This window comes from Williamsia sp. Y853 (genome assembly GCF_056786495.1).
The window spans coordinates 568,527-682,704 of sequence record NZ_JBXCJC010000004.1; the positions used below are offsets into that span (position 1 = coordinate 568,527).

The window sequence follows — 114,178 nt, forward strand, 5'->3', positions numbered from 1 at the left end:
GGTCGGTGAAGATGCTCTTGGAGTCGTAGAGCAGCCTTCCGATGAGTGTGGACTTGCCGTCGTCGACGCTGCCCGCGGTTGCCAGGCGGAGCATCTGCTTTCCAGTCTGCATTGGACCTTTGGCCTCGGTGGTGGTGGAGGATTCGGTGGCGGGGTGTGCAAGAGCCATCAGAAGTAGCCTTCCTTCTTGCGGTCTTCCATCCCTGACTCGGAGATCCGGTCGTCGGCGCGGGTGGCGCCGCGCTCGGTGATCCGGGTCGAGGAGACCTCGTCGATCACCTGATGCACGGTGACGGCATCGCTGAGCACACATCCGGTGCACGTCGCATCGCCAACCGTCCGGAACCGAACTGTCTCGGTGATCACTTCTTCCCCTGGTGCCAACTCCACGAAACGGGTTTTGGCCAGCAGCATTCCGTCGCGAGGAACGACCTCTCGCCGGTGCGAGTAATAGATGCTGGGCAGTTCGATCTCTTCGGAGGCGATGTACTGCCAGATGTCGAGTTCGGTCCAGTTGCTCAAGGGGAAGATGCGGATGTGCTCACCCTTGTGGTGTCGTCCGTTGTAGAGATTCCACAACTCTGGACGCTGTGCGCGTGGATCCCAGGCGCCGAACTCGTCGCGGAAGCTGAACACCCGTTCCTTGGCGCGGGCCTTTTCCTCGTCGCGCCGGGCGCCACCGAAGACGGTGTCGAACTTGTTCTCTTGTATGCCGCGGAGCAGCGCGGCGGTCTGCAGTCGGTTGCGGCTGGCGCCCGGTCCGGTCTGTTCGACCACCCGTCCTGCGTCGATGTCGTCCTGGACACTCGAAACGATCAGCCGGACACCGGTTTTCTCGACAACGCGATCGCGGTACTCGATGACCTCGTCGAAGTTGTGGCCGGTGTCGACATGCATGAGCGGGAACGGGATCGGTGCCGGCCAGAAAGCCTTGCGTGCCAGGTGGAACATCACCACCGAGTCCTTGCCTGCAGAGAACAGCAGCACCGGGCGTTGTGCAGTGGCGGCCACCTCGCGGAAAATGTAGACCGACTCCGCTTCGAGCGCGGCCAGGTGTGAGAGTTCGTAGCGTGTGTTCAGCATTGATGTGGCCTTCCGGAGGACATGTCCGACGATGTGGTCACGAGTCCTGCTCGATCTTGTCGAGTGGGTTCGAGCGCTCCATCATTCCCACTGTTTCCTCGTCGTCCCACCGATAGCGCACACCGGATTGGTGCACAGCGGGGAAGGCGGGATTCTCGGCCTTGAGCGCATTTGTCGAGTAGGCGTTGTCCTTGTGGAAGACATCGTGAGCGCCGAACAGGACCTCGCCCGCGATGGTCACGGTCTCGGTGTCGGTCTCGAGGACCAGTGTGGCGTCGTCTCCCTTGGGGACAAGACGGGTCAGCCAGGGAGCCTTCACGATTCGCGCCGGAATGAGATCTCCGTCGCCCTTGTAGATGAAGCCTTCGGCGAAAGTGTCCTGTCCGTCGTCGCGCGGAGGATAGGCGATGTAGCCAAAAGCCTTGCCGCTCGGGAAAACAGCGGACTGCCAGCAATGACCCCAGAATCCGGCAAGGTTCCGGACGCCCTGACGTCTGATTCTCAGTCCGCAGCCGGTGAAGGTGTGGTCCTCGGCCCCGTCGATGCTGACCCGGCCGGTCGCCCGGAACAACTGCTCGTAGCGAGCGCCACCCATCATGCCCGAGAACGCGCCGTCCTTCAGCTTTTCCTGGGCGTCTTTGCCCATGGTGCCCTGGATCCACGGTGGCACAGCCATCTTCGCTTCGACATGGAAGCTGACGTTGACGACCGGACCGTCGGTCTCACCTTTGATGAGCCCGGCCGAGGTGGTCTGTACGGCCTTACCGTCGTATGTCATTGTCCAGGTGTCGAACTCGTCGACACAGTGGAACTTCAATCCGCCGGCGCCCAGCACGGTGGGCTTGCCTTCCGGTCCGATGGGTGAGGCGGCGGGTTCGGTGGCACGCAGTCGGTACACGCGACCATCCGGATAGGTGACATTCACCTGCAGGTCGTGGGTATCCCAGTTAGAGGAAACGGCTTCCACGCCGATGCGAGGTAGTCCCACCTCGCCGCGGTCATCGACCACCCAGAAACTCACCGAGTCCCGCATTTCCGGATCTTCGGGCCGCTCGGCGAAGACGTGGTCGCGAGTTAGATCAAGGCCGCCGGTCAGATCAATCGTCATCGTTTCTCTCACTTCACATTTGGGTTGGTATGGCTGGTCCACCGCTGGGCGTTCTCGCTGTACTCGGCAAACAGTGGGCGGACCGTGTCGAGGTCGATGCCGAACTCGGCCGGGTCAGCGTGTGAACTCGGCTCACGCTCGCCTGCCGCCTTCTCCCACCAACTGCGCATCTGCGACTCGAACTGTGCGCTGACGGGGGTTCCGAGCCAGCGGTACAGACCCTGGACCTCGCCGACCGGATCGCTTTGCATCGCCCGGAAGTCGATGTCGTAGAAGCGGTCATCGGCGCCGTCGCGGCGGAACTGCATGGCGCGTTGGATACCCAACGACCAATGGTCGACGTTGAGCTTGCCGATGTATGGCTTGTCGATCGTGTCGGTGAACCTCGTGATGATGTCGGCGTACAGATCGGCGACCGACAAGATGACGTCGGTCGGATCCCGATGGGTCATGACGTAGCGGGCATCGGGAAACGCCTTGTCCAGAGCGTTCAGGACCAGGATGTGCGACGGGCATTTGAGTCGCCACTCGCGGGTGGGCTCACCCCACTGCATCAGCTTCATCACTCTGCGCTGGTACTCGAACGTGGACGTGAGATCTGCCTTGGTCACAAACCATTCCGAGTACGTCGGAATCTGGGCCAGGGACTGGAAGAAGTGGGTTTTGAAGTCCAACGCCATGATTTCGTGGCATTCCATGGGGCCGTGGGTCTCGCTCGGGACGTGATGCCGTGACCCGAGCATCTCGCCGATGCCCGTTGGGATACGCGGATCAACCCCGACAACAGTCGACGTCGGCGGGCAGGGCTGTGACGACTCCCAGCGCCTGATGTACCGCACATCGGGGTCCTGCGAGAGCAAACTCGACAACGCCGATGAACCGGTGCGCGGCAGTCCGATCCCGATCAGGGGGGTGACGATCGAGACCTCGTCGATCTCGGGGTGACGGGCATACCAGTCTTCGACCTGCAACCGTTGGCTGAGATATCCGACGATGCGGTCGCGCATGAACACTTCACCGGTCGCGTTCAAGTTGGCCTCGTCGCGAAGCGATGCCGTCAGTATTTCGAGACCTTCGCGGAAAGAGTCATCACCGAAGTCGGTGAGTCCGGTGCTTGTGGTAGCCGCGTCCATGACATCGGCGATGGCGCCCATCGTGACCTCCGGGGTTGAAATCAGTTGATTAGCAAGGGATGTAGTCGATCGAAGGTCAGTTCATGAACTGTCCGCCTGCGACATCGATGGTCTGGCCGCACATGTAGTTGGCGGCGTCCGTGGCCAGGTACGCAACCATGTTGGCCACTTCCTCCGGCAGTGCGCCGCGACCGAGTTGGACGTAGTTCTCGAGTGCTTCGGCGATGGAGTCGCGGGCGGCGTAGTCCTGATCGCTTTGTGGATTAAGGAAGCGCTCCACGAGATCAGGTTTGATCATGATTCCGGGGGCGACTGCCAGCACGTTGACACCGCGCGGCGCCATCTCGTGAGCGAGGTTGCGGGTGAAGCCGATGACACCGGCTTTGGCCGAGTTGTAGACAACAAGCCCACGGTGCTGCATGCGTCCACCGACGGCGCCGATGTTGATGATTTTGCCTGAACCCTGCGGGAGGAGGTATTCGAGCGCGGCGTGCGCGCCGTACATCATCATGGTCAGGCTGCCCAGCATTGTTTTGTCGATGTCTTCCTTCGTGTGCTTCTCGAAGGGGCCGGCCACCGCCATGACCGGGTTGTTCACCATGATGTCGAGGCCGCCGAGGCGGTCATGACTTTCTTTGACGCCCTGGTGGACCTGATCCCAATCTGACATATCGGCGAGAACGGGTATCGCTTTTACACCCCAGCGTTCCTCGATTTCCTTGGCACGACGTTCGACCTTCTCGAAGGTCCGGCCGACCAGTGCAATATCGGCGCCGAGGCCGGCGAGGCGGTTGGCAATCGCCTGGCCCAAACCGTCGCCGCCAGCACCGATGACAATCGCCTTTTTGCCGGTCAGGTCCATTTGTTCGGTGACGCGCATGCCAACGATGTGGTTGGGCATGCGATCAAAACCCATCGCTTCTGTCCAGTTCTTGTCTTCAACACTCACTGAAAACTCCCGTCACATTCGCGCAATATTGTGGTGCGCGGCACACCGTTTGTTCGGATGCTTCGAGACTATGGGTGCGGCAACTGCAGTTTCCAATACCAATTTCGGCGCCGAGCCATAACAATTCGTTATGGCTCCGACGTGGGTCTGGCAGTCGAAGCTTGGTTCAACAACTAAAAGCGGCCAGGGCTCCTGTGGAGCACCTGGCCGCAGTCGGCGAGCGGGTAATTGCTATTCGATCAATCCTGGACGCCCGAAATCTCTTTCGCCTTCTCGGCGAAATCAGCGAAGCTGGTGCCGGACTTTTCACGCGTGCTCCACGCGCGGGTCTGCACGTCATGTCCCTCGGCGGCCTTGCGTAGCGCACCGACCGTGGCCTGCTCCTTGGGAACGTCCTTGAAGGGATCGAACGAGTACCACTTCATCGCGTTCTCGTGGGTCATCTTGTTGATCTCATTGTCGGTGACGTTGTACTTGTCGAACACGCCCTCGAGCTCTTCCGGCGCGTTCGGCCACATCGAATCGCTGTGCGGATAGTCCATCTCCCAACAGATGTTGTCGATACCGATTTCGTTTCGTAGCTGCACGCCGACGGGATCGGAGATGAAGCAGGTCAGGAAATGGTCCCTGAACACTTCCGAGGGAAGCTTGCCCTTGAAGTCCTGGTTGGTCCACGTCGAGTGCATCTCATAGGTGCGATCGACCCGCTCGAGGAAGTACGGGATCCACCCGGTGCCGCCCTCGGACAGGGCGATCTTCAGGTCGGGGAATTCCTTGATCGGTGTGGACCACAGGAGGTCGGCCGCGGCCTGCACGATGTTCATCGGTTGCAGCGTGATCAGCACGTCCATCGGGCTGTCGGGCGAGGGGATCGAGAGTCGTCCGGATGAGCCGATGTGCACGTTCATCACGGTGTTGGTGTCGACGAGCGCCTTCCACAGTGGGTTCCAGTAGTCACTGTGAAAGCTGGGATAGCCCAGCGCCGAGGGGTTTTCGGTGAAGGTCAGCGAGTGCACGCCCTTTTTTGAGACCCGACGTACTTCTTGGGCGCAGAGCTCGGCATCCCAGATCGGTGGCAAGGCCATCGGGATGAATCGCCCCGGATGGGCGCCGCACCATTCGTCGATGTGCCAATCGTTGTAGGCCTGCACCAGAGCCAGGGAGAAGTCGGCGTCGTCGGTGGCGAACAGTCGGGCTGCGAAACCGGGGAACGACGGGAAGTTCATGGTGGCGAGTACGCCGCCGGCATTCATGTCCTTTACCCGCTCGGCCGCGTCGTAACAACCGGGCCGGATCTCGTCGAGACCCTGTGGTTCCAATCCGTACTCTTCCTTCGGTCGCCCGGCAACCGCATTGAGCGCGACGTTGGGGATGACGGTGTCGCGGAACTGCCAGGTGTCGCTGCCGTCGGGGTTGTGGACGAGACGGGGTGCGTCTGCCTTGTATTTGGCGGGCAGATGATTGTCGAACATGTCAGGTGGCTCGATGATGTGGTCGTCGATACTGATCAGGATCATGTCGTCTTTGTTCACAGCTATGCCTTCCGCTGGGGCCGGCCGTCGAGAGCCGGCGCATATTGTACGAATGTATGGCAGGTGGGGGCTCTATGTGGGCGAATTTTTCGAATCGGCCGACGGGAGTAGGTGGGTGGGTATTCTTTGTGAGCGCAGTCCGAAAAGCGCTCTGCGCCAACGCCCAGCCAGGCTGAAGTCGATCGGCCGACATCGGAACGATCCGCGCCCGGATTCCGAGAAGCGTTATATACGAGAGTATTTCGCGAAGTTGGAGGAACACGATGCGTATTGGGTTCATAGGTCTCGGGAGTCAGGGCGCGCCGATGGCTCGGCGGATCGTGGAAGCGGGCTACGACACGACACTGTGGGCGCGCCGGTCGGCGTCGCTGGAATCCTTTGCGGACACAGAAGCAAGAGTCGCGGACAGCCCGGCTGAGCTGGCGGCAGCCAGCGATCTGGTCTGCCTCTGCGTGGTCGACGATGCAGATGTTCGGCAAATCGTGACCGGTGAACTCGGAGTACTCGCCGGCCTGGCACCGGGAGGTGTGATCGCAATCCACAGCACCATCGCGCCCGACACCTGTCGCGATCTGGCTGGGAAGGCAGCGGCGCAAGGGGTTGTGGTGCTCGATGCGCCGGTCAGTGGTGGTGGCCCTGCGGCCGTGGCGGGCAACCTCCTGGTCATGGTCGGTGGCGAAGCGGAGACCGTCGAACGGTGCCGGCCCGTGTTCTCCACATACGGCGAGCCGGTTGTCCATCTCGGTGCACTGGGGTCGGGCCAGGTGACCAAACTCCTCAACAACGTTGTCTTTGCCGCCAACCTGGGCATCGTCGTCGATGCGTTGGCCCTGGGTGGGTCCTTGGGGGTGGATCCCGATCGTCTCGGCGAGGTGATCTCCAAGGGGTCGGCGAACAGCTATGCACTTGGCGCCATTGCCGCATCCGGCGGAACGATCGACGCGATCGCCTCCATCGCGGGGACGCTACTGCAGAAGGATGCGCGACTGATCGCGAGCCTGGCCGACGACGCCGGGGCCAAGTCGGCGGCGGTGCTGGCCGCCGCCGACTCGACGCTGGAGGCGATGGGCCACCCACGCTGATCGCGCGTCGACGGCGCGTCAATCGTGGATGCGTGCCGACTCTTTGCGTTCGGTCACCGGTCTGGCCAGCTCTTGGTCGACGCAGATCCGCTGCAACTTCTCCAGAGTCTCGTCCAGGCCCGCGCCGACTCGAGAGCCCGGAGTGAAAGTTGCCGGCAGGTACCGCATGCCTTGGATGACCCCGATGGTTTCGTAGTGGACCGTCCCTTCGGGAACGCAGCGATAGTCCGGGATCCGGTCGAGCACCGCGCTCATCATCGACTTGAACACGGTGCGTGCAAGATTGGAACCGATACACCGGTGCATGCCGATGCCGAAGCTGAAGTGGCGATTGCCGCTTCGGTCCAGTACGAGGTCATTCGGGTCGTGGAAGATGTCCGGATCGCGGTTGGCCATGGCCCACGACAACCAGAGTCGGTCTCCCTCCTTGAGCTGCCTGCCGTCGAGTTCCATGTCTGCCGCGATGGTTCGTCCGTCGCCGGGGGCGGGCGTATAGAAGCGCAAGAACTCCTCGGTTGCCGGATCGAGTAGGTCTTCTCGTTCACGACTGAGTAGTTCGCGCTCATCGGGATTCTCCGACAACCACTCCAGCGCATGCGCCGTCAACGCTGTGGTGGTGTCGAACCCGCCGCCGATGAGAAGGTTCAACATCCCGAGCAGTTCCATGTCGGCCGCGGGCTCGCCATCGATCCGGAGCCCGGCCAAAGCGTTGATGATCCCGGGACGAGGACTCTCGCGGATCTCTGCAAGGTTGGAGAACAGATCCATGCCCATGGCCATGTACAGATCCAGTACCCGTGGGGCGTCCGGTGATTCGGGTGCGGTGTAGACCGCCGCGTGGGCCGGTTCGTTGTATATTTCCCACTTCTGCAGCGGAATACCCAGCATTGCCAGTGTGACCACGGCAGGGACGATGTTGGCCAGATCCTCGACGAAGTCGATGTGGCCGGTTTCGATCTTCTCGTCCAGGCAGGCGCGCACCACGTCGTCGATGAACGGTTCCCACCGTTTGATCGCGGCGGGTGAGAGGTAGGGATTGAGTGCGCCGCGATAGATCTTGTGCTCGGGATCGTCCATCTCCAACAGGCCGCCCCGGATGCTGACCTCCATCAGCTTGGGGATCGAAACACCTCGGTAGCCACGACGTTCACCGTTCACGTCGTGATCGGCAGAGACATCCGCGCTGCGGGCGAGTTCGAAGACTGCCCTGTTGTCGGCAGCGACCCAATGCCCGTTGTAGGTATCGCTCCACGCGAGGGGGCACTTGCTCTGCATCTCCTCGGTGATATCGGTGAACCGTTCGCGGTATTCCGTTGTGTGTCGATCGAAGTGGAAGCGGGGCGACTTCCGGTCGTTGTCGCTGCCGTGGTCAACGCTCATGACTCATCTCCTAGCCGTCAGCCGGTTGTGAACCGATCCCTCAGAGTTTGAAGTCGTACCACTTGAGGTACCCGCCGCCGTCGATTCGCAGCTGCATGCCGGTCATGTACCTCGATTCGTCGGAGGCCAGGAACAACACGGCGTTGGTGATGTCCTCGGGCTCGACGTACGGAATCGGCATTGCCTGCATCACCGCAAATCCGGGCTCGGCATCGGCGCGCGTGGGATGTTCGAGATCGGGACGGAAAGCCTTGTACATCGGTTCGCTCTGGAGCATGTCGGTGTTGCAGTTGGTGGGGTGCACGACATTGGCGCGAATGTTGCGGGGGGCCATGTGCAGGGCGACCATGTGCATGAAATGCGTCAGTTGCCGTTTGGCCAATGCGTATGCGGCACCGCCGAGTTCCTGCCCTGGGGCATCGGTTTTGCTCACATCCATCAGGGCGGCGGTCGAACCGGTGGCGATGAGTGATGCGCCCGCTTGCAGATGTGGCAGTGCCGCCTGCACGGCATTGATCACACCGAGCAGATTGGTGTCGATGGTGTCGATCCATGCGTTGATGCCGGGTTCGCCGGTCATTGCGGCGATTCCGGCATTGGCGATGACCACGTCGACCTTGCCGAACTCGGCGAGACCTTGGTCCAGCGCCGCGACCATCTGGGCACGCTCTCGAACATCGGCCTGGACCGTGACGATACGTCGATCATGCTTTTCGACCAGCCGGGCGGTCTCGGCGAGATCTTCTGGTGTGGCAAGGGGATAGTTGACGGTGCTGAGGTTTTCGCACAGGTCGACTGCGATGATGTCGGCACCTTCTTCGGCAAGCCGCACCGCATGGCTGCGACCCTGGCCGCGTGCGGCTCCGGTGATGAATGCGACCTTGCCTTGAACACGTCCCATAGTTGTTCCTTCCAAAGGGTTCTGATCGACGATGAATTTCAAGTGTTCGAAAGATGTGCTGTCGTAACGTTTCTGGGTTCTATCCCGACATCACCGCGCCTCCGTTGACCGCGATGACCTGCCCCGTGATGTAGCCGGCGGCGTCGGAGCACAGGAACGCGCATGTTGCGCCGATGTCGTCGCCGCTCCCGACCCGCCCCGACGGGATCACCCGGGAGATGTACTTGGCCTCGGGGAGATGCTTGGCATCCTGCGCGGCCCGCAACATCGGGGTGTCGATGGTGAACGGGGGAACCGTGTTGACGGTGATTCCTTTGGCGGCGTACTCCAGGGCCAACGTCTTCGTGAACGCGATGACACCACCTTTGGTGGCCGAATAGTGGCCTTGGCGAAGCGCGCCGGTTTGCCCGGCCGCCGACGAGATCGTCACGATCCGGCCCCAACCGGCGTCCACCATGTCGCCTATCGCAGCCTGCGCGCAGAGGAAGGTGCCGGTGAGATTGACGGCGATGTACCGATTCCATTCGTCGAGGGTGATGTCTTCGAACGGGGTGAATCCGGAGACACCCGCGCTGGTCACCAGGATCTCGACAGGGCCGAGTTGGCTCCGGGCGGTATCGAATGCGGCGTTGACGGATGCTTGGTCCGCGACGTCCACGGCCACCGCCAACGCCTTGGACCCCGCTGCCCGCACGTCGGCGGCCACCCGCTCTGCGGCGCCGGTGTCGGTGTCGAGTACTGCCACCTGGTGACCCTGCCGCCCCAGATGGTGGCAGATCGATTCGCCCAAGCCCGATCCACCGCCGGTTACCACGGCTACGCGTCCGGACGGATCACTTTGCGCGGCATCTGTATTCATCGAACCTCCCGCTCATTGCTATACGGACGTACAGCATTCACATGTGTATAGCACAGGGAGAATGCGGAGCAGGTGGAAACGGTGACTCTCCTGGGGACTGTGCGTGGCCTGCGGTTGTGTCGGACTACCGTGACGTGCATAGCCAACACGGAAGAACCGAGGTGCTGACATGACCGTCCCCGATACCACCACCGCCCTGTCGAACTTTCTCGACGGCATCCTCACCGGCAGCCTCGAGGTGATCGACCTGACCACGCCGCTGAGCAATTCGACCCCGGCGCTGCGCCTGCCCGAGCCGTTCGCGAACCTCATCGACTTCAGCCTCGAAGAGGTCAGCGCCTACAACGAACCCGGCCCGTTCTGGCGTCACAACAACATCCATACGGGTGAGCACATCGGCACCCATCTCGACGCACCGGTGCATTGGATCACCGGTCGCGACGGCGACGACGTATCGCAGATCCCGGTGCAGCGACTCATCGGGCCGGCCGCCGTCATCGACCTGACCACGAAGGTCGCCGACAACCCCGATTACCTCCTGAGCATCGCCGACGTCGAGGAGTGGGAAGCGGCCAACGGACCGCTCGCAGCGGGCGCGTGGCTGCTGCTGCGCACCGGCTGGGAGTCGCGGGGCGGATCCGAGGAGGAATTCCTCAACGCCGACGACACCGGCTCTCACACACCGGGTGTGGCGGCCGACTGCGCGCGCTGGCTGGCCACCGAGCGCGAGATCACCGGCATCGGCGTGGAGACCGTCGGGGTGGACGCCGGCCTCGCGGGCGGTTTCGAACCCGCCTTCCCGGTACACAACTACTTCCTCGGCAACGACAAATACGGCATCACCTCACTGCGCAACCTCGGTCGACTCCCCACAACCGGCGCCCTGCTGGTGGTCAGCCCACTGCCCATCGTCGGCGGGACCGGTAGCCCGTCCCGCGTCCTGGCCGTCGTCGTCGGAGCGGGTGCGTGAGCACCTACGGACCCACCGTTGCCGACGTCGTCGGACGCGTCCTGGCCGACCTCGGTGTCGGGCACGTGTTCGGGGTGGTCGGTAGCGGCAACTTTGTGATGACCAATGCGCTGCGTGCCGGGGGTGTGCCGTTTACCGCGGCCCGTCACGAAGGTGGGGCGGCGACGATGGCCGACGCGTACTCGCGGATGTCGTCACGGGTGGGAGTCGTGTCGCTGCACCAGGGTTGCGGCCTCACCAACGCGATGACCGGTATCACCGAGGCCGCCAAGAGCCGGACCCCGATGATCGTCCTGACCGCCGACAGTCCCGCGGCGGCGTTGCGCTCCAACTTTCGCATCGACCAGGACGCGCTGGTCACCAGCGTCGGCGCGATCAGTGATCGCGTGTATTCGGCGCAGACCGTCGTCGCAGATGTCACCCGTGCCTACCGGTGCGCGGTCGCCCAACGGCGCACCGTCGTCCTCAATGTCTCCATCGACATCGCAGCGCAGCGTGCCGGTGTGGAGGGCCCGATCGGGATCACGGTCGAAGAGCCGCGGGTGCGGCCCAACACCGATGCGGTCGCCCGGCTCGTCGACGCCATTCGCGGCTCGAAGCGGCCGGTGTTCGTCGCCGGTCGAGGCGCCCGCGACGCCGGCCGGCAGATCGCCGAACTCGCTTCGGCAAGTGGCGCTTTGGTCGCGACATCGGCGGTCGCCAACGGACTCTTCGCCGACGACGCCTTCTCCCTCGGCATCTCCGGCGGGTTCTCGTCGCCGACCACCGCCGAGTTGATCTCGGGCGCCGACCTCATCGTCGGCTGGGGATGCGCCCTCAACATGTGGACGATGCGGCACGGCCGATTGATCGGAACCGAGACCATCGTCGTCCAGGTCGACGACGATGTCGATGCGATCGGCGCGCACCGACCGGTCGGTTTCGGGGTCATCGGCGATTGTGCGCTGACCGCCACCGACGTTCTCGCGGAATTGTGGGGTGTGGAGCCGGAAGGGGCCAAGCGCTACCGGACTGCTGTGGTGCGGGCAAAGATTGCGGAATCGGCTCGCTGGCAGGATGTTCCGGTCGATGACTCGTCCAGCACCGATCGCATCGACTCACGTGCGCTGACCATCGCACTCGACGAGATCCTGCCAACGGAGCGGATCGTATCCATTGATTCCGGCAACTTCATGGGTTACCCGTCCACCCATCTGTCCGTCCCCGACCACCATGGCTTCTGCTTCACCCAGGCATATCAATCGATCGGACTCGGGCTGTACACCGCGATCGGGGCTGGAATCGCACAACCCGACCGGCTCGGTGTCCTCGGTGCGGGCGACGGTGGATTTCTCATGGGTATCTCCGAAATCGACACCGCGGTACGCCTGCGTCTGCCGTTGGTCGCAATCGTCTACAACGACTCCGCCTACGGCGCAGAGGTGCACCACTTCGATGACGCCGACCACGAGACGGTGACCTTCCCCGAAACCGATATCGCTGCCATCGCACGGGGTTTCGGTGCTGACGGGGTCACTGTGCGCACCGTCGATGATCTGGACGAAGTGCGCACCTGGGTGGAGGGCTATCGCGCGGCAGGCGCTGCCCGACCCCTCGTGATCGACGCGAAGGTCACAGGCGACGGCGGATCCTGGTGGCTGGCCGAGGCGTTCGCGGGCCATTGACCCGGCCCGGCGCTGTTCACCGGTGCCCATCGACGTGTATGTGGCACAGGGAGAATGCCGGGCACGTGAGAATGGTGATGGCCGAGCCCGTTGCGGTGAGCGACTGTGGCGGCGAGAGTACCGTGCGCCACATGAATTTCCAGATGTTCATCGGCCGATGATCGCCGGCATCGAATCCCAGCCGCGCACGGTGGAGCTGCGGGCTCGTCGAGCTTGAGCCAGGTCGATGTCCCACTCCGGGAACCGGTTCAGGACCTCTTCGAGTGCAACGCGGCCTTCGAGACGAGCGAGTGGGGCGCCGAGGCAGAAGTGCGCACCCTTGGCAAAGCTCAAGAGCGAACCGGGTTGCCGGTGGATGTCGAATCGGTCCGGGTTGTCGAAGGTGCGTTCGTCGCGGTTTGCCGAGGCCAGCATGAGCAGCAACGCGCTGCCGGCCGGAACCGTCTGTCCGTGGAGTTCAACATCTTCGGTCACGTATCGGGCGACGTGGGGTCCCGGGGGCTCGAAGCGAAGGAGTTCATCGATGGCGCCCGGGATGAGGGAGTGGTCCTGGGCCAGCTCCTTGCGCTGATCGGGGTGCTCGGCCAGCACCTTGCCCATCCAGCCGAACAGTCGACCGGTTGTCTCGACCCCGGCGCCTGCGATGACGGCCAGGAAGATGAGAAGTTCGTCCTTCCGGAGCCTCCGGGTGGCGCCGGTGTCGTCTTCGAACTCCACGCTCAGCAATTCGGTGATGAGGTCGTCGGAAGGGTTCTTGATCCGCCAGTCGACGTAGTCGGTGAACATGTCACCGTCGAAGTAGTGGTCCTTCTTCACCGGTAGCGGCTCGCCGGGTTTGTTGCGCAACACGCGGTTTGCCTCGGCGCGCACACTCGGCTGGTCCGCATCGGGGATACCGACGAGCATCCCGATGGTTCGCATCGGCAGTTCCGCGCCCAGGTCGAGTACGAAGTCGAAGCGATCGGCGCCGACCAGGGGGTCGAGGCAGGCGTTGCAGAATGCGCGGACCTTGTCCTCGATCATCTTCATCTTCCGGGGTGTGAAAGCCCGGCCCACGATCTTGCGATGAATGGTGTGCAGGGGTGGGTCCTCGTTGATGAACACACCTGGCGGCATCACCGGGTCGGCCTTGACCACTTCGAGGATGTCGCCCTTTGCAGAACTGAACCGCTGCGGATCCCGCAACGTCGCGTCGATGTCGGCGTACCGGCTCAGGCCCCAGAAGTCGTGTCGTTCGTTGTAGTAGAGAGGCGACTCATCGCGCAGTCGTCGGTAGGTCGGATAAGGATCGATATCGATCTCGACATTCCACGGGTCGTAATACACATCGCTCACGAAACACTCCTTGATTTGGGTTTCGTGAGCGAGCATAGATCAACTGCTATACGCTCGTACAGCGAACGGTCCTACTTCGTCGGAACTGCTGTTGCATCGTCGAATTCGACTGGAGCACGTGTGGTTTCGGCTGTTGGACGCTCAGTATGGCAGCGCATCGAACAAAGGGGCAGTGAAATGAATGATCGATTCTCACTCGAAGGGCGCGTCGCGCTGGTGACAGGTGGTGGTACCGGTATCGGGCGCGGTGCCGCGCTGGTACTTGCCGAACATGGCGCGGATGTTGTGCTCGCCGGCCGTCGCCCTGATCCGCTGGAGTCGACAGCGAAGGAGATCGACGCGCTGGGACGCCGCGCGCTGGCGGTACCGGCGGATGTCAGTACCGCGACCGGATGTCAGGAGCTCGTGGATCGGACGGTGGCCGAGTTCGGTCGGGTGGACATCCTGGTCAACAGTGCCGGTGGTGCGCAGACGAAGTCGATCAAGAGGTGGACCGAGGAGGAGTTCGGTGACGTCTTTGCCCTCAACCTGGGCAGCGTCTGGAATCTGTCGCGGGCGGCTTCTGTTCACATGATCGAGCAGGGCAAAGGGGCGATCGTCAACATCTCGTCGGGGGCGAGCCTGCTGTCGATGCCGCAGGCAGCACCCTATGCCGCAGCGAAAGCGGCGGTCAACAACCTGACCGGCTCGATGGCAGCGGCATGGGCAGGCAAGGGAATTCGTGTCAACGCCATCGCGGTCGGCGCGGTCCGAGCGCCGACACTGACCGATGAGCTCGCGAAATACAACCTCGACCCGGACTCGGTGGCGGGGACCAATGGGCTCGGCCGGCTGGGTGAACCAGATGAAATCGGTTACGGCGTTTTGTTTTTCGCCTCCGATGCAGCAAGCTTCTGTTCGGGTCAAACGCTGTACATGCATGGTGCGCCCGGGCCTGCAGGCGTCTAGGTCCCGTGGGAGTCCGGGGCCGCGGGTCAGCTGCGGGTACGAGTCGACCGTTTCCGGGGGCGCGGTGACTTCGGCGGTTCGATCGAGTCGATGAATGTCTCGAAGGACGCCACGACATCTGCGTGGGCGTCGGTGATGCCCACACCCTTTTCGAGGTTCAGCAATTTCGGAATGCCGGAGATCAGGACCGTGAGACCTCCAGGGGAGAGCGGCAAGTCTGCGGTGCCGGTGGTGGCGGAGTCTGCAGCCAAGGTGTCGAGCTGGATCTGGCGTATCTGCGCGGTGACCTGGGCGATCTCGGCGCCGATTTTCGGACGGTGGTTGCCAAGTGCCATGAACTCGGTGACCAGTGCCCCCTTGGCTTCGGCCCAGCTGAACTCCCACATGACGTGCAGTGGCTCGTCGGGGCGGGCCTTCAGTGCTGCAGTGAGGCGCTGGGCGTTCTCCTCGGTGCGCCGGCGAAGGGCGGCGAGGAAGATGTCGTCGAGAGTGGGGAAGTAGTACTGGACGAGGCTCGGTGTCACGCCGGCCTTCGCCGCCAGCACCCGGTACGTGACGCTCGGATAACCGTCGGTGACCATGATCTTCTCGACGGTGTCGAGTATTACGTCCCTGGTCTTCGACGTTTCTGCGCCTACGCGCCGAGCCGATGGTGGCATGTTCGGAGTTCCTTACTTCGTTGAGTCTTGTTCATTTTCGCACCCGTCGCCCGCTGTACGACTGTATAGTGGCTGTGGGCTTGGTCGCAGCCGATTGGGGCCGAGTACCCGTAACAGGTCCGCACACGCGGAGAAGCATTGCGAAACGGAGAGACATGTCGACGCTCGAAACCACTCTGGAGCAGTTGCAGGCAGATGTTCTGTACCTCAAGGATCGGGCCGCGATCCTGGACTGCATCGCGCGACACGCGCGCGGATGCGATCGTCATGACGTCGACCTGATCACCGCGGCCTATCACCAGGATGCGGTCGACGAACACGGAAACGCGTCCAATCAGGGCCCCGAGTACGGGGAGTGGGCAAACAAGGTACATGCCGAGACGTCGAAGGTTCACACGCACAACATCACAACGCACTCGTGTGAGATCGACGGCGACACCGCGCATGCCGAGAGTTATGTCCTTGTGGTCCTGGTCGGGCTTGACGGAAAGACCGCGCAGTTCATCAGTGGTCGTTACCTCGACCGACTGGAGCGCCGAGACGGAGAGTGGCGCATCGCAATTCGTCGTTCGACGGTGGAGGCGATGTTCCTTGGTGATGCGCGTGTGCTCGGATCGTCCTTTTTTGTCGAGAAGGGCTACCTCGTGGGTACGCGTGATCGAACCGACCTATCCTATGAACGTCCACTGGAAATGGACATTCCGGCCCCAGCGCGGTGGTGATCGGAGTACCGTAACCGGCGATGCTGCCATGCGATCGGTAACCCATGGCACCCGGACATGTTCTGCTGCAGGGAGATAACGATGACGGACGTTCAGGTCGAAACCGGATTGCTTGCCGGTGATCAACGGATGCTGATCGATGGGAAGTTGGAGTACACCGCAAGTGGTGCACTTTTCGACGTGATCCATCCGGGGTCCGAGCAGGTGGCAGGCCAGGCGACGGATGGCACCGTCGCGGACATGGAGCGGGCCGTTGGTGCTGCACGTCGGGCATTTGACGAAACCGACTGGTCCCGGGATGTGGAATTCCGGTACCACTGTCTCACGCAGCTTCACGAGGCGCTCGAACGCAACAAAGAACGGATCCGCCGGATCGTGGTGACCGAGGTGGGTTGCCCGATCGGCATGACCGGCAGCCAGGTCGATGCCCCGATCGCCGAGGTCAAGCACTGGGCCGAGTACGGCCGAGCGTTCAACTACCTCGAGGACACCGGTGTCCACGAGACGGTGATGGGGCAGGCGCGGCATCTGATCCACTACGATCCCGTGGGTGTTGTCGGTGCGATCACGCCGTGGAATGTGCCGTTCTACCTGAACATCGCCGAGTCCGTGGCGCCGCTCATGGCCGGGAACACCGTGGTACTCAAGCCCGCTCAGTGGACACCGTGGTCCGGCAGCGAGCTGGGACGGATCGTCGCCGAGGAGACCGACATCCCGGCCGGGGTGTTCAATGTGGTGGTCTCCAACGCCAATGAGGTGGGTGCGGCGCTGTCGGCCGACCCGAGGGTCGACATGATCACGTTCACCGGGTCCACGGCCACCGGGCGGGCGATTCTCGCCGCCGGCGCCGCGACGGTGAAGAAATCAGTGATGGAACTGGGTGGCAAGTCCGCTCATATCGTCTGTGACGACGCCGATCTCACCGCTTGTCTGCCGATGGCGGCGGTGATGGCATGCGCGATGTCGGGACAGAGTTGCATCCTGCCCAGCCGTATTCTGTTGCCGCGTAGCCGATACGAAGAGGGGCTGGCGATACTGGCGGCAACGATGCAGAACATACCGATCGGTGACCCCTGGCAAGAGGGCATCATGCACGGCCCGCAGATCAGTGAAACCCAACGGAACAAAGTCCTCGGGCTGATCAAGTCGGGTATCGATTCCGGAGCCAGGGTGATCACCGGCGGTGGCATCCCGGAGAACCTACAGACCGGGTACTACGTCGAGCCAACACTGCTCGCCGATGTCGATCCCGATTCGCAAGTGGCGCAGGAGGAGATCTTCGGCCCGGTTCTGACCGTGATCCCGTATGACACCGACGACGAGGCAATTGCCATCGCCAACAACTCGATCTACGGATTGTCGGGTGAGGTCAGCAGTGCCGACAACGACAGGGCATTACGAATTGCCCAGCGGTTGCGAACCGGCAGTGTCACCGTCAACAGCAAATCGTTCTTCGGGATCACCAGCCCGTTCGGCGGTACCAAGCAAAGTGGCCTCGGTCGTCGCAACGGTGACTTCGGCTTCAAGGAGTACCTCGAGGTCAAGACCATCGGTCAGCCTGTGTAGGACCAGGCCGCCAATCGGCTCGTTTGGAGGTTCGGTAATCACAGGAAGCAGGGAGTGCGATGGGAACGGCAAACAACTGGGGGCGCTGGGGCGCCGATGACGAGCGTGGAGCGCTCAATTTGCTCACCCCGGATGTTGTCAAGAACGCCCTGAGTGTGCCGACAACGGGCAAGGTCTATTCGCTGGGTATACCGATCCACCGATCCGGAACTCCGATTTTCGAGTTTCGCGGCGCGCCGCAGCGTCTGACACTCGGGGGGCAGGGTGATGAAGCCTTTCATCGCTCGGTTGGCGGAGTCGAGGGTGTGGGTGCCAACGAGGACATGCTTGTGATGGCGGCGCACACCGCCACCCATCTCGATGCTCTCGGGCATATATTTGAGGACCGAAAGTTCTACAACGGCTTCTCTGCGGACGACGTCTCACCGATGATCGGCGCGCCGCGATGCGGTATCGACAAGATCGGCACCATAGTCGGCCGTGGGGTGCTTGTGGATGTGGCGGCAACTCTCGGAGTCACCGCACTCGAGCCCGGGCACGTCATCACGGTGGCCGAGTTCGAGCAGGCGTTGTCGAGTCAGTCCGTCGAACTTCGTTCGGGCGACATCGTATTGATTCGTACCGGTTGGCTCGAGGGTTACATGAATCCAGATGGTGGATTCGACATTCATCCACAGCCCGGTATCGGCCTCGAGTTGGCGAATCATCTTGCCGCGTTGGATGTGTCAGTGGTCGGGGCGGACAATTCGGCGGTAGAGGCGTTGCCGTTCGACCAGGGGATCTACCTGGGATCGCATCTTGTTCTGCTGGTGCGCCATGGAATACACCTGGTGGAACATGTTGCGCTGCAGGAGTTGTCGCAGGATCGGTGCTACGAGTTCCTGCTCACCATCGCGCCACTGAACGTCCCCGGAGCGACAGGCAGTCCCGTGACGCCCATCGCGATCGGGTAATCCGCCTCCGCAAACGAGCCGGAAATACGAAGACGAGCCACAAATACCGAATATGTGGCTCGTCTTCGTAGAACTGGCTCGTATGGGAGGTGGTTGGGATCGGCAGCGTTCAGTAGTCCACGGCGTCTCGAATGATGGGGCAGGTCATGCAGTGCCCACCACCGCGACCCCGGCCGAGTTCGGCTCCGACGATGGTGATGACCTCGACCCCGGCTTTACGGAGCAGTGTGTTGGTCAACGTGTTGCGGTCGTATGTGAAGACCACACCGGGTTCCAGTGCGACCGCATTGTTGCCGCTGTCCCATTGCTGTCGTTCGGATTGGTAGACGTCGCCGCCGGTTTCGATGACGTGCAAAGACTTCAGATTGAGAGCTTTCGCGACGACGTCGACAAATGCCGCACCCTCGTTGTCGATGACATGAACGCCCGGCGCGGTATCCGAGGGCACGAGGGTGAAGGTGTGCACCGCATTCATGATCGTGGGATAGAGCGTTACGATATCGCGGTCGGCGAAGGTGAAGACGGTGTCGAGATGCATCGCCGCCCGCAGTTTGGGCATACCTGCCACGATGATCCGTTCGGCGGCACCTTGGGCAAACAATGCCGCGGCGACCTGTGTGATCGCCTGCCGCGACGTACGTTCACTCATCCCCATCAGAACGACACCGTTACCAACCGGCATGATGTCGCCACCCTCGAATGTTGCCTGGCCCCACTCGGTGTCAGGATCACCCCACCACACGGTGGAACCGACGAAGTCGGGATGGAAGTCGTAGATCGCCTTGTAGATGAGTGTTTCGTCTTTGCGGGCCGGCCAGTAGAGGGGATTGAGGGTCACCCCTCCGTACAACCAGCAGGTGGTATCCCTCGTGTACAGAGTGTTTGGTAGCGGTGGCATCAAATAGTCACGGGGACCGGCCGATTCGCGGGCCAGACTGACGTACCCGGAGCGGAAGTCGTCGGGTAGGTCCGCGGTGGACAGGCCGCCGATCAGTACTTCGGCAAGGTGCCGGGGCTCAAGGGTTTCCAGGTACCCGCGGGTGTCGTCGACCAGACCGAGCCCGACTCGGTTGGGAACGATCTTTCTGTCCAGCAACCAATCTCGGGCACCGGGGGTGCGCATCGTCTCGGCCAGCGCGTCGTGCAACTCGACCACATCGACACCGCGCCCGGTGAGCTTGTTGACGAAGTCGGCGTGGTCGCGCTGCGCGTTTTCCACCCACATCACGTCGTCGAACAACAGGTCGTCGCTGTTCGTGGGAGTCAGGCGGCGGTGTGCGAGGCCTGGGGCGCACACCATCACCTTGCGAAGGCGGCCGACTTCGGAATGAACGCCGTACGTGGTGGCGGGCGAGGAACCTGAACTGCTGGTCATCGTTGTCCTTTCGCGCTGGGTCGAGCAAACTGATCACTGGCCGGATGCAGGTCAGATGGTGATGTATCCCATTGCCAGGCCGATGATTCCGGCGATGGCTCCGGTGAAGAGCACGCCGCAGAGAACCATCTCTGGGAGTGTGAAGGTGCGCTCACCGGCCTCGCGGCGAGACTTGATGTAGAGAGCTGTGCCCGGCGCGTAAACGATGCACGAGAGCAGCAGGAACTCGGGGCCGGCGGCGACGATGAGGAACAGGGTGTAGATGGTTGCCAGGACCGCGATGATCAGCGGCCGCTTTTCGATTGTGGCGCCGGGTTTTCGGTCGATCGCGATCTTGAGTGCGTAGGCCGCCGCGAGGAAATAGGGGATCAGCGACAAGCTTGTACACAGGTCGAGTAAGAAGTTGAGCGCGTCGTCGGAGAACAGCACCACAACAATCAGCGCCTGCACCATCACAGACGTGAGCAACAACGCTGCGATCGGTGCTCCGGCACCATTCTTGCGGCGCAGAAAGCGCGGCATGTCCTGATCCTCGGCGGGTATGAACAGCACCTCGGCAGCCATCAGGGTCCACGCGAGATATGCGCCGAGAACGGAGACCACCACACCGACGCTGATGAATGCGCTGCCCCAGTCGCCGACGATGTCTGCGAGGAGTGGTGCCATCGAGGGTTGGCGCAGGTCGGCGATCTCCTCGCGGGGCAACACACCGTACGACAGCAGAGTCACTGATGCGAAGACGCACAGGACGCTGACAAATCCCAACACCGTTGCCCGGCCGACGTCTTCGCGTCGGCGGGCGTATCGTGAATAGACGCTGGCGCCTTCGATGCCGAGAAACACGAATACCGTGATCACCATGGTGTCCTTGACCTGTTCGACCACCGCGGACACCGAGAACTCGTCAGTACCCCAGAAGTTGTCGTAGAAGACACCGGTGTCCAGGGCGAGGGCGGCCAGCACGATGAACACCAGGATCGGCACAATTTTTGCAACGGTGACGATGCGGTTGATGACCGCTGCATCCTTCACCCCACGCGCTATCAGCGCCGCAAACACCCAGATCCCGATTGTCGACAACACCGCGGCGAGGACGGTGTCACCTTTACCCAGCGCCGGCCAGGCCTGGCCGATCGTGGTCATGATGAACACCCAGTAGAAGGCGTTGCCCGCACAGGCACTCGCCCAGTACCCGAACCCGGAATTGAATCCGACGTAGTCGCCGAATCCGGCCTTGGCGTAGGAGAACACACCCGCGTTGAGGTCCGGTTTTCGAACCGCGAGATGCTGGAAAACCAGTGCCAGGGTCAACATTCCGGCTCCGGCGATGATCCATGCGATGATCGCGGCCAACGCTCCGGCGGAACCACCGAACCGGGCGGGCAGCGAGAACACCCCGGCGCCGATCATCGACCCCACGACCATTGCGGTCAGGGTGGGAAGACTCATTCGCGATGAACTTGTGGCAACTTCTTCACTGGTGGTGGCCATACGCCCATTTCCCATGCGCCGGGCATGTGCCATTTGTTGAACGCCATCCTTGAAAATAAACGATAGCCGTTCCGGCGTGAATGTGAAGCGCAACTAAGCGAATCCACCTTTATGCTGCGATTAAGGCTCTGACCGTTAACCTCTCGTTTGCGAACGGCGAGGGGAAAGGGTCAGATCTTGAAGCGGCCGGCGAACCCGCGCAACGGCATGTCGGCGCTGGTGAGAATGCCGGGCTTGGCATCGACGACACTTCTGATCGCGTTGAGTGCCGGAAGCCCGGTGACGGTCATGCCGATTGATGCGAAGTCTTCCGGATTGTCCAGTTTGACACCGGGTTTGGGGAAGATCATGTGTTTGCTGTAGATGTTCGGGTCGCCCGAGATCTGGGTGATGTAGCAGCCCTTGATGTCCCAGGACGGACTGGTGTACGGGGTCATCTGCCATTCGAGGTGCGATTCGATGCGGGGTACCCCGTCGACCAGACCCTGGTACTTGATGTAGTTGGCGCCCAACGAACCCTTGGGTAGTTGATACCAGCCGAGGTCGATGTCCTTGGTGCAGGCGCCGAGTTCGTAGGAGAACGTCACGTCGTCGAGTTCGAGGCCGAAGCAGTCGGCCATCAGGTACACGCTGTCGGCGAAGACGCGGGTGTATTTCTCGAGGGAGCCCGGGATGCTCGGGTCATCGACCGAGACACCGTAACCGACCTCTTTCCAGGTGTCGACCGAGTGGTGGCAGGAGACGTCCACCGATTCGATCACGGTGACGTTCTCGATCTCCGACACATCGGCGCTGTGTGCCACCGCGAGGATCTGGTTGAGACCGGGATTCATCCCGGTGCCGTAGAACGTCGAACCCCCACGCAGACAGGCATCCTGCAAAACCTCGGATACTTTTCGGCCCGACGGGTGTGGGTGGTTCTGGTTGCGATGGTGCCCGGTGATCCAGTCTGCGGTCGTGACGATGTTGATCCCGGCTTCGAGGACCTTTTCATAAAGCGCTTCGTCGGGGAAGACCCCGTGGAAGGTGAGTACGTCCGGCCGGGCAGCGAGTATCTCCTCGACGGTTCCGGTGGCAGTCACCCCGTTGGGGTCGAGCCCGGCGAGCTCGCCTGCATCGCGCCCGATCTTCTCCGGTGTGTAGCAGTGCAATCCGACCAATTCGAGATCTGGATGGTTGCCGATGCGCTTGATCATCTCGGTGCCGACGTTGCCCGTCGCCACCTGGAATACGCGGATGCGGTCGGCCTCTGTGGTGCTCATCGGTGAAGTCCTTTCGTCGGGTAGAACTGCGTGGCCCATTGCCGCAATTGCGTGAAGCCCTCGTATTCGCCCCGGGACAGGGCTGGTGGGTCGGAGTAGCGCTGATGTGACCAGATGTTGATGTCGGCGACAAACTGCTCGATGACCGCATCGGCGAGAAACTTTGCCCCGGACGGGATCTCGGTGCGTTGGTCGTTCGGCTTCCGGCCGATCCAGACGCTGAAACGAATGTCTGAGGTGAGTTCGTCGACGGGTGTCACGGCGGTGAGTGTGCGATTGTCGATCATGCCCCAGCTTTTTGTGGCGGCGACCCCCAGTCCGGCATTGATCGCCTGTACTCCGCTGTTGACGTCTTCTGCCTTGGTGTTCTCGTCGAAGGCGATGGTGAAGTCGACATAGGACGTCGGCTCGCGAAAGTCGTGCCGGGTGATGTCGGGCATGAACGGGACCTTGTGGACGAACTTGAAGTGTGCGAAGTCCACCCCGTTCTCCATGACGTACTGCGGATGCAACTCCAAGTCGGGCCGATAGAGCGTTGCCTGCGGATACGACGGGTAATAGTCTGCGGCAGTGCAGTTGTCGTCGAATCCCGCCAGGACGTCGGGTACATCGAAATATGGTTCGGCACCGTCGACGTCGTGCCAGATGAAGATCGATTCGTTGAGTTCGGCCACCGGATAGGTTCGGATGCGGCGACCCTTGTTCGGGTGCTTCTCGTAGGGGATGCAGACGTTGCGGCCCTGGCTGTTCCACTCCCACCCATGGAATGGGCAGACGATGCGATCGCCTTCGACATGTCCGCCGTAGCCGAGGTGCGCGCCGAGATGCTCACAGTAGGCGTCCATCACGGAGACTTCGCCGGTGGCGGATCGCCACGCGACCATCTCGGTGTCGAAGTACTTCATCCGGTGGACTTCGCCGACCCCGATCTCGGCAGCCCATGCCACCTGGAACCAGCCGGTGGGTTTCATCGACAGTGGCGTTCTGGCCATCTGGCATCCCTTCGTCCGACGGTGACCGACTCGATCTGTCCAGAATCGTAGTGGGGTCTGTGAAAAAAGAACAGAGGCTTCGGTGAAACTCGGTTTCGCGCGTGCAGCAGATAGAGTTGCCCACGTGAGCGAATCGGGCGTGGTCGGCAGGCGCAGCAACAAACGCGGCCTGGCCACCCGAGAATCGATGTTGGACACCGCATTACGGACGCTGGCGACCGGCGACCCGGCGGCGGTGTCAGGCAATCGGATCGCCAAGGAAATCGGTGCGACCTGGGGTGCGGTCAAATATCAGTTCGGCGACATCGACGGACTGTGGGCGGCGGTTCTGCAACGTATCGCGGACCGTCGGGGCGATCTTCCGGTCAGTGCGCCCGCCGACGCGTCACTGCAGGTACGGGTCGGCGCCATCGTCGACAACATGTACGAGGGTCTGACCGTCGGTGACTCCCGGGCGATCGAGAACCTGCGGGCCGCGCTGCCGCGTGACCGCGCCGAGCTCGAACGCCTGTTTCCGCGCACCGCCGCAGAATTCGAATCGTGGGGTCAGGCCTGGCTGGACACGTGCCGTCGGGCCTTTGCCGGCCTGGACGTGGATCTCGACCGGGTTGCCGAGGTGGCCGCGTTCATCCCCGGCGCGATGCGCGGGATCGTGTCGGAGAAACAGCTCGGCACATACACAGATCTCGACCTTGCGCGGCGCGGGATCACCAACGCGATCGTCGCCTACCTGCAGCCCCGGTGATGTGATTCCGCGGTGACCTACTGAAGGATCGCTCGTTCGACATTGGTCAGTTCGTCGAGAACCGTTTGCAGTGCCGGATTGGGATCGTCGGTGCGCCAGGCGGCCCGCAGATCGACATCGGGTACGGGATCGGCGACGGGGATGAAGACGACCTGGGGATCGTTGACATTTCTGGCCACCGAAGCCAGCGTCAGATGGACGCCGACCTCGGCACTGACCAGCGCCAGGGCGGTCTGAGTGTCGGGGGCGATCTGTGCGATGGCGACAACAAATCCACCTTCGTGGGCCAGGCGGCGCAGCCGATCCGGTAGGACCGATCCCTCGTGTGGCGGCAACGAGATGAAGTTGTCCTGCGCCAGCGCGGCGATCGAGACCTGACGAGCTGTTGACAGCCGGTGCGTGTCGGGTACCGCCACCACCAAGGAATCGATCATGACCACGCGCACGGACACCTCGGCCGGGATGACATCCCACCGCCCGAAGTTGATGTCGGTCTCGCCACCGAGCAGCTTTGTCATCGATGGCTGAGCGAAGTTCTGGCTGGAGAGCTCCAGCGCGATACCCGGACGGCGGGAGCGCACCTCCCGGGCCAGCCGAGCGACGAGTCGATGGGTCGAGACGCCGGCAAAGGCGATCCGGACCAGGCCGACATCTCCGCTGTCGGCGCCGCGCACCGCATCGCTCGCGCGCCGAACCGCGTCGAGGACCTCGGTCGCCGGCTCGATCAGTGCCCGACCGCTGACGGTCAGCTTCACCGAACGGGTGTTGCGCTCGAACAGGGTGGTCCCGAGGTCCCGTTCGAGCCCTTTGATGATCCGGCTCAGTGGTGGCTGCGCCATGTCGAGACGGGCGGCGGCTCGTCCGAAGTGGAGCTCGTCCGCAACAGCGAGGAACGCGCGCAGTTGTGCCACGTCCATGAGATGGGTCCCTCTCGTCGATTATTGCGATAGCCGTATTACAGAAGCCCGGATTGGGTATTGGACCGATCATAATAATGGCGCAATAGTGTTGGAATGGACACGCTCAATCCGGACGTACCCGACGACGTCTTCGCTGACATCCTCAAGCAGGTCAACCAGTTCGTGCGGACTCGTGTGGTGCCGCGTGAGCTCGAGATCATGAACACCGACACGATCCCCGACGACCTGCGCACCCAGGTGGCGCAGATGGGTCTTTTCGGTTACGCGATACCCCAGGAGTGGGGCGGCCTCGGGCTCAATCTGATCCAAGACGTCGAACTGGCAATGGAATTGGGCTACACCTCGTTGTCCCTCCGATCGATGTTCGGGACCAATAACGGGATCGCCGGTCAGGTGCTGGTCGGCTTCGGTACGGATGAGCAACGTGCACAGTGGTTGCCGGGCATAGCTTCTGGAGACGTGGTCGCGTCCTTCGCGCTCACCGAACCCGGTGCGGGTTCCAATCCGGCCGGACTGAAGACCACCGCCAGGGTCGATGGTGACGGATGGATCATCGATGGTGGCAAGCGGTACATCACCAACGCGCCGAACGCGCATCTGTTTGTTGTCTTCGCACGCATCTCACCGGCACCGGAGACCGGCAACGGCATCGCGGTCTTCCTTGTTCCGGCCTCCGCGCAGGGTGTCGAGATCGGTCCGAAGGACGCGAAGATGGGACAAGAAGGTGCTGCCACCGCAGAGGTGCGCTTCAGCGGGGTTCGGGTGGGGCAGGAAACGCTTGTCGGGGGAGACGGCGACGTCGGATACCGCGCTGCGATGACATCGCTCGCACGTGGTCGGGTGCACATCGCCGCCCTGGCGGTCGGTCAGGCCCAGCGGGCGCTCGACGAGTCGGTTGCGTATGCGGCGACCGCAACCCAGGGTGGTGCCGCGATCGGGGATTTCCAACTGGTGCAGGCGATGCTGGCCGACCAGTACACCGGCGTCATGGCCGGACGCGCCATCGTGCGTGATGCGGCGCGGGCCTGGGTCGAAGGAACCGACCGCCGCATCGCGCCCTCGGCGGCAAAGCTGTTCTGCACAGAGATGGTCGGCAAGGTGGCCGATCTCGCGGTTCAGGTACACGGCGGCGCCGGATATATGCGGGACGTGCCGGTGGAACGGATCTACCGGGACGTCCGGGTGCTTCGGTTGTATGAGGGGACCAGCGAGATCCAGCGCCTCGTCATCGGCGGTGGCCTGATCCGGGCCGAGAAGAAGAAGCTGTCATGACACTGCCGCTCGAGGGATTCACCGTGGTGTCCGTCGAGCAGGCGGTGGCGGCCCCGCTTGCCACCCGCAACCTCGCTGGGAATCACCCCGAGTCGGCGCAGTAGCGCCGCATCGTCAGGCACAACAGTTCAACACCGAAAGGACATCATGCTCGCCAACAAAACCGCCGTCGTCACCGGAGGAGCCCAGGGGATAGGGCTGGCCATCGCTCGCATCTTCGCCGACAACGGCGCCCGGATCGTGATCGGCGATCTCGACGAGGGCAAGGCCAAGGAAGCCGCCGCCTCACTGTCGGCCGACGCGATCGGCGTGCGCGCCAACGTGACGTCCGCCGATGATGTAGCGGCCCTGCTCGCGGCCGCAACCGATACCTTCGGTTCTCTGGATGTGATGGTCAACAACGCAGGCATCACCCGCGACGCCACCATGCGCAAGATGACCGAGCAGCAGTTCGACGACGTGATCGACGTCCATCTCAAGGGTTGCTGGATCGGCACCCGACTCGCCTCTGGCATCATGCGGGAAAACGGCGGCGGCTCGATCATCAACATGTCGTCGATCTCGGGCAAGGTCGGGATGCTCGGACAGACGAACTATTCGGCAGCCAAAGCCGGGATCGTGGGTCTGAGCAAGGCGGCCGCCAAAGAGGTTGCCCACCTTGGTGTTCGAATCAACGTCATTGCGCCCGGACTCATCCGCACCGCCATGACCGAGGCCATGCCGCAGAAAGCATGGGATTCGAAGATGACAGAGATCCCGATGGGACGAGCCGGTGAACCGGACGAGATCGCCTCGGTGGCACTGTTCTACGCCTCATCGATGTCGTCTTATATGACTGGAACAGTGGCGGAAGTGACCGGCGGACGCCACATCTGAGTTCAGTCAGAGGCGCCGGGGCTCGCTTCGTGGTGCCGCAGGCCGTGGGTTCGGCGGCGTTCCTTCATCTCGGCCTCGTAGACATGGCGACGCCCCGCCTGCAGCTCTTCCCGGACGCGGCGTTCGTGTTCACGGAACACTGACCAGTAGGTGTCGTCGAAGTCTTCGACGATCTGGAATGTCCACTGTCCCTCGATGACATTTCGGCCGACCAGGTCTTTGCCGAGCCGGTCCGCGATCTCACCGTGTCCGGCTGCGCGCAGATCGTCGACGGCGTCGCCGAGTAACAGGTCGGTGTGACCCATCAACTGGTGGAACGAGTACAGATGCCCACGGGCGCGCTCGAGGAATTCCAACGCCTCGGAGACTTTCCCGACAGCGGCGATGGTGGCGTCGTCGACATCTTCCGGGCGTTGGTGGATCGGCGAGGGATTTCCACTGGCTTCGGACACCGCTGCCGAGTACCCCGCACCCTCTGACATCAATCCTGTGACGTGCGGTCGACGATCACCGGTGATCGGTGAGGCGAGACTGACGGTTCTGCGTCTCATGGGACATCACCTCGACCCACCACGAGTCGAGGGGGCTCGGCTCGGGCCAACGGACGTCCGGTCGACTCCACAACTCCACCACCTCGTCCACGGTGGCATGTAGATCGAGTACCTGTTCGAGCTGCAGGGCAATGATCGGGCGGGATGTCGAGGGCCGCGCTGTCACCACCGCGAACATCGCCCCGGCTGTCTCCGCGCGCTCCCGGGCCTGCTCGAGGGCCTTCAATCCTGCTGACGCCAGGAATGTGGTCTGGGTCAGATCGACGAGAAGGTTGGTTGTTCGCTCGCGGAAGGCGCCCTCGAGGGCCTGTCGGACAAGGTCGATCGTCAACAGGTCGATGTCTCCGCACACAGCCAGAACGGTGATGTTCCCCTGTCGCGATGACGAGATCGTCAGGGGTTCGGACGCCGTTTCCGGGGTGGTCGCGAATGTGGTGTGGTTATACATGGACAACATTGCCCCTCGCCATGGATGGGAGCGCAGGCAGACCGAAAGACTGCCTACGCGATACGTGGCTAGTCCTTAACCTTCCTACATCGTGGCAGTCATCACACCGGTTCGCAACCCTGGCCGCGCCACCACTCGTCGTATGGGGTGACCGCGAGATGCCTTTTGTGTCGCGTGCGCAGGTACGCGGACTCGATGACCGAAGCGGCCTCTTCCGACACGTGCTGACCCTGCAAGTAGCGGTCGATGTCTGCGTACGTGACACCGAGGGCCTCTTCATCGGCGAGAGCCGGGCGGTCGTCCTCGAGGTCCGCGGTCGGGATCTTCTCCCACGTCCGCTCCGGTGCGCCGAGCTCTTGAAGGAGCTGCGCTCCTTGGCTTTTGGTGAGACCGGCGAGTGGATTGATATCACTTCCGCCGTCGCCGTATTTCGTGAAGAATCCGGTGACGGCTTCAGCAGCGTGATCGGTTCCGACCACCAGCAGTCCGAGCTCGCCGGCTATCGCGTATTGGGCGACCATGCGCTCGCGGGCCTTGATGTTGCCCCGGACGAAATCGGTCAGGCGTTCGAGTCCGAGCGCACGCGCCGCGGCCGTCGCGGCGGCGTCGGTGCTGTCGGCGATGTTCAGGGCCACCGTCCGAGACGGCTTGATGAAGTCCAGTGCCAGGTCCACGTCGGACTCGTCGGCCTGGCGCCCGTAGGGCAACCGGACCCCGACGAACTCCGCTTTGTGACCGGCGGATGCCAACCTGTCGACGGCGAGTTGACTCAGTCGACCGGCGAGTGTGCTGTCCTGCCCGCCACTGATGCCGAGGATGAACCCGGCACTACCCGCCGCACCAGCGTATTCGACGAGAAAATCGACTCGACGGTCGATTTCAGTTGCCGCATCGATGTGCGGGGATACGTGCAGCTCGGTGCGAATTCTTTCGGCCAGTCCGCTCACACTCTCTCCTCATCTCCCGGCGACGCGCAGTTCAGATGGCGGCAACCGAATAGGCGTGCCGCAGCAGCAGCTCGAGGGAACGCTCGACCACGGCGGCGAGGATCTCGGGTGGCGAGCCGTCGAAGATCTCCTGAGTTGCGGTGGTCAGGCCCGGTTCGGCGATGCCGAACCAGACGGTGCCCGGAGCCACGTCTTCCTGTGTCTCGGGTCCGGCCTCGCCGGTGACCGACAGGGCCAGGTCGGCTCTCATCAGGTTCGCGGTGGTCTCGGCCATGGTGATGGCCGAGGTTTTGCTCACCACAGGACCGGGAGGAACTTTGAGCAGCGAGTGCTTCACCCGTTTGTGGTAGGCCACGATGCCACCGAGGTACCAGTCACCCGCCGAGGGTGCCTGACCCAGAGTCGCCGCGATGTTGCCTGCCGTGAGCGATTCGGCGGTCGCGATCTTCAACCCGTGGCGAGATACCAGACCTGCGAGTTCCTCGGCCAGGGCGCGCACCCTGTCGTCGGAGTCCTGTCTGTCGTTCGGATTGACTGACATGGCAGATCAGGAGGCGCCGTTTTCGGCGAGCATCGTCAGACGGTGCAGACATTCCTCGAGCCGCGGAGCGACCGCGAGTCGTTGGATGCTGTCCGGAATCATCTGAAGGGGTCCGGAGTTGACGGTCTCGTCCATCGTGATCCGGGACCCGTCGCCGTCTTTCTCCACGTGAATCCGCACTTCGGCCGAACCGATCGGCAATGCGCGTGCGTTCAATACGAGGAGGCCGGCGGACGACTCCACCGATTCCGTCTTGTCGTCGATCAGGGCCGGCCACAATCCCACCGAGTGCGCAATCGTCGAACCGGCCTGCGGCCACTGCGGATCAACATTGCGGATCCGCGAGGTGCCGACCACCCACGAGCTGTACAACCAGCCATTCGACAATATCGACCAGACCTGCGCTGGTGTTGCGGATGTCGTGCGTTCGACCTGAATCATGGGTGTGGTCCTTCTTTCTATGTAAGTCGTTCCGGAGCAGGGATTTTCAGCCGGGCAGGGTTTCGCCGCCGATTGGCGCCAGTACTTCGCCGCTGTAGTAGGACGACATGGTCTCCGACGCGAAGAACACATAGGACGGTGCGATTTCGTCTGGTTGCGCGGCGCGGCCGTACGGTGTCTGCTTGCCGAAATCTTCGACTTTGTCAGCGGGCATCGTTGCCGGTATCAGGGGAGTCCACACCGGTCCCGGAGAAACACAGTTCACCCGGATCCCGCGCGCGAGCAGGCTCTGTGCCAGCGAGTAGGTGAGGGCGATGACAGCGCCCTTGGTTGCGGAGTAGTCGATCAGCGTCTTGTTGCCGCGCAGTCCGTTGATGGAACCGGTGTTGATGATGGAGGATCCCGGATCGAGGTACGGCAGTGCCGCCCTCGTCACATGGAAGAAGCTGTGGATGTTGACGTCGAACGTGCGCTGCCATTGCTCCGGCGTGAGCTCGGCGAAGTCGTCGACAACCGCTTGAAAGGCGACGTTGTTGACAACGATGTCGAGGGTTCCGAGTTCGGCGGCCGCGCGGTCGACCACATCTGTGCAATGCCCGGGGGCGGCGAGGTCGCCGGGAAAGAGGTGACAACTGCGGCCGGCCTCCCGGACCTTGGTCCGCGTGTATTCGGCGTCTTCTGTTTCCGAGAGGTAGGCGATGGCGACGTCGGCGCCCTCTTTGGCGAAGGCGATCGCCACCGCCCGGCCGATACCGGAGTCGCCGCCGGTGATCAGCGCCTTCTTGCCCTCCAGGAGGCCGCGACCGACATAGGACGCCATTTCATCATGTGGCTTGTCCTTCATATCGCCGGTGCTACCGGGATATGGAATGGTCTGGCGTGGATGCTCGCTCATAGGCTGCGGAATACCCCGCGAACGATGGCTAAAACATCAGCGGCGCATGGTCTCCGCGGTCGCGGCAGTCGGCTCTTCCCGGGCCCCGGTCAGTCTCCTGGCCAGTGCCGCTGCGGCGGCGGTGACACGAGGGCCCGCCTGGTCCGCATCGATTTCTCGGACCGTGATGATGCCGACGCTGGCCTCCAGGCCTTCGACGCCCAGGACCGGCGCTGCCAGACCCAGCGCACCCGACTGCAATTCACCGCTGGTGACGACATAGGCCTCGGTGGACGCGCTCCTGCCGAGCAGGATCGCCTTGCCTGCCGCCCCCTGTGTGAGGGGGTGGCGGGCTCCGATCCGGTACCCGACATGCAGGTCCGTCCACGTGGGTTCGACGACAACCAGTGCCAGGGCATCGCCGCCATCGGCGATGGTGAGGTGCGTCGTGCAACCCAGGTCCTCTGCGAGTTCACGGAGAACCGGTGTTGCGGCATCGCGCAACACCGGTTTCACCGCGGTCGCCAGGGACAGCGCGCCCAGCCCGACGCTGAGCCGACCATCGGCACGTCGTTGCACCAGAGCGTGTTGCTCGAGCGTGCTGATCAGGCGGTGCACGATGGTGCGATTGATTCCCAGTTCCGCCGCCAGGGCCGACATGGTCAACCCGCCGGGATGCGCGGCGAGCGTGCGAAGTGCCCGCAAACCACGGTCGAGGGTCTGGGCGGTTTCGGCGGGCATGCGGTGCAGCTTAAGCCACGCCGCGTACGCGGTCAGCGCTCATCGATGATCCGGCCGGTCACTTCACCGAGTGCGATACGGCCACCGAGTGTTCCTTCAGCGGTGTACCGCAACGTCACGGTATCGCCGTCTTCGAGTGCGAGGCGTTCGTCGTCGCCGACAGCAAACGGGTTGCGCCATCCCCAACTGAGCTCGAGGAACGAACCGCGTTGGCCGGGTTCGGCGCCGGAGATGGTGCCTGATCCCCACAGGTCGCCCGGGCGGATCGACGCACCGTTGACGGTCATGTGGGCAAGCATCTGCGCAGCGCCCCAGTACATCGACCGATAGGTGGGCATGGTGACGACGTGGCCGTTCACGACGACCTCGACGTCGATGTCCAGGCCGGCGGGCCCGTCGACCGCCAGGTAGTCGAGCACCTTCGGATTGCCTTCGGAACCGTCTTGTCCGGGCAGTTCGCACCATGCCGCTGATAGTGCAGCCAGCGGCGTGACCCAGTGAGAGATGCTGGTGGCAAAGGACTTTCCGAGGAACGGGCCGAGCGGAACGTATTCCCACGCCTGGATGTCACGTGCCGACCAGTCGTTGAGGCCGACGACGCCGAACGTGTGCTCGGCGAACTCCGCGGTGGTGACCGGATCGCCGAGGTCGGTGCCGGTCCCCACCACGAATCCGAGTTCGGCCTCGATGTCGAGGCGTGCACTCGGGCCGAATACGGGCTCGGTCGCGTCGGCGGGCTTCCGTTGTCCCTTGGGGCGCAGGATGTCTGTGCCGGAGGGAACCACGGTTCCGGCCCGGCCGTGGTAACCGACCGGCAGGTGCTTCCAGTTGGGGAGCAACGGGGCCTGGTCGGGACGGAAGATCTTGCCCACGTTCGATGCGTGATCTGCCGAGGCGTAGAAGTCGACGTAGTCGCCCACCTCGAACGGCATATACATGGTCACATCGGCCAGCGGGACCAGATGCGGGACGACCACCTCGCGATGTGCGGGGTTCGTCAGCAGTTCGATCAGCCACACCCGCACCGCATCCCAGGAGCCCTTGCCCAGTGACATGAACGAATTGAGCGTGCCTGCCTCGAATGCCGCTGCGACATCGAGACCCGCGTCAGCGGCCAACGGTGCGAGATCGAGTACGTGGTCACCGATGCGGACACCAACCCGGCGTGTTCCCGGGTTCGCGGTGCGATCGAAGATTCCGTAGGGCAGGTTGTCGACATCGAACAGTGAACCGGCGGCTCCGTCGACCCAGGTGATGGTGTTGCTCATTGTGGTCCTTCCAACAGTTCGAGAGTGAGGAGATCTTCCAAAGGCTCGATCACACTGCAGCTTCCGTGTGACACGAACCGGCGTCGTACGGCCGGGACATCGATGGACTCGACGCGCTTGGCCAACTCTGCCGAGTTCTCTTCGGCGAGCAGGGCAGTGATCTGTTCGATGTCCGCGCCTTCGGCGGCAGCGTCCGTCGCCAGCATGACGTTTAGGAATCCGTGATGGACGAAACCGTCATCGGCGGTGTGCCGCACCGCATTGTGCAGTCCTGCAGTGCATTTGAAAGCGACTCCGCGACTGCACGCGGCGACGATCCATGAAGCAAGTGTCTGTGGTGAGGGGAACAAGTCGGCAGTTACGCCACCGGTTCGGAACTTGAGCAGCAACCCGCGTTCACCTGCCACACTCACCGCGTCCAGCCATCCGTCGGTGGCATCGGACTGTGGCATTTCGACGTAGACCGGAGTGCCGGAGGTCAGCAGGCCATCAGCCTGTGCGATGTCACGCACGGCGGCAACTCGTCGGACGCCGCCGGACAGGTCGTCCGGGTCGCGGAGGGCAACCTCGACCGCAACAACGGAAACATTCACCGTCCGCGCGGTGGAAAGCGCCTTGTGGAGGGCATCGGGTCCACCACCGACGACCAGTGACACCGGCAGTTCCGTGGGCGAATCGATGTCCCCGACGGCGGCTCCGGAGACGACGAAGCTCGAAACCAATGGCGCATACCACTGTTCGCGACGGCGCACGTGAAACGCGGTCACCGCATCGGGGAGTGGACTGTTGCCCGGCGGGAAGATCGCCGCGTCATCGATGAGTCCTGCCCACTCCGCGGGCACACCGTGGGTCGAACCAGGGGTAGCTGTGCTGGATGTTGACATGGCTTGTACCGTATCGCACATCCCCAAATAGCGAACACTGGTATCCGATATTCGAACACTCTCCAGCTCATGACGTGTTCGGACCAACCAAAAGAAGGAGTCGATCGTGGCCTTCTATCAGGCAGTGGGCGACATGCCCCGCAAACGCCACACTCAGCACCGCCAGCCCGATGGGACTCTGTATCGAGAAGAGTTGATGGGTGAGGAAGGCTTCTCGTCCGATTCTTCTCTGCTGTACCACCGCGGCGTTCCAGCCGCGATCGTCGACTCGAAGGTGTGGGAGTGGACCGATCAGCGTCTGACCCCCAATCATCCACTCAAGCCCCGGCACCTGCAGCTGCACGCATTGTTCGCAGCGGGCAACACCGCTGATGCGGTCACCGACCGTCGGTTGATCCTTGGTAACAGTGACGTGCGGATCGCCTATGTCGTCACCGGCACCGAACCGTCTGTCTACTACCGCAATTCGATCGGCGACGAATGCGTCTACGTCGAGCGCGGAACCGGTGTCCTCGAGACGGTCTTCGGTAAGCTGCCGTACCGCGCAGGGGATTACGTCATCGTGCCGCGTGCGACGACGCACCGGTGGCTGCCTGCGGAGTCGTCGGCCCTGTATGCGGTCGAGGCGAACTCGCACATCACCCCACCCGCGCGTTACCTGTCGAAATACGGCCAGTTCCTCGAGCATGCGCCGTTCTGTGAACGCGATTTCGTGGTCCCGTGTGAGCCGCTCCTGGTCGAGGGCAGCGACGTGGAGGTGTTCGTGAAACACCGTGCCGGAGGCGAAATCCTGGGCACTGTCATGACTTACGACACGCACCCCTTCGATGTGGTCGGCTGGGACGGCTGTCTTTACCCGTACACGTTCAACATCGAGGACTTCGAACCGATCACCGGCCGGGTTCACCAGCCGCCGCCGGTCCACCAGGTCTTCGAGGCCCACAACTTCGTGGTGTGTAACTTCGTGCCGCGCAAGGTCGACTACCACCCGTTGGCGATTCCGGTGCCCTACTACCACTCGAATGTCGACTCCGATGAGGTGATGTTCTACGTCGCCGGAGACTATGAGGCACGTAAGGGTACGAACATCGGTCTGGGCTCGATCTCGCTGCATCCGGGCGGGCATGCCCACGGACCGCAGCCCTCGGCGACCGAGGCCTCGCTGGGCGCGGAGGTTTTCGAGGAGCTGGCCGTCATGGTCGACACCTTCGCCCCGCTCGATCTGGGCGAGGGCGGACTGGCCGTCGAGGACGACACCTATGCGTGGAGCTGGGCCGGCCGCTCGCTGTGATCGTGATGCCGCCGGACCGGCGCGTGCGAGCTTCAGCTCAACGCGCGCCCGAGTTCGGCGGCGCCGGCGAGTACCGCGGGCGCGGCCCGGTCGGCCGCAGTCGACTCGAAGACCGAAACCCCGATACTCATCGGGGTCCTTCGGCGTGCCCGCACGATGGCGGAGACACCGTGCACCGAGGAGATCACCTCGGAGAAACTCACCGCGTATCCACGCTCGCGGGCACTGGTGACATCAGGCCGTTCGTCGCTGCGAGGGGGACCGGCCGCCAGTAGCGCCAATCCCGCGGATCCGCGGTCGATGGGGCTCAGATGCCCGGCCCGAAAGGCGATGTGCATCGGCGCATGGCGCGGCTCGACGACAAAGATGGCCCGCACGTGATCGGGTCCTTCCTGCATGGCCAGGTGCGCGGTGGCACCAGTCGCATCTGCGAGTTCCTGTAAAACCGGCACGGCCAGTGCCCTCAGGTCTCGTTCCACCGGTTCGGCGAGTGGTACCAGCCCCGCCCCGGGAAAGAATCTCTTCGATGAATCGTCGCGCCGAACCAGTCGGTGCGCTTCGAGCGTGCGCATCATGCGATGGGCGACGGTGCGATGCACCCCGATGGTCTCGGCCACCTGCGTGACGGTCAGCCCGTCTGCCGATGCGCAGACCGCTGCCAGTGCGCTCAGGCCCGCATGCAGCGTTTTCGACATCCCGGCGTCGAGTTTGGCATCGCCGGTCACCACCTGATCTTCAGGTTTCGAATCCGTTGTCGTCATGTGTTCGTACCGACCTTTCCCTAACGCTGCGCGCCACCAGACTTGACGTATGCAATGTGACCTGAATAACCTCGCGTTCGGTTATAGATCACTGCGTGCGATTATCGCACACCGAATCGAGAGTTGGCCAATGTCCGCGCACACTGCTGCAGATGGCACCCTGAGCGAGTCGAGCTCTGAAGGCGACCTTGACGCCGTATATCCGCAGGTGGTCCGCGCTTACGCACGTCAGGCCCGCCTGATCGACACCGGTGCGGCGAGTGCCTGGGCGTCGACCTTCACCGCGGACGGCGTCTTCGAGTCGCCGTCGTACCCGGCTCCGGTGCAGGGCCGCGCGCAGCTGGAGGCGTTTGCTCGCCGTTTTGCCGAGCAAGGCCGTGCCGGCGGTGTGGTCAGCCGGCATGTGATCACCAACGTCGACGTCACACCCGGTGTCGATGCCGATCACGTCGTTGGCCACACATACCTGCAGATCGTGGCCACGCCGAAGGGCCAAGAGAGCTCGCTGGTGCGGTTGACGACCACCGTCGACCAACTGGTCCGGGCCTCGTCCGGCCAGTGGCTGGTGGAGCACCGCCAGGTGTTCCGCGACGACTAGTCGCCTCCGGACGCGTCATGCGACGTCCCCGAAAACATGTTTGTCGTTCCAATCCGTAAGAGAGAGAAGACCCGATGACTTCGACCACTTCTGATGCCAACAATTCCGAGAACGGACATCCCGGGCGGGTGCAAGCAACGCCGATGGTTGTCAGCCATCCGGATCTGGCAGGCAAGGTCGCCGTGGTGACCGGTGCGGCACAGGGCATGGGCGCCCGCTTCGCCGCAGCACTGGTCCGGCGCGGGGTCAACGTGGTCGGCGCCGACATCAACGGCGAGCAGATGGCTCGCACGGCCGACGACCTCAACGCCGAGGTCGCCGATGTCGAGAACGCCGGACGCGTCGTGGCGGCGTCGGTGGACGTCCGCGATCCGGAAGCGCAGCGGGCGCTGGCCCAGCGCGCCGTCGAGGAGTTCGGCGCCGTCGATCTGTGGATCAACAACGCCGGCATCTTCCCCGAGGCCCCGGCCGCCGAGATCCCGCCGTCGCAGATGCAGGCTTCGCTGTCGATCAACGTCGAGGGCGTCCTCTACGGCGCGCAGGCCGCTGCAGCGGTGATGGCTCCCGGTGGTGCGATCGTCAACATGGCATCGGTCGCCGCGGTTCGGGTCCGCCGTGGCCGCGCCGCCTACTGCTCCGCCAAGGCCGCAGTCGCTCACCTGACCGAGTGCCTGGCCGTCGAGTTCGGTGACCTCGGTATCCGCGTCAACGCGATCGCCCCCGGCTTCATCGACACCGAGATGACCCGGTGGGTCCAGGACGACGCACCGGCTCTGGCCAAGACACTGGACATCATCCCGCTGCACCGCATCGCATCGCCGGAAGAGGTTGTCGGCCCGATGCTGTTCCTGCTCTCGGACAGCGCCCGGTACGTGACCGGTCACATCCTGGCCGTCGACGGCGGATCCCGCCATGTCTGACCCCGACGATGTCCGCAAGGTCGTCCTGATCACCGGTGCTGCCGGTGGGATGGGCGCGGGCCATGCCCGGACGCTGGCCGCCGATGGCTGGCACGTGGCGGTCGGCGACATCGCGGACACCGCCCCGATCGTGGAAGAGATCGTCGCTGCCGGGGGATCGGCCACCGGCCATCGCCTCGACGTCACCGATCCCGCCAGTTGGGCCCAGGTGATCAGCGAGATCACGACATCGTGTGGCGCCCTTCACGGCCTGGTGAACAACGCCGGGATCTCCCGGCGCCGACGGTTCATGGACACCACGGCGTCGACCTGGCGATCGGTGATGGCGATCAACCTCGACGGCCCGTTCTACGGGATTCAGGCCGCGGCACCGCTGATGCGTGATTCCGGAGGCGGCTCGATCATCAACATCTCGTCCATCTCAGGACAGATCGGCTACTTCTCACCGTCGTACTCCACCTCGAAGTGGGGTCTTCGCGGCCTGACCAAGTCCGCCGCAGGCGAGCTGGCAGCATGGGGTATCCGCGTCAACTCGGTTCATCCCGGACTGGTGGAGACACCCTTGCTGGCCGGTGCCGATTCATTTGTGACAAGCGCGGTGGCCAGTGTGCCCGCCGGCCGGATGGCGCAGCCGTCGGAGATCACGAGTGTTGTGCAATTCCTCCTCGGCGAGGGGTCGTCGTACATGACCGGATCCGAGATGACGGTCGACGGTGGACTGGTCTCCAACGGGACGTATCACCGGATTCTCGAAGAGATGGACGGAGAGCTGTCATGAGTGAACGCGACTACGACGTCGTGGTGATCGGAGGCGGCGGTGCCGGTCTCGCGGCCGCGGTGTCCGCTGCCGAACGTGGCGCATCGGTGATCCTCTTCGAGTCCGAGGGTGAGCTCGGTGGATCCACGCAGCTGTCGGCCGGGATGTTCACGGCCGCACAGACCAGCGTTCAGAAAGAGCTCGGCATCGAAGACACTGTTGAACGGTTCTTCCAGCACTACATGGACCTGAACCAGTGGCTCCTCAAACCTGGTCTGGTGCGGCGCTTTTGCGAACTCGCCGGACCCACGCTCGAGTGGATGCTGCATCTAGGTGTCGAGGTGCCCGCCCAGATCTCGGGCAACGCCCACACTCCGGGCCTGACCCGTGCGGGCGTCGAAGACGTGTGGCGTGCGCACGTCCCCAAGGACCAGGGCTACGGCTTGGTGCAAGTTCTCGACAAGGCACGCAAGGCCCACAAGATCGACGCCGTCATGCACACCCGCGTCGAGCAGCTCCGCTCTGCCGATGGCCGGGTGACCGGCGTCGTCGTCGACGGTGTCGAACTCGATGCAGGCGCCGTGGTTGTCGCATCCGGTGGGTTGTCGCAGAACAAGGCGCTCGTCGATCGCTGGTTCCCGCACGCCAACCGGGCCGGTGACTCCTTGTTCGTCGTCGCTGCTCCCGGTTCCCGCGGCGATCACATCGGATACGCCGAACAGGTGTCGGCGTCGATTGCCGGTGACGGCTGGGGCCTGTTGCTGCCGACCGCCGAGTTCGTCGGCTATCACCATTGGCAGGCGGGATTCCCGCCGCGGTCGCGCCTGCACATCAACGGTGCGGGACATCGGTTCATGGACGAAGATGCCTCCTACGCCGTGTCCGGTGGCCTGATCGACACCCAGATCGATCGCTATGGGCTGCCGGTGTGGATGGTCTTCGATGAAGCTGCCCGGCGTGCACTTCCGCCCGGTTACATCGACTGGACACCGGAGCTCGTCGAGGACCATGTCCGCGCGGGTTCGGTTCTGGCTGCGCAAACCCTGGCCGAACTGGCCACCAAGGTCAATGTTCCGGCGGAAGCGTTGCAGGCCACAGTCTCTCGATGGAACGACCAGCTCCCGAACGGGACCGACGTCGACTTCGAACGCGATCGGTCGCTGGCGGCCAAGGGCGTCACGGGTGGAGTCACTCCGATCGCGCAGGCGCCGTACTACGCCACCCGAATCGTGCCCGCCGAATTGGTGTGTACCCACGCGGGTCTGGAGATCGATGTCAGGGCTGCCGTTCTCGACACCAAGGGCAACCCGATCGAAGGCCTGTTCGCAGCGGGCGAAGCCGGTGGAGGAATCCTCGGCAATCGCTACGTCGGTGGCGGCAATGCCGTCGCCAATGCTCTGACCATGGGCCGGCTCGCCGGCCAATCCGCGGCATCGGCGGCTCGATGAAAACCAGCCAGTCACTGCCGCAACCGAATTCCACCAGGCGCCATTACAAGGAGACGTCATGAGTATCAACACCTCCGCGGTCGACCAATCCGCGGTTCTGTCCAAGGTGTCGCGATCGATTCTGCCGATCACGTTCCTTCTCTACATGTTCAATTACATGGACCGGTCGAACATCAGCTACGCGCAGCTGTCGATGTCGGAGGACCTGGGCATCAGCCTGGCGACCTACGGCACCGTCGCGGCGATCTTCTTCGTCGCCTACGTGGTCCTGGAGATCCCCAGCAACATCGTCATGAAGAAGGTGGGTGCGCGAATCTGGCTGGCGCGCATCGCCATCTCGTGGGGCATCGTCACCATGGCCACCGGGTTCGTGCAGAACACGGCTCAGCTGTACATCGCGCGCATCGTGCTCGGCATCGCCGAAGCCGGTCTCTTCCCCGGGCTGCTGCTGTACTTGACCTTCTGGTTCCGTAATCAGGACCGCGGCCGCGGTATCGCCCGGATGTCGTTGGCGCAGCCGGTCGCCCTGATCATCGGCTCACTGACCGCCGGGTGGATTCTCGACCACGTGGAGTGGTTCGGGCTCTCGTCCTGGCGATGGATCTTCATCCTGCAGGGCCTTCCGCCGGTACTGATCGGAATCTGGGTCCTGTTCTATCTCGCCGATCGACCGAGCAAGGCCAAATGGCTGAACAAGGACGAGGCGAAGTGGCTCGAGGATGAGATCAGTAAGGACTACAACGCCGAGGACGACGAGACGGCGCACATCGATCTCACGGTGATCAAGAACCCGAAGGTTCTCTACCTCGCGGTCATCAACCTGCTGTATGCCGTTGGCCTGTACGGGATGACGTTCTTCCTGCCGCAGATCGTCAAGCAGCTGAACCCGGATTACTCGTCCACGAACATCGGTGTCTACGGCTCGATCCCGTACATCTTCGGTGCGATTGCGATGCTCCTCATCGCTCGGTATTCCGATCTGATGGGAAATCGCAAGGTCGTCGTGATGGGGACGCTGGTCGTCGCGGTCGCCGGACTGGTCATCACCATGGCCACCCGTGACCACGCCAACGTGGCGATGTTCGGTCTGGTTCTGCTCGCCGTCGGTGTCTTCGGTTACCTCGGCCCGTTCTGGGCCCTGGCCAGCGAGGCTCTGCCGCGGGCGCAGACGGCGGTCGGTCTGGCAGTGATCAACTGCATCGCGGCCGCAGGCGGGTTCTTCGGTCCGTTCATCATCGGCAAGACTTCCAAGGCCGACGACGTCACCTTCGGACTGTTGTTCCCCGCGGTGTGTATGGCCATCGCGGTGGTCATGCTGATCTGGGTCAAATCAGACGACTCCACAAAGGTCTCTGATGACGCGGATTCGGTTGTGGTGAAATCCAACTGAGGTAACAACCCGCATCGAACGAATCGACCGGCCGTACGCGTGACCCGCGTGCGGCCGGTCGTTTGTGGTTTGTGCTGTCCGCGTGCCTGCGGGTGACCTCAGAGATTACGTACCCGCATGCAGACGGTGTCGTAGATCGTCAGCAGATCGGCGTCGGGCAGGTCCGGGTCGCAGGCGTTCACCCACTCGTCGAACGCACACTGCACGGACAGCTGTGCGATCTCGAGGATCATCCGGATGCGCGAACGTGTTGTCGCCGGGCATTGCTGGTCCAGCAGCGACAACCAGCGTTGTGTGTTCTCCGCGCAGCGGCCGATACAGACCTTGCTCAGCGTCGGGTTTGCGCAGACCAGCTTCCGAATGCGCAGGGACGTCGCGGCGACTTCGCTCTGCTCGTGCCGAAAGCCTGTGATGGCACCGCGGAATGCCTCTTCGATGTCGGCCAGCGACAAGGTGGACAGCGATTCGTCTGTGGCTTTGGCCGCCTCGATACAGGTCTGGAGGGCGACATCGAAACCGTGGATGTCACCGAGGATGCAATCCTCTTTGGTCGCGAAGTATCGAAAATAGGTTCGGGACGAGATGCCGGCAACGCGAGCGATTTCGTCCACCGTCGTCTCGTCGAAGCCGTGCCGCTCGAACAGATCGAGCGCTGCCTTTTGAATCTCGATCCGCGTCTCGTTGCGGCGCCGGGTCCGGAGATCGAGCGTTGCGCCCGGAAAAGAGGTTGACATGACCTCAACTCTATGTCACCCGATGCCAAAGTGGCAGTCACTGACACATGGATATATGCTGCGAAAGTTCTTCAGCGGCTACCCGAGTGGATGTGATCGTGACCGAGAGTGTGAATGTCGGCGTCAGAGCCGATAGGCGTGACGAAAGTCCGGCCGGCAGTGTTCTTCTGATCTCGTTGCTTCTTGTCGCGGCATTTGTGGTGATCCTCAATGAGACCATCCTGGGTGTCGCGTTGCCGACGCTGATGAAGGATCTCGACATCACCGCGGCCACCGCGCAATGGCTGACAAGCGGCTTCCTGTTGACGATGGCGATCCTGATCCCCACCACGGGTTTCATCCTGCAGCGGTTCAGCATCCGCTGGGTGTACGTCGCGGCGATGTCGTCGTTTACGCTGGGAACGCTTATCGCCGCGGTGGCGCCCGGCTTCGAGGTCTTGATGGTTGCCCGGGTGATCCAGGCCGTCGGTACCGCATTGATGATCCCGCTACTGATGACCACCATCCTCAATGTCGTGCCAGAGCATTCACGCGGTCGCATGATGGGACTGGTCTCCGTCGTGATCTCGGTGGCCCCGGCCATCGGGCCCACCGTGTCCGGTCTGATCCTCGAATCGCTCAGCTGGCGTGCGATGTTCTGGATCGTGTTGCCGGTGGCGGCCGTTGTGCTGATCTTGGGCGGCATCCTCGTGCGCGACGTCGCCGAGCGGCAGCCGTCGCACCTCGACGTCATCTCGATCCCGCTCTCTGCCCTGGGCTTCGGCGGAATCGTGTACGGGCTCAGCAGTATCGGTGAGTCGTCGGCAGGCCACACTCCCGTGCCGCCATGGATTCCGCTGGTGATCGGCGTCGCCTCACTGGGACTCTTCGTGGTCCGACAGATGAAGCTTGTCGAACGCGGCCGGGCTCTGCTGGATCTGCGGACCTTCAAGATCGCGCAGTTCAGGCTCGCGGCGTTGCTGATGGGTGGGCTGATGCTCACGCTGTTCGGTGCACTGATCCTGCTGCCGCTGTACTTGCAGAACGTCCTCGACAAGAGCGTCCTGACAACAGGATTGGTCCTGCTGCCGGGTGGCTTGGTGATGGGACTGCTGGGGCCAGGTGTGGGCGCGCTCTTCGATCGTTGGGGTGCAAGGCCATTGGTGCTGCCCGGCACGATCGCCATGAGCGTCGGCACGTGGCTGCTCGCCACGCTCGACGCCGATTCCGAGCTCTACACGGTCATCATCGCGCATGTGATCTTGAGTGCCGGCATCGCATTCGCCCTCACGCCGTTGATGACGTCCGCGCTGGGTTCGCTGCCACGCGAGTTGTATTCACACGGCAGTGCAACGATCAGCACGATCCAGCAGGTTGCCGGTGCGGCAGGTACCGCCCTGTTCATCACCTTGATGACACGGGGAATCACGGCGTCTACGGACGACGGCAACTCCGCGATCATCGCGAACTCCGACGGAACACACCTCGCCTTCGTCGTCGGTGGCGTCATCTCGGTTGTCCTCGTTCTCGCGGCAACGCTGGTGCGATCGAACGACAAGCCGGTCGGTGCCGGGGTCACCGCAACGTAGTGTCGCGAGTCGAAAGTTTCTTGCTTGTCTCCGGTGGGGCGATGGGTGGCTGGCAAGGCGGAGGAGGAAGGCATAGCGGAGCTATACCGACCGACGACAACGCCGCCAGGCGCCGATCGAACGACGGAGACTGCAAAAGAACTTTTGACTCGGGGCACTAGATGCTCGTGCGGTCGTACAGATCGAGATGCGCTGCCACGGCACCGTTGGAACGACGTTGCGAAGGAATCGTTTCAACGCCGATCCGGTGTCGCAATGTGCATGAAACACGGCAAGTGCAGCCTTGCTCGCATGGACTTTGGCGTCTTCATCCCCATCGGCAACAACGGCTGGCTCATCAGTGAGGCTGCACCGCAGTACAAACCGAGTTTCGAACTGAACAAGGAGATCGTGCAGAAGGCCGAGGCGGCCGGGTTCGACTTCGCCCTGTCGATGATCAAGTTCCGGGGATTCGGTGGCAAGACCGAGTTCTGGGACCACAATCTCGAATCGTTCACCCTGATGGCAGGCCTGGCCGCCGTCACCGAGAAGATCAAGCTCTACGCGTCGACCGGCATCCTGGCCCTGCCACCCGCGCTGGTTGCGCGGATGGCATCGACCATCGATTCGATTGCCCCGGGACGCTTCGGGATCAACATCGTCTCGGGTTGGGCTCCGGCCGAGTACACCCAGATGGGTCTGTGGCCGGGTGATGAGCACTTCGGCAACCGCTACGACCGCGCCACCGAATATGTGCAGGTCATCCGGGAGCTACAGGACACCGGCGTCAGCAATCACGTCGGTGAGTTCTATCAGATGGAAGATTGTCGACTCTCGCCGCGACCGGCGGGTGGGACGGTGCCGATCGTTGCCGCCGGGCAGTCCGCACGCGGCATGAAGTTCGCCGCCGAGCATGCCGATTACAACTTCGTACTCGGCTCCGGCGTCAACACTCCGACTGCGTTCGAGCCCACCGTTTCCGCAATGGTTGCGGCGGCGGCGGAATCGGGCCGCGATGTGGGGGCGCTGGCACTGTTCATGGTGATTGCCGATGAGACGGATGAGGCAGCGCAGGCGAAGTGGGATGACTACAACGCGAACGCCGACGCCGATGCACTGAGCTTCATGGTCGAACAGACCGAGACCGACAAGACCGCAGGCGAAGGTTCGACGGCCAAAACGATCTCGCTGCCCGAGGGCGCCGTGAATCTCAACATGGGGACGATTGTCGGATCGTTCGAGACCTGCGCGAAGATGCTCGATGAGGTTGCCGCGATCAACGGAGTCAAGGGCATCATGCTGGTTTTTGACGATTTCGTCGCAGGTGTCGAGAACTTCGGAAGCAGGATCCAGCCGCTGCTGCAGTGCCGCAAGGACGTTGTCGGCGTCGCGTCGTGAGTTGGCAGGATGACCACGAAGACAGTTACGCGACAGGCGGTTTCGATGGCCACCTGGAGCCCGGGACCCGCCCGGCGCTGCTGATCGTCGACCCGGCGCGCGCCTACGTCGATCCGGACTGCGGCCTGTTCATCGGCGAACCCGCAACAGCCGTCGTCGACGCGATGCGTTCTCTACTGGCCGCGGCACGCGCCGCCCGGATCCCGGTGGTCGTGACCGAGGTGGTTCTGCGGCCGGACCTCGCAGACGCCGGAGTGTTCGGCCGTAAGGTGCCGTCTTTGAAAGCCTTCACCCCTCAGAACCCTTTCGGTGAGTTCGTCGAAGGGCTCGAACCGGCCGCCGACGAGCTTCGCCTGACCAAGCAGTACCCGAGCGCCTACTTCGGCACGCCGTTGGCGGCATACCTGACCTCGTTGCAGGTCGATACGGTGCTCATCGCCGGATTCTCGACCAGCGGATGCGTACGCGCCTCCACCTTGGACACCATGCAGTACGGGTTCGTGCCGATCGTGGTCGCCGATGCGGCAGGTGACCGGGTACGGGCCATCCACGAGGCCAATCTCTTCGACATCGGGGCGAAGATGGGCGAGGTGTGGTCGCTACGGCGTGCCGAAGACTATCTGTCGGCGATAGCTCGGATCAGCTTGTGACAGAAGGACCCAGAGCGTATGTGTCGGCAAAAGCCTGGCTCGGTGGGATCACGGCAACCGGGACTGCTCCGGTGTTGCTGGTGGACGCGCCGGCCGTCATCGGGGTGATCGCAGATGAATCGTCGCAGAATATTCGGTGAACTGTCCTCTCGATCAGATTGAGTACGAACATGTCTCGGTACATTGGGGCCAGTGATCTCACGCGGGCGGATGAATCAGTCCGTGGTGTTTCGGGCTGTTGTCGCCACGATCGTCCTCACAGCTCTGGCGATTGCCGCGTATCTGGTTCCCATCCCGTCGATAGAAAGTCTTCGTGATTGGGCCGACTCCTTCGGATTCGCATTCACCGCACTGTTTTTCCTCGGCTACGGGGTCATCACGATCTTCCCTGCGCCGAGGTCGGCATTCAGTGTGTCCGCCGGGCTGCTGTTCGGTCCGGTGACCGGATTTGTCGGTTCGATGCTGGCGACAACGTTCGCGGCCATCGTGGCCTTTGTCCTCGTCCGCCGCTATGGACGCGAACGGATCAAGCCCTATCTACGGTCTCCGGTGGCCCGCTCGATAGAACAGCGGATGGAGCGCCGCGGGTGGCTTGCCGTCGGGTCGCTCCGGATGATCGTGCCGTTTCCGTTCACCGCCACCAACTACATCGCGGCACTGTCGTCGATCAGGTTCGTTCCCTACCTGGTGGCCACCATTGTCGGGGTCATGCCCGCCACGGCCGCAGTGGTCATCGTCGGCGATGCGCTGGCCGGTGATGGGAGCGCGGGGATGATCGCACTGTCGGCGGGGTTGTTCGCGCTGGGTATCGTCGGGTTGGTGGTCGATGCGCGACTGGGTGTTCCGCAGGCCGCTGCCACGGACGGGCCGACCCTCACCGACGATGCCCGATGAGTGGGCCTGGTCAGCGTTGCCCGTCGGCCCGAATCGCCGCACCCGCCGCTGCCGTACTGCTGGCTTCTTCTTCGAGTTTCCGCAGATAGGGAATGACCTCGTCGCGGATCGCGGTGTTGTAGGCCTCCGGTTGCTGCTTCGGGTTGGCGTGCCCGGTACTGGGCATTCGCACCACAAACAATCGCCCGGAAGGTCCGCCGGTCGTATCGAAGAGGACCTTCTGCGAGTAGTCGACGTCGACAACGGGATCGTCGGTGGCGAAGTCCGGGCGCAGGAAGATGATCGCCGGGAACGGACGATCGCCGGCTTCCTTGCTGATGGTGGCAAGGTCATCTGAGGCGCCGGAAGCCGCGATGGCAAGAAATTGGGATTGGATCAGCCCGTTGCTGGCGGCGTCGGTGTTGAAGATCTTGGTTCTCAGCACGTCGCGGATGGTCTCGCCCAAAGCCAGCGGGTCGAGGAGTGGGTGCCGTGCGGAGTCCGTCAACAGGTACTGATCCTTGCGCGCCACCGTCTCGACAACGAGACGCAGACCGCGGCTTTCCCTGGCTCCGGGGAGCCAGCCCATCCACCGGAGTAGGTCTTCGCCGGCATCACGGCTACGTGGTCGGACCGCGTGGAGATTCACCGGTGTGCAGTCGAGTATGAGCGCGAGCAGCGTGACCTCGCTGTCATGGAAGATGTGCGTGCCCACCTCGATTGCGATGATGCCACCCATGCTGTGCCCGACCAGCACGATCTTGTCGATGCCCATCGACTGCGCGTAGGCGACGACGATACGACTGATGACGGCGGTGTCCAGACCCTCGTTGTCGTATTGCACCGCCCACACCTGTCCGATATCGGCCAGGGCCGGGAGTGCGCGCGCAGTGCCACTGGCATCGAGGTTTCCCAGGCCGACCATGTCGACCACGGCGGTGTCATCGTTGGCAGGATCTGCCGCGTCGTAGATGAAATGGATCTGAGGTTGTGTCTGCGCCAGCCGCTGCCGTTCAGGGGCAACGTCGAGAGCCCAGTACTGGGAACACAGGATCAACAGCGCCAACAGAACAAATCCGCTTCGCATCAGGAAACGCCGGAGTCCGCCGAAATGAATCCAATTGTGGCCCAGTCGGGTTGATCGCAGCGCTTCCTTGCGCCGCTCATCGCTCCAGTCGGCGACCGGATGATGTGACCCGCCGAGACCTCGTGTCATCCTCCCCAGCGTAGCGACGTTTCCCCACTCTGAACCGGTTGTGGACCGGTGTGTGATTCCATGGAATACATGGAATTCGGAATCTCGACATTTGTCACCGACGAGGGCATTCGACCCGATGTGCTGGGCAAGGCGCTCGAAGAACGCGGATTCGATTCGTTGTTCCTGGCCGAACACTCGCATATCCCGGTGAACCGCGAATCGCCCTATCCGGGCGGCGGCGACCTGCCCAGGGTGTACTACCGGACGCTGGATCCGTTCCTGGCGCTGACCGCTGCAGCCGGCGTCACCACCCGGTTGCTGCTGGGAACCGGCATTGCGTTGCTTCCACAACGAGACCTGATCCACACCGCGAAACAGGTTGCGACGCTTGACCTGCTCTCTGGAGGACGGGCCGCATTCGGCGTAGGTGTCGGCTGGAACCGGGAGGAGATGCGGAACCACGGAACCGACCCGCGGACCCGTGGTGCATTGATCAATGAGCAACTTGCCGCGATGAAGGCCATCTGGACGCAGGACGAGGCAGAGTTTCACGGGGAACACATCGATTTCGATCCGATCTACTGCTGGCCGAAGCCGGTCCAATCGCCGCATCCGCCCATCTACATCGGTGGTGAGAGTCCCGCAGCGCTGGCTCGGCTGGTCGAGTTCGGTGACGCCTGGCTTCCTCGAGCCCACACCAGTTCGGAGGAGCTCATCCGGGTGCGTGCGGTGTTGGCAGAGCGCGGGCGCCCGGACATCCCGTTCACGATCTTCGCGGCCGGATCGTCAACCGAAGAACTCGACGGCTACGCGCGTGCCGACGTCGAACGCGTGACGTTCCTGCTGAAAACGGCGCCGCAGGTGGAGACGCTGCGTCAGCTCGACCAGTTGGCCGCCGCGGCCGAACCGTATCGCTGATCCGATGGATCCCGATGTCGCGCGGGCTGCTCTCGAAGCCGATCGGTCCGAGACCACCGACCTGATCAAACAGATGTCGGCCAGGCTCGCTTCCGTTGTCGATGCGGCAGCCGAGGGAACCGCTGACGACGAGCACGATCCCGAGGGTTCGACATTGGCGTTCGAACGGGGACAACTCGTCGCCCAGATCGAGCGATCCGAGATCAGGGTGGCGGAAATCGACATCGCTCTCGAACGGATTGCGCAGGGTACGTACGGCCTCTGCGAACGCTGCGGCGCGCAGATCGGGGCGGCCCGGCTCGAAGTACTTCCGGCGACGCGCCTGTGTATCAATTGCGCGACGTCGAGGGATCAGTCCAGGCGCTGGTGAGAACCGAGAACGAGGAGTTGATGTCGTGAGTACATTCCAGAAGGTCGCTGCCGCGGTCAACAAGGTGGTGGTGCCCGCTGTCGCGGCCCCTGGCCTGAGCAAACTGACCGGTGGATCGATGGTGGTGATCAGCTACACCGGACGCAGATCGGGAAAATCGGTTCGGCTGCCGGTGAGTTACAGACGCACCGGCAACGAAGTGCTCATCAGGGTGGGGATGCCCGACAAGAAGAACTGGTGGCGCAACTTCCTCGGCGAAGGTGGCCCGATCACGCTGGCACTGCCGGACGGTGATCGGACAGGGCATGCGGTCGCCCGCCGCAGTGACTCGGGCGCGGTCAGCGTGACCGTGAACCTGGACGAGTCATCCACAACCTGAGTAAACGCTCCACATCTACGAAGACGCTCCACATGTTTGTGGAGCGTCTTCGTACATGTGGAGCGTTTGCGGGTGGGGGATGGGGGTCGGATCAGGCGACGTAGTCGGCCATGACGTCGGCGAGGGCCTCGGCGCCGCGGTGGCAGTCGATTTCCTCGGCGAACTCGTGCGGGGAGTGTGAGACGCCGGTGGGGTTGCGCACGAACAACATCGCCGTCGGCACCTTCGCCGACAGGACCCCGGCATCGTGGCCTGCGGCGGTGGGGAGCACCGGGATGTCTCCGAGGTGACCGAGGGCATTTTGCAGGCGATTGCGGATGTCGTCGGGGAACTCGACGATCGGGGAGATCGACTCGGCGACGATGTTCAGGTCGATGCCGTCGCGCTCGGCGTGGGCGCGGGCCTCGGCCGAGATCGTCTCGACCAGCGCGGTCAGCGTCGGTTCATCCGCGGCGCGGGCATCGAGCCAGGCCATCACCTCGGACGGGATCGCGTTGGCGCCGTTGGGCAATACCCGCGCCTTGCCGAAGGTGGCCACCGCGTCGTGCACCGCGGCGGCCCCGCGCGCGGTGTGGACCGACGAAGCGAAGGCGAGCATCGGATCGCGGCGGTCGACGAGGCGGGTGGCACCGGCATGGTTGGCCTCGCCGGTGAAATCGAACAACCAGCGACCGTGGGGCCAGATCGACGACGCGACCGCGATCGGCTGATCGACCAGGTCGAGTCCGCGCCCCTGCTCGACATGTAGTTCGACGTATACGCCGACACGGTCGACGAGGGTGGGGTCGGTACCCAGATGCGCTGGATTGCGTCCCGACGACGTGAGCGCTTCGGCGAGGGAGATTCCCTGGGCATCACGCAGTTTCAGCGCGCGCTGCGGTGTGCGCGCACCGGTGCTGAGTTGGGAGCCCACGCAGGCGACACCGAAGCGCGCACCTTCCTCGTCCGAGAAGGCGGTGATGGCAATCGGTTTCGCCGGGGTGATGCCGCGGTCGCGGACGATGTCGATGGCAGCGAACGCCGAGACCACACCCAGCGGGCCGTCGTAGGCGCCGCCATCGGGTACTGAATCCAGGTGCGAGCCGGTGACGAATGCGTCGCGGGGATCGCCGACCCATCCCTCCGGCAACCACCATGCCCAGAGGTTTCCGTTGTGGTCTTCTTCCACGGACATGCCACGGGCCGATGCTTCGCCGGTGAACCACTCGCGCAATGTCATGTCGGCGTCGTTCCAGGCGAAGCGCCGGTAACCGCCGGTGGTTGCACGACCGACATCGAGTATCGACGCCCACATGGAGTCGAAGGTCTTCATCTCTTCCCAATCATTCGGAATAGTTATCGGGGTAGGCCGTGACCGCCAGGAACCGGATCGGCAAGCGAGTCAGTTCTTTTGGTCCGTGGATACCCTCGCCGTCGAGGAGGAGTGAATCCCCGGCGCGCAGCGTGTAGTCGGAATTGTCATGGCTGTAAACCATTTCGCCCTCGAGCATGTGTAACAGTTCGGTGCCCGGATGCTGGAAGCGCGGACTGATCGTGGTGTCCGACAGCAGCGTCACCACCACGGACTCGAGGCGCCGATGCTGACCGCGCAACGCCCCGAGGAGTTCGTAGTGATGTCCGGCCCGGGTCCCACGCCCGACGATCTCCGCGCCGGTACCCGCCCTGGTGAACACCGATTCGCGCTGCGTCTTCTCACCGCGGAACAGCGAGGTGACCGGAACATCCAGTGCCGTCGCCAGTTTGGAGAGGGTCCCGAGACTGCAGGATGCCTGCGCGTTCTCGATCTTCGAGAGCATCGACTTGGAGATACCGGTGCGGGTGGCCATCTCGCTCACCGAGAGCCCGGCGGTGATGCGTAACCGCCGGGTTTGCGACCCGATGACTGCTTCGAGCGAGTCGGGATCGAAGCCACCGTGGTCGACCTCGCGCGCGGTGGTGTCCTCGACCACCGCACGCGCCGGTGACACCGGGGTGACCAAGGTCAGTACCTGCCCGGGATCCAGGTGGTGCCGGCCAGCGGAACCCGTGCCATCGCCGAAGCCTCGACGGTCAGGGCCACCAGATCCTCCGGTTCGAGGTTGCGCAGATGCGACTTGCCGCACGCGCGGGCCAGCGTCTGGGCCTCCATGGTCAGGACACGCAGGTAGTTGGCCAACCGGCGCCCACCCTCGACGGGATCGAGGTTCGCCGACAGCTCCGGATCCTGGGTGGTGATGCCCGCGGGATCGCGACCTGCCTGGAAATCGTCGTAGAACCCGGCGTCGGATCCCAGTGCCCGGTACTGATCGGCGTAGCGAGGACTGTTGTCGCCCAATGCGATCAGTGCTGCGGTACCGATGGCGACGGCGTCTGCACCGAGAGCCATCGCCTTTGCGACGTCGGCGCCGCTGCGGATTCCACCGGAGACGATGAGCTGGACCTTGCGGTGCACATCCATCTCCTGCAACGCCTGGACCGCTTGCGGGATGGCAGCGAGGGTCGGGATGCCGACGTGCTCGATGAACACGTCCTGGGTGGCTGCGGTGCCGCCCTGCATACCGTCGACGACCACCACGTCGGCTCCGGCCTTGACAGCCAGTTTGACGTCGTAATAGGTGCGGGTCGCGCCGACCTTGATGTAGATGGGCTTTTCCCAGTTGGTGATCTCGCGGAGCTCGATGATCTTGATCGCGAGGTCGTCGGGGCCGGTCCAGTCGGGATGTCGGCAGGCGCTGCGCTGGTCGACACCCATGGGCAGGGTCCGCATCCCGGCAACGCGTTCGGTGATCTTCTGGCCGAGCAGCATCCCGCCGCCTCCTGGCTTGGCGCCCTGACCGAGGACGATCTCGATGGCGTCGGCCTTGCGCAGGTCATCGGGATTCATGCCGTATCGCGATGGAAGGTACTGGTAGACAAGGTTCTTCGACTGACCGCGCTCTTCCGGCGTCATGCCGCCGTCGCCGGTGGTCGTCGAGGTCCCGACTTCACTGGCGCCGCGGCCGAGTGCCTCTTTGGCCTGGCCCGAAAGGGCGCCAAAGCTCATACCCGCGATGGTGATCGGAATGTCGAGGTGCAGTGGGAACTTGGCATGGGTGTCACCGAGAACCACATCGGTGTCGCACTTCTCGCGGTAACCCTCGAGCGGGTAGCGGGACATCGAGGCGCCGAGGAACAGCAGATCGTCGAAGTGCGGGAGTTTGCGTTTGGCACCCCAGCCGCGGATGTCATAGATGCCGGTTTCTGCTGCTCGCTGGATCTCGGCGATCACACCGCGATCGAAGGTTGCCGATTCACGCAGGGTCGGGTTGTGGGTCATGAAGTCGTCTCCTGGAACATCGAGATGTCAATACGCACGGGGCGTTAGTACGCGGCCGCGTTGTCGACGTGGAAGTTGTAGAGCCGGCGGGCCGAACCGTAGCGGGTGAAATCGGCCGGGTCCGCATCGATCCCGGCGGCGCCGAGCAGTTCGGCGAGCTCGGCGAGGTGCTCGTCGCGCATCTCTTTCTTGATGCAGTCGGCACCGAGGGAGGCGACTGTGCCCCGGACGTAGATCCGGGCCTCGTAGAGCGAATCACCCAGGGCCTCGCCGGCATCACCGCAGACCACCAGACGCCCGGCCTGACCCATGAATGCGCTCATGTGCCCGATGTTGCCGCCGACCACGATGTCGACACCCTTCATCGAGATACCGCACCGGGCTGCTGCGTTGCCGTCGATGACCAGCAGGCCACCGTGCGCGGTGGCGCCTGCCGACTGCGATGCATCTCCGTGGACCCGCACAGTGCCCGACATCATGTTCTCGGCGAGGCCGACTCCGGCGTTGCCGTTGATCGTGACGGTGGCCTGTTGGTTCATCCCGGCGCAGTAGTAGCCGACGTGACCGTCGATGGTGACGTCGATGTCCTTGTCGAGCCCGCACGCCAGGGCGTGCGCACCCTGCGGCGCGGTGATGACGGACTGCTTCGGGGCCTGTGTCGACTGCAGGGTTTCGTTGACGGCCCGGACCGTTGTCGAGAGCAGGTCGAAGGCCGCGACCTCGGTGGCGTCGGTGGTGGTCGGGGTGTCGGTCACTGACGGTGCCATACGTACACCTCTTCTGGTTCGGGTTCGAAAATGCGGGCGGATTCGACGCCGGGCAGTCCTGCCAGGGCGCGGTACTCGGAGGCCATCGCCACCCACCGGTCGGTTTCGGCGATGACGGCGGGCTTGCAGGAGATCGCGTCGCGGACAACGGCAAAGGAGTCGCTGTCCGACACGAGCAGTGTGTAGAAGCCGTCGAACCGCTCGTTGAGCATCAACAAGGCCTTCTCCAGGTCGACACCTTCGGCCAGTTGCTTGGCCACGTATCGGGCGCCGACCTCCGTGTCGTTCTCGCTGTCGAAGACCACGCCGTGGCGCTCGAGATCGTGCTTGATCGACATGTGGTTGGAGAACGAACCGTTGTGCACCAGGCACTGGTCCGGGCCCACCGAGAACGGGTGCGAACCGGTTGCGGTGACCGCGGATTCGGTGGCCATCCTGGTGTGGGCAACGCCCTGCCACCCCGACGCGTCGGGTAGTCCGAAACGGTGTGCGAGCTCGGTGGGGTTGCCCATGCCCTTGAGGACGGTGACGTCACTGCCGAAGCCGATGATCAGGGCGGTCGGCGCGACGGCACGGACCGCGGCGACGAGTTCTTCCGACGGCACCGGTGCATGGACCACAGTGGTGGGGTCGAGGTCGATGACGGTTGCTTCCACACTGATCGCTGCGGTCAGCGCTGCGGCGAGTTCGCCTGCCGGCAGCGGACTCTCGAGAAGCGAGACGGTCGCGTGACCCTCGGGTGACCAGATGGGGTCGCCGTAGATGGACATGCCGGCCGAGTCGGGGCCGCGGTCGCACATCGCATCGAGCATGCCGGTCAGCAGTGTGCCCAGTTGGGGATACAGTGCCCGGTCACGTAGGTGCAAGCCCACGATTCCACACATGTCGAACTCCTGTTCTGAAAGTGGGTGGTGGTCAGAAGGCGGTGAGGTATTGATCGATCTCCCAGGCGGAAACCGTGTTGTGCCAGGCGAAGAACTCTTCGCGTTTGCGCTGGGCGAAGTACTCGCTGACACCGGGGCCCGCGACGTCGAGGGCCGCGGTCAGGACGTCGTCTTTGTCGAGTGCGTCCATCGCGTGCAGCAACGTCATGGGCAGCATTTCACTGGGGCTGTCACCGCTGCCCGGCGAACCGGGGTCGAGATTGCGGCGGACGCCGTCGAGTCCGGCTGCGATGGCCCCGGCCGCAGCCAGGTACGGGTTGGCGCTGCCGTCGCCGCCGCGGAGTTCGACGCGATTGTGGTCGGGCACGCGCAGATAGTGGGTGCGGTCGTTGCCGCCGTAGGTGGCGTAGCGGGGTGACCAGGTGGCACCGCTGCTGGTCGTGGTGGCGCCGGTTCGCTTGTACGAGTTGACGGTCGGTGCGATGACGGCTTGCAGGGCACAGGCATGCTCGAGGATGCCTGCGATGAACGCGTAGGCGGTGGACGACAGTCCCAGGCCTTTGTCGTCGTCGGCGTCCGGGAAGACGGCTCCGTTCTCATTCCACAGTGACAGATGCATGTGCATCCCGGATCCGGTGCGGTCGGTGAACGGCTTCGGCATGAATGTGGCCTGCATGCCCCGCTTTTCGGCAATGACTGACAGTAGGTAACGGGCGGTGATGACCCGGTCGGCGGTGATCATGGCGTCCGCGTAGTCGAAGTTCTGCTCGAACTGACCGTTGGCGTCCTCGTGGTCGTTGGCGTAGTTGCCCCAGCCGAGCGCGTTCATCGCACTGGAGATCTCGGTGAGGTGGTCGTACATGCGTGTCACGTCGCGGGCGTCATAACACGGTTGGCGACTGGAATCCGATGTGTCGGCGGTGGTCAACTCGCCTGACTCACCCCTGTTGACAAGGAAGTACTCGATCTCGGCGCCGACATTGACGGTGAAGCCGAGGTTTGCCGCCTGGCGCAAGGTCTCCTTGAGGATGATGCGCGGCGCATACGGCCACGGCTTGCCCTCGACGTGGGGATCACAATGCACGAGAGCCAAACCTGGCTGCACAAAGGGGATCGGGGTGAACGACGACGCGTCGGGCATCGCAACCAGATCGGGATCTTTGGGTTCCTGACCCATCATCCCGGCGGCGTAGCCGGCAAAACCGACGCCGTCCTGTTCCAGCTGGCGGACGGCCTGCGCCGGAACGAGTTTGGCACAGGGCTTTCCGGACAGCGTGACGAACAACGCCAGGATGAACGTGGTGCCGGTGGCGTGGACAATCTCTGTCAAGGTCGGTTCGGCAGCGGGAACCGTGGGTGTGAAGGCTTCGGCGGCGTCGATGGCCATGGCAGGCTCCTGGTCGGGGACGGTCGATGGAATAGAGGTGGTGGTCATCGCATCTCACCTGCACCTTCATAAGGATTCAGGCTCAGAAGTAGATCGTTCTCTGCGAAACGGCTGTACCGGAAGTCGCGCGGATCCACGTTCGGCAAGGTGGTGGTCCCGGTGGCGAGGAGGTCGGCGACGAGTTCGCCGACGGCGGGGGAGATCTTGAATCCGTGACCGGAGAATCCGGTCGCCAGGAAGAGACCGTCGACCGGAGAAGGTCCGATGATCGGGTTGTAATCGGGTGTCACGTCGTACGCGCCCACGTACGAGCTCGTGATCCGCGGATCGGGCATGTCAGGCAGCCTGCTGTCGAGCTTCATGATCGTCTTCTCGACGGTGCTCTCATCGGCGCGGTTCACGAAGTTGTCGGGGTCGATGTACTGCGGTGTCTGGTGATCGGAGTTACCAACGAGCAGTTCGCCATTCGGTTCCCGGCAGATGTACTGCAGGCCTGCCAGGTAGGCCTCACCGCGTCCACCGAGTGGTTCGTAGGCAAATGCGGCAAAGTCGTCGAGGTGCAGGCCGGGCCAGAGATCAGCCATGGTGTCGTGCCCGATGAAGTCGACGTCGATGCCCAAACCTTGCATCATCGCTACGTTCGCCTTGAGCGGGACGAGGTTGTTCTCGCCGACGCCGACCACGTAGCCACACTGGCGGAAGGCCATGTCGTCGCCGAAGAGTTCGGTTGCGCGGGTGAAGATGTCGACGCTGTACCACGACATCGCCGCCAGTGACGGGGTGCCGTAGTGACAGCGCACGACACCGCTGGACTTGCCGGTCATCCCCGAGCAAAGGGTGTCGCGTTCGAGGACAAGGACTTCGGTCTCGCCGCGGTTGGCGAGCGACCAGGCGATGGCAAGTCCTTCGAGTCCGCCACCCACGATCACGTACTTCGCAGTTTCTGTCACAGTCGACTTTCTGGTGGGTAACCGGTGAAGTTCTTCTGGCTCGCGTTCTCTGACTGGTGTTTCGTAGTATGACTCGACGTTGTATGACAGGAAACAGTTCCGATATGACGAACTTGTTTCCGACTGATCAACCCAGCGTGACAAAGTTGGTGGTCCGGGCGCGAAGTTTGTGTTCGCCCAGCGTCTTGCGCGGTGCGGCACGGTCAGCGAATTAACACCGCTGCAATCGGCAATGTGGTTTCCTCTCAATACCCACAGTTTCATGAGCGCGCTCAGTTTGAGTCGCGTTGACCCGGGAGGACCACATGACCACCACAGATTCCGACAAAGTTGCCCCATTCCGGGTCACCTCCCAGTTCTGGGAAGGCCTGCCGCAGATGCCGATCAGTGAGTATCCGGGAACCGAAGGATTCATCGACGACGTCTATGCCAACCCGGAAGGGTCGGAGATGTCGGCCGGCTACTTCGAACTCAAGAACACTGACGCGCCGCTCGACTACTACTACGCGTACGACGAGATGAAGGTTGTGCTCGAAGGGACGTTTCGGCTCGAGAATCTTGAGACCGGTCAGGTGGACCACGCCGGACCGAAGGACGCGATCTTCTTTCCGAAGGGTTCGCGGATCAGGTTCACCACCCCCGACCGGGCGTTGGCGTTCTTCGTCGGCCATCGCTCGTTCGCGCCGTAGCGATGGCGGTGTCGATGGCCTCGACCAGCGTGCCGCGCTGGTCGGCGCAGACCCTCTCCGGCATCGAGTTCGACGTGCATGCCACGCATCACCTGATCTTTGCCGTCGGACCAGACGCGTTAACCCACATCGACGACCATGCCGCGGTGTTGCCGGAGTGCGCGGCGATCGTTGATGTGGCTGGATCAGCGAATAGCGATGCGCTGATGGCCGATGAACTTGCCGCGGCTCGGGTCGGCTGGCGATTTGTGGTCGTCGGTTCCGGGGCTGCGGTGATGCGACTCCGTGCGCTCATTGTGGCGGCAGGCGCGATCGACGCCGAGATCGTCATCGTCCATCTCGGTGAGGCGGACGGATTTGCCGCTGTTGAACGCGACGTCTTCTGTTCCCATTGCCACACCGTCACCCCGACGATGTCTCGCATCGACGAAACGATGGTCTGCTCCGGCTGCGGTGTCGAGTTGGTTGTCTATCACCACTTCTCGCGTCGGCGCGCGGCCTATCTGGGCTTCCGCCCGGATTCCGAAGAACTCACGGAAGGGAGAACACAGGATGACCATGTCGGCGGCCACACCTCCCGATGTCGGTGTCGGTGACCTGCTCGTGGAGGTCACCCGGGTGCGTATGCTGTGCGACGGCATCTGCGAATTAACGTTTGTCGCGGCGAATGGCGATGCGCTGCCGTCATTTTCGCCAGGCGCCCATATCGGTGTGCAATGGCAACCCGGTACCCGTAACTCGTACTCCCTGACCGGCCCTTCGATCGATCCCGTTGAATATTCGATCTGCGTGCGCCGCGATGATTCCGGCCACGGCGGCTCGGTGTGGCTGCATGGTCTCGGGATCGGAGACCAGGTCGTCATCTCCCTGCCCCGCAGTGCTTTTGCACCGATCGCGACAGCGCGCCACCACCTGCTGATCGCCGGCGGCATCGGTGTGACGCCGATTCTGTCCCACGTCCGGGCGGCCGCGGCGTGGAACCGCTCGTTCGAGGTGATCTATACCCACCGGCCCGGATTCGGGGCGCTGGCCGACGAGATGCGGACGCTGTCCGGTGGTCGGCTGACTGTCGTCGACACCGCGGATGCCTTCTGGGAGCACCTGAGGCCGCGATTGTCCGACTCGCCACTGGGGACCCACGTCTACACCTGCGGGCCACGCCCGTTGATCGACAGTGTTGCGGGCGCCGCGCTCTCCGCCGGTTGGCCGGCCGCCCGAGTTCACTCAGAGCAGTTCGTGGTCGACGTCGCTGCCGATGGCAAACCCTTTGCCGCACGTCTGGGCCGTACCGGCGTCCTGGTCCCGGTCGGATCTGAGGTATCGCTGCTCGAGGCGCTGTTGGAACGTGGTGTGGCGGTGCCCAATCTGTGTCGCCAAGGGGTGTGTGGTGAGTGCCGGTTGCCGGTGCGCTCCGGCCCGATCGATCACCGGGACTCGTATCTGACCGACGACGAGCGCGCCGCAGGCGAGGCGATGATGCCGTGTGTTTCGCGTGCGCTCGGTGACCACCTGGAGCTGGACCTCTGATGACGACCACCGGAACATTCACCATCGGCGATGTCGAGAACTATCCGTTTCCATTCCCTTGGGACCAATACCGGTACGGCGCCAATGTCGAACCGGCGGGCGGGCGCAAGGAAACCGCGGCAGGCGGTTGGGGTGGGAGCCTGGTCGTCATCGACAGGCACTATCGCGCTGAACTCGACGAGCGGGTGCGCATACTTGCCGCGGATCCCTCGCGCGCGCAATGTCTACCGCATATGGTTCCCGCGGCCTGGGACGCGATGCTGACCGTCATGCACGAGCTTGCCGACAGCCACCCCGAGCACATGGCGCTCGAACGGCTGCGGGGAAACGAGCATCCGACGTACCGCTGGCGCAACGGACTTCTCGACATCGACGACACCTTCGTCTTCGGTGACCTGAGCAGTCTGCCCGCACCGCCGCTGACGTATATCTTCGGCCAGGTCCAGGAAGACGTGGTGTTGCTCGACCAACGCGAAGAGCAGATGTGGGGCGACGCCGGTGTTGTGACGTTTGCTGCAGACTGGTCCTTCGGGTTCGACGTGGGGATGAGTTTCCTGCAGATCCATGGTCCGGTGCCGCGTCTGCATTCTGAGAAGATCGCCACGCGCGCCCACGAGTTCATCAAACGACTGCAACCGGGGCAGAGCTATCGCCGGACCAACTGGACGCTCACCGTGGACGGCAAGCTCGACACATCCACCGAGACCTATCCCGAATGGGGCAGGGATCGAAGAACTTTGGCGGACGGTCCCCTCGAAGAGGTGGGGGAGCGTTTGTTCTTGCGAACCGAGGTGCAGCATCTGATCCGACTGCCGCAGAGCAATGCGGTCATGTTCCTGATCCGGACGTATCTCCTGCCGTTCACGGCGATTGCGACGATTCCCGAGTGGGCTGATCGCCTCTACCGGGTACTCGAAGACCTGCCGCTGGATATGGCCGACTACAAGGGCGTATCCCGCACCCGCGGTGCGGGATTGCGGTGGCTCAGTGTGTATGGCGGCGTGGTTCCGTGACATTCACGATCAAGAAAGCGCTGTGTTGCAACAGCTTCCAAGACAGTTGGCAAGATTTTGCGTTACACGACTGCAACAGCTGGTCGCAGGGACGCAACACAACAGTGGTCCACTGAACGGCAGTTGGTCCACCAGCGGTAGACATCGTTCCCTCCGGCGCTTGGGCGTCGAGGATGAAACTTTTGAGGTGAAAACATATGGATGAAGCGATCGCGGCCGCCGACACCGCGTGGGTGCTGGCAGCCTTCGCAGCCGTCAGCCTGATGGTGCCCGGTCTGGCAATGTTCTACGGCGGCATGGTCAGTGCCAAGAACACGCTGAACATGGCGATGATGACCTTCGGTGCATTCGCCGTGGTCGGCATCCTGTGGGTGCTGTTCGGATACTCGTCGGTACTGGGCAACTCGCTCGGTGACGCCGGGATCCTGGGTGATCCGTTCGAGGCATTCGGTCTGCAGTCGCTGCTGGCGGAGCCCGCCTCGCCCGGGCTCCCGCCTGCTCTCGTCGCCGCGTTCCAGTTGCTGTTCGCAGCCATCACCGTTGCCCTGATCTCCGGTGCGGTGGCCGACCGGATGAAGTTCGGCGCCTGGATGGTGTTCGCCGGAATCTGGGCCGTCCTGGTCTACTTCCCGGTGGCTCACTGGGTGTTCGCCTTCGATTCGGCAGACGGATCCGTCATCGGTGGCTGGATCGCCAACGATCTGATGGCGGTCGACTTCGCCGGTGGTACCGCGGTACATGTCAACGCCGGCGTCGCTGCGCTCGCACTGGTCCTGGTTCTCGGCAAACGCAAAGTGTTCCCGGCGGCTCCACGCCCGCACAGCCTGCCACTGACCATGCTCGGTGCCGGCATCCTGTTCTTCGGGTGGTTCGGGTTCAACGGTGGTTCGGCGCTTGCGGCCGGTAACAGTGCATCGGTTGTAGTCCTGAACACTGTCGCCGCCGCCGCTGCCGGCATCTGCGCATGGTTGGCCGTCGAGAAAGTGCGTGAAGGTCGCGCGACCTCGCTGGGCGCCAGCTCGGGTCTGATCGCGGCGCTGGTCGGTATCACCCCGGCCTGTGGCGCAGTATCGCCGATGGGTGCACTCCTCGTGGGCGCGGTCGCCGGTGCGGCCTGCTGCCTGGCGGTGTCGATCAAATACCGCCTCGGATATGACGATTCGCTGGACGTTGTCGGAATCCACATGGTGGGCGGCATCCTCGGCACCATCATGATCGGCCTGATCGCCGACCCCGATGCTCCCAACGGTGTCAGCGGTTTGTTCTACGGCGGCGGTGTCGACCTGTTGTGGCGGCAGACGGTCGCGGTGCTCGCGGTGGTTGTGTACTGCTTCGTGGTCACCTGGCTCATCGCCAAGGCGCTGGACAAGACCATGGGTCTGCGCGTCCACGAGGACTCCGAAGACGAAGGCCTGGACGTCTCTGTGCACGGCGAGTCGGCATACGTGATGGAGCACGCGCCGATGGGCGGAGCGCCGGCGAAAGAAGCCGATGCGGTGGTGGCCGCGGAGGCGATGACCGGTGCCGCGGCGGAGGAGAAGGCTCCTACGGCAACTTGACGACCGTTGCTCAAACCCCCTTTCGGCGACAGTCGGAAGGGGGTTTGTTCGTGGGAGAGACACGCGCAAAAGGTTTCATTTCAGGAAACGCCGTCGGCTAGGATGGGTTCCCATGGCAGGTCAAAGTGCACATGTCGTCCGCGACACCGGCGATCCGGCTCCAGTGCAGCGTGAGGTTGCCGCGGACGCACCCACCGGTAACGACCTGGAAGCGGCCATCGCCGCCCAGGTGCGAACCCTTCGGAAGGCCACCGGTCTGTCCGTGGGTGACATGGCCGACCGGGTCGGTATCTCCAAAGCGATGCTCTCGAAGATCGAGAACGCTCAAACATCCTGCAGTTTATCGACTTTGGCGCGTCTGGCTGCGGGCCTGGATGTCCCGGTGACCTCACTGTTCCGGGGTGCAGACACCAAGCGGGAAGCCGTGTTCGTCGAATCCGGCCACGGCGCGGTCATCGTCGGGCGTGGGACCAGGGTGGGACATCACTACGAACTGCTCGGTGCACTCCGAGGCCAGCACAAACGTCTCGAGCCGGTGCTGGTGACCCTGACGGATGCCAGCGAGGTGTTTCCTCGCTTTCAACATGCCGGGACCGAACTGCTCTACATGCTCGAAGGTGTCATGGTCTACGGACATGGCGATGCCGAATACACCTTGCGGCCGGGGGATTCGCTGCTGCTGGACGGCGAGGGGATCCACGGGCCAAATGATTTGGTGCGTTTGCCGATCCGATTCCTCGCGGTGACGGCTTATCCCGACAACCACGAAGACTGACGGTGGACGACGTTCGAGGGGATCGCCGGAGTTCGGTCGCGGCGAAGCTGAAATCGGCGCCGGAAGCGGTCGTGGTCCGCGTCCGGCGGATGCCCGGTGGTTCTCTGATATTGCAGTTGGTCTCCGATCTCGCTCGCAGCGAAATCGCGGATCGGTCGATGACCCTTGCGGGCCAGGCATTCACATCGATCCTCCCGGTGATGATCGTGCTGTCGACCCTGCGCGGCAGCGGAAGCATTGACCACGCACTCGGCGGTTACGGGCTCTCGGCCGCAGACCTGGCCTTGACGTCGGGTGACACGGGTGAATCCGCGGTGACGTTCGGTGTCATCGGCGCGCTCATGACGGTGATCAGTGCGACGTCCTTCTCGCGTGCCCTCGATCGGATGTATGCCCGGGTGTGGGGTACTCCGAAGCTGACCTTCAGCAAGTGGTGGCGGTGGGTCGTTGTCGTCCTTGCGATCACCTTGGGGGTGGCGGTCCAGGGCCTCATCTCGAATCTTGGTGATATCGGCTGGATCTTCGGCTTGATCGGTCTGGGTCTGGAAATCTTTGCCGACCTCGCATTTTGGACGCTGCTCTGGTTCTGGGTCTGTCGCATGCTCACCGAGGGTCGGGTGAACATCCGGTGCAGCCTTCTGACCGGCATGATCTCCGCGATCGGATTGACGGCGCTGTCTTTCGGCTCCCAGGTCGCACTCGGGCCGATCCTGGACAGCGCGACGGGACAATTCGGCATCCTGGGTGTCATCTTCACCATCATCAGCTGGTTGTTCGTGTTCTCGGCGATCCTGGTCGCCGCGGCGGTCATCGTCCACGCCCTGGCATCGGATTCGGGACGGATCGGACACTTTTTGCGGACTCCAGAGGTGATCGATGCGCAGGTCGGGGATCGTTCGGCTGCCTGAGGCACGTATCGGACCAGGTCACAGCGTCCAGCAAACTCACAGGTTGGGTGCAGCTTCCAGTCATGTGCAGTGGGTCTACTGGATCAGAAGAATTTGATCTGGCTCGGTTTTTGCAAGGGAGAAGTGATGGGTAAGCGCCGGTTTTTCGGACAAGGACCAGAGGGTGAGGTCCATGAGCACGACTTGGGCCTGGCACACGACATGCAGAAGATGATGTCGCGGCGAGGTGCGCTGGCACTCTTCGGTGCGGCCGGGGCGGCAACGCTGGTGGCCTGCGGAACCTCATCGTCGGATTCGAAAACCTCTACTGCGGCGGGTTCGTCGTCGGCCGGTGGTACATCGACCACCGGGGTGGCGAATGCGATCGGCGAGTGTGTTGACGCGGCGCCGCAGGAGACTGCCGGACCGTACCCGGGTGACGGATCGAACGGGCCCAACGTCCTGATCGAGTCGGGCATCGTGCGCGAGGACATCACGACCAGCTTCGGCAGCATGTCGGGCACGGCCGAGGGTGTGCCGGTCACGATCACCATCGCATTGCAGGACCTGACCAAGGACTGCAACCCGGGAGAAGGCATGGCCGTCTACATCTGGCACTGCGACCGGGATGGCGAGTACTCGCTGTACGGATCCAAGGTTGCCGATCAGAACTACCTGCGCGGTGTGCAGGTGGCCGGTGCCGACGGAACGGTGTCGTTCACGTCGATCTATCCCGCGTGTTATTCGGGACGCTGGCCGCACATCCATTTCGAGGTTTACGACTCCCTCGAAGTGGCTGTTGCCGGTAGTGATGCCCGGTTGACCTCGCAGATCGCGCTTCCGGAAGACGTGAGCAAGACGGTCTACGCCACCGCCGGATATGAGAAGAGCGTCACCAATCTCGCGGCGATCAGCCTGGACAAGGACAACGTCTTCGGTGACGGCTGGGATGCCGAGCTGGCGACCGCAGAAGGCAGCGTCGCGGACGGCTACAAGATCTCGATCACCGTCGGTGTCGCCGAGAAGTCGGCGAATTCGCAGGCTGCGCCTCCCGGAGGCGGTGGAGGCCCAGGCAGTCAAGGTGGCCCCGGCGGACCGGGCGGAACGCCCCCGGAGGGGATGACACCACCGGACGGCATGACACCGCCCGACGGCATGACACCGCCCGACGGCATGACACGGCCTGAAGGTATGCCGGATATGCCGGCTACGGGCAGCACCGAGGCCACCAGCACGTAGGGCGCGTCTGCCCGACCAAGAGCACCCGGATACGCCGAAGGGCGTTCGGGTGCTCTCACCTTTTCGAGGCTCTCATAGGCTGCCGCGATGGAACCTTGCCAGTGACTTGGTGACGTCGGTTGCGACCACCGCGTGTCCGGCCATCGTGAGGTGAATGAGGTCCGCGCTCAGCCAATTTTGCCGGGTCCTGGCCGGATGGTCCCAAAATTCGGTGAGGATCGCATCGTGGTGTGCGGCCACTCGGCGCACGATGTCGGCGAAAGCCATGAAGTTGGGGCGCAGCACGCGTAGGCGACCGGTGAAGGCGTCGGCCAGGGTGAACATCGACAGCCTGGCCCCGCCTGCGGTCGCGGCGGTGCAAAGATTGTCGAGGTCGCGTTCCACTGCGAGCAGGTCGGCGTCGCGAAGGAACAGATCGTTGCCGCCGCCGGAAACGTGCACCAGATCCGGTTGGAAGTCGAGGGCGGGGCGCACCTGTTCGGCATGGACCTGACCGATGGTGGCGCCGATCTTCCCGGTGTTGAGATAGGCGAGATCTGGATGTACCGACCTCATGGTCGCCGCCACCCGGTCGGCCCACGGCACATCGGCGTACCCGGGCCACGGATCGCCGGTGCCCGCGGCGATCGAATCGCCGATGACCGCGAACCGGCGCCACGGCGTTCCTGCCAGCATCTCGTGGGCTGCATCGGGGGTCAGCAACATCGGATCGTCCACCTCCGCGTGGTTGTCGATGTCGCGAATGTCATTGTGGCTCATCGGGTCTCTCCTGATGGTTGGGCGGGAATCGTCGACGCGCAGGCCGCGGCCGCCAGAGCGATTCCGGCGCACACGGCGAACATGGTGTGGAAGGTGGACAGCTGGCCGCCTGGGTTGGCAGCGAAGACGGCGGCGAGGATCGCGATCCCCAGCGCTCCGCCGGTTTGTCGCGCGGTCAGGTTCATGCCGATGCCCGTTGCAAACTGCTGTGGCGGAACCGAGCTCACGGCCGCGGTCCCGAGCACCGTGAGGATCAGCCCGATACCGCCGCCCCCGAGGATCCCGGCGGGTACCCATGCCTGCCAGAAGGCGGGCTCAGTGCCCCATACGTCGGTGGACATATACAGGGCGGATGCCGCGAACATGAGCGCACCCGTAACACCCAGCGCGCGTTGCCGATTCACGGGTGCCCGGCCTGCCGTCACTGCGGTGACCATGGAGGCGACCGCCCCGATGGTCATCGCCCCAGCCGATTCCAACACCGAGTATTGCCAGACCGCGTCGAGCCACAGGGGGCCTGCCAGTAGCCACGCGAACATCGTGGCACCGAACGTGAACGAGGTCATGTTGGTCAGCGCATAGCGGCGGCTGCGCCACAACTCCACGGCGATGGCGGGGCTCCGGTGGCGGCGCGACCGCAAGAGCGCCACTATCAGTAGCGCCGCTCCGATTCCGCCGCACAGCAGCGTTTGCCACGAATCCCATTCCCACCGCCCGCCTTCGGTGACTGCCGCGACTACGGCGGCAATACCCAACGCCGTTGCGGCCGTACCGATCCAGTCCGGCAGCCCGTGTTCACGCCCGGGTATGTCGGCGGCGATGACGGACAGGCCGAGCCCGATGAGGATCGCGGCGATCGGGACGTTGACGATGAAAACCGAACGCCACCCGAACCATTCGACGAGGGTGCCGCCGATCGCGGGTCCGACCGCCGCGGCAAACCCGCCGGAGGCGGTCCATGCCGCGATCGCGACTGCTATCCGCTGCGGCGCGGTGACACTGAGCACCAGTCCGAGCCCGGCCGGGATCATCAACGATGCGGTCGCGCCCTGCACGAACCGGCAGGCGATGAGCCACTCGGCGGTGGGGGCGAGTGCGCACAGCAGCGAGGTGAGCGCAAAACCGGCCAATGCGTACAGGAATACGCGACGTCGGCCAAGGACGTCGGCGAACCGGCCCGCCGGGGTGAGCAACGCCGCGAATGCGACCGCATAGCCGCTGACCACCCAGGTGAGGGTGGTCGTTGGCGTGGCGGTGAGGTCGCGGGCGATGGCGGGAAAGGCGATGTTGACGACCGACAGGTCGAGGAATGCTACGAAGGCGGCGCCACAGGCGACAAGCAGCGACAGCCGGGCTGATCGGGTTGCGGATCTGGAGGGTGGCGGGACGGTGCCCGGCTCGGAAACCTCGGTCATGGGATTCCCTCTCGGAGTATTGGAGGACGGGGATCTGGATCAAGAAACAATACGGACGATCGTGCGTATTTATAAAAAGTACGACCGATCGTTCGACTTTGCAAGCCCTAGATGTGACCATGGAGGGGTGGCTGAGCTGATGCAAACTTCCGACCAGCGGCTGATCAAAGGCGCGCGGGCCCGTGCGACGATCGCGCGTCACGCCGCCGACGTGGCCTCTGTCGAAGGCCTTACGGGGCTGAGCCTCGGCAAGCTGGCCGGCGATCTGGGGCTGAGTAAAAGTGGTGTCGCCACCCTGTTCGGCAGCAAGGAGAATCTGCAGGTCGCCGCGGTGCAGGCGGCTCGTGAGGTGTTCATCGAGCACGTCGTGAAACCGGCGTTCGTAGAGCCGGGCGGGATGCCGCGGCTGCGGAGGCTCGTCGACAACTGGTTCGACTATGTCGGTGCGCCGGTCCTGCCGGGTGGTTGTTTCCGAGTCGCCGCCACCGTGGAATTCGACAGCCGAACCGGTCCGGTCCGCGACGCCATCGATGCCGACCGCCTCGATTGGTTCGCTTTGCTGGAAAAGGAGATTCGACGCGCCCAGGCCCAAGGCCATCTCGCCGGGCGCGACGCGCACGCTGTGGCCTTTCAGTTGGACGCCATCGTGGCCGCCGCCAACGTCGGGGCCCGCATGGGTGACGAGACGGCGATACCGACCGCGCGATCGATCACCGAAGGCCTGCTCGGGCCGACTGTGTAGCGCGAGAACCGTGGAACGCCCCTACCGGTAACGGTGCTCTACCGTCGCCTTTGCGGTAAACAGTGCGGTACGGTCAACTCGACACGCCGGGCGATGGTCTGATCGTCAAGCTCTTTCCGTGATCTGGCGCGCCGATTTTCCCGAATAGTGATCTTGACCTCAATTGATCAGGCATGCTATTCAAGTGCTCAGCACTGCAAGGCGAGTGCTCAGCAATTCGCGGAGGACGGACCACGGCCCAGGGGGTTCGGAGTCTTCCGCGAACGTGAATGGCACCGGCCAGTCATGCACTACGAGGGAGGCGTATTTCGTGAGTGACTTCGATTCGATCGACTATTTTACGGACCAGTCGATAATTCCTGACCCGAATCCGTACTTGGACCATCTGCGGTCGAAGTGTCCGGTGCTGGTCGAACCCCATCACGGCGTGGTGGCGGTGACCGGTCACGACGAGGCGCTCGCCGTGTTCCGTGACACCGAGAACTTCTCGTCGTGCATCGCGGTCGGCGGACCTTTCCCGGACCTGCCGTTCACCCCCGAGGGCGACGACATCAGCGATCTCATCGCAGCGCATCGCCCCGAGATGATCATGCACGAGCACATGGTCACGATGGACAATCCGGAGCACAAGCTGTCCCGCGGACTACTGAACCGCTTGTTCACACCGCGCCGCATCAAGGAAAACGAAGAGTTCATGTGGCGGCTTGCCGACACCCAGCTCGACGAGTTCGTCAAGTCCGGCAGTACCGAGATCTTGAAGGACTATGCAAAACCCTTCGCGCTGTTGGTCATTGCTGATCTCCTCGGTGTGCCGGAGGAGGATCACGATGAGTTCCGTAACCGGCTGGGTTCGCCGCGTCCGGGTGCTGTGGTCGGAGCGCTCGACAAGGATGTGCTCGAGCAGAATCCGCTGGAATGGCTGGACTCGAAGTTCAGCAAATACATCGAGGACCGGCGGAACGAGCCCCGCGGCGACGTGCTGACCGCGCTCGCCGAGGCCAAGTATCCGGACGGATCGACCCCCGAGGTCATCGACGTGGTGCGGTCGGCGACGTTCGTGTTCGCGGCCGGCCAGGAGACCACCGTCAAGTTGCTCAGTGCCGGACTCCGGTTCCTCGCCGAAGATCCCGAGTTGCAGCAGCGCATCAGGGATGACCGTGAGCTCATCCCGAATTTCATCGAAGAAACCCTCCGGTTGGAAGGCCCGGTCAAGTCGACGTTCCGACTGGCCAAGAAGACCACCAAGGTAGGCGAACTGGACGTCAAGGCCGGTACCACCGTGATGCTCTGTGTCGGTGCGATCAACCGTGACCCGTCACGTTTCGACGACCCACACGCGCTGGACCTCGATCGCCATAACGTCAAGGAGCAGATGGCATTTGGCCGTGGAATCCATTCCTGCCCGGGCGGCCCGCTGGCAAAGGTCGAAGGCGTGGTGTCGTTCAACAGGTTCTTCGATCGGATGGGTGACATCAGGATCAACGAGGAGAAGCACGGCCCCGTCGGCGCGCGTGTCTTCAACTACGAACCGACCTATATCCTGCGTGGTCTGACCGAGTTGTACCTCGACTTCACCCCGATCGCCTGAGCCTGCGATGACTGATCTCAAGAACGACGGCACCGTGAGCCGGGTCGCCGTCATCACCGGTGGGGCCTCGGGTATCGGGCTGTCGGTGGCGCAGCATCTGGCCGCGGCCGGACATCGCATCGCGATCTTCGACCAGAATCGCGACGAGGCCCACAAGGCGGCCGAAGATCTGAGGGCCGGTGGGGCCGAGGCGATGTCGGCGGAGGTGGACGTCACCGACCGCGCCGCGATCGACACCGCGCTCGGTCAGGTTCGGGACGCATTCGGTCCCGTTCAGATCCTGGTGACCAGTGCCGGCATCGAAGCGCAGTTGCCCTTCACCGACATCACGGCGCAGGGGTGGGAACGCATGCTCGCAGTGAATCTCACCGGGACGTTCAACGCGGCGCAGGCGGTCATACCGGATATGACCGCAGCCGGCTGGGGACGGATCGTCACGATCTCGTCGTCCAGTGCGCAGGGCGGCGCACCGCAACGGGCGCATTATGTTGCGTCGAAGGGTGGCGTGATCGCCCTGACCAAGGCACTGGCGTACGAGTATTCACCAGAGGGGATCACGGTCAACACCATTCCGCCGTCGATCATCGACACCCCGATGGCTCAGCAGGGAGTCCAGAACGGGTACATCCCGGCGATCAGCGATCTCGCAGCGATGACGCCGGTCCGGCGGGCGGGTCTGCCGGACGATGTCGGTGCGGCAGCGGCGTTCCTGTGCAGCGAGCAGGCCGGTTTCATCACCGGACAGAGCATCGGGGTCAACGGCGGCTGGTACATCTGACCGCAGTTTTTTTCCAAAGGCGGGGGGAATCCGCTCGATCATGACACATCAATATCGACGACAGCCAATACTCGATACTTGTCGCCTCGAGATCGCAATCGGTGAAAGCCACAACACCGCTTGCGATCCGGGGGATCAAGGGGGGAAGCGCGAATGCTGAGTGAACCTACGTCGACCGCCGTGAACAATCGGGTCCACGCCAGCGCAGCCGAGAGTTGTTGATGGCCATCCTCGATCAGCCGTCGGCCACCGGGTCCAAGGACATGGCGCGCCGCGAGCGGGATACCAAACCCGATGACCGGGCACCGCAGCGGTCCGCTGTCGGTGAGATCACCGGATGGATGCGCGGCTATGTCCGTCGGCATCCGGTCGCCTCATTGGAAACCGTTGGCGGCCAATGTGTATTGGGACTTCGGGCAATCCAGTACCTGTTCATGGACATCGTGCGCTTGCGGTTCCCGTTTGTAGAGTTCGTTCGGCAGTCCGCTTTCATGGCGTCGGCGTCAGCCATGCCGACGGTGTTCGTGGCCGTCCCGATCGGCATGACGTTGTCGATCCAGTTCGCCCTGTTGGCAGGGCAGGTGGGTGCGACGTCGATGGCAGGCGCGGCAAGCGGTCTCGCGGTCATCCGGCAGGGTGCGCCGATGGTCGCCGCATTACTGATGGCGTCGGCCGCCGGGTCGGCGATCTGCGCCGATCTCGGATCCAGGAAGATCCGGGACGAGATCGACGCGATGGAGGTGATGGGCCTCTCGGTGATCCAGCGACTGGTGGTGCCGCGCCTGGCGGCAGCGATTCTGGTCGGCGTGTGCCTGACCGGTGTCGTCTGCTTTGTCGGGTTCTTCTCGGGCTATCTGTTCAACACCTTTGTGCAGAACGGAACCCCAGGTACATTCGTCTCCACCTTCGCCTCGTTCGCGACGGTCGGCGACTTCTACCTGACGATGATCAAGGCTGTGGTGTTCGGTGCGATCGTGGCAATTGTGGCCTGCCACAAGGGGTTGAACACCCGGGGTGGGCCGGCGGGCGTCGCGAATGCGGTCAACGCGACGGTGGTCGCCTCGATCATCCTGCTGATGGTGGTCAACGTCGGCTTCACGCAGCTGTACGTACTGCTGTTCCCGCGGACGGGTTTCTAGATGGCGTCCAAGTACTATCCCCCCGGAACACGCCCCTTCGTCAAAGCGGCCAATGCGCAGGGTGTCCTGGTCATGCGCCTCGGTCACATGGTGGCGTTCCTGGCCCGGGCCCTCGTGTCGATCCCGTTGACGTTGCGCCACTATCGCAAGGAGTTCCTGCGGATCCTGTCCGATGTGACCTGGGGTAACGGATCGATTGTTGTCGGCGGCGGAACTGCCGGTGTCATCATCGTCCTCGGGGCAGCGGCGGGCGCGCTGGTGGCGATCGAGGGATATCAGGCGTTGCATCTGCTCGGCCTGGAGCCGGCAACCGGGATGGTCGCATCGACTGCCGTCACCAGGGAACTGGCGCCGATCATGGCCTCTTTGGCCTTTGCCGCACAGGCGGGTTGCCGGTTCACCGCACAACTCGGTGCGATGCGGATCTCCGAGGAAATCGACGCGATGGAGGCCCTGGCGATCCGGCCGATCCCGTACCTGGTGACCACCCGGATACTCGCCTCGATCGTTGCCATCATCCCGCTCTACCTGGCCTGTCTGACCCTGAATTATGTGACAGTGCAGTTGATCGTGGGCTTTTCCAGTGGCATGCCTGCCGGAACCTATGAGCACTATTTCCGGCTGGTGCTTGGCAGCACCGACGTCCTGTACTCGTTGGCCAAGGCAGTTGTCTTCGTGATCGTCACCTCGACGATCCAGTGTTACTACGGCTACTACGCGGCCGGTGGACCGCAGGGTGTGGGCACTGCGGCGGGGCGGGCGATGCGCGCGAGCATCTCGGCGATGATCGTCCTGAATCTGTTGCTGACGATGGCATTCTGGGGTGTCGGCACCGGCGCAAGGCTTGGTGGTTAGCGATGGCGGTCATGTTCGATGCAGACCCGCGGGGTCACTCCAACCTGAAGCTGTATCTGATCGGTATCAGCACGCTGGTGGTGGTCGCATTGCTCTTGGTGGCGTTGATGGCCAAGGTGAACGGCAAGTTCGACGACGTCATGAAGGCCACCGCAGTACTCGCCGATGTCGGTGACGGCCTGCCGAACAACTCAGACGTCAAGTATCGCGGCGTGCTGGTCGGTACCGTCACCGGGCTCGAACCGGGACAGGACGGTGGAATGAACCACGTCGACCTGTCCCTCGATCCCGCTTACGCCCACGACATTCCGCAAACGGTGACCGCAAGAGTGGTGCCCAGCAACGTGTTTGCGGTCTCGTCGATCCAGCTGATCGACAATGGTGCGGCACCGCCGCTGACCGAAGGGGCGATCATCGACCAGGATGAGAGTGCCTCGACCATCCAGTTGCAGACCGCGATGACCAAACTCCGCGAGATCATCGCCGCATCGGCCCGGGTGGGAACCGATCAAACGGTGGGGCTGCTGGCCGTGGTGGCGCAGGCCACCGATCGCCATGGTGCCGAGATCTCGGACGCCGGAGCCGCTCTCGATCGGATCACCAGAGAAATGGACGCGATCATCGGGACCGGCAACGGACCGTCGACTCTGAACGCACTGAGCGGTGCGGTCCAAGGGTTGAACGAGTCGGCGCCCGAATTGCTCGACGTGATGCACAGTGCGGTGGTGCCGATGAAGACGCTGGCGGAGAAGAACCGTGGGCTGAACGAGTTGTTGGCAGGTGCCTCCACCACTTTGGCGACGGCGAACACGGCACTGGCAAACAACACCGACACGATCATCGGGATCACCACAAACCTGTCGCCGGTACTCGGTGTCCTCGCAGACGGGGGTTCGTCGTTCACCCAGATCACCACCAGCCTGGCGAATATCTCCGACAAGTGGTTCGAGGAGTTCTGGCCGGTCGGTGCACAGAACGGCGCCGGAAAGTTCCTGTTCCAGTTCACCCCTCACCGAATGTTCACCCAGGCCGACTGCCCGCGCTACGGCGAGCTGGAAGGCGCGAGTTGTCAGACGGCGCCCGTAGGGGACGGGATCTCGACGTTCCCCAACCGTAACGGCGCGCAGAACTTCATGTCGGCGCCGATGGGCGGCAATGTCGGTTCCGTGGGCAGTGCGCAGGAGCAGGAAGTGCTCGGCAAGATCATCGGCGAGACGCCGAGTGCCGCGTCCACCTTGCTGCTCGGGCCGCTCGCCCGCGGAACCACGATCAATGTCGATGCCGCAGAAGGGGGTCCGCAGTCATGAGCTATCGCAAACCGCTCATCGGTCTGATCATCTTCCTGGTCATCTCGATCGCGTTGACGTGGACCGTTTTCAACACCCTGCGGCGCAGCGTCGACGGACCGTCGACCTCGTATAGCGCAGTGTTCAGTGATGTTTCCGGCCTCGGTGTCGGCGACGACGTCCGGATGGCCGGTGTCCGGGTAGGGCGCGTCGATTCGATCAAGCTGGACGGGCTCCTTGCCAAGGTCGGCTTCCGGGTGGAATCCGATCAGCAGATCTACGGAAACACCAAGGCTTCGATCACCTACGAGAACATCATCGGCCAGCGATACCTGGGGCTCTCGCTCGGCGACCACGGCGATCCGAGCATCATGAAGGGGGGAGAGATCCCCCTCGAACGCACCGAACCCTCATTCAACATCTCGGTGCTCCTCAACGGATTCGAACCGCTGTTCAGCGTTTTGGACCCCAATCAGATCGACAACATCACGACGTCCATCATCCGGGCACTGCAGGGTGACAACGGATCGATCACCACGCTCGTCGCGCAGACATCGGACCTCGCGGAGTCGTTCGCCGGACCCGATCAGATACTCGGCGACATCATCGGCAACCTCGACGGCATCGTTCGGACCTTTGCCGAACAACGTGGCGCCGTCGACACGGTGATCACCCAATCCCAGGCGATGTTCACCCAGTTGGCGCAGCGCCGCGAAGAACTCGTGACCTCCATCGATTCGATTTCGACGGTGGTGGGACGAGTTGCCACACTGGCCAATGAGGCTGCACCGGAGCTCAACCAGTTCATCACGCGGCAACCGGGTTTCGCCAAGCACTACATGGACAACCTTGATGCGTTCGCGTATCTGGGCTTCAACGTCCCGATCTTGTTGAAGGGGCTGGCCCGCGTGACCCAGGCGGGTGCGTACATCGACACCTACCTGTGCACCCTGAATGTCACGTACATCCCGGCGCTGAGCAATGTGATCCCGTCCATCGTCGATGCTGCCACGCCCGGCGGTAAGACCAAGTTCTCCCCGGCGTGCCAGTGAGGACATCATGCTGAAGCGAATGGTTTCGAACACGAGCCGGGTGATCCGGCAGCCGGTGGAAAAGCACAACATGGCTGTCCTGGGTGCGATCACGGTGGGCATCATCGTGGTCCTGCTCATCGCTCTGTTGCAGATTGCGGGCGCGGGTATCGGCAAGGTCAAGTACGACGCCGACTTTGCGCAGGCAGCAGGCGTGAGCTCCGGCGACTCGATCACCGTGGCCGGGGTGTCGGTGGGTACGGTTGCCGCGACCCGGCTGGCGGGCGACCACGTGGTGGTGACGCTGGAGATCGACAGTGATCTGAAACTGGGCGCTGACACCACTGCGTCCATCCAGTTGACGACATTGCTCGGGTCGCGATACGTGGAACTCAAACCGGCCGGTGCCGGGAGTCTTCCCGATGGCCGGCTCAACCTGGCGCACACCGCTGTTCCCTACGACCTTCAACAGCTGATCACCAGTGCGACCACAACTTTCGAGCAGGTCGACTTCGCGAACATCGGCGAGACCATGACCACACTCTCGGCGCAACTGGAGGGTACGCCGGAGCTGATACCCCAGGTCCTCACCAATGTCGAGAGTCTGGCATCGATCATGGCCGACCGGCGGGGCCAGATCGGGTCTCTGCTCACGAGCACCAAACAGCTCACAGAGGTGATCCGCAAGCAACAGGGCAATCTGGGCTCTCTGGTGGCGCAAGGTCGAGAGGTATTGCAGGAGATCAACTCTCGTCGAGCGATGATCGATCAGCTGTTCGATGCCACCACTGAGTTGGTGGATCAACTGCAGACGATCGTGGTGGACAACCGGCCTGCGGTCGACGAGCTGATCGTGAATCTGAACGGGATGATGCAGACCCTGGCAACCAACGATGATCTGCTGCGTAACGCCTTGCAGATCTTGCCCGTGCCGATCCGCAACTTCGCGAACGTCACCGGTACCGCCAACGAAGCCGACTTCACGTCGATAGCCGGACCGTTCGTCGATTCCTGGATGTGCGCGATCAGCGGCCGGGCCAATCAGGTGAATCTTCCCGAGTATTTGAAGGACTGCAAATGAGAACGGGCAAGGCAGTGATCAAGTTTGCGGTCATCGCGGCGCTCGTCGCCGTGGTCTGTTTCGGAAGTGTCCGAGCGGCCACCGCCTCTGAGGGATCGATCAGGGTGAGTGCGCTTTTCGACAATGCTGTCGGCCTCTACGAGGGCAACTCGGTGGCGGTGCTGGGCATGCCGGTGGGAACGGTCGAGACGATCTCCCCGAAGGGCACCCACGTGGAGGTGACGATGAAGATCGACGGTGACGTGAAGATCCCGGCGGACGTCAACGTGGTCACCGTGTCGACGTCGATCCTCACCGACCGGCATGTCGAGCTTTCCCCGGCCTACACGGGCGGGCCGACGTTGAAGAACAACGATCAGGTCGGTCTGGACCGCACCAAGACCCCGGTCGAGTTCGACCGGTTGCTGGCGATGGCCGATGACCTCGCGGTAGAACTCCAGGGCGATGGGCAGGGGGCCGGACCGGTTGCGCAGCTCCTCGACGTCGGGTCGGCGATGACCGATGGCAATGGCCAGGACATTCGCAGCGCACTGACGCAGCTGTCCAATGCATTGCGGATGGGTGAGGATGGAGGCGTCGAGACCAAGAACGCGATCACCACCATCGTCGACAATCTGTCGGTCCTGACCGATGCCGCGGCCACCAACGATGGGCAGATCCGCGAGTTCGGTTCTGCGATCAGCCAACTCAGTGACATGCTCGCCGATCAAGACCTCGGCGCAGGCAACACCGGCGCCCAGATCAACGCGATCCTGCTGGAGGCCGAAAGCCTGCTCCGGGACAACCGGGGAAATCTGAAAACAACTGTGACCGATGCCAATACGCTCGTGAAATCGCTGGCGGACTATCAGCGGGAGATCGGCGAGTTCCTGGATGTCACACCGATGTTGCTGGACAGCGTCTACAACATCGTCGATCACGACAACAAGGTCGCCAGGGTGCATGCGCAGATCGAGAAGGTGTTCTTCGACGGCCAGCTGCTGAAAGAAGTGTGCAACGTGTTGGGACTTCGTCAACTTGGTTGTGCCACCGGCACATTGTCCGATTTCGGTCCCGACTTCGGGGTCTCGGCAATGCTCGAGGGCATGGCAGGACTGCCCCGATGATGCGCCGGGGTCGGACTGCGTTGGGCGGAGCGTTGGTTGCGCTCGCCGTGTTCACCAGTGCCTGTTCGATGGACCTCGAGTCGGTGCCACTACCGGCGCGAAGTGTCGGTGGTGACACGTACACGGTCTACGCCACCTTCCAGAACGCGCTCAACCTCCCGAATCAGGCGAAGGTGAAACTCGCCGGTGCCGACATCGGCGAGGTCGAAGGTATGCGGGTCGAGGACTACACGGCCGTTGTCACGCTGAAGATCAGTGAGAAGGTGACCCTGCCGTCCGGCACCCGCGCCGAATTGCGTTCGGCGACACCGCTCGGTGACATCTTCGTGGCGGTTCAGCCCCCGGTGGATGCGGCCCCTGATGGCCCGGCTCTGCAGGACGGTGATGCCATCGAGATCGAGCAGACCTCGGCGGCGGCCACCATCGAGGAGGTGCTGACCACGTCGGCGCTGCTGGTCAACGGTGGCGTGATCCGCAATCTGACCAAGGTCATCAACGGCCTGGGGACAGCGGTGGGCGACAAGGGTGACCGGTTGGGCGCCCTGATCGATCAGTCCACCAGCCTCATCGGCAAGCTCTCGGCCCGGTCAGGCGAGATCCGCACCACCCTCAACCAGACCAATCGACTGGTCTCGACGTTGTCGGCAGGCCAGAGCACCATCACCGACGCAATCGCGGCGGCGGGACCGGCGCTGACCGTTCTCAACGCGAACACCGGTCAGATTCTCGGGCTCGTCAAACAGCTCGCCGACGTCACCGCCCAACTGGCCAAGTTCCCGTCGGTCGCCGGTACGGGCAACCGGGGAATGATCGCCGACCTCAACACCCTTGCCGCTGAGCTCAACGCCGCGGCGACAAACCCCAAGGCAGACCTCGACAAGGTGAACGCATTGCTTGCCCCGGTCATCAAGATCACCAACGGCACCGCGGCCCATCCGGATGCCGATCTCCAAGACCTCTCGATCGGTGCGCTCGCAGATCCAGGGCATTCAGCCGATCCGGGAAGCGAGCTCCCGACCCTGGAAACCGACGGTGCCAACGCCGTCGGCACACTCACCCACACCCTCGAGCGGCTGCGTGGTCATCTGACGGGACCGCGCCGATGACCCAGCAACTGGAGTACGCCAACGGACCTTTGGAGACGCCGGCCAAACTCGTCGTCACCGGCGTCGGAAAACTGGTCGATCATCGGCTGTGGTTGTCGGTCGGCGCCCTGCTGACGGTGCTGGTTCTCGGCGTCACCTATCTGGTGTTCGGGGTGTTCCAGGCCGATCCGACCGCCACGAAGATGACGGTGCGGGTCAACCTCGCGTTGTCGGGTGGGTTGCTGCCGAAGCAGGACGTGACCCTGCGGGGTGTGCCGATCGGCAAGGTCGCGAGCGTGGAACTGTCAGATGACGGGGTGGTGGCGGTTGCCACGATCGAGGGCGACGTTCAGATCCCCAGCGATGGTGAGGTCCGGGTTGCCGGGCTCTCTCCGGCCGGTGAGCAGTACCTCGACTTCCGGCCCACCACCGACGAGGGCCCCTATCTGACCAACGGATCGGTCGTCGAGGCCGACCAGACCACGACACCGGTCCCGATGGCGGATCTGTTGGGTGATCTCGATGGGATGCTCGCTCAGATCGAACCGGCCAAGGTCGAGACGATCATCACCGAGTTGGGGGTCGGTCCCGAAGGACCCGAGAAGCTGGAATCGATCATCACCGGCGGAACCTTCCTCATCTCGACGCTCGATTCGGTGCTCCCGCAGACCGTCAGCTTGCTCAACAACAGCCAAGTTGTCCTCGGCACTCTCAAGGAGATGAGCCCGGGGCTGCAGGACACGTCGCAGAAGCTCGCAGGAACGCTGGACGGGATCGCGTCGATGGACTCCGGTTTCCGGACGTTCATCGACCAGACGCCGGTGACACTGCAGGCCGTCGACTCGATCATCGCCGACAACTCGCCGACGATGGTCCAGCTCCTGGGGAGTCTGACGACGGTTGCTCAGCTGACCTATCTGAGAGTCCCTGCGTTACAGGAGTTCTTCTTCCCGCAGGATCGGAACGGCTCGACCCTCGACGCGATCGCATCGGTCATGCGTGACGGAGGTATCTGGGCTGCGGTGAACATCTATCCGCGCAAGAACTGCCAGTACGATCTCCCGCGCCGTCCGCACTGGCAGGTGGACTTCCCGGAGCCATATCTCTACGGCACCTACTGCACGGAAGACGATCCGTCGATGCTGATCCGCGGTGCCGCCAACGCTCCACGCCCAGCCGGTGACGATTCGGGTGGTCCGCCACCCGGTGCCGATCCGCTCGCGACCGCGTCGCCGACTCCCGTTGGGCCGGAATCGATTCCATTGCCCTATGCAGGTCCCGTCCTGCCCTCGGCGCCATGACCACACAACAGCCCGGTGGTCACCACCACAACAGCGGAGACAATCCAGAGGAGAGAACGATGAGCAAACTCAGCGGAACGGTCACCTCCACTCCCGAAGAAAAATGGGGATTGATGGCCGACAGTGCGGACGTCGAACCCGCAGAAGCGGATACGCCGACGGTCGCGGTCGACACTGCGCAGACCGACGCAGAGAAGACCGACGCAGAGAAGACCGACCCAGAGAAGGTCGACGCAGAGAAGACCGACCCAGAGAAGGCCGCTGTCGGGAAAGACGCTGTCGGGAAAGGCAACAGGTCGTCTGCCAGGCGGACTCGATCAAAGAGAGGTGCCGAAACCGACCGCCGTTCGTGGCGGACGTTGTTCACGATTCGCCGGGCCGCAGTGGGTGCGCTGGCGGTGATCGCCATCGCGGCCATTGTCGTGGCCGCAATCCTGGGCTGGAAGTTGAACGAGCAGAGCAACATCGATGCCGCCGCCGACGAAGCCCAGGCCGCGGCAGAGCAATACGCGGTGACCCTGACCAGCGTCAGCGCGGACAAACTGGACCAGAACTTCGCGGCCGTACTCGATGGGGCCACCGGCGAATTCAAGGACATGTATTCGCAGTCGAGCGGGCAGCTGCGCGATCTCCTTGTCGAGAACAAGGCGAACGCGCAGGGCACGGTCATCGACTCGGGCATCAAGTCGGCGACGACGTCCAAGGTGGAGGTCATGCTCTTTGTCGACCAGAGCGTCACCAACACCGCGACGCCGGACGCGAGAATCGACCGGAGCCGTGTCCTGATGACCATGGAGAAGGTCGACGGACGCTGGCTGGCCTCCAAGGTCGACCTGCCCTGACGCACCCAAGCCAGTGGCGCTGCCGCCCCGTCCCGCCCAATCGATTGGAACGGGCGACAGCACTACACGCTTTTCACACTATGGAGTTGTCAAAGATGCGTGCGCGGTCCCGACAAGATCTCGGGTGCGCTGGTGGTGGAAAGTTGGTTCAGGCGGCGAGGGTCAGGGTTCGTCGGTTGTAGGCCGGCAATGGTTTTCGCTGCGGATCGATGTCGGCCGGCGGGATCAGCCACGGATGGCCGTCGGATCCCATGATTACGTCCCAGTCGGTGTTGTGGACCGCCATATGGCAGGTGCGGCACAGCAGGCACCCGTTCTCCAGGGTGGTGGCACCGCCATCGGCGAAGTGCACGATGTGGTGGCAGTCCGACCAGCCGGCCTTTGCCCCACATTTCACACAGCAGGTATCGCGGATGATGATCGCTTTGCGCACCAGCCCTTTGAACAGCCGTTTCGGTGGACTCATATCGACCGGGACTTGCTGCCCGTCCAGGGTGATCGAGGTGATTGATGAATCGCACGCCAACGCAGCGGCGGTTGCTTCGGTGACCGGACCCATCCATGGCAGGGACGCAGCCTCGGGATGATCGGCTGGCACGGTGACCATCACCTCGGTCCGCGGCGCCGACACCAATGTTGGTCCGCCACCGCCACAGTCCAACAGCTGGTGCAAGGCATCGGCCCGACGTTGGGTAGGACTTCGACTGTCATCCGAGCCGTCGGGTTCGGGGCGGGCCCTGGACCAGAAGTCCAACGCGGAAAACAACTTCTCCCCGATCACCGCATCCACATCGAACGTGCCGACACATCGACCCTCACGGACTGCATAGTCCAGGCTGTTCAGTGACCGGTCTTCGGCCGGCGGCGGACCACCGGTGTCCCTGGCGACCTCGTTGCCCAGCATGCGGGCAGCCGCACCGATCTCAGCCGGTGGACATCCGGAGATGGCGTGGCTCAACAGTTTCCGCTCGAACTCGACTTGCTGTTCGGCGGTGATCGGATCCTCGGACCGGCCGACGACATGGGCGACACCTTTGACCACCGCGTCGATATGTTCGGAGGACAGGAACCCGTCCCGCGAATACCCGGCAGTCCGATCCAAGCCCGCAATACCGGCGCCGATACGTAACCAGCGATACGCAGAAGCGGGTGCTGCACCGTTGACCTGCAACACCTTTGCCGTCGTCGACCCGGCCTTACGGGCGATACCCGACTCGTCGATCACCGCGGCGCATGTCGCGAGTTGGTGCTCGGTCGCGTTGCGCAGGGTGATCAGCTCCTTCACCACCCCTAGCGCAACGTTCGCGTCATCAGGAATCACTAGGTCGACGAGATCGTCGACCATCTCGAGAAGTCGCATAGCACAGCACCTTCCAAGGAGAGAGTAAACCGGGAGGTCGACCGGGGTGTCTCTGCGGGGAAGGCGTCAGATGCGTCGTGCTTATGGTCGACTGACTCCACTGTACCCAGTCGAACGCATGTTCGCAAGGGCTCATTCCACCCAATGTGGTTTGGGTGCAATATCTTTCGATAGTGAGACGAAACAAGTCACGCGGAGGCAGTTGGCTACTATCGCCCGCGGAGTAGATCAGTCAACTCCAGAGCGTCACATGGACTTTCGGGCGAAAGCGGGTCACCCCGACACCTGATCCGCGGATCATCGCCTGTGTGCAACGCGGTGTGGTGATGAACCGTAGGAGCTCCGAGACCGCGGGTTGACGGGATGCCGGTGGCAACGTGGATGCACTCCACTGCCCCGCAACCTGCAGGCCGGGGGCCTTGATCTGGATCAGGCGCCGGGCTGCCAGGTCGGCGGCGACCGCAAAACCGAGGGTCAGGGTCACCCCGCCGCTGCGGTGGACTTCTTCCATCGCGGCGGCATCGCTCTGGAATATTCGTTGCCTGGATTCGGGGATTCCCAGGTCGTGCAACATCTTTGCCTGCTCGCCGGTGGAGCTTCCGGCGCTGGGGCCGAGCATCCACTGCTGCTCGTGCAGCAGTGTCGATGTGGGCACTCCGGAAGCGAGTGGGTTGTCCGGCGCCGCAACGGTGATGACCTGGTAATTGAGGAACGGACGCACCGCGATGGAGTCACTGGGGGGTGCGGCCTGCGGACCCAGCGCTATGTCCACCGCACGTGATTCGATGAGATTCTTGAAGTTGGCGGTCGGGTGCACACTCAACTCCACCGAGAGGTCTTTGGCGCGGGAGGCGAACAGTTCGATGAGGCCCGGTGCCGCGTGCTCGGCAAACGAGCTCGATGCCGCGATGTTGAGCAGTCGTCGGCCGCGGGCTGCCTCTCCGACCTCGATCACCGTCTGCTGCTGCAGACCGAGGATCTCCGTGGCCCGTCCGGCAAGTCGCAGGCCGCCAGGGGTGAATGCCAACCCGCCTGCGGTCGGTGTGAACAGCGGATCGTCGAGTTCTTTACGCAGTTGCGCAACGTGCGTGGAGATCCCGGCGTCGGTCATACCGAGTTCCTGGGCTGCCGCATGCACGGAACCGTGCCGCACCACGGCGGAATAGGCTCGAAGCTGAGCGGGTGTCACGTTCTGAGCCTACGTTGGAGGTCAGGCCTGACACGTCGAATCGTGAACGGCCAATTATAAAGGGACGCGGGCACAACGGGCCGCGGGCCGCGTGGAGGAGTTTGAGAAATGCAAGACGTGCTGGCAGATCTGATGCGTATCTGGCGTTCCGGGGCAACCGCGGGCGTCGGCACGGTCGTGCGGACGTTCCGGTCAGCTCCCAGGCCGGCCGGGGCATTGATGGTGGTGGCGCCCGACGGCACGGTCAGCGGTTCTGTATCCGGTGGATGTGTGGAGGGTGCGGTCTATGAACTGGCCGTCGACGCCGCACAAAATGGTGAACCGGCTTTGGAACGCTACGGCGTCTCGGATGACGACGCGTTTGCCGTGGGCCTGACGTGCGGCGGGATCCTGGATGTTTTTGTCGAGGCGATCTCGCAGGAGACATTTCCCGAACTGGGCCAGATTGCCCAGGACATCGCCGATCATCAGCCCGTTGCCATCGCGACGGTGATCGAACACCCGGATTCGGTGTGGGTCGGGCGACGGCTTGTCGTCCGGCCGACGACGGTCGACGGGCACCTCGGCTCGACCCGCATGGACAACGCGGTGGCCGATGATGCGCGCGGGCTTCTTGCTGCCGGGCGGAGTGAGGTCCTGAACTACGGTCCCGACGGACAGCGCCGCGGTGAAGGTATGGCGGTATTCGTGTCCAGCTACGCCCCGCGCCCGCGGATGCTGGTGTTCGGGGCCATCGATTTTGCTGCGGCCGTCGCCCAGCAGGGATCGTTCCTCGGCTATCGGGTGACGGTCTGCGACGCGCGTCCGGTGTTTGCGACCTCAGCGCGTTTTCCCACCGCGGATGAGGTTGTTGTCGAGTGGCCGCACCGGTACCTGTCCGCGCAGGTGGACGCCGGAGCTCTCGATCAGCGCACGATCATCTGCGTCCTGACCCACGATCCGAAGTTCGACGTACCGCTGCTCGAGGTGGCTCTGACAATGCCCGAGGTGGCCTACGTCGGCGCGATGGGGTCGCGGCGCACTCATGACGATCGGGTCGAGCGACTCCGTGCCGTGGGATTGACCGACACTCAGATCTCGCGCCTGGCGAGTCCGATCGGGCTGGACCTCGGTGCGCGGACGCCGGAGGAGACCGCGGTGTCGATCGCGGCCGAGATCATCGCTCGACGGTGGGGCGGCGGGGGCCGACCGCTGCGCGAAACCGATGGTCGGATTCATCACGAACAGGAAACGCCGGTTGTCGAGAGCCCGGCGGCGGCTGCGAATTAAGTGATCGCTTAATTCGGTCTTGACCCTGGCCGCAGGCGGGGTCACTGTGGTCACCTCCACGATTGTGAGGTAGGTCACATGCAAGTTCCTGGACCCTTCGAATACGAACGTGCAACGGGCGTCGCGGACGCCATCGGACTGCTCGATCGGCTCGGGGAGGAGGCGCGCGTGGTCGCAGGTGGGCACAGCCTGCTCCCGATGATGAAGCTGCGCCTGGCCAACCCCGAGTATCTGATCGACATCAACGATCTCGCCGCGGAGTTGGGTTACATCATCTGCGACCCGACGCTGGTTCGGCTGGGGGCGATGGTCCGACATCGTCAGGCACTCGAGTCGGATGACCTGGCGGCGGTCTGCCCGATCTTCCGCGACGCCGAACGCGTGATCGCCGACCCGGTGGTGCGGAATCGGGGGACCATCGGCGGATCTCTGTGCCAGGCCGACCCGGCCGAAGACCTGACAACGGTCTGCACGGTGCTCGGGGCGACGTGCCACGTGCGGGGGCCCGACGGTGATCGGGAGATCTCGATGGACGATTTCTTGGTTGGCCCATACGAGACCGCGATGGCGCCCAATGAACTGCTCATCGAGGTGAGGATCCCCGTTCGACTCGGAACCTCCAGCGCCTATGCGAAAGTCGAGCGGCGAGTGGGTGATTGGGCCATCACCGCAGCCGGATCGTGTGTCACCCTCGAAGGTGGGGTGATCGCGGCGGCCCGGGTGGGGCTGACCGCGGTGAATCCGGACGTGGCGGGACTTGCCGAAGTTGCTGCCGGGCTTGTCGGGAACCCGCCGAGCGAAGAGTTGTACGCCGAGGCAGGCCGCCGCGCGTCGGTGGCCTGCTCGCCGTTCACCGACAGCCGTGGAACCGCGGACTACAAGCGGCATCTCGCCTCCGAATTGACCATTCGCACGCTCCGCACGTCCGTCGAACGTGTGTTGAACACGCCCGCCCCGGAAGGGAATTGATCATGCAGGTGAATCTGACAATCAACGGTGAGGCCGTCACGGCAGACGTCGAACCACGCCTTCTGCTTGTTCACTTCCTCCGAGACCAACTGCGGCTCACCGGAACCCACTGGGGATGTGACACCAGCAATTGCGGCACCTGTGTTGTGGACGTCGACGGGGAACCGGTGAAATCGTGCACGATGCTGGCCGTCATGGCCGATGGACGTTCGGTGCGAACCGTCGAAGGTCTCGAGGTCGACGGCAAGCTCGATCCGGTACAAGAGGGGTTCATGCAGTGCCACGGCCTGCAGTGCGGGTTCTGTACACCTGGGATGATGATCACCGCGCGGGCCCTGCTCGACCGCAACCCGGACCCCGACGAGGAGACCATCCGGGAAGCCATCTCCGGTCAGATCTGCCGATGCACCGGCTACACCACGATCGTGCGGTCGATCAGGTGGGCCGCGGAGAAGGAAGCCGCTGCCGCAACGGAATCCACCGGTCCGGCCGCAGCCACCTCGCCCATCGGGAGTCCGTCATGACCACAGTGCAATCACGACCGGAAGACACGGTCGACAACGACCACAAGCCCTGTGGCCACGGCAAGATGCTGCGCAAAGAAGATCCTCGGTTCATCCGGGGCCGCGGCAATTACGTCGACGACGTCACTCTGCCCGGGATGCTGCACCTGGCGATTCTGCGGTCGCCGGTGGCGCACGCACGCATCGTCGGCATCGACACCTCCGCGGCGCTGGCCCACCCGAAGGTCAAAGCGGTGGTGACCGGCGCCGACCTGGCCGAGAAGGGCCTGGCCTGGATGCCGACACTGTCGAATGATGTGCAGGCGGTCCTGGCCACCGACAAGGTCCGGTTCCAGGGACAGGAGGTGGCGTTTGTTGTCGCCGAGGATCGGTACTCGGCGCGCGATGCCCTCGAACTCATAGACATCGAATACGACATCCTCGAACCGGTCATCGATGCGCGTCGGGCCCTATCCGATGACGCCCCGGTCATCCGGACCGACCTGGAAGGCAAGACAGACAACCACTGTTTCGACTGGGAAACCGGCGATGCGGCGGCGACGGATGCGGTGTTCGCCCGGGCCGATGTCGTGGTGAAACAGGAGATGGTCTATCCGCGAGTGCATCCCGCGCCGATGGAGACGTGCGGAGCGGTTGCCGATCTGGATCCGGTGTCGGGCAAGTTGACACTGTGGTCGACCAGTCAGGCGCCGCACGCCCACCGAACGCTCTATGCCTTGGTCGCCGGCTTGCCGGAACACAAGATCCGCGTCATCGCTCCCGACATAGGCGGCGGATTCGGCAACAAGGTCCCGATCTACCCCGGTTATGTCTGCGCCATCGTGGCGTCGCTGGTTCTGGGCAAGCCGGTGAAATGGATGGAGGACCGCAGCGAAAACCTCACCAGCACCGGCTTTGCCCGTGACTACATCATGGTCGGTGAGATCGCCGCGACCCGCGACGGGAAGATCCTGGCGATCCGGTCGAACGTACTGGCCGACCACGGAGCCTTCAACGGCACTGCTGCCCCCGTGAAGTATCCGGCCGGATTCTTCGGTGTGTTCACCGGTAGCTACGACATCGAGGCAGCCTACGCAAAGATGACCGCGGTCTACACCAACAAGGCGCCCGGTGGAGTTGCGTACGCCTGCTCCTTCCGGATCACCGAGGCCGTGTATTTTGTTGAACGCCTCGTCGATTGCCTCGCGCAAGAATTGAAGGCCGATCCCGCACAGCTGCGCCTGCAGAATCTCCTTCGGCCCGAACAGTTTCCGTACAAGAGCAAAACGGGTTGGCTGTACGACTCGGGTGACTACGAGAAGACGATGCGGATGGCGATGGAGATGATCGGCTACGACGCCCTGCGGCAGGAACAGAAGGAAAAGCGCGCCCGCGGAGAACTGATGGGTATCGGGATGTCGTTCTTCACCGAGGCGGTCGGGGCCGGACCTCGCAAAGACATGGACATCCTCGGACTGGGTATGGCCGACGGGTGCGAGCTGCGGGTTCATCCGACGGGCAAAGCCGTTGTGCGACTGTCGGTGCAGAGCCAGGGCCAGGGCCACGAGACGACGTTCGCGCAGATCGTCGCGGAAGAGCTCGGTATCCCGCCGGACGATATCGATGTGGTGCACGGTGATACGGACCAGACACCGTTCGGCCTGGGCACCTACGGAAGCCGGTCCACGCCGGTGTCGGGTGCCGCTGCGGCACTGGTGGCGCGCAAGGTCCGCGACAAGGCCAAGATCATCGCGTCCGGGATGCTCGAGGCGTCGGTTGCCGACCTGGAGTGGGAGAAGGGATCGTTCCACGTGAAGGGTGACCCGTCTGCCGCCGTGACGATCTCCCAGATCGCGATGCGCGCCCACGGCGCCGGTGATCTTCCCGACGGGATCGAAGGTGGTCTCGATGCCCAGATCTGTTACAACCCCGAGAATCTCACCTATCCATACGGCGCCTACTTCTGTGTTGTGGACATCGACCCGGGTACCGCGCAGGTGAAGGTGCGCCGGTTCCTTGCCGTCGACGACTGTGGCACCCGGATCAATCCGATGATCATCGAAGGTCAGGTGCACGGAGGTATCGCCGACGGAATCGGGATGGCGCTCATGGAGATCATCGAGTTCGATGAGAACGGCAACTGCCTCGGTGGCTCGTTGATGGACTATCTGATTCCCACAGCAGTGGAAGTCCCACATCTGGAGACGGGTTTCACGGTGACACCGTCGCCGCACCATCCGATCGGTGCGAAGGGTATCGGCGAATCTGCCACGGTCGGCTCGCCGCCTGCGGTGGTCAATGCCGTCGTGGACGCGCTGGCGCCCTACGGGGTTCGGCATGCCGACATGCCGTTGACCCCGTCCCGGGTGTGGGAAGCCATGCAGGGCCGGGCAACCCCACCGATCTGAACGGAGATCATCATGACGAAGTCGATCACGGTGGACGAACGCGTCCGGCAATTGTTGTCCCGGCGTACGCCGTTTGTGCATGCGACCGTGGTGCGTGCCGGTCAACCGACATCGGCGCAGGCAGGAGATGAGGCAATTCTTCTGTCCGACGGCACAATCGAAGGTTTTGTCGGGGGGCAGTGTGCTCAGAACTCGGTGCGCCGGGCCGCGCTCGGGGCACTGCAGGGCGGCGAAAGTGTTCTGCTGCGGGTACTGCCTGACGGTGACCTGCATTTTCCTGAGGCCGCAGGTGCATCGGTTGTGGTGAATCCGTGCCTGTCCGGCGGCGCCCTGGAGATATTCCTCGAACCACAGATACCGAGTCCACTCATCCGGATCTGCGGATCGGCACCGATTGCCCAAGCGCTGTCCCAACTGTGCGAACTCGTCGGTTTCGAGGTCGATCAGACCGGGCAGAGCCATACGGCCACTGATGACGAATCGACTGATGCCGACAGTGCATTGGCCGAAACCGCCGCGGTGGTGATCGCCAGCCACGGTGGCGCCGAGGCCGCGATGATCCGGTCTGCCCTCGACGCCGGCGTCGATTACATCGGGTTGGTGGCGAGCCGAATTCGCGGGGCGTCGGTTCTTGCGGAGGTCGCGCCCACCGCCGCCGAGCGCCCCCGCATCCACACACCGGTCGGTCTCGACATCGGTGCCAAGACCTCGGCAGAGATCGCGGTGTCGATCGTGGCCGAACTCATCACCGCCCGCCGTGGGGGCGGTATCGCGTCCGTGCCCCGGCCGACTGCCGTGGCGCGAGAGGCCGTGGACCCGGTGTGCGGGATGAGCGTGACCGTCGGGCCCGACGCGGTGCAGGCAGCGGTCGATGGTGCCGATCACTGGTTCTGCGGTACCGGTTGCCGCGATTCGTACCTGTCGGCGATCGGATCCCCATGACACGTGGTCGGCAAACGGCGGTGGTACTGGCCGCCGGTTCCTCCCGAAGACTCGGCGTGCCCAAACAGCTTCTGCCGTACCGGGAGACAACACTTCTCGGGGCCACGATCGACATGGTTCGCGGGTGTGGGTTCGATCAGATCGTCGTGGCACTCGGCAACGAAGCCGATGCGGTACGTGAGCGTGTCGACCTCGGTGGCGTCGATGCGGTGGACGTCGAGGACAGTGGTTTCGGCTGCGGAGCGTCCCTACGGGCAGCGGTCGGGGCGGTGGACCAGGGTGCCGCAGGTCTGATCCTGTTTCTCGGTGATCAGCCCGGGATCGAGGCAGCGACGGTCCATCGCCTGATATCGCAGGTGGACGCCGGTCCGGGCGTACCGGCGAAGATCGTGGTCACGCGATATCGCGGTCATGCCGGGCATCCGTTCTGGTTGGACCGCAGCGTCTTTGCGGCCCTTGCGCGACTCCGAGGCGACAAGGGTTTGTGGAAACTCATCGCGTCCGGGCGTTACGACACCGCAACTCTGGAGGTCGACACCCCGGTCCCGCCCGATGTCGACACCTGGGACGACTACATCGACCTGCTGTCCGCGGCGCAGACATGACAGGGGCACAGACATGACGGGGGGATTCACCGATACCGCCGACGTGGTTCGCCGGTTCGATGCGCACGACCACCTGCTGGACGTCGGTACCGCGACCGCCATCTATCTGGCCACGACCATGGGCCGGCCGCTGTTGCTCGAAGGTGAACCGGGAGTCGGCAAGACAACCGCGGCAAAGACTCTGGCACTGGTGCTCGGGGCACCTCTGGTGCGGTTGCAGTGCTACGAAGGGCTGACCGCGAACGAGGCGCTCTACGACTGGAATTACCAGCGTCAGTTGCTCAGCATCAGACTTGCCGAATCGCGGGGGACCGACATCTCCGAATCGGATCTGTTCACCGAGGCCTATCTGATCGACCGTCCGATCCTGCATTGCGTCCGACACCACGGCGCGACGCCTCCGGTCTTGCTGATTGACGAGATTGACCGCGCCGACGATGAATTCGAGGCCCTGCTCTTGGAGTTCCTCGGCGAGGCGGCGGTCACGGTTCCTGAATTGGGCACTTTTGTTGCCCCGACTCCACCGATCGTGGTGTTGACATCCAACCGCAGCCGCGACCTTCACGACGCTCTCCGTCGCCGCTGTCTCTACCATTGGATCGACTTTCCACCGCCGGCACGCGCGGTGGCGATCGTCCGTCGGACCGTACCGGGAGCCACTGCGGCACTGATCGATCAGGCAACCCGGTTCGTTTCCCGGGCGCGTGTGCTCGATCTGGACAAACCCCCCGGCATCTCCGAGACGATCGACTGGCTGGCGGCGCTCGTGGTACTCGGTGTCGGCGATCTGGTCGCCGACGACGCGTCGGCGGCCCTCAGCGCGCTCGCCAAGACCCCCGACGACCGTATCGCCGTGCACGAGGCGTTTGTGGAGTTCGCGGGTGGGTTGAGCACAGGGTGAGAAGGCGACATCGGACGTGAGCGCTGCGGCGGGGAGAACTGTCACGTTGATGCGCGGCGTCGACCTCGCGGCGTTTGCCGTTGCCGTCGACGCCCGGCTGCGTCGTGGCGGCGTTGCCGTGTCGGCAGGTGGTCCGGCCGCGTTCGTAGAAGCGTTGCGCCACTTGGCACCCCACACCAGAACCGAGCTGTATTGGGCGGCCCGTCTGACGCTGGTCGACCGGGTGGACGACCTGGCGGCCTTTGATGCCGTGTTCGATGCGGTGTTCGCCGATTCCGGGCTCGGGCTCGATCCGCCGGGTAGAGCCGCTCCGCGCTCCGGCGTCAGTCCATCTGTACCCGACCCCGGTGGGCCACATCCGGGACGGTCGGACGATGAGGCCGCCGGTTTACCCTGGGCCACACGACGCACGGTTGTGGGCGCAACCGGATCGACGCCGGACGGTGCGGTATTGCCCGACCTGCTGCCCAGTCGCCTGGTGGCCAGGGTCGACGAGCCGTTCGAATCGTTCGACGCCGATGACCTGCGGGTGCTCGGTGCCTGGCTGGAACATGCGGTGGCTCGCTGGCCCCGCCGGAGATCTCGGCGCCGCGAGTACGGTCGCCGGGGCCCGGCCGTCGACTTCCGGGCGACGATGAACCATTCTCGCCGAACCGGATTCGAGGTCGCAGTCCTGGTTCGCCGACGGCCGCGTATGCGTCGGCGCCGGGTTGTCTTCGTCTGTGACGTCAGTGGTTCCATGCAGCCGTATACGACGACGTATCTGCACCTGATGCGGGCCGCGGTCGACCGGCGTTCGATGATCCGGCCCGAGGTGTTCGCGTTCGCGACGTCGTTGACAAAACTGACGGCGATCCTTGCCCACCGGTCGCCGGAAGCTGCCGTTGCGAAGGTGAATGCCAAGGTAGCCGACCGATTCGGGGGGACTCGGCTCGGTCACAGCCTGGCCGAACTAGTGGCATCGCCGGCTGGGCATTGCCTGCGGGGGTCATTGGTGGTGATCGCCTCTGACGGCTGGGACAGCGACGACCCGGACGTTGTTTCGCGGGCGATGTCCAGGATCGCGCGCCGGGCCTGGCGGGTTGTCTGGATCAATCCTCGTGCAGGAGAGCCGGATTACGAACCGAAGGCCGGTGCGATGGCCGCGGCGCTACCGTTCTGCGACGCCCTGGTTTCGGGACGGACCCTCGCTGAATTGCGCGAACTGTTCCTGCTGCTGGAGGAACTGGCGAACCGCGGCACAGCCTTCTGACCTCCGGGTCTTTGCAGCAGAAATCGCTTGTCGGACCGCTGGTTTAGACTCGGATGTATGTTCGAGGGGGAGATCGAAGATGCAGGTGGGGGCGATGAAATTGGTCCCGTCTATCTGCTGCGCACCAATGAGTTGCTGCGTAACACCGAGCTGGCGATGGCCCAGCAAAGTCGCATGGAGTGGGAGCGATATGCCGCTGCGGCGATGGTTCATCGGCAGCTGGTGGAGCCAACTGTCGGGACCGAGCCGGAGTTGCGGGTACTGGATCCGTTCACGCAATGCGCGGCGAGACTGGGTCTCGCCCAGGGGTTGACCCAGCGGACGGCCGAGTTGCAGATCAACCGGGGGTTGGCGTTGCGGGATCGCCTGCCCAAGGTCAATGCGTTGTTGAAGGCCGGACGTGTTGCCGCGCACCATATCCCCGACATCATCTCGCGGACCGAGTTGGTCGAAGGGTCCGAGCATATGGCCGATATCGACCGTGAGATCGCCGAGCACCTGGGCCGGTGCGGGTCCTGGTCGAAGTCCCGGATGCGAGACATGGTCGATGCCACCATCTTCCGTCGTGACCCGGATCTGGTGCGCAATAACCGTGAAGATGCGAAAAGGAATCGTGGAGTGTGGGGCTCGAATGCCGACCACGGAATGGCGGTCCTCGATGCACACGGCACCGCCGAAGAAGTGACGATGATCATGGCCCGGCTCGAAAAGCTCGCCATGTCCACGTGCAAAGCTGACCCACGCCGCAAAGCCGATCGGATGGCCGATGCCCTATTCGCCACGGTGATGGCCCGCGAGTTCTACTGCCAATGCCCGAATGATCCCAAACATCCGTGCACTGCTGAGATCGTCACGGTTCCGGCCGATCAGGTCATCTCCGGTGTGGATGTGAAGATCGTTATGCATGTGATCGCTGACCAGGCCACTCTCGAGGGCACCGCCGACAACCCGGGCTTCCTCGACGGGCATGGGGTGATTTCTGGCGACCATGTCCGCGATATCGCAGACCGGCCGGAGACGATCAAGCGGCCGATGGGCAACAAATTCGAGTTTGCCGAACCCGAACCCGCACAACATTGTTCGGCAGATCCTGGACCCGCGCAAGCGGAACCGGCACGAGAGCGGCAACCGGAGCCTCGGCCCGGGCCGGATGGCGAGCCAAATTCCCAGCCGCCGCACCGCCCCGCGTACATGCGGGCTCCGGTGGACCCGGACGTCGACGAGGGCGCACGCGCGGCAGATGTGACCGAAGCGCCTTTTCCACAAGTGGTTCCGATGCCATCAACCCAACCCGGCGACAGCTACCGGCCATCAGTGGTTTTCGACAACTACCTCCGGATTCGGGACGTCTACTGCATGTGGCCTGGCTGTGAGCACAAGGCCTGGGGCGCCGACCTCGACCACACCCGCGAGTACAACCACCACAATCCCGAGACCGGTGGCTGCACCCATCCGTCAGAGATGAAGACGCTGTGCCGTTTTCACCATCAACTCAAGACCTACAGTGACTGGCTTGATGATCAATACCCCGATCCCAGGACCGGGCGGACCCGGCTGATCTTCACCACACCCGAAGGGCGTCACTACCACGGACCGGCCTGGACTGGTGACGACCTGTTCCCAATGTTGAGGTTGATCGTCTTCGACAACCAACGCGGATCACCGAAAGCATCACCGCCAACATCACCGTCGAGGCAGCAGCCACGCACCGCTGCCAAACATGCACGCCGTCAACACGAACGACTCGCCAACCGTCGGCAACGTGAACGGGAAGCCGCCCACCGCCAAGCACTCGGCGACGAACGAGGAAGGAACGAACCACCACCGGCCTTCTAGATGTCTTCCCACGAGAACGATTTCGCCGGACGGTTCCTGAGCGCTGTCCGTTCCTGAGAGCTACCGGAACGTCTTCTCGAGGAACTCGAGGACGGTGTCTTCGGCGACGGCGTCGCTGCTGTAACCCAGATATCCGTCGGGTCGGACTATGAAAATGGAATGATTTTCGGCGCCATAAGCTTTCGCGAAGTTTCCGGAGTCGTCGCGGATGACGGGCAGGATGGTCGTTCCGATGGCCGCGGCCGCCGCGGCAATGATGTACACATCGAGTTCACCGTGAGTGGCCGTCTGCGCGGCTGCCGCAACGGACTCGAGATCCACGAGTTCGGCGACATCGGCCGGCTCGCTGAGGTAGATGATCGCGGTGTGCCGCAGGCGACCGAACAGTGAGAACAGTCGGAACGGATCGGTCACGATCTCGCGGGACAGGCCGGTGGCATCCGGTGCGCGCACGCCCGGAGCGATCAGCGATCCCTCGGCGGCAGGGGATCCGACGATCGGGCTGCCGGCATAGTCGATGAGGAGTTGGGCCTCCCGGAGCATCGCCTGCTCGGGGCTGGTCTCGCCGGCGCCGATCCCTTCCTTGGCGTTGCGCACGGTGCGATCGACAACCTCCTCGCCGACCGGTCGGCGTTCGGCGTCATAGCTCGACAGCAGGCCGTCCGATGCGTTGCCGTTGACGGCGAGGGCGAGTTTCCATGCCAGATTGTGCGCGTCCTGCACGCCGGTGTTCATCCCTTGCGCCCCGGTTGGCGGATGGATGTGTGCGGCGTCGCCGGCCACAAAGACCCGGTCGCGTCCGTACGAGTCGACGATTCGGTGACTGATCCGGAACACCGATGCCCACCGGAGGTTCTTTGCCGTCGTGGGTTCGGGGGAGAGACGGTCGAGTACGGCCTGAATGTGCGCGAGGTCGGGTTTGGGGCCGGACTCGAAACCGTGCGCGATCGCACCGGCATCGGCGGGCTTCACCGCGGCCAGGTCGTCGGGAACAAGCATCGACATCCGGTAACGTCCGCGACCGGGAAGTGGGATGCAGACGAGTAGGTCGTCGGTGGTGCCTTCGGTCTGGTGCATCACCCGCACCCCGTACCCGGGCGGCTGCACCCAGTCGACCTCGACGTCGCCGAGCATGTACTGCTCCTCGAATGCCGCGCCCTCGAACGTCAATCCGAGTGTTTTGCGGGTGATGCTGTGGGCACCGTCGCAGCCCACCAGGTACTGCGCGGTGACGATCTCCTCGCCGTCGGGGCCGGCCAGCACTGCAGTGACCTCTTTGTCGTCCTGGTCGAAACGTGACAGCGAGGTTCCGCGTTCGATCGGCAGATCCAGCGTCGCGAGGCGGTCGCGGAGGATGCGCTCGGTCTCGTACTGGGGGATGGACGCGAAACCGAAGGGCACATCGGCAGGCAGGGCAAGGTCGATTCGGGACACTTCGATGCCGTTGACGTAGACGACCTGCCCACGCATCTGGATCGACGCGTCGAGGATCTGGCGCAGCACACCCATCCCCTCGAATACCTCGAGCGTGCGGGGCTGGACGCCGACGGCCTTCGCGTATTGCGGGGGCTCGGGGAGTGGATCAACAATTCGGCAGCGGATCCCGCGCCGCCGGAGCTCGATCGCTGTGGTCAGGCCGATCGGACCGGCTCCGGCTATCAAAACGTCTGTATCGAACACCCGTGGGCCACCCTTCTGATGCTGCGTCTGCTCGCATTGTGCCGCCGCGGTCCGCTCGTTGCGGTGCATTCGGTCACATTCGGTTCCCGTCGTCGCAGGTCAGGAGTTGCCGACCGAGCGACTTCCACCCAAACGGAATGAATCGGACCATAGTCCGGTTAGATCGTATGTAGCCCCAGTCACCAGACTTTCAAGGAGAACCACATGAGCGCCACCATCACCACCACAGATCTCGGCACCGGCACCTGGACCATCGATCCGACCCACTCGGCCGTCGCCTTCTCCGTTCGCCATCTCATGGTGAGCAAGGTTCGCGGAAACTTCGAGACCTTCTCGGGAGCCATCACCGTCGACGAGAACGGCGTCCCGTCGGTCACCGCCGAGATCGACGTCGCATCGATCAACACCGGAAACGAAGGCCGCGACGGCCACATCCGCTCGGCAGACTTCTTCGAGGTCGAGAAGTACCCGACCGCGACCTTCACCTCGACGGCGGTCAAGGCCGACGGCGATGACTACCTGGTCGACGGCGACTTCAGCCTCCATGGCGTGACCCGTCCGGTCACCCTCAAGCTCGAGTTCAACGGTGTCAACCCCGGTATGGGCAACGGCCCGGTTGCCGGCTTCGAGGCCTCGGTTGTCCTCAACCGCAAGGACTTCGGCATCAACATCGACATGCCCCTGGAGACCGGCGGCAGCGTTGTCGGCGACAAGATCACCATCACGCTGGAGATCGAAGCCGCCAAGACTGCCTAGTCTCGCACTGACCTGCGCAGCAATATCGACCGCCTGATCGGCTGACCATCACCGGCCATCAGGTTCCCCGAAGCGGCGGCCCTGTGACCGGAAGATCCCGGACGCGGGGCCGCCGCTGGCATTCGGTCGGCCCGGCTCTGTCAGCGGGGCGACACCTCGAAGCGGTGCCTGAGCCATGCTTCGATATCGAGTAGAGCGCGGCGGCCGATGGGCGTGGCATGGTTGGCGAATCCATGGGGGACATGGGGATAGAGGCGCAAGTCGATATTGTTGCCTGCCGCAGACAACCGAGCCACCATTGCAAGGTTCTCGGCCAGCAGCACATCGTCGGACCCGACCACAACGAGGGTTGGCGGCAGGTCGTTCAGGTCGCCGAACGTCGGAGAGATATCCGGAATCGTGCGGTCGCGGATATGGCCGACGTACGCCTCGATGAAGTACTCGTCGGCGATGGTTCGCCCAGCAGGGGTTTGGGCGCTCATGTCATAGGTGCCTGCCTCCAGGACAGCGCCGAGAAATGACATCGCAAGGCCTCGCTCGCGAAGGCGCAACAGCGTCGTCGCGGCCAAGGTCGAACCCGCAGACATACCCCCTATGACGAGCTGGGTTGTGCCGAACCGTTCGGCTGCGACGCCAAGCAGCCACAGAGCTGCCGCTTCACAATCGTCCGGCGCTGCCGGCCAAGGGGATTCGGGCGCGAGTCGGTAGTCGACGCACACCACAACCGCCCCGACTGCATCCGCAAGTCTTGTGTTCCGAGCATCCGCACTGGCAGCTGAACTCATGTAGAAGCCGCCGCCCGGGATGTACAGATAGACCCCGGTCACCTCCCTGTCTTTCGGAGTGATCACGCGCAATGACACACTTCGGCCGCCGATGTCGACCGTCTGCACAACAGCTCGGGTTGTTGATGTGTGGTCAGTCGCCCTCGAGGCACGCACCACAAGGACTTCCTCTGGAGAATTCGGGCCGACGCCGGCAGGCCGAGTCTCGTAGAAGGCCTGTGTGATCGACCGATCATCACCGGACACCGGTTCGAACAGATCAGTCAGTGAAAGTTTCACAAGGCTCCGGTGATTGTCGGGTCGTGCTGCCATCAGGCGGCAGCTGTTATTTGGTCGCTTGCCAACGCGGAGTGAAGCCGGTCATGAGTACATCGACGAGGTCTTCGATGAACTTCAGATCAACCGGCTCCTTCGTCAGCAGGACGCGCGCGTAGATCGGAGCGTGGATCACTTCGAGAACCAGCGGGTAGTCGGGTTGGGTGGAGATGTCGACCTCTCCACGGTCGGCGGAGCGCGCGAAAACCGATTCCAGTATTTCGATTCGCGCTCGGGTCATCCGGCGCTGCAGTTCGACGAGTGGGCCGACGTCGATGGGCATGGCCACCAGACGCAAGAGGGTTTTGACCTGGGGATCGGTCAGCGCGGTGTGGAGGTCGATCGTCAGAGAGATCAGATCCCCGCGCAGGGAACCGGTGTCGGGCGCTATGACCGTGGGATCGAATTGATCGACCAATGCCTCGGTGACCAGCTCTTCCTTGGTCTTCCATCGTCGATAGATGGACGTGACGTGGACGCCCGCCCGATCCGCGATCTGGGCGATGGTGAGTTTGTCGAGACCGACCTTGAGGAGCTCGTTGACGGCCGCCGACATCACGCCATCCCGGACGGCCGCCCCGCGGCGGTGTGACCGGACCCGTGATGTCGTCTCTGGAATGGGGTCCGAAGACCCGGTCTGACGCACCTATCGACTCTAACGCAACTCAAGTTGCTTTATGTATAGTTGCGGTAACTTCGATCGAGACCTGGCCGCGCCCGTGGTCTGGCGATCGGCGGCGAGAGAAGGTGGACCTTGGCGGCGCACCAGTCCAGCCGACGTTCGCGACTGGCCGACGCCTTCAAGAGCATTCGCCGAATCGATGATCGGATCGACCACTATTTCGTCGACGTACCCGATCCGAGTCTGGATGGTCCGGCCAGTCGCCGGCATGTGGCCAACCGCTTTGTGGTCCTTGCGCTGATCGGTATCGCGATCAGCAATCTGGCTGCCGCATTCGAGACCGTGGTCATGATCCAGTTGGTGATGACCGGCGGCGAATTGAGTGTGCCGGACATGATCGACGCGGCGAACATTCCGGTCCTGATCAGTTCGGTTGTCATCGGTTTGCTGTTCGGCGGTGCAGTGAGCACTGCCGTGTTGTATCCGCAGCTCGTGTGGTTCGTGAAAGCCGTTCCGGCGTCACCGGATCGGCGCAGATCGATCCAGATGATGCCGCTGCAACAGGCGGGTGCGACGTTGCTCACCTGGGCGATCGGCGCGCTGATCTACATCCCGTTCGGACTCGGTGGTACCGCTGTCGAGTTCGTGGTGTTCGGTTCGGCCTTCCTGATGGCGGGGACGTCGGCCGCCTGTCTGACGTACCTCTTCGTCGAACGGGTGTCGCGGCCACTCGTGGCGATCGCGTTGCGCGACGGGGTACTCGGCCGCTCCATCCTCGGGGTTCGTGAACGTCTGATAGCGGTGTGGATCGTGTTCTGCGCTGTCCCGCTGGTGGGACTCATCGCCATCAACGTCGGCCGGTTGCCGGAGTGGATCCCCGCGAGCAGATATGTCGTGGATGTCCCGACGGTGGTCCTTGCCGTCTTCTGTCTCGTCGGCGGTGTCCGGGCGACCGTACTCGTGTCACGTTCGATCACCGACCCGCTCGGCGAGATCCGCAGCGGGATGGAACGGGTGAAGGCCGGGCAGTCGCATCCGGTTCTGGATGTCTACGACTCGTCCGAACTCGGAATCCTCCAGCAGGGCTTCAACGACATGGTGTCGGGGCTCGCCGAGCGTGAGCAGATCAGGGAACTGTTCGAACGGCACGTCGGTGACGGCGTGGCGAAGCTGGCGCTGCAACAGGGTGCGGGTTTTCATGGCGAGAACACATTCGTCGGCGTGATCTTCGTCGATGTCCAGGGGTCGACAAAGCTTGCGGAACGAGAAGCGCCCGAGACCGTCGCGGCCCTGCTCAACAGCTTTTTTGCCATCGTCGCGGAGGTGGTGGACCGGCACAGCGGATTCATCAACAAGTTCGAGGGTGATGCGGCGCTGGCGATCTTCGGTGCGCCCAGTGCGGTCTCCGACCCGGCGGGCGCCGCGCTGGCCGCTGCTCGCGAACTCCACGCAGAGCTCGAAGTGCTTCGACCACTCCACTTTTCGATCGGGGTCTCGGCGGGGACCGTGTTCGCCGGAAACATCGGTGCGGTCAAACGCTATGAGTACACGGTGATCGGGGACGCGGTGAACGAGGCGGCCCGCTTGTCCGAGGCCGCCAAATCGGTTCGCGCGCACGTCCTGGCCAGCGGATCGGCAATCGAGTACTCCGACGATGAACACGGTCACTGGGATTCGATCGGATCCCTGGTGCTGCGGGGGCGCGCGGTGCCGACCGATCTTTACACGATTCCCGTCGACAGCGAGCAGGGGAGCCGTAGCCTGAAATCACTGATAGGCACTGCATTCAAGATCCCGACAACCGTGGTGTCCGGCGCCTTCGGCGACGGAACCCGGTCACTGTTCGGAATGCGGGACCGGAGATAGCAGAAACGTACGCATCGATGCTCGAACGACGAGGGGAATGGTTGACGCGATGACATGGACCACGACGGATATCGGTGATCAGAGTGGACGCACGTTCCTGATCACGGGAGCGAACAGCGGACTGGGTGAACAAACCGCCCTGGCGCTGGGAGCGGCGGGTGCCAACGTGATCCTCGCCTGCCGGACGACGGCAAAAGCAGAACCCGTGGCCGCCCGGATCGGGGCCAACGCCACCATCACCGAACTCGATCTCGCCGATCTCGCCAGTGTTCGGGCGTGCGCCGAACGGACCGGTCCGATCGATGTCCTGATCAACAACGCCGGCGTCATGGCAATACCGCTGCGGCGCACGGTCGAAGGTTTCGAGATGCAGATGGGTACCAATCACTTCGGGCATTTTGCGCTCACGGGGCTGCTGCTGCCCAAGATCTCCGACCGGGTCGTCACCGTGTCATCAGCCATGCACAAGATCGGCAAGATCGACCTCGAGGACCCCAATTACCGGCAACGCTCATACTCGCGATGGCCGGCTTACGGGCAGTCGAAACTGGCCAATCTGCTGTTCTCGTACGAGCTCGCGCGGCGGCTCGCCGCCGCCGGGTCATCGGTCAAATCGATGGCGGCCCATCCCGGGTACGCCGCCACCGGATTGCAGGGGCACTCAGAATCGGTCTGGGATCGCTTGATGGTCATCGGAAACCTGATGGCTCAGCCGGCTGCCGACGGCGCCCTGCCCAGCCTGTATGCCGCGACCTCGGACCAGGCACGGTCCGGCGGCTTCTACGGCCCGACCAAACTCGGCGGGTCACGCGGCGCACCGGGACCGGCCACGGGTAACAAGCGTTCTCGCGACGAACTCGTCGCCGCCGGACTCTGGGAACTGTCGGAATCGCTGACCGGCGTGACCTACTCGGTGGATCCGGCGTCCTCGAACTGATGGGGTGGACGGCGGACGACGTACCAGATCAGACCGGCCGCACGTTTGTGATCACCGGCGCCAACGGTGGGCTCGGTGAACACATCACGAGCTCCTTGGCAGGCAAGGGCGCAAAAGTGATCATGGCCTGCCGTGACACCGCGAAGGCCGATCGGCTGGCGCAGCGGATCGGTGGCGACCTCGAGGTGGCTCATCTTGATCTCGGGGATCTGTCGTCGGTTCGCGCATTCGCCGAACAGGTCGGGGAGTGCGATGTTCTGATCAACAACGCCGGAGTGATGAACACGCCGTTCCGGCTCACCGTGGACGGCTTCGAAACGCAGTTCGGCGTCAACCATCTCGGTCACTTCGCACTCACCGGCCAACTGCTCGACCGCGTCAGTGACCGTGTGGTCACCGTGTCGAGCATCGCGCACCGGCAGACGCCTGCGCTGCACGTCGACGACCTCAACTACGACAACCGGCGGTACGTGCGTGCGGTTGCCTACGGGCAGTCGAAACTCGCCAACCTGATGTTCGCACGTGAACTCCAGCGGCGATTGCAGGCGGCGGGGTCACCGAAGCGGTCCTACGCGGTGCATCCTGGCGTCTCGTCGACCGAATTGTTCTCTCACACAGAGACTTTTGTCGACAAGCTGGCCAAACCGGCAACCAGGCTGGTGGGACATCATCCGCGTAAAGCCGCGCAGTCGGCGATATTTGCCGCCACTGCACGCGATGCCGATCCGGGTATCTATTGGGGACCGACGCGGTTGATGGGCATGCGCGGGCCCGTTGGTGAATCGCCGTCCACGACGTTGTCCAAGGACTCCGTGCTCGCGGCACAACTCTGGGCGGCGTCGGAGAAGCTGACCGGCGTGACCTATTCGCTCTGAAGGAGCCTCGGACGGACCGCGAGCGATCATTAATCTCACCCGCGATGCAGGTATGATCTCCGTCACATGTTGCTGAATTGTCGAGTGTAGAAAGACGGTTCGGATCGGGCTGGTTCCACTGAACAATTGACGGAATCGGATCGTCGGTTCCACTACTGACCCTAACGGTCAATCAAGTGTGGTGAATCGTCAAATGTGTGCTGTTGCGCGAACGCAATCGAGCGGCGATGCTCACAACTTACTGATTCGAACATCAACTCGTCCAAGACATTCGGAGTTCTGCATGCGCGTTTCTTCCGCGGGGTGGGCTTTCGCAATCAGGGGTTCGTGCGTTGTGGGCGGGGTTTGATGATGGGATTTCGTTCTCTCGGTGGAGCATGACCATGCGCCTCGAGGACTTGATTGTCGAGAAGAGTCGGATAGCGGGCGAGCCGTCCGATGATTTCGACGGTCACGTACGACTTCAAAGCATGAATAGTCGCGCTCGGTGTCTTGGTGCCGTGATGCTGACGATCGTCACATTGACCGTGAGCGTCGGGTATATCTACTGGCTCACCTTCGCGGGGACCCCGGTTGTCGAACGGGTTTCCGTCGCCGGCCCTATCGTCTTCGTGTTACTCGCGATCTCGCTGCTCATCGAATCCTCGAGAATGATCCTCACCTGCATGCTGGCCACGTCCACGGTCCTGGTGAAGAAGCCGGTCGTGATCAGGCCCAGGGACGGTCTGAACGTGGCGCTGTTCATCACCTTTGTTCCGGCCAGCGAGGACATCGATGTTCTGGCGGGAACCCTGCGCGCGGCCAAACTGATCGATCACCACGTCCAGAACGAAAATGGTGTGGAATCAGGCACTTTCGATGTCTTTGTGCTCGATGAAGGTGATCCGGACGATCCGCAGCGGGTTCCACGCTTGATCGAGTCGATCAACGACGAGGTCAGCGGCAACATGATCCACCACTTCAGCAGGCTCGGGATGCCTGGTTACCACGCCGGTGAAAAGTTCTCGACCAAAACCAAGTACGGAAACATCAATTCCGCGTTCGACTGGTTGAGCACCACGGACCGTTTCCCCGACTACGACGTCATCATGGGATTGGATCCCGACCATGTTCCGCTCCCGGAGTTCGGTGATCGCATGCTCGGCTATTTCGAGGACCCGGATATCGCCTACGTCTCGGGTCCCCAGGCCTATGCAAATGCGACGTCCAATGTTGTCGCGAAACTGGCCGAGTCACAGCAGTTCCCGTTCCACGCCCTGATCCAGACCGCCGCCAACACGTACTGGGCGCCGATGCTTGTCGGCACAAGTTATGCAATCCGCAGCGATGTGTTGCGCCAGATCGACGGCATCCAGTCCTCGATCACCGAAGACATGGCCACCAGTTTCGAAGTCCTCTGCCGAACCAACCCGCAAACCGGTCGTCTGTGGAAAGGCGTGTACACGCCCGACCTCCTTGCCCACGGACAGGGCCCGGACACCTGGGGAAGCTTCTACAAACAGCAGACCCGTTGGGCGCGAGGAGCGTTGGAACAGATGTTCGCCGGGCCATTTCTGCGTCAGATGTGGGGAATGCGGCGCAGCCCACTGCGCATCGTGCATTACCTGTTGTTGATGTCGTTTTATCCGGTGATGGCGGTGACGTGGCTACTGGGTGCGGCCAATGCGATGCTGTTCGCCATCTACGGCGTGAGTGCGACCGGCGTCGCCCCGGACGATTGGCTGCTCTTCTACGGCTGGGTCTCGGTGCTCCAGATGTCGGTCTACGTCGCGTCACGGCGTCACAACGTCAGCCCCTACGAGGTCGGGCGGTCGTGGGGTGTCTACGGAATGTTCATGAGCGTGGTCACCGCGCCGGTCTACGCCGCAGCGTTGATCAAGATGGTGCTCCGACGAAAGACCGGCTTCGAGGTGACACCCAAAGGTGTGCACAGCAACCGGGATACCTGGTTCGCCTTCCGGCTCAACATCATCTGGCTGCTGTTCTATGTGGTCGTGATCGCTCTCATTTGTGTCAACGGCTACGCCGATGCGGCGACACTACTGTGGCCGCTGTCCGCGGCCGCGCTGTCGGCATCGCCGATTGTGATCTGGCGTCTGTCGACCGCCAGAGCGCAGGCTGCCGCGGTGCCCGCCGACGGTGAACTCCAGACGCCTGCTCGCACGCCGGTGAGCGCTTGACTCCCCGCACAGGCTGGAAACTGAATCTGAGCCTCACATCGGTGCTCAACTGGCGAACGGCGATCGGTGTCGGTGCGGTGCTCTTGCTGGCCGGGTTCTCTGCGCCGCCCGCGGCTGAGTTGATCCAGAATGTCAACAAGCACCGGCTCATCAACTCCGACGAGTACAAGGCTCGGCACGGCAAATGGGAGACCATCACCCTGCCCGGCGATCACAAGATCAATGCGGTGCACGCTGCGCTGCTCCCCTCGGGCCGAATACTGCTGATAGCCGGTTCGGGCAATGACCGGGAAAGTTTCGAAGCCGGGCAGTTCAGCACCGTCGTCTACGACCCGTCCGATGGGTACATCAAAGAGGTCAATACTCCCGAGGACATGTTCTGCGCAGGCCACGCACATCTCGCGAACGGCAACCTGCTGGTGGCAGGCGGAACGCAAGGCTACGAGAAAGCGGCGAAAGACGTCACCAACGCCGGTGGCTACGTGACCATCCGAAATGAGACCCCCGGCAGGTCTTTTGTGGTCCCGAAGGGGACGACGCTGACGGGGCTGACAAGCGGGAAGCAGTATCGGTCGGATTCCGAGGTCCTTGTGCCCGCGGCGACGGTGAATCCGCGGAGTCGAAAGGTCTCGCCGACCGATCGAAATGTTTTTGTCGAAGCGGTGATTGCAGGCGCGCCCGGAGTGTCGCTGCAAGGCGAGGCCTACCGGGTGGAACTCGAAGGACTGACGGCGGCCGATCGTCGCAACCTGCACGGCTTCGCCCCGAAGATGACGCTGGACAAGAAGGAGTACCAGGGCACCCGGTACTCCTATGAGTTCAACCCGATCACCGAAGAGTACGAGCGGGTCGGGGACATGAACTACGCCCGCTGGTATCCGACACTGACCACGTTGCCGAACGGAACCGTCATCGCGCTGTCCGGGCTCGACAACTCGGGTCGAATCCTGGACGGACAGAACGAGATATACGATCCGAACACGAAACTGTGGTCTGAGCGCGGCAACTTGAAGAGGTTCTTTCCGACCTACCCGGCAGTCTTCCAGACGGCACGTGATGACGTGCTGTTCTTCGCCGGACCGTCAACCGGTTGGGGGCCTGCGGACTCGGGCCGCGAGCCCGGTCTGTGGAATCTGAAGAACAACACGTTTGCGCCGGTACCCGGACTTCGAGATCCAGATCAGCTCGAGACCGGGTCGTCCACCTGGATCGGGCCGGTCAATGACCAGCGGCTGGTGGTCGTCGGTGGCGGAGGCATCGGGAACTCCCCGCTGTCCACGGAGAGAATTGACGTCATCGACCTCAAGAACCCAACTCCCCGGTTCGAGCCGTTCGGCGAGTTGGCGGACGGCACAAGGTATCCGAGCCTGGTTCCGCTGCCCTCGGGGGATGTGTTCATCACCGGGGGTTCCCGGGACTATCGGGGCGGCGGCGACAGCGACATCCTCAAGAGCTACGTGCTGAGCCCAGGCGGTGAGCTCACGGCGATGGCCGATCCGGGTGTCGGCCGTAACTATCATTCATCTGCGATTCTCCTGCCGAACGGGCAGATCCTGACGATGGGATCCGATCCGCTGTTCTCGGACAAAGACAACTCCGTGCCCGGCGAGTTCGAACAGCGACTGGAGGTCTATACCCCGGCGTATCTCTTCCGGCCGGATGGGAAGTCGGTGTCGCGTATCGCGATAACCGATGGTCCAACTGAGCTGCCGCTGGGAAAGTCCGGCACCTTCACGCTTGATCCGGGAACGGCACGTGCGCCGATCGCATCTGCCAGGTTGGTCCTTCCGGCCGCGACGACGCACGTGACCGACACCAATCAGCGGGTTGTCGACGTCGGATTCGTCCAGGACGGGAACAATGTCACCGTGACGCTGCCGACCGAAAGAGCCCTGCTGCCCAGGGGGAGCTACATGCTTTTCTTCAATGACACCGCAGGTGTACCCGGCATTGCGAAATGGGTGCAGGTCGAGTGAATCAGGCAATGTCCTCGTTGATCGAAAACCTCCTCGCGTCGCCTGTGCGCCGGGTCATCGTGGTGGGGTCGGCTATCGGTGTGCTGCTGGTCACGGGATGCACCGGCGGGGCAGAAGGTGATCCTGTCGAGGGTTCAACGCCGTCCGAGCGTGCGGCACCGGCGCGTGCCGACTATTCGGTCCGGGTCGACCCGGGGTATTCCGCCGACCTGTTGGCAGCGGAAGGCTATGTCCCAGCGGAAAAACAGCAGTCCCTGAAGAATCTGATCGAGACCCCGGTGGCGGTATGGCTCTACTCCGAGGACTCCGCGCAGACCGTTCGTGAGGTGTTGGTCCGGTCCGCCGCGAACGGATCGGTGCCGGTATTCGTGGCCTACAACATTCCCCAACGCGATGACGGCGGTCATTCGCAGGGCGGCAGCGCCTCGTCCACCTCGTACGTCGAGTGGATTTCGGGAATCAGCGGCGTGATCGGTCAGGGCGACGCGGTGATGGTATTGGAGCCGGACGCGCTGGCGCATCTGCCCGATCTACCGGAGGCCGATGCCGAAGACCGGGTCTCGATGCTCGCGACAGCGCTGAAAGTCCTTACCGCGAATACGAATACCGCGGTCTACGTGGATGCGGGTAACAGTACGTGGCGCAGCCCGCAGGACACGGCAGACTTCCTCAAGCGGATTTCGGCGCACAACGTCGACATACCGGGTATCGCGCTGAACGTGGCGAACTATCGTCCGGAAGCGGAAACCGAGCGGTACGCTGCCGACGTTCAAAGCGCGTACGGGGCTGATCTTTTCGTGTTGATCGACAACTCGCGCAACGGTGCGCAGGGCACCGGAACCGAGTGGTGCAACCCGCCTACGCAAACTCTGGGTACGATCTCGGACAGATCATTCGATCCGGATGCGAAGGTCGAAGAAATGTACGTGAAGGTGCCTGGTGAGTCCGATGGACAATGCGGGATCAGCGACAAACCGGCCGGCGAGTTCGACGGGAACCTATTGGTGACCCAATTGCCCTGAGCTTCACGGGTTGCCCTTGGCTTCACGGATTGCCGTGAGCCGAGATCTCTCGCCCCCTCACACCATCATGCAGATCGTCTTCGACTCGAGGTAGTTGTCGAGGCCGGCCGCGCCGTTCTCCACACCCCAGCCGGACTGCTTGTGGCCACCTTTGGGTAACTCGGGTGAGAAGTACGAGTGACAGTTGATCCACACCGTTCCGGCCCGCACGTCCGCCGCCAGTCGATGTGCGGCACTGAAGTCGCGGGTCCACACACTGGCGGCGAGTCCGTATTCGGTGTCGTTGGCCCAGCCGAGGACCTCGTCGATGTCGTCGAACGCCGTCACCGCCACCACCGGTCCGAAGATCTCCTCGCGCATCAGCGCGATGTCCGGGCCGGCCCCGGTGATCACGGTCGGCCGGTAGAAGCTGCCTTCCCCGGACACGACTGTGCCGCCGGTGATGACTTCGGCTCCACCGGCCACGCCGTCGTCCACGTACTCGGCAACCCGCGCCCGGTGCGCCCGGCTGACGAGTGGACCGAGGTCGCTGGCCGGGTCGAGCCCGTGACCGAGCCGCATCGACGAGGCCGCTGCCGCGAGACCGTCGACAAGTTCCTGATATGCGTTGCGCGCGACGTACACCCGCGAACCGGATACACAGACCTGTCCGGCATTGGCGAAGATGCCCCTGGCGACACCGGGGACCGTGATCGACATGTCGGCGTCGTCGAGTACGACCACCGGTGATTTGCCACCGAGTTCCAGCGTGAGCCGGGTGAGGTTTGTGCCACCGGCGCCTGCCACCAGCTTCTTTCCGACCTCGGTGGACCCGGTGAACGTCACCTTGTCGACACCGGGGTGTTGTGCCAGCGCTCGCCCGACCTCGCCGTCACCGGTGACGATGTTCACCGTTGCGGCCGGAAAGCCCGCGGCGAGAATCAATTCGCCGAGTCGGATGGCGGTGAGACTGGTGTCTTCGGCGGGTTTGAGCACCACGGTGCAGCCGGCCGCCAGGGCAGGCGCGAGCTTCATCGCCGCCATCAACAGTGGAGAGTTCCATGGCACGATCGCCGCGACGACCCCGATGGGCTCGCGTACGGTGTGCGCCATCACCTTCCGGCCCTCCGGCTGGTACGTGATCGACGGATTGATGGTGGTTCCCGAGATCTTGTTCGCATAACCGGCGTAGTACCGGAACTGTTCTGCTGCCGAGGGTATCTCGGCGAAGCGGGACGTGGCCCACGTCTTGCCCTGGTCTAGGGTCTCGAGTTCGGCCAATTCGTCGGCGTGCTCATCGATCAGGTCTGCCAAGCGCCACAGCAGTTTTCCGCGTGCGGTCGGGGTGCACTTGGCCCACTGCCCGATCAACGCCTCGCGGGCCGAGCGCACTGCCTGGTCGACGTCAGCGGCGGATGCACAGCCGATCTCGGCGAGTAGCTCACCTGAGGCCGGGTCGCGGCTCTCGAATACGCCGTTGTCTGCCGGAACCCATTCACCGCCGATCAGCAGTGCTTTGGGTGAGGTACTCAGGAACTCGACACTGTGGCGAGGAATAGTGGTCGGGGTGCTCATGCGTCTGCTCCTCGGCGGCTGCGGGCGGGTGGAAAGGGGAGGGCGCCGTATCGCAGGCCCTTCGCCTTGAGCCAGCGTCGATAGGTGATGGATGAACCGTCTGCCCGGGTGGGGATTTCGTCGCGCGGATCGAGCGGGAGCAACAGCGGACGCTGATTCTCGACGATGATGCGATCCTGTAGGAAGATCGTCTGCTCGAAGTGGAGCAGATCGATGAAGGAGGCCTCCTGATCGACCAGGTACATCACAGGCTGTGCACGACACAGGGTTTGGGTGATCGGCTGGATGAACAGAGCGATCGCGTCCTGCCGGGTCGGGTCGGCCGGTGACACCCGATAGAGCACCACCAGATACGGCGCAGGCACCCGGTAGGACAGCTGCGCGAACGCGCCCTCGGAACTCGCGCTGACCTGAGGCTGGAAGAACGTGCAGTTGGTGGCCCACACCTCGTCGGTGTCGCGACGGATCTCCGACTCGTACTTGGCCACCTCGGTATTCGATTCACCGCCGAGGATCCCGGGATGCACAAACGGGAAATGCGCCATGTCGAGGAAGTTCTCCACCACCCGGCCGGGTGAGGTCCGCATCGTGATCCATCCACAAGGCACGTAGCGCCGATCGGGTTCCAGTGATTCGGGGAGATCGAAGATGTCGCCGGCCGGGGTGCCGAGCGTGGTCCAGACGAACCCGTATCGCAGGCGGACGGGCAGCTCGACATCGTCGGCCTGCACCAGTGGAACATCGGGATCATCCGCCATGCAGATCAATTCGACACCGAGGAGACGTGTGGTGATGGCACCGTCACCGAGTTCGGTGCGGGCGCACACCGCATACCACTGGTCGAGAACCACCGGATCGTCACAGCGCCCGTCGTCGCTGCGGCCGTCATTATTGTGGACATCGTCATTCGTGGGCACCGAAGACTCCTTCCAGATCGTCGTGCTCGGCGAGCCAGTCGGCCCGCCGTCTGAACAGGCCAGGGACGACACCCCGTGCGCGGGCGATGATGTCCGGCAGGTCCTGTGACACCAGCTGTCCGTCGCGCACCACCACCTGACCGTCGATCATCGTCAGGTCCACATCCGAGCCGCGCACGGCGTGGACCAGGTTGTGCTGAAGGTTGAAATAGGGTCCATGGGGAAAGAACGGGGTCATTCGCGGGGTGTCGGTGCGGACGGCGATCAGATCGGCCTTCTTCCCCGGCTCCAGCGAGCCGATGTCGGCGTCCAGGCCGAGACCACGGGCACCGTTGATGGTGGCCATCTCGATCACCTTCCAGCTGTCAAGGGCGGCGGCATCCCCACTCGAGAGTTTCGCGAGAAGGGAGGCGGCCTTCATCTCCTCGAACATGTCGAGGTTGTTGTTCTCCTTCTCCCCGTCGGTACCCAGCCCGACGGTCACACCGGCGGCAAGTAGGCGTTCGATCGGTGCCACGCCGCTCGCCAGTTTCATGTTGCTCACCGGGTTGTGGACCACGGCGACACCACGCTGGGCGAGCAACGCGATCTCGTCGTCGTCGAGCCAGACCGCGTGCGCGAGCATGGTGCGCGGGACGTCGAAGAATCCGAGTCGCTCCAGCGCCATCATGGGCCGACTGGCGTATCGCTTGTCGAACTCCGCGATCTCGATCTCGGATTCGCTGCAGTGTGTGTAGAACCCGGTGTCGTAGTCCCGTGCCATGTCGATGGCCCGGCGCTGCCCGGCGGCGTCGGCATAGAAGACATGCTCGAGTCCGACCCAGACCGACACCCGGCCGTTCGCCGCACCCTGACTGTGTTGCAGCAGCTGCTCGTTGTCGTCGAGGGTGTCGAAGTAGTCGAAGTCGGGGTGCGCGCCCACGTAATTGACTGTGACAAGCCGGTTCCCGACCCCGGTGGCGGCGGCGACGCTGCCATGCATGTGCCGCCACATGTCGACGACCGTGGTGGTGCCCGCCAGCACACTTTCTGCGTAACAGAGCCAGGACGCCGCCTCGGCTTCGGCGGCGGTGACGACCCGGTGCATGGGGTCGATGTGCACGCGGAGCCATTCCCAGACCGGTAGCGCCTCGGCGGTTCCGCGCAGCAGCCCGGAGTGGCTGTGCGAGTTGATGAGTCCGGGCATCAGGAGGCGTCCGGGCAGCGCGGTCACCTGCGCCTCGGGATATTCGGCGGTGAGCTGATCGGTGGGTCCGACGGCGATGATCCGGTTACCGTCCACCAGTACCGCGCCATCGGGGATCACGGTGCGGGCGGCGTCCACGGTGACCACGGCGTCGGCGGTGAGAAGAGTGCTCATGCGGCGTTCCTTCCGGCGATCAGATCTGCCGCGCGCTCGGCGAGCGCGACGACGGGGGCATTGGTGTTGCACGAGGGCAATGTGGGGATCACCGAGGCATCCACCACGCGCAGGTTCTCGACCCCGTACACCCGCAGTTCGGGGTCGACCACGGCTCCGGCGCCGGTACCCATCGCGCAGGTGCCCGCCGTGTGGAAGAACGTCGAACAACTCATTCGCACGAACGCTGCGCGCTCGGCGCCGGTGAGACGACGATCAGGTGCGATCGGTCGCTCGATCAGTGCTCGGTAGGGCGCGGTCTCGGCCAGATCCATGATCGTGTCGAGTCCGGCGACCAAGGCCGCCAGGTCACGAGGGTCGGACAGATACCGCGGATCGATCTCCGGTGCGATTGCCGGGTCGGCGGACCGTAGGGTCAACTGTCCGACACTGTGCGAGCGCATCAGGCCGGGCGAGACCGCGAACACGTTGTCAGATGTTGAAAGGCTGTACTTCGCAGCGACTTCGGGCGTCGCGTGTGGTCCCTGTACGACAAAGGCATGCAGGTCGGGGAGCGCCTGTTCCGGCGTCGAGGACCAGTTCAGGATGGCACCACCGCCGTTGTCGCGCACCGGTCCCAACGGCAGACGGGCGGCGAAGTTCACACCCATCAGCAGTGGATGGTCTTGCAGATTCTGTCCCACACCCGGCAGGGCACTTCGGACCCGAATACCGTGCGCCCGCAGTTGTTCGGGTTCGCCGATACCGGCAAGCAACAGCAGGTGGGGACTCGAGATCGCTCCGGCGGACAGAATCACTTCGCGTTCGGCGCGAACCAGGGTTCCGCCAAGACTCACCCCGGAGCAACGTGCACCTTCGAATTCGAGGGCCCCGACGTGAGAGCCCGTCCGCACGGTCAGATTGGTCCGCTGCTCCGCGGGCCCCAGATACGCACGGGCCGTGCTCATCCGCCGACCGTTCGCGATCGTCAGATTTGCGAGCGAGGCGCCGTGGACGTCCTTGCCGTTCGAGTCGTGCAGGACCGGGAAACCCAGTTCCGCAGCGGCACCGAGCAGCGCTTCGGCGACCGGATGGGGGTTTTCAGGCGTGGTGATGGTCAGTGGTCCTGCGCTGCCGCGTAATTCGGACGCACCGCCTTCCCAGTCCTCGCAGCGGCGGAAGTAGGGGAGCATCGACTCCCAGTTCCACCCCTTCGCTCCGCTGTCCTCCCAGATGTCGTAGTCGCTGGGGTGTCCCCGATACCAGAGCATGGCGTTGATGCTGCTCGATCCGCCGAGTACCCGCCCGCGGGGTATGGGTATGGCGCGCCCGTCGAGGTTCGGGTTGGGTGAATAGGCATATCCCCAGTCATATTTCCCGGACAACAACCTCGCCCAGCCGCCCGGCTCGTCGATCTCGGCGAGGCCGTCGTGGGTCGGCCCGGATTCCAGCAGGAGCACGGTGACCTCGGGATCTTCCGAGAGCCGGGACGCCAGAACACATCCCGCGGAGCCGCCGCCGACGACGATGTAGTCGAACGTCTCAGTTGTGTTCACTGGGCCCCATGATGGTGATCTCTTCGGTGGCCTCCACGTGCCGGACGAAGATGTATTTGTCTTCGCGGCCGTCACTGTGCTTGCGTTTGATCCCGGGCTCGACCACGCTCGAGACCTTCGCAACCAGGACGTACGGCTCGTCGGCCACCAGCCCCGCCGCGCAGTGCTGCTCGAACTCTTCGAGAGTTGTTGCGGTGTACGAGTGTTCGATGCCTGCGCCACGGGCGATCGCCGCGATGCTCACGATGCCCTTGGAGGTGTGCGTCGGTGGGCCCCCGATGGACTGGTAGCACTCGTTGTCCCACACCACGGTGAAGAGATTGCGGGGACGTTCGTTGGCAAGTGTTGCGAGTATGCCGAGGTTGAAGAGCATTCCACCGTCGGTGTCGAGGGAGATGATGCGCCGGTGTGGCAAGCCGACCGCGAGTCCGAATGCCTGTGGGGTGACGCATCCGAGTTGCTGTTGAAACAGGCTGGCGCTGCGCATGTGGGGTGCGGCGTTGTACCACTCGTCCACGCTGGCGCCGAGCGAGACGATCACCAGTTCGTCCGACAGTTTGTCGGCGAGGAGCTTCATGCAATCGAAGCGTGTCATGTTCGCTGTCGAGTCGTTCATCGGACCAGACCTCCGCCCAGAGCAATTGCCGAATGATGGTATGCCGCATAAGACCATTCGAAGGCGTCGTGAATCGCCCGCTCGATCTGGTCTTCTTCCCGCACGATGCGGTAAGGGATCCGCAGCGCATCGAGGATGGGTTCCATCGTGATGCCGTGCGGGACCGCCCACCAGTTGTTCTCACCGAGTTCGCCGCGGTAGCTCATGAGCATGATCACCGGGATCCCGGCGCCCAGGCCCATGCGGGCGAGCGGTTCCACCGAGGCGCGCAGCCCCGAGTTCTCCATGATCAGAGCGGCTCGTTTGCCCGAGAGGAAGATGCCGCCGCAGATGGCGGCACCCTCACCCTCGTTGGTGACCTGGATCGTGCGGATGTCGGGGTCGGCGTCCAGGGCCGGATAGAGCTCCTTGAACAGGGAGTCGGGGAGATAGCAGACGGTGCTCACGCCGGCCTTCTTGAGGCCACGGATCACCGCGTCTACGGCGCTTTGTTGCATGGCAAGCCTTTTCTTCTCGGGTGTCAGGGGAAGACGGGGATGCCGGGCATCGCGATGAAGCCAGGCAGTGACTGCATGCGCCGCATCCACCACCGCAGCGCCGGATAGCGCCCGCGGTCGATGCCGATATCCCGGGTGAGGGCCCCGCCGGCGAACAGTGCGATGTCGGCGATGCTGGGATGTGGGCCGATGACCCAGTGATTGTCGATCCGTTGCAGCGCGAGGTGGTCATCGAGTTGTTGCACAGCCACTTTCGCCCGGGCGACGGCCTCATCCAGCGGGTCGGTGCTGTAGAGGGCGAGATCGCGCGCCGCAGTGATCGTGCCGAATGCGTTGGCACAGAAATCGAGCCAGTGGGTGAGCCGAGAGCCGTCCACGGATTCTCCAGACGCCCAGGTGGTGTCGGTCGCGAACTCCGTCGCCAGATACAGCAGGGCGTTCTCGGCGCCGCGTATGGTGCGGTCGCCATGGCGCAGAACAGGCACTTCTGTTGCAGAGCCGGGGGGCAGCGGATAGCAGTTCACGGGTACTTTTGCATACTCGATACCGAGTAGCGCCAACCCGAGCCGCACCTTGTAGCAGTCGAGATCGAGTTCGAAGTCATCGAGCAGCAACTCACTCACGATGCCACCGCCGCAGGTGCATTCATCTCATCGCGAAATGCATGTGCCCACAGGATGATCTGGCGTACCAGAGCCGAGTCGGCACCGACGACACAGATGTGGATCACGGTTGTGTTCTCGTTGCGGACCTGGATACCGATGACGAGCTCGTGGCCGTCGACGGTCATGTGGACGAGGTTGTCCGCATGTTGCATGTTGTCCGTACGTGAGGCGAGGGATTCCAGGACCCGGGGGACCGCGGCGTCGATGTACACCGAACATGCCGGCGTCGCAGAGTATTCCGGCGGCATATCCGGGGCGCATTCGATCTCGCCTCTGGTGGCACCGGATCGGCCGTCCAGCCACACCATCCCGTAACGTTCGGTGACGCGGTATCTATCCGCCCGGACCGAGCTCGGTGGATCGACATCAGGATGGGCGGGTATGTTCCGGCATCCTCCCGCGGATTCGTATTCCCAACCGTGGTAAAGGCATACGAGCCGATTCTCGCGGACGAAACCCAGGCTCAGACGCATGCCGCGATGCGGGCAACGGTCGGCCCACGCATGGACGAGTCCGTCGCCTCCCCGCCACAGTGCGATGCCGTCGCCGCCCAGCGTCGTGTCTGTCGCCGAGCCAGAAGGCACGTCGCGGCTCAGCGCGACCGGTGCCCAACCCGAGGACAGGTTGGGGTGAGATGGGAGCATCTCGGTGATTCCTTTCTCTTGGGTTGCTCGTGTTCAGTCGAGGTGGGCGACGTCGTGGACAACGCTGCTTCCGGGCGCGAGTTCGCAGGCCATCTCGAAGGCTCCGACGAGGTCGTGTTGGCCGCTCACCCGCACGACGATCCGATGCGGGGCGGCTTCCAGTACCACCGCGTCCACGTCGAGAACTTCGGCTCGCGCGATGATGAAGTCGCAGAATGTATCCGGCATCAGATCTCCACTCAGGATCAGGGTTGCCGCCATGTCCGTCACTCAGATCATGTCGAGGATCTTGGTGGTGAACAGCTGATCCGCGGTCACGTCGATCCCGTTCGCGGACAACGTGGCGATGTTCTTCTCGATCAAGGCCGGTGGCAGGGTGAGCAGTCCGCCGGCATCGGTGTCGGGGGTGACCATGATCTGCGGCAGGGTCTGCGACTCGAGCAATTGCTGTGCGCGGT

111 protein-coding genes (2 of these 111 only partly in view) are annotated in these 114,178 nt (G+C 63.4%); 59 read left to right on the top strand and 52 right to left on the bottom strand.

Annotated elements, in window-relative coordinates; translation table 11 throughout:
- The 6 genes from cysC to AC1TPF_RS23250 all read right to left on the bottom strand — a co-directional run.
- Positions 1–169: the 5' portion of an adenylyl-sulfate kinase gene (gene cysC / locus AC1TPF_RS23225; protein ID WP_482145415.1), read on the bottom strand. The gene continues 1,733 nt to the left of window position 1, outside the view; the window shows 169 of its 1,902 coding nt (coding positions 1–169); it begins with the start codon at positions 167–169; its stop codon lies off the left edge, out of view.
- The gene (gene cysD, locus AC1TPF_RS23230) at positions 169–1,083 is read right to left on the bottom strand and encodes a sulfate adenylyltransferase subunit CysD (protein WP_482140418.1); all 915 of its coding nucleotides are present in this window, start codon (positions 1,081–1,083) and stop codon (positions 169–171) included. Before cysD ends, cysC begins: the two co-directional genes overlap by 1 nt.
- 37 nt (positions 1,084–1,120) lie before the next feature.
- Positions 1,121–2,191: a hypothetical protein gene (locus AC1TPF_RS23235; protein ID WP_482145416.1), complete on the bottom strand. Its 1,071-nt coding sequence runs from the start codon at positions 2,189–2,191 to the stop codon at positions 1,121–1,123.
- An 8-nt stretch (positions 2,192–2,199) separates the two neighbouring features.
- A complete protein-coding gene (locus AC1TPF_RS23240) occupies positions 2,200–3,345 on the bottom strand; it encodes a sulfotransferase family protein (protein ID WP_482145417.1) in 1,146 nt (381 codons plus the stop codon).
- 55 nt (positions 3,346–3,400) lie between these two features.
- Positions 3,401–4,240 carry an SDR family NAD(P)-dependent oxidoreductase gene (locus tag AC1TPF_RS23245; protein ID WP_482141425.1) on the bottom strand — a complete coding sequence of 280 codons (840 nt, stop codon included), beginning with the start codon at positions 4,238–4,240 and terminating at the stop codon, positions 3,401–3,403.
- Positions 4,241–4,512: 272 nt separating this feature from the next.
- Entirely contained in the window at positions 4,513–5,805 is a 1,293-nt protein-coding gene (locus AC1TPF_RS23250) for an amidohydrolase family protein (protein WP_482140412.1), read from the bottom strand.
- A gap of 263 nt (positions 5,806–6,068) precedes the next feature.
- Between AC1TPF_RS23250 and AC1TPF_RS23255 the strand changes: the two genes are divergently transcribed.
- Positions 6,069–6,887: an NAD(P)-dependent oxidoreductase gene (locus AC1TPF_RS23255; protein ID WP_482145418.1), complete on the top strand. Its 819-nt coding sequence runs from the start codon at positions 6,069–6,071 to the stop codon at positions 6,885–6,887.
- A gap of 18 nt (positions 6,888–6,905) precedes the next feature.
- On the opposite strand, the gene AC1TPF_RS23260 is transcribed toward AC1TPF_RS23255, so the two are convergent.
- The 3 genes from AC1TPF_RS23260 to AC1TPF_RS23270 all read right to left on the bottom strand — a co-directional run bounded on the left by AC1TPF_RS23260 (position 6,906) and on the right by AC1TPF_RS23270 (position 10,027).
- Positions 6,906–8,267: a cytochrome P450 gene (locus AC1TPF_RS23260; protein WP_482145419.1), complete on the bottom strand. Its 1,362-nt coding sequence runs from the start codon at positions 8,265–8,267 to the stop codon at positions 6,906–6,908.
- A 40-nt stretch (positions 8,268–8,307) separates the two neighbouring features.
- The gene (locus tag AC1TPF_RS23265) at positions 8,308–9,168 is read right to left on the bottom strand and encodes a mycofactocin-coupled SDR family oxidoreductase (RefSeq protein WP_482140407.1); all 861 of its coding nucleotides are present in this window, start codon (positions 9,166–9,168) and stop codon (positions 8,308–8,310) included.
- A 79-nt stretch (positions 9,169–9,247) separates the two neighbouring features.
- Positions 9,248–10,027: an SDR family NAD(P)-dependent oxidoreductase gene (locus tag AC1TPF_RS23270; RefSeq protein WP_482145420.1), complete on the bottom strand. Its 780-nt coding sequence runs from the start codon at positions 10,025–10,027 to the stop codon at positions 9,248–9,250.
- 169 nt (positions 10,028–10,196) lie between these two features.
- Here AC1TPF_RS23270 and AC1TPF_RS23275 point away from each other — a divergent pair, with 169 nt between their 5' ends.
- Both AC1TPF_RS23275 and AC1TPF_RS23280 read left to right on the top strand, forming a co-directional pair.
- The gene (locus AC1TPF_RS23275; protein ID WP_482145421.1) at positions 10,197–10,997 is read left to right on the top strand and encodes a cyclase family protein; all 801 of its coding nucleotides are present in this window, start codon (positions 10,197–10,199) and stop codon (positions 10,995–10,997) included.
- Complete coding sequence (locus AC1TPF_RS23280) at positions 10,994–12,661, top strand: thiamine pyrophosphate-binding protein (RefSeq protein ID WP_482145422.1); 1,668 nt, start codon at positions 10,994–10,996, stop codon at positions 12,659–12,661. The genes AC1TPF_RS23275 and AC1TPF_RS23280 overlap by 4 nt, the downstream gene beginning before the upstream one ends.
- Before the next feature lie 147 nt (positions 12,662–12,808).
- Here AC1TPF_RS23280 and AC1TPF_RS23285 read toward each other — a convergent pair whose 3' ends face one another.
- Positions 12,809–13,996 (bottom strand): cytochrome P450, encoded by a 1,188-nt coding sequence (locus AC1TPF_RS23285; RefSeq protein WP_482145423.1) that lies wholly within the window; start codon positions 13,994–13,996, stop codon positions 12,809–12,811.
- Positions 13,997–14,173: 177 nt separating this feature from the next.
- Between AC1TPF_RS23285 and AC1TPF_RS23290 the strand changes: the two genes are divergently transcribed.
- Entirely contained in the window at positions 14,174–14,944 is a 771-nt protein-coding gene (locus tag AC1TPF_RS23290; protein WP_482145424.1) for an SDR family NAD(P)-dependent oxidoreductase, read from the top strand.
- A 26-nt stretch (positions 14,945–14,970) separates the two neighbouring features.
- Here AC1TPF_RS23290 and AC1TPF_RS23295 read toward each other — a convergent pair whose 3' ends face one another.
- Positions 14,971–15,603 (bottom strand): TetR/AcrR family transcriptional regulator, encoded by a 633-nt coding sequence (locus AC1TPF_RS23295; protein ID WP_482140396.1) that lies wholly within the window; start codon positions 15,601–15,603, stop codon positions 14,971–14,973.
- Between the two features lie 155 nt (positions 15,604–15,758).
- Here AC1TPF_RS23295 and AC1TPF_RS23300 point away from each other — a divergent pair, with 155 nt between their 5' ends.
- The 3 genes from AC1TPF_RS23300 (at position 15,759) to AC1TPF_RS23310 (ending at position 18,844) form a co-directional block, all read left to right on the top strand.
- Positions 15,759–16,325, top strand: a complete 567-nt coding sequence (locus tag AC1TPF_RS23300) for a nuclear transport factor 2 family protein (RefSeq protein WP_482140394.1) — start codon at positions 15,759–15,761, stop codon at positions 16,323–16,325.
- Between the two features lie 81 nt (positions 16,326–16,406).
- On the top strand, positions 16,407–17,891 hold the full coding sequence (locus tag AC1TPF_RS23305; protein ID WP_482140393.1) for an aldehyde dehydrogenase family protein: 1,485 nt from the start codon (positions 16,407–16,409) through the stop codon (positions 17,889–17,891).
- Positions 17,892–17,950: 59 nt separating this feature from the next.
- Positions 17,951–18,844 (top strand): cyclase family protein, encoded by an 894-nt coding sequence (locus AC1TPF_RS23310; RefSeq protein WP_482140391.1) that lies wholly within the window; start codon positions 17,951–17,953, stop codon positions 18,842–18,844.
- A 109-nt stretch (positions 18,845–18,953) separates the two neighbouring features.
- Here the strand turns inward: AC1TPF_RS23310 and AC1TPF_RS23315 are convergent, their stop codons facing one another.
- The 4 genes from AC1TPF_RS23315 to AC1TPF_RS23330 form a co-directional block, all read right to left on the bottom strand.
- Complete coding sequence (locus tag AC1TPF_RS23315) at positions 18,954–20,219, bottom strand: arginine deiminase (RefSeq protein ID WP_482140389.1); 1,266 nt, start codon at positions 20,217–20,219, stop codon at positions 18,954–18,956.
- 51 nt (positions 20,220–20,270) lie between these two features.
- On the bottom strand, positions 20,271–21,710 hold the full coding sequence (locus AC1TPF_RS23320) for a basic amino acid/polyamine antiporter (protein WP_482140387.1): 1,440 nt from the start codon (positions 21,708–21,710) through the stop codon (positions 20,271–20,273).
- 170 nt (positions 21,711–21,880) lie between these two features.
- A complete protein-coding gene (locus AC1TPF_RS23325; protein ID WP_482140385.1) occupies positions 21,881–22,972 on the bottom strand; it encodes an NAD(P)H-dependent amine dehydrogenase family protein in 1,092 nt (363 codons plus the stop codon).
- On the bottom strand, positions 22,969–23,964 hold the full coding sequence (locus AC1TPF_RS23330; protein WP_482140383.1) for a Rieske 2Fe-2S domain-containing protein: 996 nt from the start codon (positions 23,962–23,964) through the stop codon (positions 22,969–22,971). The genes AC1TPF_RS23325 and AC1TPF_RS23330 overlap by 4 nt, the downstream gene beginning before the upstream one ends.
- Positions 23,965–24,151: 187 nt before the next feature.
- Between AC1TPF_RS23330 and AC1TPF_RS23335 the strand changes: the two genes are divergently transcribed.
- Complete coding sequence (locus AC1TPF_RS23335; protein WP_482145565.1) at positions 24,152–24,709, top strand: TetR/AcrR family transcriptional regulator; 558 nt, start codon at positions 24,152–24,154, stop codon at positions 24,707–24,709.
- Between the two features lie 17 nt (positions 24,710–24,726).
- On the opposite strand, the gene AC1TPF_RS23340 is transcribed toward AC1TPF_RS23335, so the two are convergent.
- Positions 24,727–25,626 carry a LysR substrate-binding domain-containing protein gene (locus AC1TPF_RS23340; protein WP_482140381.1) on the bottom strand — a complete coding sequence of 300 codons (900 nt, stop codon included), beginning with the start codon at positions 25,624–25,626 and terminating at the stop codon, positions 24,727–24,729.
- A gap of 96 nt (positions 25,627–25,722) precedes the next feature.
- On the opposite strand from AC1TPF_RS23340, the gene AC1TPF_RS23345 reads away from it, so the two are divergent.
- A complete protein-coding gene (locus tag AC1TPF_RS23345) occupies positions 25,723–26,901 on the top strand; it encodes an acyl-CoA dehydrogenase family protein (RefSeq protein ID WP_482140379.1) in 1,179 nt (392 codons plus the stop codon).
- A 147-nt stretch (positions 26,902–27,048) separates the two neighbouring features.
- A complete protein-coding gene (gene fabG / locus AC1TPF_RS23350; protein WP_482140377.1) occupies positions 27,049–27,777 on the top strand; it encodes a 3-oxoacyl-ACP reductase FabG in 729 nt (242 codons plus the stop codon).
- Between the two features lie 2 nt (positions 27,778–27,779).
- Here fabG and AC1TPF_RS23355 read toward each other — a convergent pair whose 3' ends face one another.
- The 9 genes from AC1TPF_RS23355 to AC1TPF_RS23395 all read right to left on the bottom strand — a co-directional run bounded on the left by AC1TPF_RS23355 (position 27,780) and on the right by AC1TPF_RS23395 (position 34,472).
- Positions 27,780–28,259, bottom strand: a complete 480-nt coding sequence (locus AC1TPF_RS23355; RefSeq protein ID WP_482141422.1) for a hypothetical protein — start codon at positions 28,257–28,259, stop codon at positions 27,780–27,782.
- A gap of 25 nt (positions 28,260–28,284) precedes the next feature.
- Positions 28,285–28,776 carry an STAS domain-containing protein gene (locus AC1TPF_RS23360; RefSeq protein ID WP_482140375.1) on the bottom strand — a complete coding sequence of 164 codons (492 nt, stop codon included), beginning with the start codon at positions 28,774–28,776 and terminating at the stop codon, positions 28,285–28,287.
- Between the two features lie 101 nt (positions 28,777–28,877).
- Positions 28,878–29,723 (bottom strand): ammonia-dependent NAD(+) synthetase, encoded by an 846-nt coding sequence (gene nadE / locus AC1TPF_RS23365; protein ID WP_482140373.1) that lies wholly within the window; start codon positions 29,721–29,723, stop codon positions 28,878–28,880.
- 31 nt (positions 29,724–29,754) lie between these two features.
- Positions 29,755–30,264: a CinA family protein gene (locus tag AC1TPF_RS23370; protein WP_482140371.1), complete on the bottom strand. Its 510-nt coding sequence runs from the start codon at positions 30,262–30,264 to the stop codon at positions 29,755–29,757.
- A 6-nt stretch (positions 30,265–30,270) separates the two neighbouring features.
- Positions 30,271–30,705: an SRPBCC family protein gene (locus AC1TPF_RS23375; RefSeq protein WP_482140370.1), complete on the bottom strand. Its 435-nt coding sequence runs from the start codon at positions 30,703–30,705 to the stop codon at positions 30,271–30,273.
- Between the two features lie 46 nt (positions 30,706–30,751).
- Positions 30,752–31,600 (bottom strand): SDR family oxidoreductase, encoded by an 849-nt coding sequence (locus AC1TPF_RS23380; protein ID WP_482140368.1) that lies wholly within the window; start codon positions 31,598–31,600, stop codon positions 30,752–30,754.
- A 36-nt stretch (positions 31,601–31,636) separates the two neighbouring features.
- Positions 31,637–32,320, bottom strand: coding sequence for an IclR family transcriptional regulator (locus AC1TPF_RS23385; protein ID WP_482145425.1), 684 nt, complete (start codon positions 32,318–32,320; stop codon positions 31,637–31,639).
- A gap of 32 nt (positions 32,321–32,352) precedes the next feature.
- The gene (fahA, locus tag AC1TPF_RS23390; RefSeq protein WP_482140365.1) at positions 32,353–33,588 is read right to left on the bottom strand and encodes a fumarylacetoacetase; all 1,236 of its coding nucleotides are present in this window, start codon (positions 33,586–33,588) and stop codon (positions 32,353–32,355) included.
- Complete coding sequence (locus tag AC1TPF_RS23395; protein WP_482140363.1) at positions 33,585–34,472, bottom strand: hypothetical protein; 888 nt, start codon at positions 34,470–34,472, stop codon at positions 33,585–33,587. The genes fahA and AC1TPF_RS23395 overlap by 4 nt, the downstream gene beginning before the upstream one ends.
- Before the next feature lie 106 nt (positions 34,473–34,578).
- Here AC1TPF_RS23395 and AC1TPF_RS23400 point away from each other — a divergent pair, with 106 nt between their 5' ends.
- Positions 34,579–35,763, top strand: coding sequence for a homogentisate 1,2-dioxygenase domain-containing protein (locus tag AC1TPF_RS23400; RefSeq protein WP_482140361.1), 1,185 nt, complete (start codon positions 34,579–34,581; stop codon positions 35,761–35,763).
- Between the two features lie 32 nt (positions 35,764–35,795).
- Here the strand turns inward: AC1TPF_RS23400 and AC1TPF_RS23405 are convergent, their stop codons facing one another.
- A complete protein-coding gene (locus AC1TPF_RS23405; protein WP_482140360.1) occupies positions 35,796–36,524 on the bottom strand; it encodes an IclR family transcriptional regulator in 729 nt (242 codons plus the stop codon).
- A gap of 130 nt (positions 36,525–36,654) precedes the next feature.
- Here AC1TPF_RS23405 and AC1TPF_RS23410 point away from each other — a divergent pair, with 130 nt between their 5' ends.
- From AC1TPF_RS23410 to AC1TPF_RS23430, 5 genes are all read left to right on the top strand, one after another.
- On the top strand, positions 36,655–37,122 hold the full coding sequence (locus tag AC1TPF_RS23410; protein WP_482140358.1) for a nuclear transport factor 2 family protein: 468 nt from the start codon (positions 36,655–36,657) through the stop codon (positions 37,120–37,122).
- A 74-nt stretch (positions 37,123–37,196) separates the two neighbouring features.
- Positions 37,197–38,042 carry an SDR family NAD(P)-dependent oxidoreductase gene (locus AC1TPF_RS23415; RefSeq protein WP_482140356.1) on the top strand — a complete coding sequence of 282 codons (846 nt, stop codon included), beginning with the start codon at positions 37,197–37,199 and terminating at the stop codon, positions 38,040–38,042.
- Positions 38,035–38,820 carry an SDR family NAD(P)-dependent oxidoreductase gene (locus tag AC1TPF_RS23420; RefSeq protein WP_482140355.1) on the top strand — a complete coding sequence of 262 codons (786 nt, stop codon included), beginning with the start codon at positions 38,035–38,037 and terminating at the stop codon, positions 38,818–38,820. Before AC1TPF_RS23415 ends, AC1TPF_RS23420 begins: the two co-directional genes overlap by 8 nt.
- Positions 38,817–40,247, top strand: coding sequence for an FAD-dependent oxidoreductase (locus tag AC1TPF_RS23425; protein WP_482140353.1), 1,431 nt, complete (start codon positions 38,817–38,819; stop codon positions 40,245–40,247). Before AC1TPF_RS23420 ends, AC1TPF_RS23425 begins: the two co-directional genes overlap by 4 nt.
- 58 nt (positions 40,248–40,305) lie before the next feature.
- Positions 40,306–41,637: an MFS transporter gene (locus AC1TPF_RS23430; RefSeq protein WP_482140351.1), complete on the top strand. Its 1,332-nt coding sequence runs from the start codon at positions 40,306–40,308 to the stop codon at positions 41,635–41,637.
- A gap of 98 nt (positions 41,638–41,735) precedes the next feature.
- On the opposite strand, the gene AC1TPF_RS23435 is transcribed toward AC1TPF_RS23430, so the two are convergent.
- Positions 41,736–42,371 (bottom strand): TetR family transcriptional regulator, encoded by a 636-nt coding sequence (locus AC1TPF_RS23435; RefSeq protein ID WP_482140349.1) that lies wholly within the window; start codon positions 42,369–42,371, stop codon positions 41,736–41,738.
- Between the two features lie 47 nt (positions 42,372–42,418).
- Here AC1TPF_RS23435 and AC1TPF_RS23440 point away from each other — a divergent pair, with 47 nt between their 5' ends.
- The 4 genes from AC1TPF_RS23440 to AC1TPF_RS23455 all read left to right on the top strand — a co-directional run bounded on the left by AC1TPF_RS23440 (position 42,419) and on the right by AC1TPF_RS23455 (position 46,860).
- The gene (locus AC1TPF_RS23440) at positions 42,419–43,939 is read left to right on the top strand and encodes an MDR family MFS transporter (RefSeq protein WP_482140347.1); all 1,521 of its coding nucleotides are present in this window, start codon (positions 42,419–42,421) and stop codon (positions 43,937–43,939) included.
- Positions 43,940–44,230: 291 nt separating this feature from the next.
- The gene (gene rutA / locus AC1TPF_RS23445) at positions 44,231–45,316 is read left to right on the top strand and encodes a pyrimidine utilization protein A (RefSeq protein ID WP_482140345.1); all 1,086 of its coding nucleotides are present in this window, start codon (positions 44,231–44,233) and stop codon (positions 45,314–45,316) included.
- Positions 45,313–45,966, top strand: coding sequence for an isochorismatase family protein (locus tag AC1TPF_RS23450; protein WP_482145426.1), 654 nt, complete (start codon positions 45,313–45,315; stop codon positions 45,964–45,966). The genes rutA and AC1TPF_RS23450 overlap by 4 nt, the downstream gene beginning before the upstream one ends.
- Before the next feature lie 192 nt (positions 45,967–46,158).
- Positions 46,159–46,860, top strand: coding sequence for a TVP38/TMEM64 family protein (locus tag AC1TPF_RS23455; protein ID WP_482145427.1), 702 nt, complete (start codon positions 46,159–46,161; stop codon positions 46,858–46,860).
- A gap of 10 nt (positions 46,861–46,870) precedes the next feature.
- On the opposite strand, the gene AC1TPF_RS23460 is transcribed toward AC1TPF_RS23455, so the two are convergent.
- The gene (locus AC1TPF_RS23460; protein ID WP_482140339.1) at positions 46,871–48,055 is read right to left on the bottom strand and encodes an alpha/beta fold hydrolase; all 1,185 of its coding nucleotides are present in this window, start codon (positions 48,053–48,055) and stop codon (positions 46,871–46,873) included.
- A 69-nt stretch (positions 48,056–48,124) separates the two neighbouring features.
- Here AC1TPF_RS23460 and AC1TPF_RS23465 point away from each other — a divergent pair, with 69 nt between their 5' ends.
- From AC1TPF_RS23465 to AC1TPF_RS23475, 3 genes are read left to right on the top strand one after another with little or no spacing between them, the layout of a single operon-like run.
- Positions 48,125–48,955 (top strand): LLM class F420-dependent oxidoreductase, encoded by an 831-nt coding sequence (locus AC1TPF_RS23465; protein WP_482140337.1) that lies wholly within the window; start codon positions 48,125–48,127, stop codon positions 48,953–48,955.
- A gap of 4 nt (positions 48,956–48,959) precedes the next feature.
- The gene (locus AC1TPF_RS23470) at positions 48,960–49,325 is read left to right on the top strand and encodes a TraR/DksA family transcriptional regulator (protein WP_482140335.1); all 366 of its coding nucleotides are present in this window, start codon (positions 48,960–48,962) and stop codon (positions 49,323–49,325) included.
- 25 nt (positions 49,326–49,350) lie between these two features.
- Positions 49,351–49,704 carry a PNPOx family protein gene (locus AC1TPF_RS23475; protein WP_482145428.1) on the top strand — a complete coding sequence of 118 codons (354 nt, stop codon included), beginning with the start codon at positions 49,351–49,353 and terminating at the stop codon, positions 49,702–49,704.
- Between the two features lie 91 nt (positions 49,705–49,795).
- Here AC1TPF_RS23475 and AC1TPF_RS23480 read toward each other — a convergent pair whose 3' ends face one another.
- Genes AC1TPF_RS23480 through AC1TPF_RS23510 form a run of 7 tightly spaced genes read right to left on the bottom strand, consistent with a single transcriptional unit; the run spans position 49,796 to position 56,987 of the window.
- Positions 49,796–51,016 (bottom strand): allantoate amidohydrolase, encoded by a 1,221-nt coding sequence (locus tag AC1TPF_RS23480; RefSeq protein ID WP_482145429.1) that lies wholly within the window; start codon positions 51,014–51,016, stop codon positions 49,796–49,798.
- Positions 51,017–51,026: 10 nt separating this feature from the next.
- The gene (locus AC1TPF_RS23485; RefSeq protein WP_482145430.1) at positions 51,027–51,683 is read right to left on the bottom strand and encodes a helix-turn-helix domain-containing protein; all 657 of its coding nucleotides are present in this window, start codon (positions 51,681–51,683) and stop codon (positions 51,027–51,029) included.
- Positions 51,684–51,685: 2 nt separating this feature from the next.
- Positions 51,686–52,999 (bottom strand): FMN-binding glutamate synthase family protein, encoded by a 1,314-nt coding sequence (locus AC1TPF_RS23490; protein WP_482145431.1) that lies wholly within the window; start codon positions 52,997–52,999, stop codon positions 51,686–51,688.
- A gap of 44 nt (positions 53,000–53,043) precedes the next feature.
- A complete protein-coding gene (locus tag AC1TPF_RS23495) occupies positions 53,044–53,766 on the bottom strand; it encodes a protein glxC (protein WP_482145432.1) in 723 nt (240 codons plus the stop codon).
- A complete protein-coding gene (locus AC1TPF_RS23500) occupies positions 53,751–54,650 on the bottom strand; it encodes a class II glutamine amidotransferase (protein ID WP_482145433.1) in 900 nt (299 codons plus the stop codon). Before AC1TPF_RS23500 ends, AC1TPF_RS23495 begins: the two co-directional genes overlap by 16 nt.
- Positions 54,651–54,681: 31 nt before the next feature.
- Positions 54,682–56,037, bottom strand: coding sequence for a type III glutamate--ammonia ligase (gene glnT, locus AC1TPF_RS23505; RefSeq protein ID WP_482145566.1), 1,356 nt, complete (start codon positions 56,035–56,037; stop codon positions 54,682–54,684).
- A 44-nt stretch (positions 56,038–56,081) separates the two neighbouring features.
- Complete coding sequence (locus AC1TPF_RS23510; RefSeq protein ID WP_482145434.1) at positions 56,082–56,987, bottom strand: NAD(P)/FAD-dependent oxidoreductase; 906 nt, start codon at positions 56,985–56,987, stop codon at positions 56,082–56,084.
- Between the two features lie 305 nt (positions 56,988–57,292).
- Between AC1TPF_RS23510 and AC1TPF_RS23515 the strand changes: the two genes are divergently transcribed.
- The 8 genes from AC1TPF_RS23515 to AC1TPF_RS23550 all read left to right on the top strand — a co-directional run bounded on the left by AC1TPF_RS23515 (position 57,293) and on the right by AC1TPF_RS23550 (position 64,676).
- On the top strand, positions 57,293–57,676 hold the full coding sequence (locus AC1TPF_RS23515; protein ID WP_482140323.1) for a cupin domain-containing protein: 384 nt from the start codon (positions 57,293–57,295) through the stop codon (positions 57,674–57,676).
- Between the two features lie 14 nt (positions 57,677–57,690).
- Complete coding sequence (locus AC1TPF_RS23520) at positions 57,691–58,272, top strand: dimethylamine monooxygenase subunit DmmA family protein (RefSeq protein ID WP_482145435.1); 582 nt, start codon at positions 57,691–57,693, stop codon at positions 58,270–58,272.
- Positions 58,229–59,203 carry a PDR/VanB family oxidoreductase gene (locus tag AC1TPF_RS23525; protein WP_482145436.1) on the top strand — a complete coding sequence of 325 codons (975 nt, stop codon included), beginning with the start codon at positions 58,229–58,231 and terminating at the stop codon, positions 59,201–59,203. Before AC1TPF_RS23520 ends, AC1TPF_RS23525 begins: the two co-directional genes overlap by 44 nt.
- Positions 59,203–60,216, top strand: coding sequence for a heme-dependent oxidative N-demethylase family protein (locus AC1TPF_RS23530; protein WP_482145437.1), 1,014 nt, complete (start codon positions 59,203–59,205; stop codon positions 60,214–60,216). Before AC1TPF_RS23525 ends, AC1TPF_RS23530 begins: the two co-directional genes overlap by 1 nt.
- A 197-nt stretch (positions 60,217–60,413) precedes the next feature.
- Complete coding sequence (locus AC1TPF_RS23535) at positions 60,414–61,775, top strand: ammonium transporter (protein ID WP_482145438.1); 1,362 nt, start codon at positions 60,414–60,416, stop codon at positions 61,773–61,775.
- 112 nt (positions 61,776–61,887) lie between these two features.
- The gene (locus tag AC1TPF_RS23540; RefSeq protein WP_482140313.1) at positions 61,888–62,550 is read left to right on the top strand and encodes a helix-turn-helix domain-containing protein; all 663 of its coding nucleotides are present in this window, start codon (positions 61,888–61,890) and stop codon (positions 62,548–62,550) included.
- 2 nt (positions 62,551–62,552) lie between these two features.
- Positions 62,553–63,458, top strand: a complete 906-nt coding sequence (locus AC1TPF_RS23545; protein WP_482140311.1) for a hypothetical protein — start codon at positions 62,553–62,555, stop codon at positions 63,456–63,458.
- A gap of 126 nt (positions 63,459–63,584) precedes the next feature.
- Complete coding sequence (locus tag AC1TPF_RS23550; protein WP_482145439.1) at positions 63,585–64,676, top strand: dioxygenase family protein; 1,092 nt, start codon at positions 63,585–63,587, stop codon at positions 64,674–64,676.
- Between the two features lie 72 nt (positions 64,677–64,748).
- Here the strand turns inward: AC1TPF_RS23550 and AC1TPF_RS23555 are convergent, their stop codons facing one another.
- Positions 64,749–65,435, bottom strand: a complete 687-nt coding sequence (locus AC1TPF_RS23555) for an SGNH/GDSL hydrolase family protein (RefSeq protein WP_482145440.1) — start codon at positions 65,433–65,435, stop codon at positions 64,749–64,751.
- Positions 65,432–66,850, bottom strand: a complete 1,419-nt coding sequence (locus tag AC1TPF_RS23560; protein WP_482145441.1) for an MFS transporter — start codon at positions 66,848–66,850, stop codon at positions 65,432–65,434. Before AC1TPF_RS23560 ends, AC1TPF_RS23555 begins: the two co-directional genes overlap by 4 nt.
- Before the next feature lie 139 nt (positions 66,851–66,989).
- On the opposite strand from AC1TPF_RS23560, the gene AC1TPF_RS23565 reads away from it, so the two are divergent.
- The 12 genes from AC1TPF_RS23565 (at position 66,990) to AC1TPF_RS23620 (ending at position 79,684) form a co-directional block, all read left to right on the top strand.
- A complete protein-coding gene (locus AC1TPF_RS23565; RefSeq protein ID WP_482145567.1) occupies positions 66,990–67,592 on the top strand; it encodes a TetR/AcrR family transcriptional regulator in 603 nt (200 codons plus the stop codon).
- A 310-nt stretch (positions 67,593–67,902) separates the two neighbouring features.
- Positions 67,903–69,180, top strand: coding sequence for a cytochrome P450 (locus AC1TPF_RS23570; RefSeq protein ID WP_482140301.1), 1,278 nt, complete (start codon positions 67,903–67,905; stop codon positions 69,178–69,180).
- A 7-nt stretch (positions 69,181–69,187) separates the two neighbouring features.
- Entirely contained in the window at positions 69,188–69,958 is a 771-nt protein-coding gene (locus AC1TPF_RS23575; protein ID WP_482140299.1) for an SDR family NAD(P)-dependent oxidoreductase, read from the top strand.
- Positions 69,959–70,221: 263 nt separating this feature from the next.
- Positions 70,222–71,097, top strand: coding sequence for an MlaE family ABC transporter permease (locus tag AC1TPF_RS23580; protein ID WP_482141418.1), 876 nt, complete (start codon positions 70,222–70,224; stop codon positions 71,095–71,097).
- Positions 71,098–71,952, top strand: a complete 855-nt coding sequence (locus AC1TPF_RS23585; RefSeq protein ID WP_482140297.1) for an MlaE family ABC transporter permease — start codon at positions 71,098–71,100, stop codon at positions 71,950–71,952.
- A gap of 11 nt (positions 71,953–71,963) precedes the next feature.
- Positions 71,964–73,259 (top strand): MlaD family protein, encoded by a 1,296-nt coding sequence (locus tag AC1TPF_RS23590; RefSeq protein ID WP_482145442.1) that lies wholly within the window; start codon positions 71,964–71,966, stop codon positions 73,257–73,259.
- On the top strand, positions 73,256–74,290 hold the full coding sequence (locus AC1TPF_RS23595; RefSeq protein WP_482140293.1) for an MlaD family protein: 1,035 nt from the start codon (positions 73,256–73,258) through the stop codon (positions 74,288–74,290). Before AC1TPF_RS23590 ends, AC1TPF_RS23595 begins: the two co-directional genes overlap by 4 nt.
- 19 nt (positions 74,291–74,309) lie before the next feature.
- On the top strand, positions 74,310–75,350 hold the full coding sequence (locus tag AC1TPF_RS23600; RefSeq protein WP_482140291.1) for an MCE family protein: 1,041 nt from the start codon (positions 74,310–74,312) through the stop codon (positions 75,348–75,350).
- Complete coding sequence (locus tag AC1TPF_RS23605; protein WP_482145443.1) at positions 75,347–76,456, top strand: MCE family protein; 1,110 nt, start codon at positions 75,347–75,349, stop codon at positions 76,454–76,456. Before AC1TPF_RS23600 ends, AC1TPF_RS23605 begins: the two co-directional genes overlap by 4 nt.
- On the top strand, positions 76,453–77,562 hold the full coding sequence (locus AC1TPF_RS23610; RefSeq protein ID WP_482145444.1) for an MlaD family protein: 1,110 nt from the start codon (positions 76,453–76,455) through the stop codon (positions 77,560–77,562). Before AC1TPF_RS23605 ends, AC1TPF_RS23610 begins: the two co-directional genes overlap by 4 nt.
- Positions 77,559–78,842, top strand: coding sequence for an MlaD family protein (locus tag AC1TPF_RS23615; RefSeq protein ID WP_482145445.1), 1,284 nt, complete (start codon positions 77,559–77,561; stop codon positions 78,840–78,842). The genes AC1TPF_RS23610 and AC1TPF_RS23615 overlap by 4 nt, the downstream gene beginning before the upstream one ends.
- Positions 78,843–78,955: 113 nt before the next feature.
- Positions 78,956–79,684 carry a hypothetical protein gene (locus AC1TPF_RS23620; RefSeq protein WP_482145568.1) on the top strand — a complete coding sequence of 243 codons (729 nt, stop codon included), beginning with the start codon at positions 78,956–78,958 and terminating at the stop codon, positions 79,682–79,684.
- Between the two features lie 148 nt (positions 79,685–79,832).
- Here the strand turns inward: AC1TPF_RS23620 and AC1TPF_RS23625 are convergent, their stop codons facing one another.
- The gene (locus AC1TPF_RS23625; protein ID WP_482145446.1) at positions 79,833–81,044 is read right to left on the bottom strand and encodes an HNH endonuclease; all 1,212 of its coding nucleotides are present in this window, start codon (positions 81,042–81,044) and stop codon (positions 79,833–79,835) included.
- Between the two features lie 232 nt (positions 81,045–81,276).
- On the bottom strand, positions 81,277–82,233 hold the full coding sequence (locus AC1TPF_RS23630) for a LysR family transcriptional regulator (RefSeq protein ID WP_482140282.1): 957 nt from the start codon (positions 82,231–82,233) through the stop codon (positions 81,277–81,279).
- A 108-nt stretch (positions 82,234–82,341) separates the two neighbouring features.
- Between AC1TPF_RS23630 and AC1TPF_RS23635 the strand changes: the two genes are divergently transcribed.
- From AC1TPF_RS23635 to AC1TPF_RS23675, 9 genes are all read left to right on the top strand, one after another.
- Complete coding sequence (locus AC1TPF_RS23635; protein WP_482145447.1) at positions 82,342–83,502, top strand: XdhC family protein; 1,161 nt, start codon at positions 82,342–82,344, stop codon at positions 83,500–83,502.
- Positions 83,503–83,580: 78 nt separating this feature from the next.
- The gene (locus AC1TPF_RS23640) at positions 83,581–84,471 is read left to right on the top strand and encodes an FAD binding domain-containing protein (protein ID WP_482145448.1); all 891 of its coding nucleotides are present in this window, start codon (positions 83,581–83,583) and stop codon (positions 84,469–84,471) included.
- Between the two features lie 2 nt (positions 84,472–84,473).
- Positions 84,474–84,995 carry a (2Fe-2S)-binding protein gene (locus AC1TPF_RS23645; RefSeq protein WP_482145449.1) on the top strand — a complete coding sequence of 174 codons (522 nt, stop codon included), beginning with the start codon at positions 84,474–84,476 and terminating at the stop codon, positions 84,993–84,995.
- Positions 84,992–87,382: an aerobic carbon-monoxide dehydrogenase large subunit gene (locus tag AC1TPF_RS23650; protein WP_482145450.1), complete on the top strand. Its 2,391-nt coding sequence runs from the start codon at positions 84,992–84,994 to the stop codon at positions 87,380–87,382. The genes AC1TPF_RS23645 and AC1TPF_RS23650 overlap by 4 nt, the downstream gene beginning before the upstream one ends.
- 24 nt (positions 87,383–87,406) lie before the next feature.
- Complete coding sequence (locus AC1TPF_RS23655) at positions 87,407–88,324, top strand: XdhC family protein (protein WP_482145569.1); 918 nt, start codon at positions 87,407–87,409, stop codon at positions 88,322–88,324.
- Positions 88,321–88,929 (top strand): nucleotidyltransferase family protein, encoded by a 609-nt coding sequence (locus AC1TPF_RS23660; protein WP_482140271.1) that lies wholly within the window; start codon positions 88,321–88,323, stop codon positions 88,927–88,929. Before AC1TPF_RS23655 ends, AC1TPF_RS23660 begins: the two co-directional genes overlap by 4 nt.
- Positions 88,930–88,942: 13 nt before the next feature.
- The gene (locus AC1TPF_RS23665; RefSeq protein ID WP_482145451.1) at positions 88,943–89,830 is read left to right on the top strand and encodes an AAA family ATPase; all 888 of its coding nucleotides are present in this window, start codon (positions 88,943–88,945) and stop codon (positions 89,828–89,830) included.
- A 49-nt stretch (positions 89,831–89,879) separates the two neighbouring features.
- Positions 89,880–91,082, top strand: a complete 1,203-nt coding sequence (locus tag AC1TPF_RS23670) for a vWA domain-containing protein (protein WP_482145570.1) — start codon at positions 89,880–89,882, stop codon at positions 91,080–91,082.
- A gap of 57 nt (positions 91,083–91,139) precedes the next feature.
- Positions 91,140–92,918 carry a DUF222 domain-containing protein gene (locus AC1TPF_RS23675; protein WP_482145452.1) on the top strand — a complete coding sequence of 593 codons (1,779 nt, stop codon included), beginning with the start codon at positions 91,140–91,142 and terminating at the stop codon, positions 92,916–92,918.
- Between the two features lie 60 nt (positions 92,919–92,978).
- Here the strand turns inward: AC1TPF_RS23675 and AC1TPF_RS23680 are convergent, their stop codons facing one another.
- Entirely contained in the window at positions 92,979–94,598 is a 1,620-nt protein-coding gene (locus tag AC1TPF_RS23680) for an FAD-dependent monooxygenase (protein ID WP_482145571.1), read from the bottom strand.
- A 204-nt stretch (positions 94,599–94,802) separates the two neighbouring features.
- Here AC1TPF_RS23680 and AC1TPF_RS23685 point away from each other — a divergent pair, with 204 nt between their 5' ends.
- The gene (locus tag AC1TPF_RS23685) at positions 94,803–95,354 is read left to right on the top strand and encodes a YceI family protein (protein ID WP_482140265.1); all 552 of its coding nucleotides are present in this window, start codon (positions 94,803–94,805) and stop codon (positions 95,352–95,354) included.
- Between the two features lie 140 nt (positions 95,355–95,494).
- Here the strand turns inward: AC1TPF_RS23685 and AC1TPF_RS23690 are convergent, their stop codons facing one another.
- Both AC1TPF_RS23690 and AC1TPF_RS23695 read right to left on the bottom strand, forming a co-directional pair.
- Positions 95,495–96,418, bottom strand: coding sequence for an alpha/beta hydrolase (locus AC1TPF_RS23690; RefSeq protein ID WP_482145453.1), 924 nt, complete (start codon positions 96,416–96,418; stop codon positions 95,495–95,497).
- Positions 96,419–96,464: 46 nt separating this feature from the next.
- Positions 96,465–97,100, bottom strand: coding sequence for a TetR/AcrR family transcriptional regulator (locus AC1TPF_RS23695; protein WP_482145454.1), 636 nt, complete (start codon positions 97,098–97,100; stop codon positions 96,465–96,467).
- A gap of 108 nt (positions 97,101–97,208) precedes the next feature.
- On the opposite strand from AC1TPF_RS23695, the gene AC1TPF_RS23700 reads away from it, so the two are divergent.
- The 6 genes from AC1TPF_RS23700 to AC1TPF_RS23725 all read left to right on the top strand — a co-directional run bounded on the left by AC1TPF_RS23700 (position 97,209) and on the right by AC1TPF_RS23725 (position 105,932).
- On the top strand, positions 97,209–98,942 hold the full coding sequence (locus AC1TPF_RS23700; protein WP_482145455.1) for an adenylate/guanylate cyclase domain-containing protein: 1,734 nt from the start codon (positions 97,209–97,211) through the stop codon (positions 98,940–98,942).
- A 49-nt stretch (positions 98,943–98,991) separates the two neighbouring features.
- Positions 98,992–99,879 carry an oxidoreductase gene (locus AC1TPF_RS23705; RefSeq protein ID WP_482140257.1) on the top strand — a complete coding sequence of 296 codons (888 nt, stop codon included), beginning with the start codon at positions 98,992–98,994 and terminating at the stop codon, positions 99,877–99,879.
- Entirely contained in the window at positions 99,879–100,754 is an 876-nt protein-coding gene (locus AC1TPF_RS23710; RefSeq protein WP_482140255.1) for an oxidoreductase, read from the top strand. Before AC1TPF_RS23705 ends, AC1TPF_RS23710 begins: the two co-directional genes overlap by 1 nt.
- A 503-nt stretch (positions 100,755–101,257) precedes the next feature.
- Positions 101,258–102,934, top strand: a complete 1,677-nt coding sequence (locus tag AC1TPF_RS23715) for a glycosyltransferase family 2 protein (RefSeq protein ID WP_482145456.1) — start codon at positions 101,258–101,260, stop codon at positions 102,932–102,934.
- Entirely contained in the window at positions 102,931–104,910 is a 1,980-nt protein-coding gene (glxA, locus tag AC1TPF_RS23720; RefSeq protein ID WP_482145457.1) for a radical copper oxidase GlxA, read from the top strand. The genes AC1TPF_RS23715 and glxA overlap by 4 nt, the downstream gene beginning before the upstream one ends.
- 8 nt (positions 104,911–104,918) lie before the next feature.
- Positions 104,919–105,932, top strand: a complete 1,014-nt coding sequence (locus tag AC1TPF_RS23725; RefSeq protein ID WP_482145458.1) for a glycoside hydrolase family 6 protein — start codon at positions 104,919–104,921, stop codon at positions 105,930–105,932.
- 57 nt (positions 105,933–105,989) lie between these two features.
- On the opposite strand, the gene AC1TPF_RS23730 is transcribed toward AC1TPF_RS23725, so the two are convergent.
- The 10 genes in view from AC1TPF_RS23730 to AC1TPF_RS23775 are tightly spaced (at most 33 nt apart) and all read right to left on the bottom strand, a layout consistent with a single transcriptional unit that may run on beyond the window.
- On the bottom strand, positions 105,990–107,486 hold the full coding sequence (locus tag AC1TPF_RS23730; RefSeq protein ID WP_482145459.1) for an aldehyde dehydrogenase family protein: 1,497 nt from the start codon (positions 107,484–107,486) through the stop codon (positions 105,990–105,992).
- Positions 107,483–108,403 carry an aromatic ring-hydroxylating dioxygenase subunit alpha gene (locus AC1TPF_RS23735; protein WP_482145460.1) on the bottom strand — a complete coding sequence of 307 codons (921 nt, stop codon included), beginning with the start codon at positions 108,401–108,403 and terminating at the stop codon, positions 107,483–107,485. The genes AC1TPF_RS23730 and AC1TPF_RS23735 overlap by 4 nt, the downstream gene beginning before the upstream one ends.
- Positions 108,390–109,763, bottom strand: coding sequence for an amidohydrolase family protein (locus AC1TPF_RS23740; protein ID WP_482145461.1), 1,374 nt, complete (start codon positions 109,761–109,763; stop codon positions 108,390–108,392). The genes AC1TPF_RS23735 and AC1TPF_RS23740 overlap by 14 nt, the downstream gene beginning before the upstream one ends.
- A complete protein-coding gene (locus AC1TPF_RS23745; RefSeq protein WP_482145462.1) occupies positions 109,760–111,298 on the bottom strand; it encodes a GMC family oxidoreductase in 1,539 nt (512 codons plus the stop codon). Before AC1TPF_RS23745 ends, AC1TPF_RS23740 begins: the two co-directional genes overlap by 4 nt.
- On the bottom strand, positions 111,285–111,914 hold the full coding sequence (locus AC1TPF_RS23750) for a thiamine pyrophosphate-dependent enzyme (RefSeq protein ID WP_482140240.1): 630 nt from the start codon (positions 111,912–111,914) through the stop codon (positions 111,285–111,287). Before AC1TPF_RS23750 ends, AC1TPF_RS23745 begins: the two co-directional genes overlap by 14 nt.
- Positions 111,911–112,411, bottom strand: a complete 501-nt coding sequence (locus tag AC1TPF_RS23755; RefSeq protein ID WP_482140238.1) for a thiamine pyrophosphate-binding protein — start codon at positions 112,409–112,411, stop codon at positions 111,911–111,913. The genes AC1TPF_RS23750 and AC1TPF_RS23755 overlap by 4 nt, the downstream gene beginning before the upstream one ends.
- A gap of 23 nt (positions 112,412–112,434) precedes the next feature.
- Positions 112,435–113,034, bottom strand: coding sequence for a glutathione S-transferase family protein (locus tag AC1TPF_RS23760; RefSeq protein ID WP_482145463.1), 600 nt, complete (start codon positions 113,032–113,034; stop codon positions 112,435–112,437).
- Positions 113,031–113,720 carry a Rieske 2Fe-2S domain-containing protein gene (locus AC1TPF_RS23765; protein WP_482145464.1) on the bottom strand — a complete coding sequence of 230 codons (690 nt, stop codon included), beginning with the start codon at positions 113,718–113,720 and terminating at the stop codon, positions 113,031–113,033. Before AC1TPF_RS23765 ends, AC1TPF_RS23760 begins: the two co-directional genes overlap by 4 nt.
- A 33-nt stretch (positions 113,721–113,753) precedes the next feature.
- Positions 113,754–113,981, bottom strand: coding sequence for a hypothetical protein (locus AC1TPF_RS23770; protein ID WP_482140234.1), 228 nt, complete (start codon positions 113,979–113,981; stop codon positions 113,754–113,756).
- A gap of 9 nt (positions 113,982–113,990) precedes the next feature.
- A protein-coding gene (locus AC1TPF_RS23775) for an ABC transporter substrate-binding protein (RefSeq protein ID WP_482145465.1) crosses the window boundary here: on the bottom strand, positions 113,991–114,178 show its 3' end. Its footprint extends 844 nt past the window's final position; only the last 188 of its 1,032 coding nucleotides appear in the window; the start codon falls outside the window, past its right edge; its stop codon occupies positions 113,991–113,993.

Coding starts and splice junctions, on each gene's coding strand:
- AC1TPF_RS23330 (WP_482140383.1), bottom strand. CDS start 23,964: ATGGCCAGAACGCCACTGTCGATGAAACCCACCGGCTGGTTCCAGGTG.
- rutA (WP_482140345.1), top strand. CDS start 44,231: ATGGACTTTGGCGTCTTCATCCCCATCGGCAACAACGGCTGGCTCATC.
- AC1TPF_RS23435 (WP_482140349.1), bottom strand. CDS start 42,371: ATGTCAACCTCTTTTCCGGGCGCAACGCTCGATCTCCGGACCCGGCGC.
- AC1TPF_RS23385 (WP_482145425.1), bottom strand. CDS start 32,320: ATGCCCGCCGAAACCGCCCAGACCCTCGACCGTGGTTTGCGGGCACTT.
- AC1TPF_RS23705 (WP_482140257.1), top strand. CDS start 98,992: ATGACATGGACCACGACGGATATCGGTGATCAGAGTGGACGCACGTTC.
- AC1TPF_RS23525 (WP_482145436.1), top strand. CDS start 58,229: ATGACCATGTCGGCGGCCACACCTCCCGATGTCGGTGTCGGTGACCTG.
- AC1TPF_RS23410 (WP_482140358.1), top strand. CDS start 36,655: ATGTCCGCGCACACTGCTGCAGATGGCACCCTGAGCGAGTCGAGCTCT.
- AC1TPF_RS23320 (WP_482140387.1), bottom strand. CDS start 21,710: ATGGCCACCACCAGTGAAGAAGTTGCCACAAGTTCATCGCGAATGAGT.
- AC1TPF_RS23640 (WP_482145448.1), top strand. CDS start 83,581: ATGCAAGTTCCTGGACCCTTCGAATACGAACGTGCAACGGGCGTCGCG.
- AC1TPF_RS23270 (WP_482145420.1), bottom strand. CDS start 10,027: ATGAATACAGATGCCGCGCAAAGTGATCCGTCCGGACGCGTAGCCGTG.
- AC1TPF_RS23575 (WP_482140299.1), top strand. CDS start 69,188: ATGACTGATCTCAAGAACGACGGCACCGTGAGCCGGGTCGCCGTCATC.
- AC1TPF_RS23590 (WP_482145442.1), top strand. CDS start 71,964: ATGTTCGATGCAGACCCGCGGGGTCACTCCAACCTGAAGCTGTATCTG.
- AC1TPF_RS23585 (WP_482140297.1), top strand. CDS start 71,098: ATGGCGTCCAAGTACTATCCCCCCGGAACACGCCCCTTCGTCAAAGCG.
- AC1TPF_RS23415 (WP_482140356.1), top strand. CDS start 37,197: ATGACTTCGACCACTTCTGATGCCAACAATTCCGAGAACGGACATCCC.
- AC1TPF_RS23470 (WP_482140335.1), top strand. CDS start 48,960: ATGGATCCCGATGTCGCGCGGGCTGCTCTCGAAGCCGATCGGTCCGAG.
- AC1TPF_RS23605 (WP_482145443.1), top strand. CDS start 75,347: ATGAGAACGGGCAAGGCAGTGATCAAGTTTGCGGTCATCGCGGCGCTC.
- AC1TPF_RS23535 (WP_482145438.1), top strand. CDS start 60,414: ATGGATGAAGCGATCGCGGCCGCCGACACCGCGTGGGTGCTGGCAGCC.
- AC1TPF_RS23310 (WP_482140391.1), top strand. CDS start 17,951: ATGGGAACGGCAAACAACTGGGGGCGCTGGGGCGCCGATGACGAGCGT.
- AC1TPF_RS23460 (WP_482140339.1), bottom strand. CDS start 48,055: ATGACACGAGGTCTCGGCGGGTCACATCATCCGGTCGCCGACTGGAGC.
- AC1TPF_RS23620 (WP_482145568.1), top strand. CDS start 78,956: ATGGCCGACAGTGCGGACGTCGAACCCGCAGAAGCGGATACGCCGACG.
- AC1TPF_RS23245 (WP_482141425.1), bottom strand. CDS start 4,240: ATGGGTTTTGATCGCATGCCCAACCACATCGTTGGCATGCGCGTCACC.
- AC1TPF_RS23710 (WP_482140255.1), top strand. CDS start 99,879: ATGGGGTGGACGGCGGACGACGTACCAGATCAGACCGGCCGCACGTTT.
- AC1TPF_RS23265 (WP_482140407.1), bottom strand. CDS start 9,168: ATGGGACGTGTTCAAGGCAAGGTCGCATTCATCACCGGAGCCGCACGC.
- AC1TPF_RS23645 (WP_482145449.1), top strand. CDS start 84,474: ATGCAGGTGAATCTGACAATCAACGGTGAGGCCGTCACGGCAGACGTC.
- AC1TPF_RS23555 (WP_482145440.1), bottom strand. CDS start 65,435: ATGAGCCACAATGACATTCGCGACATCGACAACCACGCGGAGGTGGAC.
- AC1TPF_RS23500 (WP_482145433.1), bottom strand. CDS start 54,650: ATGTGTGGAATCGTGGGCTTGCACCTACGTGACCGGGCACTGTATCCC.
- AC1TPF_RS23300 (WP_482140394.1), top strand. CDS start 15,759: ATGTCGACGCTCGAAACCACTCTGGAGCAGTTGCAGGCAGATGTTCTG.
- AC1TPF_RS23465 (WP_482140337.1), top strand. CDS start 48,125: ATGGAATTCGGAATCTCGACATTTGTCACCGACGAGGGCATTCGACCC.
- AC1TPF_RS23595 (WP_482140293.1), top strand. CDS start 73,256: ATGAGCTATCGCAAACCGCTCATCGGTCTGATCATCTTCCTGGTCATC.
- AC1TPF_RS23240 (WP_482145417.1), bottom strand. CDS start 3,345: ATGGGCGCCATCGCCGATGTCATGGACGCGGCTACCACAAGCACCGGA.
- AC1TPF_RS23255 (WP_482145418.1), top strand. CDS start 6,069: ATGCGTATTGGGTTCATAGGTCTCGGGAGTCAGGGCGCGCCGATGGCT.
- AC1TPF_RS23755 (WP_482140238.1), bottom strand. CDS start 112,411: ATGCAACAAAGCGCCGTAGACGCGGTGATCCGTGGCCTCAAGAAGGCC.
- AC1TPF_RS23370 (WP_482140371.1), bottom strand. CDS start 30,264: ATGTCAGTCAATCCGAACGACAGACAGGACTCCGACGACAGGGTGCGC.
- AC1TPF_RS23550 (WP_482145439.1), top strand. CDS start 63,585: ATGGGTAAGCGCCGGTTTTTCGGACAAGGACCAGAGGGTGAGGTCCAT.
- AC1TPF_RS23360 (WP_482140375.1), bottom strand. CDS start 28,776: ATGTATAACCACACCACATTCGCGACCACCCCGGAAACGGCGTCCGAA.
- AC1TPF_RS23335 (WP_482145565.1), top strand. CDS start 24,152: ATGTTGGACACCGCATTACGGACGCTGGCGACCGGCGACCCGGCGGCG.
- AC1TPF_RS23770 (WP_482140234.1), bottom strand. CDS start 113,981: ATGGCGGCAACCCTGATCCTGAGTGGAGATCTGATGCCGGATACATTC.
- AC1TPF_RS23490 (WP_482145431.1), bottom strand. CDS start 52,999: ATGACCCACAACCCGACCCTGCGTGAATCGGCAACCTTCGATCGCGGT.
- AC1TPF_RS23405 (WP_482140360.1), bottom strand. CDS start 36,524: ATGACGACAACGGATTCGAAACCTGAAGATCAGGTGGTGACCGGCGAT.
- AC1TPF_RS23615 (WP_482145445.1), top strand. CDS start 77,559: ATGACCCAGCAACTGGAGTACGCCAACGGACCTTTGGAGACGCCGGCC.
- AC1TPF_RS23565 (WP_482145567.1), top strand. CDS start 66,990: ATGCAAACTTCCGACCAGCGGCTGATCAAAGGCGCGCGGGCCCGTGCG.
- AC1TPF_RS23715 (WP_482145456.1), top strand. CDS start 101,258: ATGCTGACGATCGTCACATTGACCGTGAGCGTCGGGTATATCTACTGG.
- AC1TPF_RS23395 (WP_482140363.1), bottom strand. CDS start 34,472: ATGTCAACATCCAGCACAGCTACCCCTGGTTCGACCCACGGTGTGCCC.
- AC1TPF_RS23325 (WP_482140385.1), bottom strand. CDS start 22,972: ATGAGCACCACAGAGGCCGACCGCATCCGCGTATTCCAGGTGGCGACG.
- AC1TPF_RS23635 (WP_482145447.1), top strand. CDS start 82,342: ATGCAAGACGTGCTGGCAGATCTGATGCGTATCTGGCGTTCCGGGGCA.
- AC1TPF_RS23260 (WP_482145419.1), bottom strand. CDS start 8,267: ATGAGCGTTGACCACGGCAGCGACAACGACCGGAAGTCGCCCCGCTTC.
- AC1TPF_RS23425 (WP_482140353.1), top strand. CDS start 38,817: ATGAGTGAACGCGACTACGACGTCGTGGTGATCGGAGGCGGCGGTGCC.
- AC1TPF_RS23290 (WP_482145424.1), top strand. CDS start 14,174: ATGAATGATCGATTCTCACTCGAAGGGCGCGTCGCGCTGGTGACAGGT.
- AC1TPF_RS23520 (WP_482145435.1), top strand. CDS start 57,691: ATGGCCTCGACCAGCGTGCCGCGCTGGTCGGCGCAGACCCTCTCCGGC.
- AC1TPF_RS23660 (WP_482140271.1), top strand. CDS start 88,321: ATGACACGTGGTCGGCAAACGGCGGTGGTACTGGCCGCCGGTTCCTCC.
- glnT (WP_482145566.1), bottom strand. CDS start 56,037: ATGGCCATCGACGCCGCCGAAGCCTTCACACCCACGGTTCCCGCTGCC.
- AC1TPF_RS23665 (WP_482145451.1), top strand. CDS start 88,943: ATGACGGGGGGATTCACCGATACCGCCGACGTGGTTCGCCGGTTCGAT.
- AC1TPF_RS23685 (WP_482140265.1), top strand. CDS start 94,803: ATGAGCGCCACCATCACCACCACAGATCTCGGCACCGGCACCTGGACC.
- AC1TPF_RS23600 (WP_482140291.1), top strand. CDS start 74,310: ATGGTTTCGAACACGAGCCGGGTGATCCGGCAGCCGGTGGAAAAGCAC.
- AC1TPF_RS23610 (WP_482145444.1), top strand. CDS start 76,453: ATGATGCGCCGGGGTCGGACTGCGTTGGGCGGAGCGTTGGTTGCGCTC.
- AC1TPF_RS23725 (WP_482145458.1), top strand. CDS start 104,919: ATGTCCTCGTTGATCGAAAACCTCCTCGCGTCGCCTGTGCGCCGGGTC.
- AC1TPF_RS23625 (WP_482145446.1), bottom strand. CDS start 81,044: ATGCGACTTCTCGAGATGGTCGACGATCTCGTCGACCTAGTGATTCCT.
- AC1TPF_RS23580 (WP_482141418.1), top strand. CDS start 70,222: ATGGCGCGCCGCGAGCGGGATACCAAACCCGATGACCGGGCACCGCAG.
- AC1TPF_RS23315 (WP_482140389.1), bottom strand. CDS start 20,219: ATGACCAGCAGTTCAGGTTCCTCGCCCGCCACCACGTACGGCGTTCAT.
- AC1TPF_RS23430 (WP_482140351.1), top strand. CDS start 40,306: ATGAGTATCAACACCTCCGCGGTCGACCAATCCGCGGTTCTGTCCAAG.
- AC1TPF_RS23340 (WP_482140381.1), bottom strand. CDS start 25,626: ATGGACGTGGCACAACTGCGCGCGTTCCTCGCTGTTGCGGACGAGCTC.
- AC1TPF_RS23750 (WP_482140240.1), bottom strand. CDS start 111,914: ATGAACGACTCGACAGCGAACATGACACGCTTCGATTGCATGAAGCTC.
- AC1TPF_RS23730 (WP_482145459.1), bottom strand. CDS start 107,486: ATGAGCACCCCGACCACTATTCCTCGCCACAGTGTCGAGTTCCTGAGT.
- AC1TPF_RS23560 (WP_482145441.1), bottom strand. CDS start 66,850: ATGACCGAGGTTTCCGAGCCGGGCACCGTCCCGCCACCCTCCAGATCC.
- AC1TPF_RS23420 (WP_482140355.1), top strand. CDS start 38,035: ATGTCTGACCCCGACGATGTCCGCAAGGTCGTCCTGATCACCGGTGCT.
- AC1TPF_RS23495 (WP_482145432.1), bottom strand. CDS start 53,766: ATGGCACCGTCAGTGACCGACACCCCGACCACCACCGACGCCACCGAG.
- AC1TPF_RS23305 (WP_482140393.1), top strand. CDS start 16,407: ATGACGGACGTTCAGGTCGAAACCGGATTGCTTGCCGGTGATCAACGG.
- AC1TPF_RS23235 (WP_482145416.1), bottom strand. CDS start 2,191: ATGACGATTGATCTGACCGGCGGCCTTGATCTAACTCGCGACCACGTC.
- AC1TPF_RS23765 (WP_482145464.1), bottom strand. CDS start 113,720: ATGCTCCCATCTCACCCCAACCTGTCCTCGGGTTGGGCACCGGTCGCG.
- AC1TPF_RS23740 (WP_482145461.1), bottom strand. CDS start 109,763: ATGAGCACTCTTCTCACCGCCGACGCCGTGGTCACCGTGGACGCCGCC.
- fabG (WP_482140377.1), top strand. CDS start 27,049: ATGCTCGCCAACAAAACCGCCGTCGTCACCGGAGGAGCCCAGGGGATA.
- AC1TPF_RS23480 (WP_482145429.1), bottom strand. CDS start 51,016: ATGAAGACCTTCGACTCCATGTGGGCGTCGATACTCGATGTCGGTCGT.
- AC1TPF_RS23440 (WP_482140347.1), top strand. CDS start 42,419: ATGGATATATGCTGCGAAAGTTCTTCAGCGGCTACCCGAGTGGATGTG.
- AC1TPF_RS23515 (WP_482140323.1), top strand. CDS start 57,293: ATGACCACCACAGATTCCGACAAAGTTGCCCCATTCCGGGTCACCTCC.
- fahA (WP_482140365.1), bottom strand. CDS start 33,588: ATGAGCAACACCATCACCTGGGTCGACGGAGCCGCCGGTTCACTGTTC.
- AC1TPF_RS23670 (WP_482145570.1), top strand. CDS start 89,880: ATGCGCGGCGTCGACCTCGCGGCGTTTGCCGTTGCCGTCGACGCCCGG.
- AC1TPF_RS23275 (WP_482145421.1), top strand. CDS start 10,197: ATGACCGTCCCCGATACCACCACCGCCCTGTCGAACTTTCTCGACGGC.
- AC1TPF_RS23295 (WP_482140396.1), bottom strand. CDS start 15,603: ATGCCACCATCGGCTCGGCGCGTAGGCGCAGAAACGTCGAAGACCAGG.
- cysD (WP_482140418.1), bottom strand. CDS start 1,083: ATGCTGAACACACGCTACGAACTCTCACACCTGGCCGCGCTCGAAGCG.
- AC1TPF_RS23380 (WP_482140368.1), bottom strand. CDS start 31,600: ATGAGCGAGCATCCACGCCAGACCATTCCATATCCCGGTAGCACCGGC.
- AC1TPF_RS23355 (WP_482141422.1), bottom strand. CDS start 28,259: ATGTCAGAGGGTGCGGGGTACTCGGCAGCGGTGTCCGAAGCCAGTGGA.
- AC1TPF_RS23530 (WP_482145437.1), top strand. CDS start 59,203: ATGACGACCACCGGAACATTCACCATCGGCGATGTCGAGAACTATCCG.
- AC1TPF_RS23650 (WP_482145450.1), top strand. CDS start 84,992: ATGACCACAGTGCAATCACGACCGGAAGACACGGTCGACAACGACCAC.
- AC1TPF_RS23540 (WP_482140313.1), top strand. CDS start 61,888: ATGGCAGGTCAAAGTGCACATGTCGTCCGCGACACCGGCGATCCGGCT.
- AC1TPF_RS23345 (WP_482140379.1), top strand. CDS start 25,723: ATGGACACGCTCAATCCGGACGTACCCGACGACGTCTTCGCTGACATC.
- AC1TPF_RS23675 (WP_482145452.1), top strand. CDS start 91,140: ATGTTCGAGGGGGAGATCGAAGATGCAGGTGGGGGCGATGAAATTGGT.
- AC1TPF_RS23375 (WP_482140370.1), bottom strand. CDS start 30,705: ATGATTCAGGTCGAACGCACGACATCCGCAACACCAGCGCAGGTCTGG.